The sequence below is a fragment of the Halobacterium sp. NMX12-1 genome (genome assembly GCF_040435975.1).
Taxonomy (GTDB): Archaea; Halobacteriota; Halobacteria; order Halobacteriales; family Halobacteriaceae; genus Halobacterium; species Halobacterium hubeiense.
Genome location: NZ_CP159204.1, coordinates 2,387,495 through 2,496,485 on the forward strand (window position 1 = coordinate 2,387,495; position 108,991 = coordinate 2,496,485).

General features: G+C 69.2%; 117 protein-coding genes and 2 tRNA genes (2 of these 119 cut by a window edge). 51 read left to right on the forward strand and 68 right to left on the reverse strand.

The features are described 5' to 3' along the window. On the reverse strand, positions 1-576 hold the 5' portion of the coding sequence (locus ABSL23_RS14450; protein ID WP_353634253.1) for a proton-conducting transporter membrane subunit. The gene continues 912 nt to the left of window position 1, outside the view; only the first 576 of its 1,488 coding nucleotides appear in the window; it begins with the start codon at positions 574-576; its stop codon lies off the left edge, out of view. A 227-nt stretch (positions 577-803) separates the two neighbouring features. Next, a complete protein-coding gene (locus ABSL23_RS14455; protein WP_059057322.1) occupies positions 804-1,277 on the reverse strand; it encodes an Lrp/AsnC family transcriptional regulator in 474 nt (157 codons plus the stop codon). A 222-nt stretch (positions 1,278-1,499) separates the two neighbouring features. Here ABSL23_RS14455 and ABSL23_RS14460 point away from each other — a divergent pair, with 222 nt between their 5' ends. From ABSL23_RS14460 to ABSL23_RS14470, 3 genes are all read left to right on the forward strand, one after another. Beyond that, positions 1,500-1,670, forward strand: a complete 171-nt coding sequence (locus ABSL23_RS14460; protein ID WP_169793404.1) for a hypothetical protein — start codon at positions 1,500-1,502, stop codon at positions 1,668-1,670. A 562-nt stretch (positions 1,671-2,232) separates the two neighbouring features. Beyond that, positions 2,233-2,607: a DUF5805 domain-containing protein gene (locus tag ABSL23_RS14465; RefSeq protein ID WP_353634254.1), complete on the forward strand. Its 375-nt coding sequence runs from the start codon at positions 2,233-2,235 to the stop codon at positions 2,605-2,607. Between the two features lie 2 nt (positions 2,608-2,609). Further along, positions 2,610-3,668 (forward strand): tyrosine-type recombinase/integrase, encoded by a 1,059-nt coding sequence (locus ABSL23_RS14470; protein WP_353634255.1) that lies wholly within the window; start codon positions 2,610-2,612, stop codon positions 3,666-3,668. Positions 3,669-3,714: 46 nt separating this feature from the next. Here the strand turns inward: ABSL23_RS14470 and ABSL23_RS14475 are convergent, their stop codons facing one another. Continuing rightward, positions 3,715-4,116 (reverse strand): hypothetical protein, encoded by a 402-nt coding sequence (locus ABSL23_RS14475; RefSeq protein ID WP_353634256.1) that lies wholly within the window; start codon positions 4,114-4,116, stop codon positions 3,715-3,717. Between the two features lie 133 nt (positions 4,117-4,249). Between ABSL23_RS14475 and ABSL23_RS14480 the strand changes: the two genes are divergently transcribed. Beyond that, a complete protein-coding gene (locus ABSL23_RS14480; RefSeq protein ID WP_353634257.1) occupies positions 4,250-4,513 on the forward strand; it encodes a winged helix-turn-helix domain-containing protein in 264 nt (87 codons plus the stop codon). Here the strand turns inward: ABSL23_RS14480 and ABSL23_RS14485 are convergent. The 6 genes from ABSL23_RS14485 to gcvT all read right to left on the reverse strand — a co-directional run bounded on the left by ABSL23_RS14485 (position 4,510) and on the right by gcvT (position 9,973). Beyond that, positions 4,510-4,935, reverse strand: coding sequence for a CopG family ribbon-helix-helix protein (locus ABSL23_RS14485; protein ID WP_059057327.1), 426 nt, complete (start codon positions 4,933-4,935; stop codon positions 4,510-4,512). The genes ABSL23_RS14480 and ABSL23_RS14485 overlap by 4 nt on opposite strands. Before the next feature lie 64 nt (positions 4,936-4,999). Continuing rightward, complete coding sequence (gcvPB, locus tag ABSL23_RS14490; protein ID WP_353634258.1) at positions 5,000-6,421, reverse strand: aminomethyl-transferring glycine dehydrogenase subunit GcvPB; 1,422 nt, start codon at positions 6,419-6,421, stop codon at positions 5,000-5,002. After that, a complete protein-coding gene (gene gcvPA, locus ABSL23_RS14495; protein WP_353634259.1) occupies positions 6,421-7,755 on the reverse strand; it encodes an aminomethyl-transferring glycine dehydrogenase subunit GcvPA in 1,335 nt (444 codons plus the stop codon). The genes gcvPB and gcvPA overlap by 1 nt, the downstream gene beginning before the upstream one ends. Before the next feature lie 188 nt (positions 7,756-7,943). Then, complete coding sequence (locus tag ABSL23_RS14500; protein ID WP_353634260.1) at positions 7,944-8,219, reverse strand: hypothetical protein; 276 nt, start codon at positions 8,217-8,219, stop codon at positions 7,944-7,946. A 288-nt stretch (positions 8,220-8,507) separates the two neighbouring features. Beyond that, complete coding sequence (gene gcvH / locus ABSL23_RS14505) at positions 8,508-8,882, reverse strand: glycine cleavage system protein GcvH (RefSeq protein WP_353634261.1); 375 nt, start codon at positions 8,880-8,882, stop codon at positions 8,508-8,510. Beyond that, complete coding sequence (gene gcvT / locus ABSL23_RS14510; protein WP_353634262.1) at positions 8,879-9,973, reverse strand: glycine cleavage system aminomethyltransferase GcvT; 1,095 nt, start codon at positions 9,971-9,973, stop codon at positions 8,879-8,881. Before gcvT ends, gcvH begins: the two co-directional genes overlap by 4 nt. 99 nt (positions 9,974-10,072) lie before the next feature. On the opposite strand from gcvT, the gene ABSL23_RS14515 reads away from it, so the two are divergent. From ABSL23_RS14515 to ABSL23_RS14525, 3 genes are all read left to right on the forward strand, one after another. Then, positions 10,073-10,522, forward strand: coding sequence for an NYN domain-containing protein (locus tag ABSL23_RS14515; RefSeq protein ID WP_353634263.1), 450 nt, complete (start codon positions 10,073-10,075; stop codon positions 10,520-10,522). A 39-nt stretch (positions 10,523-10,561) separates the two neighbouring features. Continuing rightward, a complete protein-coding gene (locus ABSL23_RS14520; RefSeq protein ID WP_353634264.1) occupies positions 10,562-11,407 on the forward strand; it encodes a TatD family hydrolase in 846 nt (281 codons plus the stop codon). Between the two features lie 100 nt (positions 11,408-11,507). Next, on the forward strand, positions 11,508-12,086 hold the full coding sequence (locus ABSL23_RS14525; RefSeq protein ID WP_059057335.1) for a DUF2150 family protein: 579 nt from the start codon (positions 11,508-11,510) through the stop codon (positions 12,084-12,086). Positions 12,087-12,155: 69 nt separating this feature from the next. Here ABSL23_RS14525 and ABSL23_RS14530 read toward each other — a convergent pair whose 3' ends face one another. Then, positions 12,156-13,112 (reverse strand): hypothetical protein, encoded by a 957-nt coding sequence (locus ABSL23_RS14530; RefSeq protein WP_353634265.1) that lies wholly within the window; start codon positions 13,110-13,112, stop codon positions 12,156-12,158. Between the two features lie 284 nt (positions 13,113-13,396). On the opposite strand from ABSL23_RS14530, the gene ABSL23_RS14535 reads away from it, so the two are divergent. Both ABSL23_RS14535 and hmgB read left to right on the forward strand, forming a co-directional pair. After that, positions 13,397-15,466, forward strand: a complete 2,070-nt coding sequence (locus tag ABSL23_RS14535; RefSeq protein ID WP_353634266.1) for an Ig-like domain-containing protein — start codon at positions 13,397-13,399, stop codon at positions 15,464-15,466. A 73-nt stretch (positions 15,467-15,539) separates the two neighbouring features. Then, positions 15,540-16,877, forward strand: a complete 1,338-nt coding sequence (hmgB, locus tag ABSL23_RS14540) for a hydroxymethylglutaryl-CoA synthase (RefSeq protein ID WP_353634267.1) — start codon at positions 15,540-15,542, stop codon at positions 16,875-16,877. Here the strand turns inward: hmgB and ABSL23_RS14545 are convergent, their stop codons facing one another. Both ABSL23_RS14545 and ABSL23_RS14550 read right to left on the reverse strand, forming a co-directional pair. After that, on the reverse strand, positions 16,878-17,057 hold the full coding sequence (locus ABSL23_RS14545) for a hypothetical protein (protein WP_059057339.1): 180 nt from the start codon (positions 17,055-17,057) through the stop codon (positions 16,878-16,880). Continuing rightward, positions 17,054-17,761, reverse strand: coding sequence for a helix-turn-helix domain-containing protein (locus ABSL23_RS14550; protein WP_353634268.1), 708 nt, complete (start codon positions 17,759-17,761; stop codon positions 17,054-17,056). Before ABSL23_RS14550 ends, ABSL23_RS14545 begins: the two co-directional genes overlap by 4 nt. Positions 17,762-17,858: 97 nt before the next feature. On the opposite strand from ABSL23_RS14550, the gene ABSL23_RS14555 reads away from it, so the two are divergent. Both ABSL23_RS14555 and ABSL23_RS14560 read left to right on the forward strand, forming a co-directional pair. Continuing rightward, positions 17,859-18,479 carry a metal-dependent hydrolase gene (locus ABSL23_RS14555; protein WP_353634269.1) on the forward strand — a complete coding sequence of 207 codons (621 nt, stop codon included), beginning with the start codon at positions 17,859-17,861 and terminating at the stop codon, positions 18,477-18,479. 24 nt (positions 18,480-18,503) lie between these two features. Next, entirely contained in the window at positions 18,504-18,986 is a 483-nt protein-coding gene (locus ABSL23_RS14560) for a GNAT family N-acetyltransferase (protein WP_353634270.1), read from the forward strand. On the opposite strand, the gene ABSL23_RS14565 is transcribed toward ABSL23_RS14560, so the two are convergent. The 5 genes from ABSL23_RS14565 to ABSL23_RS14585 form a co-directional block, all read right to left on the reverse strand. After that, positions 18,983-19,555, reverse strand: coding sequence for a transporter (locus tag ABSL23_RS14565; RefSeq protein ID WP_353634271.1), 573 nt, complete (start codon positions 19,553-19,555; stop codon positions 18,983-18,985). The genes ABSL23_RS14560 and ABSL23_RS14565 overlap by 4 nt on opposite strands. 72 nt (positions 19,556-19,627) lie before the next feature. Further along, positions 19,628-21,892, reverse strand: coding sequence for an amino acid permease (locus ABSL23_RS14570; protein ID WP_353634272.1), 2,265 nt, complete (start codon positions 21,890-21,892; stop codon positions 19,628-19,630). Continuing rightward, positions 21,889-22,326 (reverse strand): universal stress protein, encoded by a 438-nt coding sequence (locus ABSL23_RS14575; protein WP_353634273.1) that lies wholly within the window; start codon positions 22,324-22,326, stop codon positions 21,889-21,891. Before ABSL23_RS14575 ends, ABSL23_RS14570 begins: the two co-directional genes overlap by 4 nt. A gap of 162 nt (positions 22,327-22,488) precedes the next feature. After that, complete coding sequence (locus ABSL23_RS14580) at positions 22,489-24,183, reverse strand: potassium transporter TrkG (protein WP_353634274.1); 1,695 nt, start codon at positions 24,181-24,183, stop codon at positions 22,489-22,491. Position 24,184: 1 nt separating this feature from the next. After that, positions 24,185-24,868 carry a TrkA family potassium uptake protein gene (locus ABSL23_RS14585; RefSeq protein ID WP_059057347.1) on the reverse strand — a complete coding sequence of 228 codons (684 nt, stop codon included), beginning with the start codon at positions 24,866-24,868 and terminating at the stop codon, positions 24,185-24,187. 383 nt (positions 24,869-25,251) lie between these two features. Here ABSL23_RS14585 and ABSL23_RS14590 point away from each other — a divergent pair, with 383 nt between their 5' ends. After that, on the forward strand, positions 25,252-26,691 hold the full coding sequence (locus tag ABSL23_RS14590) for a replication factor C large subunit (protein ID WP_353634275.1): 1,440 nt from the start codon (positions 25,252-25,254) through the stop codon (positions 26,689-26,691). Here ABSL23_RS14590 and ABSL23_RS14595 read toward each other — a convergent pair whose 3' ends face one another. From ABSL23_RS14595 to ABSL23_RS14615, 5 genes are read right to left on the reverse strand one after another with little or no spacing between them, the layout of a single operon-like run. Beyond that, positions 26,692-27,636, reverse strand: a complete 945-nt coding sequence (locus tag ABSL23_RS14595; RefSeq protein ID WP_353634276.1) for an amino acid ABC transporter permease — start codon at positions 27,634-27,636, stop codon at positions 26,692-26,694. It abuts the gene before it with no gap. Continuing rightward, a complete protein-coding gene (locus ABSL23_RS14600) occupies positions 27,633-28,379 on the reverse strand; it encodes an amino acid ABC transporter ATP-binding protein (RefSeq protein WP_353634277.1) in 747 nt (248 codons plus the stop codon). The genes ABSL23_RS14595 and ABSL23_RS14600 overlap by 4 nt, the downstream gene beginning before the upstream one ends. Continuing rightward, on the reverse strand, positions 28,379-29,131 hold the full coding sequence (locus ABSL23_RS14605) for an amino acid ABC transporter permease (RefSeq protein WP_353634278.1): 753 nt from the start codon (positions 29,129-29,131) through the stop codon (positions 28,379-28,381). Before ABSL23_RS14605 ends, ABSL23_RS14600 begins: the two co-directional genes overlap by 1 nt. A 5-nt stretch (positions 29,132-29,136) precedes the next feature. Continuing rightward, the gene (locus tag ABSL23_RS14610; protein WP_353634279.1) at positions 29,137-29,982 is read right to left on the reverse strand and encodes a transporter substrate-binding domain-containing protein; all 846 of its coding nucleotides are present in this window, start codon (positions 29,980-29,982) and stop codon (positions 29,137-29,139) included. A gap of 55 nt (positions 29,983-30,037) precedes the next feature. Next, positions 30,038-30,874: a COX15/CtaA family protein gene (locus ABSL23_RS14615; RefSeq protein ID WP_353634280.1), complete on the reverse strand. Its 837-nt coding sequence runs from the start codon at positions 30,872-30,874 to the stop codon at positions 30,038-30,040. 337 nt (positions 30,875-31,211) lie between these two features. On the opposite strand from ABSL23_RS14615, the gene ABSL23_RS14620 reads away from it, so the two are divergent. After that, entirely contained in the window at positions 31,212-33,464 is a 2,253-nt protein-coding gene (locus ABSL23_RS14620) for an NADP-dependent malic enzyme (protein WP_059057353.1), read from the forward strand. 54 nt (positions 33,465-33,518) lie between these two features. Here the strand turns inward: ABSL23_RS14620 and ABSL23_RS14625 are convergent, their stop codons facing one another. After that, positions 33,519-34,139 (reverse strand): ribonuclease H, encoded by a 621-nt coding sequence (locus tag ABSL23_RS14625; RefSeq protein ID WP_353634281.1) that lies wholly within the window; start codon positions 34,137-34,139, stop codon positions 33,519-33,521. A gap of 151 nt (positions 34,140-34,290) precedes the next feature. Between ABSL23_RS14625 and ABSL23_RS14630 the strand changes: the two genes are divergently transcribed. The 3 genes from ABSL23_RS14630 to ABSL23_RS14640 are packed head-to-tail and all read left to right on the forward strand — an operon-like array spanning position 34,291 to position 36,184. Beyond that, on the forward strand, positions 34,291-34,668 hold the full coding sequence (locus tag ABSL23_RS14630; RefSeq protein WP_353634282.1) for a hypothetical protein: 378 nt from the start codon (positions 34,291-34,293) through the stop codon (positions 34,666-34,668). Positions 34,669-34,717: 49 nt separating this feature from the next. Next, entirely contained in the window at positions 34,718-35,209 is a 492-nt protein-coding gene (locus ABSL23_RS14635) for a CBS domain-containing protein (protein ID WP_353634283.1), read from the forward strand. 57 nt (positions 35,210-35,266) lie between these two features. After that, positions 35,267-36,184 carry a DMT family transporter gene (locus ABSL23_RS14640; protein WP_353634284.1) on the forward strand — a complete coding sequence of 306 codons (918 nt, stop codon included), beginning with the start codon at positions 35,267-35,269 and terminating at the stop codon, positions 36,182-36,184. Here ABSL23_RS14640 and ABSL23_RS14645 read toward each other — a convergent pair whose 3' ends face one another. The 3 genes from ABSL23_RS14645 to ABSL23_RS14655 form a co-directional block, all read right to left on the reverse strand. Then, positions 36,185-37,153, reverse strand: a complete 969-nt coding sequence (locus ABSL23_RS14645; RefSeq protein ID WP_059057358.1) for an aldo/keto reductase — start codon at positions 37,151-37,153, stop codon at positions 36,185-36,187. A gap of 48 nt (positions 37,154-37,201) precedes the next feature. After that, positions 37,202-37,447 (reverse strand): hypothetical protein, encoded by a 246-nt coding sequence (locus ABSL23_RS14650; protein ID WP_059057359.1) that lies wholly within the window; start codon positions 37,445-37,447, stop codon positions 37,202-37,204. Between the two features lie 461 nt (positions 37,448-37,908). Next, positions 37,909-38,067 (reverse strand) — tRNA-Met (locus ABSL23_RS14655). 93 nt (positions 38,068-38,160) lie between these two features. Here ABSL23_RS14655 and ABSL23_RS14660 point away from each other — a divergent pair. Then, entirely contained in the window at positions 38,161-39,219 is a 1,059-nt protein-coding gene (locus ABSL23_RS14660; RefSeq protein ID WP_353634285.1) for a hypothetical protein, read from the forward strand. Here the strand turns inward: ABSL23_RS14660 and ABSL23_RS14665 are convergent, their stop codons facing one another. Beyond that, positions 39,220-39,597, reverse strand: coding sequence for a DUF5830 family protein (locus ABSL23_RS14665; protein WP_353634286.1), 378 nt, complete (start codon positions 39,595-39,597; stop codon positions 39,220-39,222). It abuts the gene before it with no gap. 87 nt (positions 39,598-39,684) lie between these two features. On the opposite strand from ABSL23_RS14665, the gene ABSL23_RS14670 reads away from it, so the two are divergent. After that, positions 39,685-40,311, forward strand: coding sequence for a VTT domain-containing protein (locus ABSL23_RS14670; RefSeq protein ID WP_353634287.1), 627 nt, complete (start codon positions 39,685-39,687; stop codon positions 40,309-40,311). On the opposite strand, the gene ABSL23_RS14675 is transcribed toward ABSL23_RS14670, so the two are convergent. Further along, entirely contained in the window at positions 40,312-40,452 is a 141-nt protein-coding gene (locus ABSL23_RS14675) for an HVO_2523 family zinc finger protein (RefSeq protein WP_353634288.1), read from the reverse strand. 90 nt (positions 40,453-40,542) lie between these two features. Next, entirely contained in the window at positions 40,543-43,686 is a 3,144-nt protein-coding gene (locus tag ABSL23_RS14680) for an adenosylcobalamin-dependent ribonucleoside-diphosphate reductase (protein ID WP_353634289.1), read from the reverse strand. A 350-nt stretch (positions 43,687-44,036) separates the two neighbouring features. Between ABSL23_RS14680 and ABSL23_RS14685 the strand changes: the two genes are divergently transcribed. Both ABSL23_RS14685 and ABSL23_RS14690 read left to right on the forward strand, forming a co-directional pair. Continuing rightward, a complete protein-coding gene (locus ABSL23_RS14685) occupies positions 44,037-44,228 on the forward strand; it encodes a hypothetical protein (protein WP_353634290.1) in 192 nt (63 codons plus the stop codon). 60 nt (positions 44,229-44,288) lie between these two features. Then, positions 44,289-44,471, forward strand: a complete 183-nt coding sequence (locus ABSL23_RS14690; protein WP_059057365.1) for a hypothetical protein — start codon at positions 44,289-44,291, stop codon at positions 44,469-44,471. Positions 44,472-44,481: 10 nt separating this feature from the next. On the opposite strand, the gene trpG is transcribed toward ABSL23_RS14690, so the two are convergent. The 4 genes from trpG to trpD are packed head-to-tail and all read right to left on the reverse strand — an operon-like array spanning position 44,482 to position 48,321. Further along, positions 44,482-45,081 (reverse strand): anthranilate synthase component II, encoded by a 600-nt coding sequence (trpG, locus tag ABSL23_RS14695; RefSeq protein WP_353634291.1) that lies wholly within the window; start codon positions 45,079-45,081, stop codon positions 44,482-44,484. Continuing rightward, the gene (trpE, locus tag ABSL23_RS14700) at positions 45,078-46,643 is read right to left on the reverse strand and encodes an anthranilate synthase component I (protein WP_353635388.1); all 1,566 of its coding nucleotides are present in this window, start codon (positions 46,641-46,643) and stop codon (positions 45,078-45,080) included. Before trpE ends, trpG begins: the two co-directional genes overlap by 4 nt. A gap of 26 nt (positions 46,644-46,669) precedes the next feature. After that, positions 46,670-47,314, reverse strand: a complete 645-nt coding sequence (locus tag ABSL23_RS14705) for a phosphoribosylanthranilate isomerase (RefSeq protein WP_353634292.1) — start codon at positions 47,312-47,314, stop codon at positions 46,670-46,672. Beyond that, the gene (trpD, locus tag ABSL23_RS14710) at positions 47,311-48,321 is read right to left on the reverse strand and encodes an anthranilate phosphoribosyltransferase (protein WP_353635389.1); all 1,011 of its coding nucleotides are present in this window, start codon (positions 48,319-48,321) and stop codon (positions 47,311-47,313) included. The genes ABSL23_RS14705 and trpD overlap by 4 nt, the downstream gene beginning before the upstream one ends. Before the next feature lie 149 nt (positions 48,322-48,470). Between trpD and ABSL23_RS14715 the strand changes: the two genes are divergently transcribed. After that, a tRNA-Val gene (locus ABSL23_RS14715) sits at positions 48,471-48,545 on the forward strand. Between the two features lie 187 nt (positions 48,546-48,732). Here ABSL23_RS14715 and ABSL23_RS14720 read toward each other — a convergent pair. Continuing rightward, positions 48,733-48,954 (reverse strand): hypothetical protein, encoded by a 222-nt coding sequence (locus ABSL23_RS14720; RefSeq protein WP_353634293.1) that lies wholly within the window; start codon positions 48,952-48,954, stop codon positions 48,733-48,735. Between the two features lie 152 nt (positions 48,955-49,106). Between ABSL23_RS14720 and ABSL23_RS14725 the strand changes: the two genes are divergently transcribed. Continuing rightward, on the forward strand, positions 49,107-49,721 hold the full coding sequence (locus ABSL23_RS14725) for a TetR/AcrR family transcriptional regulator (protein WP_353634294.1): 615 nt from the start codon (positions 49,107-49,109) through the stop codon (positions 49,719-49,721). 94 nt (positions 49,722-49,815) lie between these two features. On the opposite strand, the gene ABSL23_RS14730 is transcribed toward ABSL23_RS14725, so the two are convergent. Both ABSL23_RS14730 and ABSL23_RS14735 read right to left on the reverse strand, forming a co-directional pair. Next, the gene (locus ABSL23_RS14730; RefSeq protein ID WP_353634295.1) at positions 49,816-50,379 is read right to left on the reverse strand and encodes an FAD-dependent oxidoreductase; all 564 of its coding nucleotides are present in this window, start codon (positions 50,377-50,379) and stop codon (positions 49,816-49,818) included. A 105-nt stretch (positions 50,380-50,484) separates the two neighbouring features. Continuing rightward, the gene (locus ABSL23_RS14735) at positions 50,485-51,231 is read right to left on the reverse strand and encodes a pirin family protein (protein ID WP_353634296.1); all 747 of its coding nucleotides are present in this window, start codon (positions 51,229-51,231) and stop codon (positions 50,485-50,487) included. Between the two features lie 145 nt (positions 51,232-51,376). Between ABSL23_RS14735 and ABSL23_RS14740 the strand changes: the two genes are divergently transcribed. Next, entirely contained in the window at positions 51,377-52,867 is a 1,491-nt protein-coding gene (locus ABSL23_RS14740; RefSeq protein ID WP_353634297.1) for an aldehyde dehydrogenase family protein, read from the forward strand. A 33-nt stretch (positions 52,868-52,900) separates the two neighbouring features. Here the strand turns inward: ABSL23_RS14740 and ABSL23_RS14745 are convergent, their stop codons facing one another. Genes ABSL23_RS14745 through glpA form a run of 4 tightly spaced genes read right to left on the reverse strand, consistent with a single transcriptional unit; the run spans position 52,901 to position 58,714 of the window. After that, complete coding sequence (locus ABSL23_RS14745) at positions 52,901-54,334, reverse strand: hypothetical protein (protein ID WP_353634298.1); 1,434 nt, start codon at positions 54,332-54,334, stop codon at positions 52,901-52,903. Positions 54,335-54,382: 48 nt separating this feature from the next. Beyond that, positions 54,383-55,750 (reverse strand): anaerobic glycerol-3-phosphate dehydrogenase subunit C, encoded by a 1,368-nt coding sequence (locus ABSL23_RS14750; RefSeq protein ID WP_353634299.1) that lies wholly within the window; start codon positions 55,748-55,750, stop codon positions 54,383-54,385. Then, positions 55,747-57,021, reverse strand: a complete 1,275-nt coding sequence (glpB, locus tag ABSL23_RS14755; protein ID WP_353634300.1) for a glycerol-3-phosphate dehydrogenase subunit GlpB — start codon at positions 57,019-57,021, stop codon at positions 55,747-55,749. The genes ABSL23_RS14750 and glpB overlap by 4 nt, the downstream gene beginning before the upstream one ends. Then, positions 57,011-58,714 carry an anaerobic glycerol-3-phosphate dehydrogenase subunit GlpA gene (gene glpA / locus ABSL23_RS14760; protein ID WP_353634301.1) on the reverse strand — a complete coding sequence of 568 codons (1,704 nt, stop codon included), beginning with the start codon at positions 58,712-58,714 and terminating at the stop codon, positions 57,011-57,013. The genes glpB and glpA overlap by 11 nt, the downstream gene beginning before the upstream one ends. Positions 58,715-59,010: 296 nt before the next feature. Here glpA and glpK point away from each other — a divergent pair, with 296 nt between their 5' ends. The 4 genes from glpK (at position 59,011) to ABSL23_RS14780 (ending at position 63,336) form a co-directional block, all read left to right on the forward strand. Then, positions 59,011-60,543, forward strand: coding sequence for a glycerol kinase GlpK (gene glpK / locus ABSL23_RS14765; protein ID WP_353634302.1), 1,533 nt, complete (start codon positions 59,011-59,013; stop codon positions 60,541-60,543). A 3-nt stretch (positions 60,544-60,546) separates the two neighbouring features. Continuing rightward, positions 60,547-61,617 carry a hypothetical protein gene (locus tag ABSL23_RS14770; protein WP_353634303.1) on the forward strand — a complete coding sequence of 357 codons (1,071 nt, stop codon included), beginning with the start codon at positions 60,547-60,549 and terminating at the stop codon, positions 61,615-61,617. Positions 61,618-61,684: 67 nt separating this feature from the next. Beyond that, a complete protein-coding gene (locus ABSL23_RS14775) occupies positions 61,685-62,854 on the forward strand; it encodes an AAA family ATPase (RefSeq protein WP_353634304.1) in 1,170 nt (389 codons plus the stop codon). 2 nt (positions 62,855-62,856) lie between these two features. Further along, positions 62,857-63,336: a peptidylprolyl isomerase gene (locus tag ABSL23_RS14780; RefSeq protein WP_353634305.1), complete on the forward strand. Its 480-nt coding sequence runs from the start codon at positions 62,857-62,859 to the stop codon at positions 63,334-63,336. Here the strand turns inward: ABSL23_RS14780 and ABSL23_RS14785 are convergent, their stop codons facing one another. Continuing rightward, entirely contained in the window at positions 63,337-64,479 is a 1,143-nt protein-coding gene (locus ABSL23_RS14785) for a capsule biosynthesis protein CapB (protein ID WP_353634306.1), read from the reverse strand. It abuts the gene before it with no gap. After that, positions 64,476-65,705 carry a poly-gamma-glutamate biosynthesis protein PgsC/CapC gene (locus ABSL23_RS14790; protein ID WP_353634307.1) on the reverse strand — a complete coding sequence of 410 codons (1,230 nt, stop codon included), beginning with the start codon at positions 65,703-65,705 and terminating at the stop codon, positions 64,476-64,478. Before ABSL23_RS14790 ends, ABSL23_RS14785 begins: the two co-directional genes overlap by 4 nt. A 134-nt stretch (positions 65,706-65,839) precedes the next feature. Between ABSL23_RS14790 and ABSL23_RS14795 the strand changes: the two genes are divergently transcribed. Next, positions 65,840-66,181 carry a hypothetical protein gene (locus ABSL23_RS14795; RefSeq protein WP_059057383.1) on the forward strand — a complete coding sequence of 114 codons (342 nt, stop codon included), beginning with the start codon at positions 65,840-65,842 and terminating at the stop codon, positions 66,179-66,181. Between the two features lie 132 nt (positions 66,182-66,313). Here the strand turns inward: ABSL23_RS14795 and ABSL23_RS14800 are convergent, their stop codons facing one another. Continuing rightward, on the reverse strand, positions 66,314-66,664 hold the full coding sequence (locus tag ABSL23_RS14800; RefSeq protein ID WP_353634308.1) for a lycopene cyclase domain-containing protein: 351 nt from the start codon (positions 66,662-66,664) through the stop codon (positions 66,314-66,316). 74 nt (positions 66,665-66,738) lie between these two features. Here ABSL23_RS14800 and ABSL23_RS14805 point away from each other — a divergent pair, with 74 nt between their 5' ends. Next, complete coding sequence (locus ABSL23_RS14805) at positions 66,739-67,881, forward strand: CBS domain-containing protein (protein ID WP_059057385.1); 1,143 nt, start codon at positions 66,739-66,741, stop codon at positions 67,879-67,881. Positions 67,882-68,088: 207 nt separating this feature from the next. On the opposite strand, the gene radB is transcribed toward ABSL23_RS14805, so the two are convergent. Then, on the reverse strand, positions 68,089-68,793 hold the full coding sequence (gene radB, locus ABSL23_RS14810; RefSeq protein ID WP_353634309.1) for a DNA repair and recombination protein RadB: 705 nt from the start codon (positions 68,791-68,793) through the stop codon (positions 68,089-68,091). A gap of 73 nt (positions 68,794-68,866) precedes the next feature. Here radB and ABSL23_RS14815 point away from each other — a divergent pair, with 73 nt between their 5' ends. Both ABSL23_RS14815 and ABSL23_RS14820 read left to right on the forward strand, forming a co-directional pair. Further along, the gene (locus ABSL23_RS14815; protein ID WP_353634310.1) at positions 68,867-69,589 is read left to right on the forward strand and encodes a hypothetical protein; all 723 of its coding nucleotides are present in this window, start codon (positions 68,867-68,869) and stop codon (positions 69,587-69,589) included. A 144-nt stretch (positions 69,590-69,733) separates the two neighbouring features. After that, complete coding sequence (locus ABSL23_RS14820; protein WP_353634311.1) at positions 69,734-71,959, forward strand: CDC48 family AAA ATPase; 2,226 nt, start codon at positions 69,734-69,736, stop codon at positions 71,957-71,959. 143 nt (positions 71,960-72,102) lie between these two features. Here ABSL23_RS14820 and ABSL23_RS14825 read toward each other — a convergent pair whose 3' ends face one another. Together ABSL23_RS14825 and ABSL23_RS14830 are read right to left on the reverse strand one after the other, a co-directional pair. Continuing rightward, the gene (locus ABSL23_RS14825) at positions 72,103-73,032 is read right to left on the reverse strand and encodes a DMT family transporter (RefSeq protein WP_353634312.1); all 930 of its coding nucleotides are present in this window, start codon (positions 73,030-73,032) and stop codon (positions 72,103-72,105) included. Positions 73,033-73,186: 154 nt separating this feature from the next. Further along, a complete protein-coding gene (locus ABSL23_RS14830; protein ID WP_059057390.1) occupies positions 73,187-73,558 on the reverse strand; it encodes a 30S ribosomal protein S8e in 372 nt (123 codons plus the stop codon). Positions 73,559-73,645: 87 nt separating this feature from the next. Here ABSL23_RS14830 and ABSL23_RS14835 point away from each other — a divergent pair, with 87 nt between their 5' ends. Both ABSL23_RS14835 and ABSL23_RS14840 read left to right on the forward strand, forming a co-directional pair. Next, a complete protein-coding gene (locus ABSL23_RS14835) occupies positions 73,646-74,092 on the forward strand; it encodes a DUF2240 family protein (protein WP_353634313.1) in 447 nt (148 codons plus the stop codon). Then, positions 74,092-74,472 carry a hypothetical protein gene (locus ABSL23_RS14840; protein ID WP_353634314.1) on the forward strand — a complete coding sequence of 127 codons (381 nt, stop codon included), beginning with the start codon at positions 74,092-74,094 and terminating at the stop codon, positions 74,470-74,472. Before ABSL23_RS14835 ends, ABSL23_RS14840 begins: the two co-directional genes overlap by 1 nt. Here ABSL23_RS14840 and ABSL23_RS14845 read toward each other — a convergent pair. Further along, on the reverse strand, positions 74,466-74,903 hold the full coding sequence (locus ABSL23_RS14845; protein ID WP_353634315.1) for a hypothetical protein: 438 nt from the start codon (positions 74,901-74,903) through the stop codon (positions 74,466-74,468). The genes ABSL23_RS14840 and ABSL23_RS14845 overlap by 7 nt on opposite strands. A 107-nt stretch (positions 74,904-75,010) precedes the next feature. On the opposite strand from ABSL23_RS14845, the gene ABSL23_RS14850 reads away from it, so the two are divergent. The 4 genes from ABSL23_RS14850 to thrS all read left to right on the forward strand — a co-directional run bounded on the left by ABSL23_RS14850 (position 75,011) and on the right by thrS (position 80,035). Next, a complete protein-coding gene (locus ABSL23_RS14850; RefSeq protein WP_353634316.1) occupies positions 75,011-75,913 on the forward strand; it encodes a Vms1/Ankzf1 family peptidyl-tRNA hydrolase in 903 nt (300 codons plus the stop codon). 63 nt (positions 75,914-75,976) lie between these two features. Continuing rightward, a complete protein-coding gene (locus ABSL23_RS14855) occupies positions 75,977-76,990 on the forward strand; it encodes a DUF1611 domain-containing protein (RefSeq protein ID WP_353634317.1) in 1,014 nt (337 codons plus the stop codon). Beyond that, positions 76,987-78,021, forward strand: coding sequence for a dipeptide epimerase (locus tag ABSL23_RS14860; protein ID WP_353634318.1), 1,035 nt, complete (start codon positions 76,987-76,989; stop codon positions 78,019-78,021). The genes ABSL23_RS14855 and ABSL23_RS14860 overlap by 4 nt, the downstream gene beginning before the upstream one ends. Before the next feature lie 88 nt (positions 78,022-78,109). After that, the gene (thrS, locus tag ABSL23_RS14865) at positions 78,110-80,035 is read left to right on the forward strand and encodes a threonine--tRNA ligase (protein ID WP_353634319.1); all 1,926 of its coding nucleotides are present in this window, start codon (positions 78,110-78,112) and stop codon (positions 80,033-80,035) included. Between the two features lie 6 nt (positions 80,036-80,041). On the opposite strand, the gene ABSL23_RS14870 is transcribed toward thrS, so the two are convergent. From ABSL23_RS14870 to ABSL23_RS14885, 4 genes are all read right to left on the reverse strand, one after another. Next, on the reverse strand, positions 80,042-81,271 hold the full coding sequence (locus tag ABSL23_RS14870) for a chloride channel protein (RefSeq protein ID WP_353634320.1): 1,230 nt from the start codon (positions 81,269-81,271) through the stop codon (positions 80,042-80,044). A gap of 49 nt (positions 81,272-81,320) precedes the next feature. Continuing rightward, positions 81,321-81,749, reverse strand: a complete 429-nt coding sequence (locus ABSL23_RS14875; RefSeq protein WP_353634321.1) for a universal stress protein — start codon at positions 81,747-81,749, stop codon at positions 81,321-81,323. 50 nt (positions 81,750-81,799) lie between these two features. Continuing rightward, positions 81,800-82,828: a hypothetical protein gene (locus tag ABSL23_RS14880; RefSeq protein WP_353634322.1), complete on the reverse strand. Its 1,029-nt coding sequence runs from the start codon at positions 82,826-82,828 to the stop codon at positions 81,800-81,802. Positions 82,829-82,892: 64 nt separating this feature from the next. After that, a complete protein-coding gene (locus ABSL23_RS14885; protein WP_353634323.1) occupies positions 82,893-83,678 on the reverse strand; it encodes a PspA/IM30 family protein in 786 nt (261 codons plus the stop codon). 203 nt (positions 83,679-83,881) lie between these two features. On the opposite strand from ABSL23_RS14885, the gene ABSL23_RS14890 reads away from it, so the two are divergent. From ABSL23_RS14890 to ABSL23_RS14915, 6 genes are all read left to right on the forward strand, one after another. Continuing rightward, positions 83,882-84,484 (forward strand): dienelactone hydrolase family protein, encoded by a 603-nt coding sequence (locus tag ABSL23_RS14890; RefSeq protein WP_353634324.1) that lies wholly within the window; start codon positions 83,882-83,884, stop codon positions 84,482-84,484. Between the two features lie 43 nt (positions 84,485-84,527). Next, the gene (locus ABSL23_RS14895) at positions 84,528-85,484 is read left to right on the forward strand and encodes a hypothetical protein (RefSeq protein WP_353634325.1); all 957 of its coding nucleotides are present in this window, start codon (positions 84,528-84,530) and stop codon (positions 85,482-85,484) included. A gap of 74 nt (positions 85,485-85,558) precedes the next feature. Continuing rightward, on the forward strand, positions 85,559-87,199 hold the full coding sequence (locus ABSL23_RS14900) for a CTP synthase (RefSeq protein ID WP_353634326.1): 1,641 nt from the start codon (positions 85,559-85,561) through the stop codon (positions 87,197-87,199). Continuing rightward, on the forward strand, positions 87,199-88,116 hold the full coding sequence (guaA, locus tag ABSL23_RS14905; protein ID WP_353634327.1) for a glutamine-hydrolyzing GMP synthase: 918 nt from the start codon (positions 87,199-87,201) through the stop codon (positions 88,114-88,116). The genes ABSL23_RS14900 and guaA overlap by 1 nt, the downstream gene beginning before the upstream one ends. Continuing rightward, positions 88,113-88,439, forward strand: a complete 327-nt coding sequence (locus tag ABSL23_RS14910) for a CTP synthetase (protein WP_353634328.1) — start codon at positions 88,113-88,115, stop codon at positions 88,437-88,439. Before guaA ends, ABSL23_RS14910 begins: the two co-directional genes overlap by 4 nt. A 25-nt stretch (positions 88,440-88,464) precedes the next feature. Next, on the forward strand, positions 88,465-88,779 hold the full coding sequence (locus ABSL23_RS14915) for a cupin domain-containing protein (RefSeq protein ID WP_059057406.1): 315 nt from the start codon (positions 88,465-88,467) through the stop codon (positions 88,777-88,779). Here the strand turns inward: ABSL23_RS14915 and ABSL23_RS14920 are convergent, their stop codons facing one another. Genes ABSL23_RS14920 through ABSL23_RS14930 form a run of 3 tightly spaced genes read right to left on the reverse strand, consistent with a single transcriptional unit; the run spans position 88,780 to position 90,033 of the window. Continuing rightward, on the reverse strand, positions 88,780-89,010 hold the full coding sequence (locus ABSL23_RS14920) for a hypothetical protein (protein WP_353634329.1): 231 nt from the start codon (positions 89,008-89,010) through the stop codon (positions 88,780-88,782). A gap of 38 nt (positions 89,011-89,048) precedes the next feature. Further along, positions 89,049-89,285 (reverse strand): hypothetical protein, encoded by a 237-nt coding sequence (locus ABSL23_RS14925; protein WP_353634330.1) that lies wholly within the window; start codon positions 89,283-89,285, stop codon positions 89,049-89,051. A 43-nt stretch (positions 89,286-89,328) separates the two neighbouring features. Beyond that, the gene (locus tag ABSL23_RS14930; RefSeq protein WP_353634331.1) at positions 89,329-90,033 is read right to left on the reverse strand and encodes a 5-formyltetrahydrofolate cyclo-ligase; all 705 of its coding nucleotides are present in this window, start codon (positions 90,031-90,033) and stop codon (positions 89,329-89,331) included. 118 nt (positions 90,034-90,151) lie between these two features. Here ABSL23_RS14930 and ABSL23_RS14935 point away from each other — a divergent pair, with 118 nt between their 5' ends. Beyond that, positions 90,152-91,138, forward strand: a complete 987-nt coding sequence (locus tag ABSL23_RS14935; protein WP_353635390.1) for a zinc-binding dehydrogenase — start codon at positions 90,152-90,154, stop codon at positions 91,136-91,138. A 174-nt stretch (positions 91,139-91,312) separates the two neighbouring features. Beyond that, entirely contained in the window at positions 91,313-92,074 is a 762-nt protein-coding gene (locus ABSL23_RS14940; protein WP_353634332.1) for a hypothetical protein, read from the forward strand. A 56-nt stretch (positions 92,075-92,130) separates the two neighbouring features. Here the strand turns inward: ABSL23_RS14940 and ABSL23_RS14945 are convergent, their stop codons facing one another. Continuing rightward, complete coding sequence (locus ABSL23_RS14945) at positions 92,131-92,766, reverse strand: MogA/MoaB family molybdenum cofactor biosynthesis protein (protein ID WP_353634333.1); 636 nt, start codon at positions 92,764-92,766, stop codon at positions 92,131-92,133. Between the two features lie 73 nt (positions 92,767-92,839). Between ABSL23_RS14945 and ABSL23_RS14950 the strand changes: the two genes are divergently transcribed. Continuing rightward, positions 92,840-93,886: a zinc-binding dehydrogenase gene (locus tag ABSL23_RS14950; protein ID WP_353634334.1), complete on the forward strand. Its 1,047-nt coding sequence runs from the start codon at positions 92,840-92,842 to the stop codon at positions 93,884-93,886. After that, complete coding sequence (locus ABSL23_RS14955) at positions 93,880-94,116, forward strand: hypothetical protein (protein ID WP_059057413.1); 237 nt, start codon at positions 93,880-93,882, stop codon at positions 94,114-94,116. The genes ABSL23_RS14950 and ABSL23_RS14955 overlap by 7 nt, the downstream gene beginning before the upstream one ends. A gap of 2 nt (positions 94,117-94,118) precedes the next feature. Here ABSL23_RS14955 and ABSL23_RS14960 read toward each other — a convergent pair whose 3' ends face one another. From ABSL23_RS14960 to ABSL23_RS14980, 5 genes are all read right to left on the reverse strand, one after another. Continuing rightward, entirely contained in the window at positions 94,119-94,535 is a 417-nt protein-coding gene (locus ABSL23_RS14960) for a desampylase (RefSeq protein WP_353634335.1), read from the reverse strand. Positions 94,536-94,582: 47 nt separating this feature from the next. After that, on the reverse strand, positions 94,583-95,206 hold the full coding sequence (locus ABSL23_RS14965; RefSeq protein WP_353634336.1) for an NUDIX domain-containing protein: 624 nt from the start codon (positions 95,204-95,206) through the stop codon (positions 94,583-94,585). Between the two features lie 49 nt (positions 95,207-95,255). Further along, the gene (locus tag ABSL23_RS14970) at positions 95,256-96,464 is read right to left on the reverse strand and encodes a glycoside hydrolase family 3 C-terminal domain-containing protein (protein WP_353634337.1); all 1,209 of its coding nucleotides are present in this window, start codon (positions 96,462-96,464) and stop codon (positions 95,256-95,258) included. Between the two features lie 3 nt (positions 96,465-96,467). Then, on the reverse strand, positions 96,468-97,733 hold the full coding sequence (locus ABSL23_RS14975; protein ID WP_353634338.1) for a glycoside hydrolase family 3 protein: 1,266 nt from the start codon (positions 97,731-97,733) through the stop codon (positions 96,468-96,470). Between the two features lie 148 nt (positions 97,734-97,881). Further along, entirely contained in the window at positions 97,882-98,295 is a 414-nt protein-coding gene (locus tag ABSL23_RS14980) for an Lrp/AsnC family transcriptional regulator (RefSeq protein WP_059057417.1), read from the reverse strand. 97 nt (positions 98,296-98,392) lie between these two features. Between ABSL23_RS14980 and carA the strand changes: the two genes are divergently transcribed. Further along, a complete protein-coding gene (carA, locus tag ABSL23_RS14985; protein ID WP_353634339.1) occupies positions 98,393-99,451 on the forward strand; it encodes a glutamine-hydrolyzing carbamoyl-phosphate synthase small subunit in 1,059 nt (352 codons plus the stop codon). On the opposite strand, the gene ABSL23_RS14990 is transcribed toward carA, so the two are convergent. The 3 genes from ABSL23_RS14990 to ABSL23_RS15000 are packed head-to-tail and all read right to left on the reverse strand — an operon-like array spanning position 99,422 to position 100,489. After that, on the reverse strand, positions 99,422-99,979 hold the full coding sequence (locus ABSL23_RS14990; protein WP_353634340.1) for a hypothetical protein: 558 nt from the start codon (positions 99,977-99,979) through the stop codon (positions 99,422-99,424). The two genes, carA and ABSL23_RS14990, sit on opposite strands and share 30 nt — an antisense overlap. Beyond that, complete coding sequence (locus tag ABSL23_RS14995; RefSeq protein WP_353634341.1) at positions 99,969-100,337, reverse strand: hypothetical protein; 369 nt, start codon at positions 100,335-100,337, stop codon at positions 99,969-99,971. The genes ABSL23_RS14990 and ABSL23_RS14995 overlap by 11 nt, the downstream gene beginning before the upstream one ends. After that, positions 100,334-100,489: a hypothetical protein gene (locus tag ABSL23_RS15000; RefSeq protein ID WP_353634342.1), complete on the reverse strand. Its 156-nt coding sequence runs from the start codon at positions 100,487-100,489 to the stop codon at positions 100,334-100,336. Before ABSL23_RS15000 ends, ABSL23_RS14995 begins: the two co-directional genes overlap by 4 nt. A gap of 271 nt (positions 100,490-100,760) precedes the next feature. Between ABSL23_RS15000 and ABSL23_RS15005 the strand changes: the two genes are divergently transcribed. Then, positions 100,761-101,027, forward strand: coding sequence for a hypothetical protein (locus tag ABSL23_RS15005; RefSeq protein WP_353634343.1), 267 nt, complete (start codon positions 100,761-100,763; stop codon positions 101,025-101,027). Between the two features lies 1 nt (position 101,028). Here ABSL23_RS15005 and carB read toward each other — a convergent pair whose 3' ends face one another. Continuing rightward, entirely contained in the window at positions 101,029-104,259 is a 3,231-nt protein-coding gene (carB, locus tag ABSL23_RS15010) for a carbamoyl-phosphate synthase large subunit (protein WP_353634344.1), read from the reverse strand. A gap of 169 nt (positions 104,260-104,428) precedes the next feature. Further along, on the reverse strand, positions 104,429-104,974 hold the full coding sequence (locus ABSL23_RS15015) for a DUF5815 family protein (protein WP_353634345.1): 546 nt from the start codon (positions 104,972-104,974) through the stop codon (positions 104,429-104,431). A 345-nt stretch (positions 104,975-105,319) separates the two neighbouring features. Between ABSL23_RS15015 and ABSL23_RS15020 the strand changes: the two genes are divergently transcribed. Beyond that, positions 105,320-106,219 carry an ABC transporter ATP-binding protein gene (locus ABSL23_RS15020; protein ID WP_353634346.1) on the forward strand — a complete coding sequence of 300 codons (900 nt, stop codon included), beginning with the start codon at positions 105,320-105,322 and terminating at the stop codon, positions 106,217-106,219. Then, positions 106,212-107,000, forward strand: a complete 789-nt coding sequence (locus ABSL23_RS15025) for an ABC transporter permease subunit (protein ID WP_353634347.1) — start codon at positions 106,212-106,214, stop codon at positions 106,998-107,000. The genes ABSL23_RS15020 and ABSL23_RS15025 overlap by 8 nt, the downstream gene beginning before the upstream one ends. A 236-nt stretch (positions 107,001-107,236) precedes the next feature. Here the strand turns inward: ABSL23_RS15025 and ABSL23_RS15030 are convergent, their stop codons facing one another. The 3 genes from ABSL23_RS15030 to ABSL23_RS15040 form a co-directional block, all read right to left on the reverse strand. Then, a complete protein-coding gene (locus ABSL23_RS15030) occupies positions 107,237-107,656 on the reverse strand; it encodes a hypothetical protein (protein WP_353634348.1) in 420 nt (139 codons plus the stop codon). Positions 107,657-107,704: 48 nt separating this feature from the next. Continuing rightward, positions 107,705-107,917: a hypothetical protein gene (locus ABSL23_RS15035; RefSeq protein WP_353634349.1), complete on the reverse strand. Its 213-nt coding sequence runs from the start codon at positions 107,915-107,917 to the stop codon at positions 107,705-107,707. A 132-nt stretch (positions 107,918-108,049) separates the two neighbouring features. Beyond that, positions 108,050-108,991, reverse strand: the 3' portion of a protein-coding gene (locus tag ABSL23_RS15040) for an FAD/NAD(P)-binding oxidoreductase (protein WP_353634350.1). It continues 312 nt past the right edge of the window; only the last 942 of its 1,254 coding nucleotides appear in the window; the start codon falls outside the window, past its right edge; its stop codon occupies positions 108,050-108,052.

The following is a 108,991-nucleotide window of genomic DNA, read 5'->3' on the forward strand; positions in this document are numbered from 1 at the left end:
GAGCCAGACGGGGCCGCCGAGTGAGCCGCCGTTCGCGGCGATTCCCGATATCGTCGTCGCGCCGGTCGTCCACCACAGCGCGGTCAGCGCAACGGCGAGTAGGCCGCTGCTGGCGAGGAAGTGCTTGCGGGCGACCGCGGCGGCGGCGCTCGCCTGGTCCCAGCCGCCGACGACGCCGATGAGCTCGGCCATCAGCAGGCCCATCGCCAGCCAGAGGCCCGCGAACAGCGCGAAGTGGTCGGCGGCGACCAGCGCCATCACGGCGAGCGTGAACCCGAACGTGTTGGCGAAGAACGCCGTCTCGTGGGCGCTCCCGGCGAGGTAGCGCCGCGAGTAGCTGTGGACGACGCCGCTGAAGAACGTGACGACGACCCACATCAGGACGGTCAGGCCGTCGACGGCGACCACGCCGCCGAGCTCCCACGCGCCCGCGGTTCGCGCTCGGACGGCGAGGGCGCCGACGCTCGCGGCGAACAGCGCCCACACGAGCCACGTGAGTGCGGCGGGCACGAGCGGCGACTCCGCCGCCGTGTCCGGGAGTGGTCCGACCGTCGTCGTTGCGTCCTGTCCCGACATGGTTCGGTTCCGGACCGTCGCGGCGCCCGAGCCGACCCCGGGACCGTTCCGGTCGCGTCTACGCACACTAGAGAACGGTTCGTCTATTAAACTTGGCTATTATCACAAATCGTTCGCAGGAAGTTGATTATAGAACGTTATGTTTATTGGGCGCGTGCGACACCGGCGAACTGACAGCGACGCGTCGGACTGCGAGTGCCCACGTACTGGCGAAAAGCAGCCGGCGTTCAGCGGTCGGTCTCGGGGTCGAAGCCGCCGAAGGGCGTCGTCTCGTGGCTCCGCACGAGCACCTCGTCGGCGACCGTCAACCCCATGTCGAGGAGCTCCTGTGCGACCGACGTGATGTCGCCGTCCGACTCGCCGACGGCCGTCACGAGCAGATTCTCGTCGCCGGTGACCAGCTCCTGCACGGAGACCACGCCGTCGATGGCCAGTATCTCGGGGATGAGTTCGCCGCGCTCGGGTATCGAGGCGGTGCAGTAGAGCAACATCCGCAGCGGGTACCCCGACTGCTGGTAGTCCACGCTCGCGCTGTACCCCTTGACGACGCCGCTCTCCTCCAGTCGCTGGATGCGCTTGCGGACGGTGCTGTCCGAGGTGCCGGTTCGCTCTGCGATGTCTCCCGACGACATGTTCCGCGCGTCCTCCTGGAGCGCGTACAGGATGGCGCGGTCCACGTCGTCGATGTCCTCGTCGGTCATACCGGAGTGTCCGCGACAGAGCCACTTGACCCTTGCACTCGCTCCCGGGACGCCGGAACTCGTCGCCGAGCGGGCCACTCACAGCAGTCTCAGCTCCCCTCGTCGGTAAGCGGTTCCGCTTGCCCCGACCCAGACCTTGTGTATATCAGTATTTGGTTTACCTGTCGTCGCTCGGTTCGGGAAACCAGTACGTTGAATGGGGTGGCTCGCCGAACTCCGGACATGGCTAGCGAACTCGAACACGAGTGCCCGAACTGCGGCGAGGAGAAGACGTTCTACCGAGCGGCCGCGACGGAGCTGCACCTCGGTCAGAAGACGAAGTGGTCGTGTCCGGACTGCGACTACGCGTTCGTCCGCATTAACGGCGACATCGACTCCTCCGTCAGCGCGTAATCGACGCGTTCCACGCGACCCCGCTTCTCGCCCCGTGAACCCGGGGTGTCACGGGGTGAAGTCGATGTTTCTCTACCCGCCGGCTTGCGCAGTTTCGATACCGCGTCGCAGGCGGACAGTGCAGTCGGTGAGTGAATCAGCTACCTATCGGTACTCGTTCGCGTCGGGCCAACCGACAGCGTAGCCGACCGGCGCGCCTTTCGTGACCCTCTCGCGTCAGTACGGCTTCGTTGCTGTTCGACGAAACCGCGTTTAGCCGAGCGCGCCGCGTCACTCTGCGGCGTCGCAATGGGCATTCGGTTTTTGGTGGAGTTCCCCCTCGGTCGCCCCCGAGCAGCCCACTCGCCGAACACGCGAGTGGCCTCGGTTCGAACGATTGGAGCGGTCGCGACGCGCTCGAACTCGTTGGTTACTGTACCCATCTTAGCGCACTAACCCTGCAACAACCACCAAATTGTGGTAGTCAGGGTGCGTTTCTTTGGTTATTCTACCGGGCTTATCTCCCTAATCCGCCTATGCACACCAAAACCGTTAACCTCCGTCTCCGAGACAGTCCAGACACATGACCGAGGACGTGAAGCTCAACGTCGCCGTCCCGCGCCACCAGCGCGACGTCTACGACGAGGAAGCCGACCAGATGGGGTTCGCCAGCCGCGCCGCCTACGTCCGCGCGATGGTAAACGCTGGACGCCGGGATTTCGGCCTCGACCCCCAGGGGTCAGGCGGCGAAGACACCACTCTAGCGGAGTTCGTCGAGCGGCGAATTGTCGCCGTCATCGAGGACGCCGACGGCGCCAGCCGCGACGCGGTCGTCGAGGAACTCACGGGCGACATCGAGCAGACGGTGACCGAGTGCCTGGCTCGCCTCGACGACGCCGGCCGAATCGACTACGACATCCAGCAGGACGGCCTCGTCGTCCGCTCGGAGGACGACTGACCGTGTCCCGAACCGGCACCGCGGCCGACTACGACGACGGGCCCGTCGGGACGTTCCTCGACGAGATGGAGCTGTACGGCCGCTCGACAAGCACCATCGAGGACTACCGGACGACGCTCCGCCAGCTCCGCGCGTTCCTCGCCGCCCGCGACACGCCCATCGAGGACGCCACCCGGGGAGACTGCCTGAAGTGGATTCAGTCGCTGCGCGAGGACGGCTACGCGCCGGGCTCGATTCGCACGAAGGCCGTCCACGTCAACCGATTCTACGGGTACATGGTCCAGACCGGGGAGTTCGACGAGAACCCGATGGTCGTCGTGATGGAGGAGATGAGCGAGCGCGGCGACGCCTCGCCGACGCGGCGCCGCATCGCCGTCGCGGAGATGCGGGAGTTCGTCGGCTCGATTCGGAACCCGCTCCACCGCGCCATCGTGGTGGTGCTGGCGAAGACCGGTATCCGCGTCGGCGAGCTGTGCAACCTCGACCTGCGGGACGTCCACCTCTCGAATCCCGCAATCGAGCAGTACTACGGCGTGCAGCCGCGAGCGGCCGTCAGCGACCGCGAGAACACCCTGTTCGTGCCCAGCGACGTGGACGTCGGCGACACCGTCAACGGCGAGCAGCGCACGGAAGGGAACAAGCGCCACCGCGACACCCGCATCCCCGTCGATGACGAAGTCGAGCGCGCGCTCGTGGAGTGGCTGGCGATTCGCCCGGACGTCGAATCGCCTGCGGAGCCGCTGTTCGTGAACGTCTCCGAGAACTACGGCGAGCGACTGACGAGCGAGATGGTGCGCGCGTACGTCACGGACTTGGCCCGAGAGCAGGGATGGTACGCGACCGGAGCGGGCGTCGAGGAGAACGTCACGCCCCACTACTTCCGGCACTTCTTCACGACGGAGCTGCGCCAGCGGACCGACGACGGCTACCTCGTGAAGTACCTGCGCGGGGACGTCGGCGACGTGATGGACCGGTACACCCACAACTGGCGGGAGCTGGTCGCTGAACCGTACAGCGAGTCTGTCTACCAGCTCACCACTCGTCGGAGCGGCAACTCGTAAACTGCATCTCGCGATATCAAAACCGGAGGTCGTCGGCCGCAGAAGACTACTCGTGCTCGCGTACCGCGGCGAGCGCGCGCTGGCGCTTCTCGACAATCTCGTGGACACGCTCTTTCTTGTCCTCGATGTCCTGCTGGTCGCGCAGCCAGTAGAGGTCCGTGTAGAAGGAGACCAGCGCCTCGACTTCCTCGCCGGAGAGCTGGCCGATTTCGTCGGCGTTGCTCTCGTAGACGACGGGCCGCTCGACGGTTCCCGTGAGCGACTCGTAGTTCCCGCTGTCGGCCATCTCGTCGACGTACGACAGCGCGTCCAGCTCCGTCTCGAACGCCTGTCGGAGGTGGGCGCGAGCGGCCTGCCGGCGTCGCCAGAACAGGAAGTACGATCCCGCGATTGTCGCGACTGCGCCGATGATGCTCCCGAGGACGAGCCCGGTGGCAGCGCCGGTCACGCCTCTACGTTCGCGCGGCGGGCGGATAGCCGTGGTGGTCGATTCGGGACCGGCTGGCTAACCGGCCGTATCTGGGAGGAGCCAAACACCTAACTATCCGCCCGTCGTCGGCTCACGCGTATGGCAGAGCCCAGTGGTCGTTTTTGCCGACGGTAACGACGCACCGACGCCCGAACGCGACGCCCTGACGGACCTGCCGCCGAGCGCGAAGCTCGTGTTCAAAGTTCTGGAGTACGACTCGCCGCTCACGCAAGCCCAGCTGCGCGAGCGGACGCGACTCTCCAAGCGCACGACGCGCCACGGCCTCTCGCTGTTGAAAGACGCAGGGCTAATCGAGGAACGGGTCTACATCCCGGACGCCAGAAAACGCATCTACGAGCCGCGGGTGGTCGACTAGCCCTCGGAGAGCGGCGTGAAGCCGTCCACGGGAATCACCGAGTAGTCCACCGTAATCGTGTCCTTCGTGGCGCGCACGCGCCCGACGAACTCCGATATCTCGTCGAGCTTGCCTTCGAGGATGAACAGCTCCATGCAGTAGTGGTCGCCGACGTGGTTGTGCACGTTGCTCGTGACGAGGCCCTCGTACTCGTGGCGGAGGTTCATCATGCGCTCCTCGACGGTGGAGTTCTCGTAGCTGAACAGCACCGTGACGACGCCGATGAGCGGCCGGTCCTCCAGTTGTTTGTCCTCGAACTCGCCGAGGAGGTTGCGCGCCGCTTCCCGGACGACCTCGCTGCGGCCGGTGTAGCCGTGGTCCTCGGAGAACTCGTCGAGCCGTTCGAGGAGTTCGTCGGGCATCGAGACGCTGACGACGGTCATGTATTAATCGAGAGCGCTTCGAGTAATAAGGATTGGCTAAAACCGGCCGCTCAGCGGTGCCGAGTTAGTCGAGGTCGTGCCACGACAGGCGGGGATTGCGCGCGGCGCTCGTCTGGTCGATGCGCCGGGCGGTCGTCCGGTTCGGCGCGCTTTCGAGCGTCGCCGCGTCGTCGGCGGCGACGGCGTTGAACGCGTCCGCGAGGTCGTCGAGGTTCTCCTTCGTCTCGACCTCCGTGGGCTCGGTCATCAGCGCCTCGTCGACGAGTTCGGGCCACTTCGTCGTCGGCGGGTGGACGCCGTAGTCGAGCATGCGCTTGGCGACGTCGGCGGCGTCCTGTTCGCCCGCGCTGGCGACGAACTCGTGGTGGAACGGGCCGAGGGGGACGTCGTACTCGACCTGCTCGGCGAGGTAGTTGGCGTTCAGCACGGCCTTCGCGGAGGCGTCGCTGAGCCCGTCGTCGCCGAGGCGGTCGATGTACGCGAACGCCTTGATGAGGACGAGCCAGTTCCCGGAGAAGCCGTGGACCTTCCCGACGGACTGCTCGGGGGTGTAGCGCTCGTACTTTCCGCTCTCAGTCTCCCGGACGTGAGGCTCGGGGAGGAAGTCGGCGAGGTCCTCGGTGACGCCGACCGGGCCGGCGCCGGGACCGCCGCCGCCGTGGGGCGTCGCGAACGTCTTGTGGACGTTGAAGTGCATGATGTCGAAGCCCATGTCGCCGGGGCGCGCGCGACCGAGCAGGGCGTTGAGGTTCGCGCCGTCGTAGTACAGCAGGCCGCCCGCGTCGTGGACCATGTCCGCAATCTGCTCGATGTCGCGCTCGAAGAGCCCGAGCGTGTTCGGGTTCGTGAGCATCAGCGCGGCGGTGTTCTCGCCGAGCGCGGCGTCGAGGGCGTCGAGGTCCACGCGGCCGTCGTCCCCGGAGGGAATTTCGACGACGTCGTAGCCGCCCAGCGCCGCCGAGGCGAAGTTCGTGCCGTGGGCGGCGTCCGGGATGACGACCTCGTCGCGGTGTTCCTCGCCGTTGGCCTCGTGGTAGGCGTCCGCGAGCAGGATGCCCGCGAACTCGCCCGCGGCGCCCGCGGGGGGCTGGAGCGTCACGGCGTCCATGCCGCCGATGCGCCCGAGGTAGTCCTGGAGGTCGTGCTGGAGCTTCAGCGTCCCCTGCACCGATTCGGCCGAGCGGTCGGGGTGGACGCTCGCGGCGTCGAGCGCGGCGACGTCCTCCGTGAACCGGGGGTTGTACTTCATCGTGCACGAGCCCAGCGGGTACGGCCCGGAGTCGACGCCGTAGTTCTGCTGGCTGAGCCGGACGTAGTGCCGGGCGAGTTCGGGTTCCGCGAGGCTCGGCAGTTCGAGTTCGTCCCGCGTGAGGTCGTCGGGCAGGGACGACTCGACCTCGGTGGTCGTCTCGTCCTTCTCGGCGAGCAGGGGCTCGTACTGTTCGTCGTCGGTCTGCCGGTAGGCGGCTTGGTCGTAGAACTCCATCAGTGGGTCACCTCCTCGATTGCGGCGACGAGGCGGTCGGCGGCGTGCTCGTTGGCGTCCGTCACGCAGACCTGGAGGCGGTGGTCGCCGACCGCGTGGACGGCGAAGCCCTCCGCTTCGAGGTCGCTGGCGATGGCGGGCGCGGGCTGGTCGGTGTGCGCGAGGAACTCCCGGAAGTGGTGGCGGTCGTGGACGGGCGCGCGGACGCCCGTGACGTCGTCGAGGTCCGCCGCGAGCTCCCGCGGGAGTTCGACCATGCGCTCGGCGAGGTCCACGAGGCCCTCCGAGCCCAGCGACGCGGCGTGGATGGCGGTGCGGAGCGCGACCCACGCCTGGTTCGTGCAGATGTTCGACGTCGCGCGCTCCTTGCGGATGTGCTGCTCGCGCGTCTGGAGCGTGAGCGTGTACGCGCGGTTGCCGTCGGCGTCCTCGCTGGCACCGACGAGCCGCCCGGGGACTTGCCGGAGGAAGTCCTCGCGGCACGCGAACACGCCCAGCCCCATCCCGTAGCTCGTGGGGAGCCCGAGGACGCTGGCGTCGCCGACGACGACGTCCGCGCCCACGTCCACGGGGCGCTGGAGCAGCGACATCGCCACGGGGTCCGAGCCGAGGCAAAACAGCGCGTCGTGGTCGTCCGCGAGGTCGCCGATTTCGTGCAGGTGCTCCTCGACTGCGCCCGTCGTCGTGGGGTTCTCCGCGTACACCAGCACGACGTCGTCGTCGATGGCGTCCGCGAGCGCGTCGGTATCGACGTTCCCAGCGTCGGTGCCGTAGCGTTCGACGGTGACGTTGGCGCCGTTCGTGTAGTTCTCGAGGACGCTGACGTGGCCGTCGCGGATGTACTCGGGGACGAGCACGCGGTCGCCGTCCGCGGCGCGCACGCGCTTGGCGAGCAGCGCGGCCTCCGCGAGCGCCGTCGCCTCGTCGTACATCGAGCAGTTCGCCACGCCCAGCCCCGTGAGTTCCACGAGCATCGACTGGTACTCGAACAGCGCCTGCAGGAACCCCTGCGTGACCTCGGGCTGGTACTGCGTGTACGAGGTCAGAAACTCCGAGCGCTGGGAGAGGTGCTCGACCAGCGACGGCACGTAGTGCTCGTAGTGGCCGCGCCCCAGGAACTCCGTGAGGTCGTCGTTGCGCCGCAAGCGCTTGCGGGTCTCGACGACGGCTTCCTGCTCGGACTTGGCGTCGATGCCGAACTCGTCGTCGAAGCGCACCGACTCGGGGATGTCGAACAGCGCTTCGACGTCGTCCACGCCGACGGCGTCCAGCATCGCCGCCGTCTCGTCGTCCGTGTGGGGGGCGTACGGACTGCCGCGCTCGCGACCGCTCATGGTCGTCCTCCCGGCGACGGACCGCCATCGAATCCAGACATACCCGACGCTTACGGAGCGGACACCAAGATACCCCCGGTTCCGGAACCCCACTCGCCACAAAAGTATCCTCGGACGTGTAACAAAACGTATTCGATGCCGAAGAAGTAGTCACGAACGCGCGTTTCGAGCGGCAAGCGTTGCGAGCGTCAGTCGCTCAGCGCCTCCGCGATTGCTTCGAGGTCCGCCTTCCGGAACGCGCCGCCGGCGCTGTCGGGGTCGGCGTCGTCAGCCAGCCCGACGCGCGCCCGAATCTCCGCGCGCATCACTGCCTTCGACGGCAGACTCCCCTTCTGGACGTCGTACCCCAGCGCCCCGCAGACGGCCGCCAGCGCCTCTTTCGTGAAGCCGGTGGACTCAACGCGCGTGTACCGCCCAACGGACTCTCGAATCTCGTTCCGCAGGTCGTCGACAGTCGGTGCCATTGGCGAACGGTCACGCCGGCACGACAAGAACGTTCGGCACGAAACAGCCAGCATCCGGCGACCAAGTGGTCCGAAGGACCCGGAAAGTCGTCGGTTCACCGCGCGAGCGAAGCGAGGTGCGAGGAACGAGCGCCTCGGTCTGTGCGAACGGCGAGCGCAGCGAGCCGTGAGCAGCGAGCGCGGGCCGACGACTGAGCGGAGTGAAACGAAGCGAAGGAGGAGTGCTTTTTCACCACGTTTTTGCCGAGCGAGGCGGCGAAGCCGCCGAGCGCAGAGCAAAAAGTGGCGTCAGGCGATTTGCTCGGCGTACTCGTCGGCGTCCAGTAGCTCGTCGAGGTCGGCGTCGTCGAAGTCCAGTTCGACGAGCCAGCCGTCGCCGAAGGGGTCGTCGTTGACGAGTTCGGGCTGGTCTTCGAGGGCGTCGTTGACGTCGGTGACTTCCCCGGAGACGGGCGCGTAGATGTCCGAGACGGCTTTGATGGATTCGACGACGCCGAACTCCTCGTCCTGCTGGAGGTCGTCGCCGACGGCGGGGAGTTCGACGAAGACGACGTCGCCGAGTTCGTCCTGCGCGAACTCGGAGATGCCGACGCGGCCGGTGTCGGGGTCGATCCACTCGTGCGATTCGAGGTAGTACAGGTCGTCAGGTACTTCGAAGCTCATTGGTCGATGAAGGGTGTGGGGGTGATGGTTGCTCGTTTGCCGGTGCCGCGGACGACGACCTCGACGCTCGTGCCGTCGTCGGCGTAGTCGGTGTCCACGTAGCCGAGACCGATGGGTTCGTCGAGCGTCGGGCTCATCGTCCCGCTCGTGACCTCGCCGACGGTGTCGCCGTCCTTCTGGATGTCGTAGCCGTGGCGGGGGACGCCGCGCTCCTCCAAGACGAAGCCGACGAACTCCTCGTCGACGCCCGACTCCTGTTGGGCGGCGAGGCGGTCGCGGCCGACGAACTCGGTGTCGAGGTCGACGACGAAGCCGATGCCGGCCTCGTAGGGCGTGCGCGGGTTCTCCTCGGGGTGGAAGTCCTGTCCGGAGAGGAGGAGGCCGACTTCGAGGCGGAGCGTGTCCCGGGCGCCGAGCCCGCAGGGCTGGCAGTCGTTGGCGAACGCGTCCCAGACCGCGCCCGCGCCGTCCGCGGGGAACACGACCTCGAAGCCGTCCTCGCCCGTGTAACCGGTGTTGGCGACCCAGCACTCGACGCCCGCGACCTCCGCGTACTTCGCCTCGAAGCGCCCGAGGTCGAGCACGGAGTCGTCGGCACGCGCCGCGACGAGTTCGGGCGCGTCCGGCCCTTGTACGGCGACCATACCGTACTCGCCGGTGACGTTGTCCACGGTCGCCGTGAGGTCGTGGGCGTCGCGGTAGTCGGTCCACCGCTCGTAGGTCTGCTCGTCGTGGCCGGCGTTCGGCACGAACAGGTACTCGGCGTCGTCGCCCTCCGGGAGCCGGTAGACGACCGTGTCGTCGAGGATGACGCCCTCGTCGTCCACTATCGCGGAGTACTGGGCGTCGCCGGGGTCGAGGCTGGCGACGTCGTTTGTCGTGAGCCGCTGCATCAACTGTTCGGCGTCCGGACCGCCGACCTCGATTTCCCCCATGTGGGAGACGTCGAAGACGCCAGCGGACTCCCGTACCGCGGCGTGCTCGGTCCGGATGGAGTCGAACTCGACGGGCATCTCCCACCCGCCGAACTCCGTGAACTGCGCGCCGCGGTCGTCGTGGCGACCGTACAGCGGCGGCGTTCGGAGAGCCATACTCGTGGCGTCGGCGGCCGGCAAGTAATGTTTTCGTATCCCGGTTCGCGTTGGGCGCGTTTCCGGCACGCTCTTGTCGGGGCGCCCCCGAACGCGGGTATGCAGCGACTCAGCGGCCTGCTAGACGGCGACGGCGACGCGGCCGTCGCCCTGTTCGTGGACGGGCCGAACGTCCTCCGCGAGGAGTTCGACGTGGACTTAGACGACGTGCGCGAGACCGCGGAGGCGGCCGGCCGGCTGGCCGTGACGCGGCTGTACGTCGACGAGCACGCGACGCCCGAACTGATGCAGGCCGCGGAGGCCCGCGGGTACGACGTCCGCGTGACCAGCGGGGACGTGGACGTGAAGCTCGCGGTGGACGCGACGGAACTCGTCGCCGACGAGAGCGTGGACGTGCTCGCGGTCGCCTCTCGCGACACGGACTTCAAGCCCGTACTGGAGACCGCGGGGCGGCGCGGCGTCAGCACGCTCGCCATCGCGCCCGGCGAGCACGGCCGCTCGGACGCGCTCCGGAACGCCGCCGACGACGCGGTCGTGCTCGGCGAGTAGACGGACAGGTTTTCGGGCACCGACCGCCAACCCCGGGACATGACCGACCTCGGGACGCCCGTACTGGACGACCACCTCCACCTCGACGCCGACAACCGCGGCATCGACGCCGTCGAGGACTTCGTTCACCTCGGCGGCACGCACCTGCTCGTCGTGAACAAGCCGTCGTGGCACCACGGCGTCGAGGCCGACGAGGGCGAGGACTTCCGGCCGGTCTTCGAGGAGACCATCCGCCTCGTCGAGGAAGCGAGCGAGATTCTGCCGGGCCGGGCGTGGCCCGTGCTCGGCGTCCACCCCGGCCTGATTTCGCGACTGGTGGACGACCGCGACTTCGCGCCCGAGGACGCGGGCGAGCTGATGCGCGCGGGCATCGACGTCGCCGCCGAGTACGCGAGCGACGGCCACGCGGTCGCGCTGAAGTCCGGCCGCCCGCACTACGACGTCAGCGACGCCGTCTGGGAGGCGTCGAACGAGGTCATTCGACACGCCTGCACGCGCGCCGCCGAGACCGGGGTCGCACTTCAGCTCCACACCGAGGCGACCGAGGACCTCACGGACGTCGCAGAGTGGGCGGAGGACGCCGGGTTGCCGCCCGAGCGCGTCGTGAAACACTACGCCAGCGGCGAACTCGACGGCGTCACGAAGAGCGTGATGTGCGAGAAGGACTACCTCGAAACTGCTGTCGAGGTCGGCGAGCCGTTCCTGATGGAGACGGACTTCGTGGACGACGCCGACCGCCCGGGCGCCGTGATGGGGCCGAAGACCGTACCGCGGCGCGTGCGCTGGCTCCAAGAACAGGGCCACGACGACGCCATCCGGGTCGCACACGTCGAGACCCCCGAAGCCGTCTACGGCATCGACACCCGCGCGACGCTCGACGAGTAGCGGCGAGGCGGCGGTTTCGGCGTGGTCGGACCGTGCGGACGCGTGGCTCGCCGCTCCGTTGAAGGAAAGGCCTTTGTCTCGGGCGGCCGGCGTACGGAGTATGAGTGCCCCCGAGGAGGAGTTCTACTCCGAGGAACGCTGGCAGAACTGGCTCGACCGGCTGCGCGACGAGGACATCGACCCCGAGGACGAGGACTCCGCGCGCCTCCTGTTGAACCTCCAGGACGACGTCGCCATCGCGGTCGCGAAGATTCTGAAGGCGTACGACAACGACGCCATCGACGACGAGGAAGCCCTCGACGAGCTCACCGACATCCGCGAGGTCGTGCTCTCCGAGCCCGACTTCGAGGACGAGGACAAGCTCATGCTCGTGGACGGCGTCCAGACGAGTCTGGTCTGCGTGTTCTACAGCGCCGAGCAGTACCTCGCCGACGGCGTCGCCGACGAGACCGACGTCACCGGCTACGTGCAGGCCGCCGTCGAAGCCGAGCAGGAGGAAGACCTCGACCGCGCGCTCGGCCTGAGCGCCTGCGCCGGCACGCGCGTCATCGACGGCGACGACCTCGACATGGACGTCCTCGACGACGTCGAGTACGGCCTCGTCACGGAGTGGGTCAACGGCCTCGATAGCCTCCAGAGCGCGCTCTCGGACCCCGAAGTCATCGAGGACGACGACTGACGACCGCCGGCCAGTCTGCCGCGCGCCGTCGCGACGGGGCGACGAGTGCCGCCGAACCGCTGAAACCGCTCATTCTCCGTCGTCGAACCAGTCCCGCCACGTGTCGCTCTCCCAGTCGAACCAGCCGCCGGCCCAGTCGTCGAGCCAGTCGCGGAACCACTCGCGGAACCACTCGCCGTCGTCCGCTTCCTCGTTCTCGTCCTCGTCGGCCGCTTCGACGTCCACGAAGTCCCGGCTGCCCGCGCCGTCGTTGCCGGCGTCGTCTGCGGCTCGCTCGACAGTGACTTCGTACGTGCCGGCGGCGACGTCGTCAAGCGCGCGCTCGTAGACGAAACCGGGGCCGTCGCCGCGGCGCGAGAAGTCCGCGAGCGCGAGCGTCTCGTCGTCCGGCCCATCGACGTCGACCGTGAGCGACGCGAGTCGTTCGTCCGAGGACACCGCGACCAGCATCGACTCCGGCGACCGCGAACTCGCCAGCACCGTGACCGCCGGCGCGTCCGTGTCCGGCGCGGGCGTCAGCGTCACGTCCACAGTTCGAGTCGTCGACTGGTCGCCGGCCGCGGCGGTCACTCGAACCGTCACAGTCTGCGTCGTGGTCACGCTCGACGCCGCGAGGGTCACGCGGTCGCCAGTGTTCGCGGACAGCGACGCGTACGCGCCGCCGTCGACGACTGCCCACTCGAACGTCGCCGACTCCCCGCCGGAGTGGTTCGCCGTCGCGGTGAGTGTCGTCGAGCCGGGCGTCTCGATGGCCGCGCTGTCGACGGACAGCGACGCCGAGAGCGCGTCGTCGTCGCCGGCGACCCGTCTCTCGTCCTCGAACAGCAGTTCCCCGGACGTCTCGTGAACCGCGTAGACGGAGACGACATCGCCGGCGGACGCGTCCACTGCCAGCGACGGCCGCCACGTTTCACCGGGTGCAAGCGAGCGCTCGCCGCCGACTGACTCGGTCGCGACGCGGTCGCTGGCGCCGCCGGCTTGGACGACCACCGACAGGTCGCGATACGGGACGGTCGCACCACCCATGTTCGTGAGCGAGAGCGCGACGCCGCCGGCCTCGGCGGTGAGCCGGCCGTCGAGGTCGACGGTCGGCGCCCGAGTCCACGCGGTCGAGGACGATCGTGCCGCCGACCGCCGAGACGCTGACGACGACCGCGACCAGCAACACGGCGCCCACCTGCGTCGACTGGCCCCGAGCCGAATTCACGACAGGGAGTTTACAATCGGCTCCCAAAAGTCTACGTAATCGTCGCGGGGCGAGAGGCCGGGAGAGGCACTGTTTTTTAACGCGTGGCGCCCTTTCGGCAGGCATGAACTGGCGAGGGGACGACCGAGCGCAGTCCGTCCAAGTCGGGGCGATACTGCTGTTCGCCACGCTCGTCATCGCGCTCTCCATCTACCAGGCGACGGTCGTCCCCTCGCAGAACGCCGACGTCGAGTACCAGCACAGCCAGACCACGCAGAACCAGCTGACCGACGTGCGGAACGGGATTCTGCGGTCGGCGGCGACCGGGACGACCCAGCCCGCGTCGGTGACGCTGGGCACCCAGTACCCCTCCCGGGTCTTTCTGATGAACCCGCCGCCGGCGACGGGGACGCTCAGCACGAGCGACGCCGGGGAACTACGGCTCACGAACGTCGCGGCGAGCAACCCCGAGACGGACGACTTCTTCGAGAGCCGGAGCGACGCGTGGCGCTCGCAGACGAAGACGCTGTCCTACGAGCCCGACTACAACGAGTACGACAACGCGCCGACCCTCCTCTACGAGTCCTCGATACTCTCGAACTACTACCCGAACAGCGACGGCGAGCCCGCGGTCCCACTGTCGGACCAGCTGCTCGTCAACGAAGACTCGAAGACGCTCACGCTCGTCGCGCTGAACGGCTCGCTCTCGACGACCCGAGCGAGTTCAGTCAGCGTCGAACCGGCGGCGCTGAGTGCGCCCTATCAGTCGATTCCCGTCGAACCAGACTCCGGGACGACGATGACGCTGACGGTGCCGACGCGGGTGTCCCCGGGGACGCTCGCGAGCCGCACGAGCCTGAGCGCCGCCAACGTGAGTCCGGGGCCGACGCCGAACACGGTGAACGTGACGCTCACCGGCGAGTACACGCTCCGCACCGCGAAAGTAGGGGTTGGAACTGGGACGACCGAGCCCGCCGAGGAGTACCTGACGCTCGTCGGCAGCGGCCCGGGCAACGAGTCCGTGACGGTGGAAGTCCGGGACCGGTTCAACAATCCCGTGAACGGTGTCACAGTCAACGTTACCGCGGCCACGAACCCCTTCGAGCGAGCGAGTCGCGTCACCGGCGACGACGGGCGGGCGACGTTCGAGGCCGCCGACGGCGCGAGCGGGCCGGCGACATTGGAGATACTCGGTGGCGCCGCCCACGAGAACGTCACCGTCGAAGTGGAGGCGGCCGCGGGGCCTGTCGGCCCCGGCGGCAGCGGCGGGCGGCTCGTCTACCTCGGGGACGGGACGGCGTTCGACGGCGAGGACATCGACGCGATTCCCGGGGGACTGAACTTCACGATACGGAACACGTACGCGTCGAGCGTCAGCATCACCGACGTTACCGTCGAACCCGAGGACATTGACCTGAACGGGCTCTCGGACAAGGCCACCGGCGAGGGGTACGGGCGAAGCGAACTGCACGTCGACGTGCCCGCGACGGGGGACAGCGCGGTCGTGGACGTGCCGCTGACGGACCCCCAGTACACGTACGTCAGTTCGCGGGGGCTGACGCTCTCGCTGGCGAACTCGACGGAGGAACGGGTTTACGACACGACCACCGACGCGTTCGAGACCGCGGTCGTTCCGAGCCCCGGCGGGCCCGTGGAGCTGGGCGGCGGTGGGGAGGCCGAGGTGGCGTTCGCGGAGTTCCACGAGGTCGCGGCCGGGGGCGCGAACGCGGTGAACGTCTCCGGGCAGGACTTCCGCGTCACGGTCTCGTACACGCAGAACGGCGAATCGCGCAGCGACCAGTTCGTCGTGTACGCGCAGTCGCCCGAAGCGAACGGCGGCGGCGGTGGCGGCGGAGGGGGCGCGACCGAGCCGACGCTGGAGAGTTCGTCGGTGACCGACCGGAGCGACACCGGCGGCAGCAACAACGACCGGCAGGCGCGCTTCGACGTGTCGTACAGCGTCTCTGACCCGGACGACCGCTTCGACAGGGTTGAAGTCGAGTTCAGCAGTCCGCAGGACACGGAGACACTCACCAGTACGTCGCTGGCCGACACGCTCACGTACGTCGGCCCGCCGGGGTCCGCCAGCAACCAAGCGGGCGATTACACCATCAGCGTCGATGTCTACGACGTGGACGGGAACGTCGTGGACAGCACGGTCTACACGGAGACGCCCGACGGCCAGCAGGGGTAGCGCGGAGGACGTTACGACGCCCGTCGAAACCCCCATCGACAAACCCATATGACCGTTTCGCGTAGACGAGCGCATGACCAGCGTCGGCATCGACGCCATCGAAGTGCGAACGGGACGACTGAAACTCGACCTCGCGGAGACGTTCGCGCCCGAGCAGGGCGACGACCCCGAGAAGTACACGAAGGGGCTGGGGCTGTTCTCGTCGTCGTTCCCGGACGCCTACGAGGATATCGTGACGATGGGCGCGAACGCCGCCCATCGCCTGATGGAGCGCAAGGGTCTCGAACCCGAGGACGTGGGTCGCATCGACGTCGCGACGGAGTCGTCGTTCGACAACTCGAAGCCGGTGTCGACGTACATCGCGGGCTGTCTCGAACAGGTCTACGACGGGGACTTCCACCACGCGAACAAGGGCGAGCGGAAGTTCGCGTGCATCGCGGGGACGCAGAGCCTCGACGACGCGGTGAACTGGATTCTCGCGGGGCGGAACCGCGGCCGCGGCGCGCTCGTCATCGCGACCGACACCGCGCTGTACGCCCGGGACTCCTCGGGTGAGGCGACGCAGGGCGCGGGCGCCGTCGCGATGTACATCACCGAGGACCCGGACCTCGTGGAACTCTCCACCGAGCAGGGGTACGGCTCCGCGGACGAGACGGACTTCCTGAAGCCGAACCAGCAGTTCCCGAGCGTGGACGGCAAGCGCTCGGTGCAGGTGTACCTCGCGCGGATGCGCGAAGCCCTCGAGGACTTCGAGCGCGCGGCGGGCGACACCCACCCCGACGACTACGCGTTCATCCCGTTCCACACGCCGTTCCCTGGGATGGTGCGGAAGGCCGCGGTGCTCGGGTATCGGCACATGATTCGCGGGACAGACGTCGAGGAGGAACTCGCCGAGGACATCGGCCGACAGCCGCGCCGCGACGACTTCGACTCCCGCGAGGCGTTCGAGGAAGCGATGAGCGACTACGTGGACGACCTCAAGGAGACCGACGCGTACCGCGAGTGGTACGGGGAGGCCATCGACCCGACGCTCTCCATCTCCAGTCAGGTCGGGAACTGGTACACGGGTTCGGTGCACATCGCGCGCGTCAGCGCGCTCAAGCACGCCGTCGAGGAAGGCCGGGACCTCGCCGGGCAGAAGCTACTGGTGGCGTCGTACGGCTCCGGCGCGCAGGCCGAGATTCACGAGGAGACCGTCCAGCCCGGCTTCGAGGACGAGCTCGCCGAGCTGAACGTCGACGAGCAGGTCGAGCGCCGCTACGACCTCTCTTTCTCGGAGTACGAGCAGATTCACGACCGGCACAACCACGAGAAGAGCGTCGAGCTGGAGCCGTTCACGCAGCCGGACAGCGAGTTCGTCTTCGACGGCTGGGGCCCAATGAACGAGCGCCAGTACACGTACGTCGAGTAGTCAGCGGTCTTCGAGCGCGAGCGCGGTGCCGACGGCCGCGAGCGCGCCGGCGAGCACGCCCGCCGGCACCCCCAGAACTGCCGACGGCCAGATTATCTCGCTCAGGAGCGCGGTGACGCCGACGGCGACGACGCCGAAGACGACGGCACCGACCAAAAGCGACGCGAGCGCGGTCCTCATGCGTGTTCGCGGAGCGCGGCGAGCATCTCCTCGATGTCCATCTCCGTGACGGCGAGCGCGTAGCCGTCGCGCTGGGCGAGCGCGGGCGCGTGCTCCCAGAGGTCGTCCTCAGAGAGCCCGTGGAGGAGGACGGCGTTCGGCGTGGGGTTGACGACGCGCAGCGCGACCAGCGGGCTCTCGCCGCGGGAGACGTTCGTAAACGAGAGCACGCGGCTCGTGGACTGGCCGTACAGCCGGTAGAACTCGTCGGAGCGCAGCCGGCGGATGGCCTCGATAGAGTCGATGACGGTGTGACCGGTGACGGTGTCGCGGTCGCCGGCGACGACTTCGGTGGCGCCGACGGCGTCGTAGAGGTCGCTGGCGGGGAGCGCGGTCGGGTACTCCTGGAGGTCGAGGACGACGTCGCTGTCGAAGCCCGCGGAGAGCACGCGGCCGTACTGCCGGATGTGGTCGCCGCCGCGGCGCTCGTCGATGTCCAGCAGCGCCTCGACGACGCGCGTGACGAGCGCGATGCCGGGGCTGGAGCGGCGCCCGCTCTCGTAGTCGGAGACGACAGACGACGAAACGTCGAGCTCCTCGGCGAGGGCGGTCTGGGAGACGTCGAAGTCGGTGCGCCACTTCCGGAGCGTGGCGCCAGGGTCGTCGCTGAGCGTGATGTCGCCGGCGATGCGCTCCGCGAGGTCCGCGCGCGGGTCGTCGGTCATGGCCGAACGTCGGGGGTCGCCGCCAAAAAGCCTGCCGGAGAACTTCGACACCTGCCGAAGGGAAAGAGCCATTCTCGTGTGAGACAGTCACACGCGTATGCCCTCGACGGTCGTCCACGTGGCGTTCGGCGCGCTGGTGGCGACGGCGCTCCTCCGGGAGTTCGACGCGAGGACGTTCGCCGCCGTCTGCGCGTTCGCCGCGCTCCCGGACGTGGACACGTTCCTCGGCGTCTGGATAGCTGGCGGCCACCGCGCGCTCCTGCACACGGCGCTGTTGCCCGCCGTGCTGGGCGCGCTCGTCTACTGGGACACGCGCCGCGCGGAGTCGTGGCTGCACGGACGATTCGGACGAAACGGGCCACACGTCGCCGCCGTCGGCGTGCTCGCGCTCTTGTTCGGCGGCGTCCTCCCCGACCTGATGACCAACGGCGTGAACCTCCTGTATCCCGTCCACGACCGCTTCTACACGTTCGCGGGGTCGATAGAGATCTCCAGCGCGGAGGGGGTCGTCCAGACGTTCGTGGACCTCGGGCCGGACGGCAGCAGCGTCGGCGGGACCACGGAGAACACCCACTACTACACGGGCGTGGACTTGGAGCGCGGCAGCGACCCCGCGGGCGCCGAGCGCGTGTTCCCCGTCGTCTCCTCGGGCCTCCAGCTGGTCGTCGTCCTCACCGCCGTCGCGGGCGTCGTCGGGCGGTTCCAAGCCAAACGCTAACGCCGCGACAGTCCAAGCCGAGATATGGTCAGACCGTACGCGGACGCGGACAGCGACGCCCTCTGGGAACTGAAGCGCGGCTTCGAGACGGGACTCGGCGAGGGGACTGGCGACGAGGCCAAGCAGGCCGCCTACGAGGCGAAACTCGACGACGACTACCGGAGCGAGTGGCTGGCGTGGGTGGGCCGCTGCGTCGCCGAGAACGAGCGCTGCGTGCAGGTCGCCGAGAGCGACGACGGGCTCGCGGGCTACGTGTTCGTGCTCCCCGAGTCGATGGCGTTCGTCTGGGACGCCGCCGTCCTCAACGAGATTTACGTCGCCCCCGAGTTCCGCGGGACGGGCGTCGCGGACGACCTGATGGACGCCGCGCTCAGCGTCGCACGCGAGCAGTCGTTACCGCTGGACCGGCTGGTGTTAGACGTGGACCGGCAGAACGAGCGCGCGAAGGCGTTCTACGAGCGACACGGCTTCCAGCACTGGGGCGAGATGGTCGCCCGCGACCTCTAGGTGGCGGTGACGGCGCCGAGCACGCCGCCGACGGCGCCGAGGACCACGGGGTAGACGACGCCCGCGAGCAGCACGCCGAGCGCGTACTCGGGGTGAATCGCGCTCCCGCCCGCCGCGTACTCGAAGACGAACAGGCCGACGACCGCCAGCACCGCGTAGCCGGCGACGACCATCGCACCGGCCTGTGCGCCGGCGGAGGCGTCCGCCGCGTTCGCGTACCGCGCGAGCACGAAGCCGCCGAGCACGACCGCGACCGCGGGCACGAGGTACAGCAGCATCGACGCCTCGCCGCCGGCGACGAGGTTCCGCGTGGTCTGTCCGCCGAGCGACGGGACCGTGAAGCCGACGCCGTGGGCGTTGTAGAACAGCCAGCCGACGGCCTTCCACGCCGGAATCGGGTCGCCGCCGAGGAACTCCGCGATGACGTTGAAGCCCTCGAGTTGCTCCTGGACGTTCGACGACTGCCAGAGGTACGTGACGAGGTAGCCGAGGACGTACGTGACGACGCCGGCGACGGCACCGACGCCGAGCTGGGTGCCGCGGGAGGTTCGGGTAGCGGGTTCGGACATGGTTGTGATGCTCGCCGTGGAGTAAAAAGCCTTTGTGGCGACTCGCCCGGCGGAGTTCGCGCTACAGCCGCGCTACCACCGACCGAACAGTCGCTCCCGGAGGGTCCGCGCGGACGGGCGCTCGGTCAACAGGACCGGCGTCTCCAAGCGCTCGATGGTGTCGAACGCCAGCGACCCGCGGACGATGCGCGACAGCAGGCCGCGCTCGGTCGCGCCGACGACGACCAGGCTGTACGCGGGAGCGAGTTCGCTGATCGTCTCCTCGACGCCGCCGACCTCGACGCGGAGGTCCGCGTCTTCGAGCTGGTGGCTCGCCGCCCAGTCCGCGAGGAACTCACGGCCGGCGTCCGCCCCGCCCTCGTCGACGACGTGCAGCAGCGAGACGTCCACGCCGACGGTCTCCCGGAGAGCGCGCGCGACCTCCGCGGAGAGGTCCGAAGACGGGCCGCCCGCGGTCGGCACGAGGACGTCCGAGAGGTCGAACTCCTGCCCGTCGAACACGAGGAAGTCACAGGGCAGGTCGTGGGTGAGTTCGTCGAGCGCGCCCTCGGCGCGGCCGCCCGCGAACTGGGCGCCGCCGTACCCCATCACGACCGCGTCGGCGTCGTTGGACCGCGCGGCGTCGAACACCTCCTCGATGCCGCGGTGGGAGAGAATCGTCTGCGTCTCGATGGGGACGTCGAACGCTTCCGCGTCCGCTTTCGCCGCTGAGAGGAGCTCTGCGGAGGTGGCGTCCAGCTCCGCGCGGCGCTCGGCGGCGGTCTCCAGCGACGTCTGGTCGGGCACGGTGACGACGTGCGTGGCGAGGACGCGGCCGCCCTCGTGTTCCGCGAGCGCGCCGGCGAGCGTGATGAGCGCGCTCTCCGTGCGCGGGTTCGACAGCGCGACCATGACCGTCGGTCCCTCCTCGCCAGTCGGCGCGACGGAGTCGGCGGCCTCGACGACCTGGTCGGGGAGGTCGTCCTCGCGGCGCCGGATGTAGTTCGAGAGCACGCCCCGCTCGGTCGTCTCGCTGCGCGCGTACAGGAAGTACCACGCCAGCGCCGCGGCGACGAACGCCGCCGCCAGCGCGATCTCTCGGGCATCCATGAACGCCACGAGGCCCAGCGACAGCGCCGCGCCGAGAATCGGCGTCACGGGGTAGAACGGCACGGTGAAGTCGGGGTCGTACTCGGGGACGTCGGCCTCCCGGAAGACGATGAGCGCGACGTTCATCAGCGCGTACACGATGAGGTGGAGGACGCTGGCGGCCTTCGACAGCACCTCGATGTCCTGTCCGAGCGCCGCGATGAACACGACGATGAGGCCGCCGGTGACGAGAATCGAGCGGTACGGCGTCGCGTAGCTGGGGTGAATCTCGTTGAGCCAGTTGGTGACGATTCTGTCGCGGCCCATCGCGAAGTTGATGCGCGCGGACGCCAGAATCGAGGCGTTCGCCGAGGACGCGGTCGCCAGCAGCGCGCCGACGGTCATGACGGCGGCCGCGGCGGCCGCGACGCCGCTGACCGGGCCGATAGACGCCGGGAACGCGATTTCGGCGGCCTGCGCGACGGGCGCGTCCTGGCTGAGTTCCGGCCACGGGACGACCCCGAGCATGATGGACACCAGAACCGCGTAGACGACGGTGACGATGCCGACGCTGCCGAGAATCGCGATGGGGAGGTTCCGGCCGGGGTTCTTGAGCTCCTCGGCGACGGTCGCGATCTTCGCGTACCCGAGGAAGGAGACGAACACGAGCGCGGTCGCGGGCAGGATGGCGCCGGTGCCGTACGGCGCGAGCCCGCCCTCGCTGACGAGCGTGGCGTAGTCGAAGGTGGTGAAGCCCGCGAGCGCGAAGACGGTCAGAATCGAGAGGAGCGTGAAGACGATGACCGTTTGGATGCCGCCGGTCTCCTTGGCGCCGATGTAGTTGACGCCGACGAAGAGGAAGCCGGCGACCAGCGCGCCGACCTGAATCGGGTTGAGGAACGCGACGGCGGGGAGGCCGACGAAGACGGCGAGGTACTGGCCGAAGCCGATGCAGTAGAACGCGGAGGCGAACGCCAGCCCCATCCAGTCGCCCATGCCGGCGATGGAGCCGAACATCGGGCCGAGCGCCTTGTTGATGTAGTAGTAGCCGCCGCCGGCCTTCGGCATCGCGGTGCCGAGTTCGGAGACGGAGAGCGCGTTCACCATCGCGATGACGCCGCCGACGACGAACGAGACGACGACGATGGGGCCGGCGGCGTTCGCCGCGACGCCCGGGAGCACGAAGATGCCCGCGCCAATCATCGTCCCGATGCCGATGGTCATCGCGGAGACCAGCCCGAGGTCTTTCGCGAGTTCGTCGTCGCTCATTCGTCTGTGTCGGTCCGCGGGAGCGCGATTACGGGGCGGTCGGCCTGCGTGACGAGCTTCAGCGAGTGGTCGCCCGACAGGAACTGCACGAGGCGGTTGCCGCCGCGGGAGCGGTACGCGACGGCGGACGCGTCGACCTCCTCGGCGGCGTCGAAGATGGCGCCGACGACGTCCCGGGCGTAGGCGGTGTGGCCGTCGGCGTCCGGGAAGACGGCGCGGACCGCGGCGAACGCGTCGGCCGCCACCTGTTCGGACTGTTCGACCGGCGTCTTGTCCGGGACGCCGTCGCCCTTCTCGACGACGTGCAGCGCGGTCACCTGTCCGGGGTCGTACGGTTCGAGTGCGGTCGCGGTGGCTGCCGCGTCGTCCTCGTTGGCCACCGGGACGAGGACGTGTGCGAGCAGCGGTTCACCGTCGGTTTCGCGCCCGTTCATACGGACGCCTAGCTACTGGAGCGTATAAGAACGTCTCTTTTCCATACATCCCTTATTAGTGAGTGGACGGAAGCGCAGAATTTCTCGTCTTTTTTCGCCGGTTCCGGTTCGGGGTCGCCGGAGAGTCAGTCGCGCGCCCCGAGTGCGGCGGCCCGTGCCGGGCTACGGATTCAGCCCGGAGATGGCGGCGCGAGCGAACACGAGCACGGGGATGATTTCGAGGCGGCCGACCCACATGTTGAGCGTGAACATCGCTTCCGCCAGCGGCGACATCGTCGGTCCCGTGATGCCCGAGGAGAGGCCGACGTTCCCCTGCGCGCTGGCGACCTCGAAGAGCGCGTCGGCGTACCCGAACTCGGGGCCGGCGAGGTTCACGAGGACGACGCTGGTGGCGGCGAGCACGAGCAGCCACAGCAGGCTGACGATGGCGGCCTCGCTGAACTCCCGCTCCATGGACTCGCGGTCGAGCAGGCGGTCGCCGATGCGGGCGGTGACGACGGCGTTCTTCGGCAGGAACACGCGGGAGAACTGCCAGACGATGCCGCGGGCGATGGTGTACCCGCGGATGATCTTGATGCCGCCGACCGTCGACCCAGCGGCGCCGCCCAGCACCATCGCGCCGACGACCATCACTTTCGCGCCCGCGAGCCAGCGGCCGATGGGCGCGGACTGGAACCCCGTGCAGCTCAGCGCGCTCACCCACTGGAACGTCGAGTCGCGGATGGCGTCGAGCTGGGCGGCGTCGAGGCTCGGCACCGAGAACGGGAGGAACGACTGCGTCGCGAACGCGCCCGACGTCGAGGGCACCGACAGGACGTTCTGCGCGGAGAGCACCGCGACGCCGAGCGCCAGCAGGACGAACAGCCAGCGCGTCTGGAGGTCCGCGACGAGTTCGCCGACCTTCCGGTCCTTGAGCACGACGTAGTGGACCGGGAACGCGATGGCGCCCAGAATCATGATGGGGAGCAGGACGGTCTCGACGAGCGGCGAGTTGTACGTCGCAATCGAGTTGTCCGTCACGGAGAACCCGCCCGTGGTGAGCCCGGTCATCGCGTGGTTGAGCGCCTGCCACGCGACCTCCCAGAGTTCCAGCGACCGGGCGTACTCGCTGTCGCTGTAGTGAATCGCGCCGAACAGCAGGGCGAACGCGAGGACGGTGTACCCGACGACGAGCTTCCAGACCGTGCGGACCGTGGAGACGACGCTCGGGTGAATCTTCTCCTCGCGGGCCTCGCTCTGGTAGAGCGCGTAACTGCCGCTGCCGGGCCGGGAGAGAATCGAGACGGTGAGGACGATGACGCCGACGCCGCCGACCCACTGGATGAACGACCGCCACCACTGGAGCGCCCGGGGCAGCGACGGCTCGTGAATCGCCATCGTCAGCCCGCTGCCCGTCCACCCGCTCATGCTCTCGAAGAACGCGTGCAGCGGGTCCCGGAAGTACGCGAGGCTGGACAGCGTCGTCGTGCCGGCGACGCGAATCGGCTCCCACGCGCTCGTGTCCGCGGCCGCGGGGACGAACGCCTCCATGGCCGCGGGCGGCGTCAGCCACGCCGTCAGGAAGAACGGGAGGCCGCCGAACGCCGCGACCATCAGCCACCCGCCGGCGGCGATGACCATCCCGTGTTTCATCTTCGGGTCGGGCGCGTCGGCGAACGCGCGGTTCGCCGCGCCGCCGACGCCGGCGGTCACGCCCGCCGCGAGGAAGATGGCGAGCGCGGCGTGGTACTCCCGGAACGCGAGCGCGACCAGCGACGTGAGCACCATCAAGCCCGCCTCCATCAACACCAGCGACCCGACGTCTCGCGCGATGATTCGGAGGTCGGTCGGGAGCAGACCGCCGTTGTTCCGGGGCATGCTACGAGCGGTCTTCGGTGTGCCCGAAGACGTCGGTCACCTCGGGCGTCGCGCCCTTGCTGGAGTAGACCGTAAGCAGGTCGCCCGCCTCGATGCGGGTGTTCCCGCGGGGCGTAATCGGCTCGCCCTCGCCGTCGCGCTCGATGGCGACCACGAGCAACTCGCCTTCGAGCAGCCCCTCCTCGTCGGCCTCCCGCAGCGTCTTCCCCGTAATCGGGGCGTCCCGTTCGACCGTAATCTCGAACACCTCGGCCTCCTCGCCGATGCGCATGAAGTCCACGATGGACGGGCGCTTGACCGCCCGGTAGAGGTACTCCGCGATGAGGTGCTGGGGGTTCTGCATCGTGTTCACGCCGATCTGCCGGAAGAGGTTCATGTGCTCGGGGTTGTGCACGACCGACACGACGTCCGGCACTTCCAGCTCCTGCGCGAGCAGGCACACCATCACGTTCGTGGCGTCCTGATCGGTCGTCGAAATCAGCGCGTCCGCGCGGTCCGCGCCGGCGTCCTCCAGCGTCTCCTTCGACGTCGCGTCGTCGTTGATGACCAGGCAGTCGTACTCCCGGGACGCCCGCTCGGCGCGCGCCTCGTCGCGCTCGATGACCACGACCTCGTTGCCACCCTGCGTGGCAATCTCCGTGAGGGGGTCGCCGATGTCACCCGCACCGACGATGACGATGTACATTAGCGACACGGTTCTGGGGCGACGACCGAAAGGCTATCGCTCTACCCGGCACGCCGAAATACGCGCTACGGCGGCGCTTAAGCGCGCTCTAGGACGGTTCGAGCGCGTGAGAATCCGTCGAGTGTCGTGTCCGACTCTGGGCGACGCGTCGTGGAGACAGTGGGGCTCGCGGGTCGTTCCTCCCCGCTCGCCATAACGTGCTCTCCCTGCGGTCAGCCACGCGGCTCACGGGTCGCTACGCTCCCCGTTCGCGATAACGTGGGCTCGCTTCGTTCGCCCACGCGGCTCGCGGGTCGTTCCTCCCCGCTCGCCATAACGTGCTCTCCCTGCGGTCGAGCACGCGCTCCGCAACCACTAAACGCGGCTCGCGCCTTCGTCCGGTAATGACCGACTGGACGGAGAAGTACCGCCCGTCGTCGCTGTCGGAGGTCCGCGGGAACAACAAGGCCCGCGACGCGCTCCGGGAGTGGGCGGACACGTGGGAGGACCACCGGGAGGCCGTCATCCTCCACGGGAGTCCGGGCGTCGGGAAGACGTCGGCGGCGCACGCGCTGGCGGCCGACGAGGGCTGGGACGTCGTGGAGCTGAACGCCTCGGACCAGCGCACCGCGTCGGTCGTCGAGCGCGTCGCCGGCGAGGCCGCGAAGTCCGGGACGCTCGGCGGCGGGACGGGCGGCCGCAAGCTCGTCGTGATGGACGAGGCGGACAACCTCCACGGGAACGTGGACCGCGGCGGCTCCGCGGCCATCACGGACCTCGTGAAGGAGTCCACCCAGCCCATCGTGCTCATCGCCAACGAGTACTACGACATGAGCAACAGCCTGCGGAACGCCTGCCGGGACATCGAGTTCCGCGACGTCTCCAAGCGCTCTATCGTCCCCGTGCTGCGGGACATCTGCCGGCGCGAGGGCATCGACTACGACGAGGAGGCACTGGAAGCCATCGCCGAGCAGAACTCCGGGGACCTGCGCTCGGCGGTCAACGACCTGCAGGCGCTGGCGGAGACCGAGGAGAAGCTCACCACCGACGACGTGGTGATGGGCGAGCGCGACCGCACGGAGGGCGTCTTCGACTTCCTCGACGACCTCATCAAGAACCTCGGCGCGCAGGACGCGCTCGAAGCCGCCTACGACGTCGACGAGACGCCCGACGACCTCGTCAACTGGGTGGAGGACAACGTTCCCAAAGACTACTACGGCGACGAGCTCGCGGACGCCTACGAGTTCCTCTCGAACGCGGACGTCTGGCTCGGGCGGGTGCGCGCGACGCAGAACTACTCGTACTGGCGGTACGCCACCGACAACATCGCGGCGGGCGTGGCGGCGTCCCGCCGGCACGACCACGGCGGCTGGACGCGCTACGGGCCGCCGTCGTACTGGCGGAAGCTCGGGTCCTCGCGGGCGACCCGGAACAAGCGCGACTACGTCGCGCGGAAGGTCGCGGAGGTCAGCGGCACCAGCATGTCGACGGCGCGGCGCAAGGTCGTGCCGTTCCTCGCGACGATGACGCACCACTGCAAGAACCGCGAGCTGACGGTGGCGATGACGGCGGCCTACGACCTCGACGCCGAGCACGTCTCGTTCGTCACGGGCTCCGGGGAGACGACGAACAAGGTCCAGTCCATCGTCGAGGACGCCGAACAGCTGCGCTCGGAGCGCGCCGTCGAGCACTCCGGCGGCGCCTTCGAGGGCGAAGCGAGCGCGAGCTTCGACGAGGACGAGTCCGGCGAGGACGCAGCCAGCGAGACCGAAGACGAATCCGAGAACGAGCAAGAGGACGAGGACAGCGACGACGACCAGGCGGGCCTGGACGACTTCTTCTGACTACTCGGTGGGGCCGCGGCCGCCCGCGGAGCCGCCGACGCCGGGAATCGCGACGCGCTGGCGGACCCACTCCATCGTCGTGGTCGCCGAGAGCACGAGCAGGACGTAGACGACCGCCGCCAGTAGGAACAAGTCGAGGAAGCGGTAGTTCTCGTAGGCGGCCTCCTCGACGGCGTGGAACAGCTCCGTGACCGTGATGAACGACGCCAGCGAGGAGTACTTCGCGAGGTAGACGAGCTCGTTGGTCCACGACGGAATCGCGAACCGCAGCGCCTGCGGGAGGACGACGTAGCGGATTCCCTCAAGCTGGGAGAGGCCGACCGCGCGCGCAGCCGTCAACTGGCCGGGGTCGACGCCCTCGATGGACCCGCGGATGTATTCGGCTTGGTAGGCGGCGCTGTTGATGGTGAACCCGATGACGGCGACCCACACCGCTTGCGGGGGGACGATGCTGCTACCGACGAACGGAACGTTGCCGATCCACCCCGAGAGCGGGAGCGCGTAGTAGAGCACGAACAGCTGGGCGAGCAGCGGCGTCCCGCGGATGAGTTCGATGAACGCCAGCGCTATCCAGTGGGTGACGCGGCCGTAGACGCGGGCGGCCGCCAGCGGCACCGCCAGCACCAGCCCGAACGCGATGCCGAGCGTCGTGAGTACGACGGTGAGCCACGCGCCGGCCGCGAGGTCCGGGAGGTACGTCATCGCGAACGACACGGACCCGAGCGCGCTGGCGACCCAGCCGACGGGCGTGCCGACGACGCCGAGGCCGGCCGCGACCTCGTTGAGCGCGGTACTGGCGTCCGCGACCGGCTGGGGGTCGAAGAACGGCTGGCCGCGGGGGACGAGGACGCCGCCGAACCAGTCGTTGAGCAGGCGCGCGCCGAACCACAGCCAGAAGGCCGCGAGGATGCCGTCCCGGGCGAGTCGCTGCGTGCTCCGGCTCATTGGCCGCCGTGGAGCTTCGTGAGGCGGCTGAGGAACGCCGCGGTGCGGTCGTGCTCGGGGTTCTCGAAGAGCTGTTCGGGCGGCCCCTGTTCGACGAGCTTGCCGTCGTCGAGGAACAGCACGTCCGTCGCGGCCTGCTTCGCGAAGCCCATCTCGTGGGTGACCACGAGCATCGTCATCCCCTCGTCGGCGAGGTCGCGCATCACTTCGAGGACTTCGCCGATGAGCTCGGGGTCCAGCGCCGACGTCGGCTCGTCGAACAGCATCAGTTTGGGGTCCATCGCGAGCGCGCGAGCGATGCCGACGCGCTGTTTCTGCCCGCCGGAGAGTTCGGCGGGGTAGGAGTTGGCTTGCTCGCGCAGGCCGACTGCCTCCAGTTGCCACGCGGCCTTCTCGACGGCCTCCCGTTCGCTCAGGCCGAGCACGCGCTTGAGGCCGAGCGTGACGTTCTCGATGGCGGTGAGGTGCGCGAACAGGTTGAAGTCCTGGAACACCATCCCGACCTGTCGGCGGAGCTCGTCGGCGTCGAGGTCGTAGATCGAGTCGCCGTCGAGGCGGATGTCGCCGTCGTCGATGTCCGTGAGGCGGTTGACGCAGCGCAGCATCGTGGACTTCCCCGACCCCGAGGGGCCGACGAGCACTTTCACGTCCTGTCGTTCCATCTCGAAGGTGATGCCTTCGAGGACGCTCTCCTCGCCGTAGCTCTGGTAGACGTCGTCGACGTCGAGTAGTGGGTCGGACATTAGTGGTTACCTCCGGGAATCGCGACGCGGCTGTGGAGTCGCTCGATGCCGCGGTTGACGGTGAACGTCAACACGAAGTAGATGAGCGACGCCGCGAGGAACACTTCGAGGGCGGCGGTCGTCTGGATGGAGAACAGGTCGTAGCTGCGCTTCAACAGCTCCGCGACGCCGATTGCGTACGCGATGCTGGTGTCCTTGAGGACGATGGTGAACTCGTTCTGGAAGCCGGGCACGGAGCGCCGCAGCGCCTGCGGGAGGACGACGTGGCGGATGGCGCCGAGCTTCGAGAGCCCGACGGCGCGCGCGGCCTCCATCTGCCCGCTCTCGACGCTCTCGATGGCGCCGCGGAAGATCTGGCTCTGGTAGGCGGCCGAGCGCACGCCGAGCGCGAGCGTCGCCGCGAGGAACGCCGGGGAGACGCCGAACGCGAAGTACGTCAGCGAGATGATGACGAGGATGGGCGTGCCGCGGACGACGACGCCGACTGGCCGGACGACGCCCTTCGAGTACTTGCCGCCGTAGGCTTCGATGACGCCCGCGGGCAGGCCGACGACGAACCCCAACACCATGCTGAAGAACGTGAGCTTGACCGCCAGCCACGTGCCGTCGACGAAGAACTGCCGCTGGCGCCAGACGAACTCCCAGTCGACGAGGAACCGGCGCCACGCGGACTCCCAGTCGGCGAGGAACTGCCACCAGACGAGCGCCAGGTCGCCGAGTCCGGCCTGCAGTACGAGTTGCGTCGGGTCCATCGACGTTATTCGCTGGCGAAGTACTGTTCGGTGAGGTCGGCGTACGTGCCGTCGTCGCGGACGGCCTGCAGGCCCTCGTTGAGCGCGCTCTGGAGGTCGCTGGCGTTCTCGCGGACGCCGAAGCCGTACTGTTCGCCGGTCTCGATGGTAAAGGAGACGACGACGTTGCGGTTCGCGACGAACGTCTCCGCGACCGGCGTGTCGACGATGACGGCGTCGATATTACCGTTCGCGAGGTCCTGAACGGCGAGCACGTAGTTCTCGTAGGTGTTCGTCTGCGAGCTGCTGATGGTGCCGTCCTCGACGAGGGAGTCCATCTGTTCTTTGCCGGTGGTGCCGGCCTGCGCGCCGATGGGGCGGTCGGCGAGGTCGTCTTTGCTCTCCGGCTGGAAGCTCCCGCCCTCGCGGACGAGGACCGCCTGGTTGGCGTCGTAGTAGGGGTCGGTGAAGTCGATGGTTTCGTCGCGGTCGGGGTTGATGGTCATCGCGGCCGCGGCGACGTCGATGTTGCCGTTGTCGAGTGCGACGATGAGCTGGTCGAACGCGAGGTCCTCCCAGCTGCCGAGCTCGTAGCCGTCGGTTTGCTCGACGACCGCCGACAGCAGGTCGACGTCGAAGCCGACGAGGTCGCCGGACTCGTTGACGTACTCGAACGGCGGGAACCCGGAGGCCGTGCCGGGCGTGAGGGTCGTGACGTCCGCGGTGGTCGTCGTGTCGCCGCTGGCCGTCGTGCTGGTGGTGGTCGAGCCGTCGCCGTCGCCGTCGCCGCCGCCCATGCAGCCGGCGACAGTCAGTGCGACGCCGGTACCGCCGACGCTCTTCAGGAACGTCCGCCGATTGAACTCAGACATACCCAACCGATTCGGCGGGAGTAACTTAAATACAACCGTCCGGGGCGACGCCCCGTTACGGCGCGCCAGCGGCGTCCGCGCCGGGCGAGCGCGCCGAACGGGCCGCGAAGACGAACAGCGCGGCGACGACGGCGGTCAGCGCGTAGTAGGTGAGCTGGATAGTCGCGGAGAACTGGACGACGCCGGTGCCGATGAGAATCTGGGCGGTGACGGCGGCGAGCGTGGCGACCATCGCCTGCGCGGCGCGGCGGTCGCCGTGGCGGCGCGCCCACACGAACGCGGCGAGCGCGGCGGTGAACACGACCAGTTCGAGCGCGTGGTGAATCAGCTGGACGCGCGTCCCGTACACCGCGAAGACGGTGTTCCGGGAGAACACCAGCGCGAGCGGGAGCACCGCGAGCCCGGAGACGGCGGCGGTGCGGACGCGCCCGAGGCCGACGCCGACGAGTTCGCGCATCCGGAGCGTCGTGTAGACGAGCGTCCCGAAGATGGCGAGCGCGGCGAGGTGGTGGACGGCCTGCGTGATGGGCATGTACCCCCACGGGACGAGGCCGCTGAACGTGACGGTGGTGCCGCCGAGAATCACCTGAATCGGCAACAGGACCACGGCGAGCACGCCGCCGACTTTGACGTCGCGCTGGTCGAAGTTGCGCCACGAGACGGCGCCGGTGCCGAGGATGAAGAAGCCGACGACCATCGCGAACCCGCGGTGGAACTGCTCGACGAAGTCGTGAATCTGGAGCCCCAGCGGGAGCAGTTGGCCGTTGCAGTCCGGCCACTGCAGCCCGCAGGTCGCGCCCGACCCGGAGACGGCGGTGTACTCGCCGACGAGGATGAGCGCGAACGTCAGGGCGGTCGTCACGGCCGCGAGTTGGTAGGAGCGGCGGTCCATAACTCGAAATTTTGGGTCGGTATACGTAGGCGTGTCGTATTGAGCGTGGCGCGCCAATTGGCGCGCCACGTTATCGCGAGCAGCGTGGTTCGGAGCGAGCGCCAGCGAGCGAGAACCACGTTAGCGAACGCGGAGCGAAGCGATGCGTGAGCGTGGCCGACCAACAGGCGGGCACGTTAACGCGAGCAAGGAGCGCGGAATGTCGAGCGGCGACCGTCGTGAGCAGCGAACACCGCTCGAATCCCGTCGCTCGAACGGCGACGTAGTTCGACAGGTGACGTAACAACATTCGACGCGTTGGGGTAGGTTTTTGGCCGTCGCCGGAGCAGGGGACGACATGGGACTAGACGAGGACTCACTGGACTACCACGCCAGCGACCCGCCCGGGAAGATAGAGATTTCGACGACGAAGCCGACGAACACTCAGCGGGACCTCTCGCTCGCGTACTCGCCGGGCGTCGCGGCGCCGTGCCGGCACATCGACGCCGACCCCGAGGACGCGTTCAAGTACACCGCGAAAGGGAACATGGTCGGCGTCGTCTCGAACGGCTCTGCGGTGCTCGGGCTCGGCGACATCGGCGCGCAGGCCTCCAAACCCGTCATGGAGGGGAAGGGCGTGCTGTTCAAGCGGTTCGCGGACATCGACGTCTTCGACGTGGAACTCGACCGGGAGAGCGCCGACGACATCATCGAGTCCGTCGCGGCGATGGAGCCGACGTTCGGCGGCATCAACTTGGAGGACATCAAGGCGCCGGAGTGCTTCGAAATCGAGACGCGGCTCCGCGAGGAGATGGACATCCCCGTGTTCCACGACGACCAGCACGGCACCGCCATCATCTCCGGCGCGGCGCTGCTGAACGCCGCGGAAATCGCGGGCAAGGACCTCGAAGACCTCGAAGTCGTCTTCTCGGGCGCGGGCGCGTCCGCCATCGCCTCCGCGAAGTTCTACGTCTCGCTGGGCGTCCAGCGCGAGAACATCACGATGTGTGACTCCTCGGGCATCATCACCGAGGACCGCGACGTCAACGAGTTCAAAGCGGAGTTCGCCAGCCCCGAGGGCGAGGGCGGCGACCTCGCGGACGCCATGGAGGGAGCGGACGTCTTCGTCGGCCTCTCCGTCGGCGGCATCGTCAGCCAGGAGATGGTGCAGTCGATGGCCGACAACCCCATCGTGTTCGCGATGGCGAACCCCGACCCAGAAATCGGCTACGAGGAGGCGAAGGCCGCCCGCGACGACACCGTCATCATGGCGACCGGGCGCTCGGACTACCCGAATCAGGTGAACAACGTCCTCGGGTTCCCGTTCATCTTCCGGGGCGCGCTCGACGTGCGCGCGACCGACATCAACGAGGAGATGAAGGTCGCGTGCGCGGAAGCGCTCGCGGACCTCGCGAAACAGGACGTGCCGGACGCCGTCGTGAAGGCGTACGGCGACCAGCCGCTCCAGTTCGGCCCCGAGTACATCATCCCGAAGCCGCTGGATCCACGCGTGCTGTTCGAGGTCGCGCCCACCATCGCGGAGGCCGCCATCGACTCCGGGGTCGCGCGCCGCGACCTCGACTTGGAGGAGTACCGCGAGGAGCTGGAGGCGCGCCTCGGCAAGAGCCGGGAGATGATGCGCATCGTCCTCAACAAGGCCAAGAGCGACCCCAAGCGCGTCGCGCTCGGCGAGGGCGACGACGAGAAGATGATTCGCGCGGCCTACCAGATGGCCGAGGAGGGCATCGCCGAACCCGTGCTCATCGGCGACCGCGACACCATCGACGGCGTGGTCTCCGGGCTCGGACTGGACTTCGACCCGGAAATCGTCGACCCCGACGAGGGCGACCACGAGGAGTACGCCGAGCGCCTCTACGAGCTCCGCCAGCGCAAGGGCATCACGCGCAGCGAGGCCGAGTCGCTCGTGAAGCGCGACCCGAACTACCTCGGGTCGACGATGGTCGAAGCCGGGGACGCGGACGCGCTGCTCACCGGGCTCACGCACCACTACCCGTCCGCGCTGAAGCCGCCGCTGCAGGTCGTCGGTACCGCGCCGGACGCCGACTACGTGGCCGGCGTCTACATGCTGACGTTCAAGAACCGCGTCATCTTCTGCGCGGACACCACGGTCAACCAGGACCCCGACGCGGACGTGCTCGCGGAAGTGGCGGAACACACCGCGGACCTCGCGCGCCGGTTCAACGTCGACCCGCGCGTCGCGATGCTGTCGTACTCGAACTTCGGGAGCGTGGACAACGAGGGCACGCGCAAGCCCCGCGACGCCGCGCGCATGCTCCGCGACGACGACGACGTCGCGTTCCCGGTAGACGGCGAGATGCAGGCCGACAGCGCGGTCGTCGAGGACATCCTCGAGGGCACCTACGAGTTCAGCGACCTCGACGCTCCCGCGAACGTGCTCATCTTCCCGAACCTCGAAGCCGGGAACATCGGCTACAAGCTCCTCCAGCGCCTCGGGGGCGCCGACGCCATCGGCCCGATGCTGGTCGGGATGGGCGAGCCCGTCCACGTCCTCCAGCGCGGCGACGAGGTCAAGGACATCGTGAACCTCGCGGCCGTCGCGGTCGTGGACGCCCAGCAGAACGGCGACTGAGCGGGCAGCGGTTACCGAACGACGAGAATACTTTTTCGAGGGACTACGGCTCCACTAATCACTAGCGCGGCGGTCACTACGGGAGGGCGGCGGCACTTGCGAGTCGCCGGTGTCGCGCTCGGGGAGCAGACAGCGCGCGGGTTCGTCGTTGACGTGGCCGTACTGCTCGGGTTCGTTCGCGAGCACGTGCGCGGGGTTGGTGTTGCTGTCCAGCTGGGCGGCGCGCACTTCCTCGAAGCCGACGACGCGCGCGCGGATGCCGCGCCAGTGGTGGTCGGCGGTCGCGGGCGGCGAGAACTCCTTGATGGGGCGGTAGTCGTGGGCGCGGGCGGCGAGCGCGGCGGTGTTGACGTCGCCCGCGAGGTCGTTGTGGTCGACGAGCACGCCGATGCGCGCGTCCCGCGGGGCGCGCGCCGCGAGCACGTCCAGCCCGAGGTGGAGCGCGCGGTACTCGGCGACGTTGTTGTTCGGGGCTTCGTCGGGCACGGCGAAGCGGGCGACCCGCTCGCCGTCCCGGGTTTCGACGATGACGCCGAGCCCGCTGCCGTCCCGGGAGTAGGAGCCGTCGGTCGCGACGTAGAAGTCGCGGCGGTGGGACTGCGGGGGGTGGGCGATGTGCGGCGTCGGCGACTCGTCGAACAGGTCTCGGAGTTTCGACCGGCCCACGATGGCCATACGCACCGTAACGAGTGCCGGAACTTAAGCGGTCCGCCGGTCAGCGCGCGCGTTCGGCGCGGCCACGTTCGCCGACGCACGGATTTCGTTCGCCCCAGATAGTTAGCTCGCTAACCAAACACTCATTGATGTATACTCACTAACAACAACTATGGCAAAGGCTAACACGTCGTACGACGGGGGTGGGCCGGACGACACGTTCCGCCGGGCGACGGAGGCGGTGAAGCGACGCGGCGGGGACGCCCTCCGCGTCGTCTTCCGGTACGACCCGAACGGCGTCGACGTCCGGTACGTCGACGAGCGGCGCCTCGAAGAGGACCTGCTCCCGCGCATCCACCAGCTCCGCGAGCGCGCGCTCGAACTCGGGGACGCCACCGAAGACACCGAAGTCGACGCCCACGGCGACGTCGAGACCCTCCTCGCCGTCCACGAGGACGCTGCCGTCCTCTTCCTGTTGATCACGCCCGACGAGGGATTGGTCGCCGTCCACGACCGCACCGACGAGCCCTTCGACGGCGACCTGCTCTGAGCCGCCCCGCATCCAAAGCGATAGGTGGCGTGGCTGCGAGGACTCCCGTATGCAGGCACGCGACCTGATGACCGAAGCCGTCGAGACCGTCCACGAGGACGACGAGGTAAGCGACGTTCTCCAGCAGCTCGCTCGACGCGACTTCACGGGGTTCCCCGTCGTGGACGACGACGACCGCCTCGTCGGCGTCGTCACCCAGCGCGACTTCGTGGAGCTGTTCCAGCCCAAAGACCACACCGTCTGGATTCCCATCGGCCTCCCGCCGTTCCTCGAGACGCTGGACTACGGCATCGACCTCTCGTGGAACGAACTGGAGACCGAACTGGACCTCGCGAAGAACGCCGGCAAGCCCGTCAAGAAAATCATGACGCGGGACGTCCTGACGGTCGGCCCCGACGCCAGCGTCGACGACGTGCTCGCCATCCTCGCGGCCGACGAGCGCGACGTCAACCGCGTCCCGGTCGTCGAGGACGACGTCGTCGTCGGCATCGTCACTCGGCAGGACGTGCTGCGCGCGCTCCACGACGAGCGCAACGCCTAAGCGGCAAAACGGGGGCGCCTCCGAAAGCGTAAACGTACCCCCGGACGGAGGTTCGACGTGACCAACTACCGGAACGCCGGACTGTTTCTCGCGCTCGCGGCGGCCTGGGGGTCGGCGTTCGTCGCCATCAAGGCCGGCCTCGACGCCGGCTTCGAGCCCGTGCTGTTCGCGGCGGTCCGCTACGACGTCGCGGGCGTGCTGATGCTCGCGTACGCGGCGTACGCCGCCGACAACTGGCTCCCGCAGTCGCGCGCTGACTGGACCGTCGTCGGCATCGCCGCGGTCTTCATCATCGCCGCCTACCACGCCTTCCTCTTCGTCGGCGAACAACAGACCACGAGCGCCGTCGCCGCCGTCGTCGTCAGCCTCAGTCCCGTGCTCACGACCGGATTCGCGCGGGCGTTTCTCCCCTCCGAACGCCTCTCCCTGGGCGGCATCGCGGGCCTGCTGCTCGGGCTCGTCGGCGTCGCCGTGCTCTCGAACCCCGACACCTCGAACCTCCTCGGCGGGAACACGGTCGGCGTCCTCCTGGTGTTCGCGGCCTCGACGTGCTTCGCGCTCGGGAGCGTTCTCACCCAGCGCGTCGACGACGATCTCGACATCGAAACGATGGAAGCGTGGGCGATGATTCTCGGCGCGCTCCTCATGCACGCCGCCAGCCTCGCGCGCGGCGAGACGCAGGCGATTCCACAGAATACGGACGCGCTGTTCGCCATCGCGTACCTCTCGCTGGTCGCCAGCGCCGCCGGCTTCCTCGTCTACTTCGAACTGCTGGAGCGGCTCGGCCCCATCGAAATCAACCTCGTGAGCTACGTCGCGCCCGTCTTCGCAGCGGTCGTCGGCCTGCTCGTGCTCGCGGAGCCGATTACCCCGCACACGGTCGCCGGCTTCGCCGTCATCTTCGCGGGCTTCTGCCTGCTGAAGCGGCGCGCGCTCGCGGCCGAACTGCGGAACGTCCGCGCCGCGTGGGGGTAGCTACTTCGCGTCGGCGATGCGCTCGAACTGGTCGGCGCTCAGCGTGAGGTCCGCGGCCGCGAGGTTCTCGCGGAGCTGGTCGGGCGTGCGGGCGCCCGTGATGGGCGCGACGACCTGCTCGTGGTGGAGCAACCACGAAAGCGAGACCTGCGCGGGCGTCGCGCCGACTTCCTCGGCGACCGCCTCGACTTCTTCGAGCGCGTCGAAGTTCTCCGGCGTGAGATACGAGTCTACGAACTGCTGGTCGGTCGCGCCCCGCGTCCCCTCGGGCGGCACCTCGCCACGCGCGTACTTCCCGGTGAGGAACCCACCGGCCAGCGGCGACCACGGCACGACGCCGAGGTCGTAGTCCCGGCACATGTCGAGGTACGTCGCCTCGATTTCGCGGTTGACGGCGTTGTACCGCGGCTGGACGACCGTGAACGGCTCGTACCCCTCGCGGCGCGCTATCTCGTTGGCTTTCGCGACCTTCCACGCGTTCGGCTCGAACGTCGAGGCGCCGAGGTAGTGGACCTTCCCGTCGCGCACGAACTCGTCGAGCGTGCGCATGAACTCGCGGGCGGGCGTCCGGTCGTCCCAGCGGTGGATGTAGAGGACGTCCAGGTAGTCGGTGTCGAGGCGGTCGAGAATCGCGTCGACGTTGTTCCGGAGGTGCTTGCGGTTCAGCCCGCGGCCGTTCGGCCCCTCGCGGGTGGGCCAGTAAATCTTGGACGCGACGACGTACTCGTCGCGGTCGCGGCCCGCGAGCCACTCGCCGATGTACTGCTCGGCGCGGCCGCTGCCGTACATGTCTGCCGTATCGATGAAGCGGCCGCCAGCGTCGGCGTACGCGTCGAGAAGTTCGTGTGCGCGCTCGCGGCCGACTTCGACCTCGCCGGCGTCGTTCTCGCGGCCGAATCGCCACGTCCCGAACGCGACCTCGGAGACGCGGAGGCCGGTGCGGCCGAGCGAAACAGCGTCGAGACCCATACGGGGACCGAGATGGGCGGCTGTGTTAAGCGACGCGTCTTCGGCGCGTTAGCTCGTGTTGTGGCGGTGACCGAGCACGAGCGCGACGACGTGGAGGGCGACCATCGCGGCGAGCGCGGTCTGCTGGGCCGTCGTGTCGGGACCAGCGAGCACGAGCGGCGTGTACAGGAACGGGAGGGCGACCGCCGCCCAGAAGCCGGCGACCTCGAAGGGCTTCAGGAGGGTGGCGGACGCGGGCGTGTTCACGGCGTCCGATGCGACCTCGGCCAGTGCGGAGCGGGAGGGGGCAGACATTGGGTCTCACCTCGTCTACTCCATCCTACTGGCGCCGACCCCATATAGGGGGTCGACCGTTGCCCGGATTTCAGTACGTTTCACCGAGACTACCCCGAGTTTGGGGACGTTTTACGAGTCCCTGAGAATCGCCGAGACGTTTTACAAGTCGTTCTGAGTGCGTTTCTCGGTTCCCCGGAGGAACCGGCCACAATCGTTATTTGTGCCGCCGCGCCCGTCTCGTGAGCGCTCCCGAGCCGTCGGGAGCGCTCGCTGGCCGTTCAGAGGAATTTCGACCACAGACATCTGGCTGTCGGAGTCGTCGAAGTCAGAGAAGTGCCCGGGGAGGGTTTGTGAACCACGGAAGCGCGTCGCGCTTCCTGCGCTGCGCTCACTGCGTTCGCGCAGAACCTGCGGGTTCGCCACCCTCCGGACGTTCACACGACGGACTCCTCACTACGTTCGTCGTTGCGTTGGAGAAGTGCCCGGGGAGGGTTTTGAACCCTCGATCTCCGCATGTCCCAGGTTCGAGGCTCGGCGGGCCTCGCGGACATGCTGAGCATCCACGTGGCGAGTGGGATGCCGCACCGAAGCTCGGAACCCTATGAGTGCGGCGCTATGACCAGCTAAGCCACCCGGGCTCGACTCCGGCTAGGGGGAGGTCGCTCTTGAAGGTTCTCATCTCGACCGACGCACCCGCCGGGTTTAAGCCGAGGCGGTTGCTTCGGGCGTACATGAACGTACCTGCGCTCGTCCAGTCCTCGCTCGGGGACGAGGACGTCGCCGCGCACGTGCCGCTGAAGGGGGAGGACGCGGTGTTCGTCACGCCGACGCGGACGCTCGTCTACACGGCCGACGGCCTGCTGAGCGACGAGAGCGTCGACGAGTTCCCGCACGACGCCGAGGGAATCGGCGTCAGCGAGGGGCGACGGAAGGCGACGGTCACGCTCGACTACGGGCTCGACGGCGAGGAGTCGTTCTCCGTGCCGTCGGGGAAGCTCGACGACGTGCTGCACCCGATTCTCGCGGGCGTGCTGAACGCCGCCGACGTCACCCAGCCCGGGGAGACGGTCAAGCGCACGTACCGGTTCAGCGAGCTCACGCTCGTCGTGACCAGCGACCGCGTCGTGAAACACGTCGGGGCGGCCGTCTGGGGGACCGACTACGAGGAAATCGACTACGAGACGGTGACCGGCATCGACGTCGAGGAGGGCAACGTCTCCAGCCAGCTCGTCCTGGAGACGACCGCGCGCACCCAGCGCATCAAGGCGCCCAACGAGCAGTTCCGGGACGTCCGCGAGACCGTCGAGGACGCCGTCTACGCGTACCACGACGCCGCCAGCGCCGCGGAGTTCGAGCGCATGAACGTCGACGAGGACGCGGGCGCGGCCACGGAGGAGGTCTCGTTCGACAGCGGCGTCGAGCCAATCGACACCAGCGGCGTCGGCGAGGACGACGAGGCGGCCGAGCCCGAGTCGCGTGTGGAGGCGAGCGCCGGCACGGGCGGCGCGGCGGGCACGACCGGCGAGCCCACCGAGGGCGCGGACGGCGACGAGTTCGCGTCCAGCGGCTTCCAGACCGCGGCGGCGAAAGTCGAGCCGCCCGTCAACCCCGAGGAGCTGGACGCCGAACTGGACGACCTCGAAGACACCATCGAGGAGCTGGCGGAGGCGCTGGCCGAGCAGCGCGAGCTCGCCGAGCGGCAGGCCGAAGCCCTCGACGCCCAGCAAGCAGTCATCGAAGCCCAGCAGGACCGGCTCGCGGCGCTGCGCGACCTCGTCGACGAGGAGTAGTCACTCGCGGCCCGTGACCTTGCGGATGCACGACGAGCCGAACGCGCCCAGTTCCCCGTGCTCGAAGTTGATGAAGTAGCCCGTCTGGATGGACGCGCCGCAGCGCCGACACGAGAACTCCCCTTCCTTGGTGATGACGTCCGACTGGAAGGAGACGTAGCTGCCGCCCTGCGGCTGGACTTCGCCGGCGTCGCGCTCGACGACGCCGCGGCGCTCGGCGGCTTCCAGAATCTCCCGCGTGGTCCGCGGGTGCGTCGTCACGGTCTCCAGCCTGTCGACGGCGTCGGCGACGGGCAGCGACTCGAATTCGAGGTTCGCGAGCAGCTCCACCCCGAGTTCGACCGGGTCCTCGACGTCCCCGGCGTCGCCGTCGGTCATACCTCGTGGTGGGGCGAGCGCGCGCTTAACGCTTGCGCGACGCCCGAAGGGACAACGCTAAACCCCGCGCTCGGGTAGCAGGCGGCGATGAAACGGTACGCGGCCGGCGTCGCGCTCACGGCGGTGCTCGTGCTCGCGGTCGTGGCTCGCCCGGCCGACGCGCTCGGCGCGCTCCGCACCGCGCTCGCGAGCCCGTGGTTCCCCGTCCTGCTGGTCGGCCTCTACGCGGTCCGCCCGCTGCTCGGCTGGCCCATCAGCGTGCTCTCGGCGCTCGTGGGCTTCCAGTACGGGCTCGTCGCGGGCGTCCCGGTCGCGCTCGCGGGCGCGGTCGTCACGAGCCTCCCGGCGTACGCCGCGGGCCGCTACGCGCCCGCCGACGGCCGGCTGTTCGGCCGGTTCTCGGACGGCAGCCAGCGCTTCTTCGCCGCGACCGGGGACGTCCGCGGCCTCGTCGCCGCGCGGTTCGCCCCGACGCCGGCAGAACCAGTTTCGGCCGCAGCGGGCGCCGGCGACGTGAGCCTCCGGTCGTTCGTCGCGGGGACGCTCGTCGGCGAACTGCCGTGGGTCGTCGCGACGGTCGCGCTCGGCAGCGGCCTCGACGCGTTCACAGTGGCCGCGACCGACGTGAACCCGGTCGTCGTCGCGGGCGGCGTGCTCGCGGCCGCCGTGCTGTTGAGTCCGGTCGCGTACCGCGCGTGGCGGCGGCGCGCGTAGTCAGAATCTGAAGGGGTCAGCGCAGTCCGCAATCACGCCGTGCTGCGGGCAGACGTACTTGCAGTGGCGCTTGAACATCGCCGCGTCGCACATCGGACAGCGGCTGCCACCGCGCTCGCCGTCCGTCGATTCCTCGCTCATACTCACGGCTGCGTGCGCGACGAGTATCAGCGTGTCCCTCGCGCGTCAAGAACGAGAGAAAGTCGCAGAAGCGTCGGTTAGTCGCTCAGTTCAGCACTCGCTCCAGCCGCAGGACTCGCAGGTCTTGCAGCCTTCGCTGTAGTACAGCGTCATCGAGCCGCAGTCCGGGCACTCGGGGCTCTCGCCCGCGTCGATGAGCGACTGCGTGGCGTCGTCTTGCTGCTGGCCGTCGCCGCCAGCGCCGGACGGACCCTGCGGGCCGCCGACGGTGGACTCGGAGGCAGCGCCGCCGTCAGTCTCGGGCGTGGACGCGCCCTCCGCGACCTCGCCGAGGCGCTGCTGCTGGGGGTAGGCGGCGCGGTCGACGTCGCCGTCGAGGTAGCGCCGCAGCGCGGTGCCGAACGCGTCCGGGATGGAGTTGACCTGTTCGCCCTTGTCCCAGGCGACCTTCGGCGAGCGGATGCCCTGCAGCTTGTCCGCGATTTCCTCGGGGTCCACGCCGGAGCGCAGCGCCACCGAGATGGTCTTCGCGAGCGCTTCGGTGAACGAGCCCGTGAAGCCGCCGGAGTTGCCCGTGTTCGCGAACAGCTCGAACGGCCGCTCGCGCTCGGGGTCCTCGTTGATGGTGACGTAGAGCTTCCCGTAGCCCGTGTCGATGCGCTGGGTGACGCCGTGGAGGAGGTCGGGGCGAGCCTGCTTCTCGGCGAACTCGCCGTCGAAGGCGTCCTCGTTGCCCGCGAATATCTCGCGGAGGTCCTCGCCAAACGCGGCCTGGACGTCCTCGTTGTCGAGGAAGCCCTCGATGCCGCCGAACGTCTCCTGGATGGTCTCGACGATGGCCTCGGCGGCCTCGTCCTCGTCCATCTCGGAGAACTCGGTGTTGTCCGCGCGCGTCGTCAGCACCTGCTTGCTGCGGGTGCCGTCGCGGTAGACGGTGACGCCCTTCCCGCCGTTCTCGTAGATGTAGCGGTACACCTCGTCCATGTCCTCGACGGTGGCGTCGTTCGGGAAGTTACACGTCTTCGAGATGGCGGAGTCGACGCCCTGCTGGCAGGCCGTCTGGACCGCCGCGTGGTCCTTCCCGGAGAGGTCCGAGGTGACGACGAACAGCTCGCCGATGGAGTCCGGGACGGTCGTCAGCCCGTCGACGCCGTCGAACTCGTTGTTCGACATCTGCTCTTGGGCCTCCTCCTTGACCGCGTCGACGTCGATGTCGTTGGCCTCCAGCGTACGGAGGAAGTAGTCGTCGAACTCCACGAGCATCTCGTCGCCCTGCACGTCGTCGCTGACGTTCTTGTAGTAGGCAACGTTGTAGATGGGCTCGCAGCCGCCCGTGGTGTTCCCGACCATCGACGTGGTGCCGGTCGGCGCGATGGTCGTCGTGTTGTGGTTGCGAATCGGGAAGCCCTCGGCCCAGTCTTCGGGGTCTTCGCCGGTGTGGTGCTCGAACCACTCGGGGTAGTCGGTGGGGTTCGCGTACTTGGACTTGTCCCACTCGTCGAAGCTCCCGCGCTCGGTGGCGAGTTCGTGGGAGGCTTCCTTCGACCCGTGGTCGATGTGGCGCATGACCTGCCGGGCGATCTCGTTGCCCTCCTCGCTGCCGTACTTCACGCCGAGCTGGATGTACAACTGCGCGAGGCCCATGACGCCGAGGCCGACCTTCCGCATCTCGGCGACCTTCTGTTCGATCTCCTCGACGGGGAAGTCCGACATCGTGACGACGTTCTCCAGGAACCGCGTGCCCTGCTCGATGCGGTGGTCGAACTCCTCGTTGTCGAGCGCGTCGTCGAGGAAGCGGCTGACGCCCTCTTCGAGGCTGTCGAACTCGTGTTCCTCGCTCCAGACGCGCCAGTCCGGGGCGTCCTTCGCGGCGAGCGTCGAGAGGTTGATGTGACCGAGGTTACACGCCTCGTACTCCTCGAGAGGCTGCTCGCCGCAGGGGTTCGTCGCGAGGATGCGGTGGTCGGGGTGCTCCTCGACGTCGAAGGAGTGCTGCTTGTTGACGCGTTCGAGGTAGATGACGCCGGGTTCGCCGTTCTCGTGGGCGCCCTCGACGATGCGCTCCCAGACCAGTTCCGCGGGCAGCGACAGCTCCTCGCCGGGCGTGACGTACTCGCCGAGCCCGTACCGGGAGTACATCTCCTCGGTCTCCTCGGTGGCGATGTGGGGCTCCTCGGTGCGCGGGTTCGTGAACGTGTACTCCTCGCCGTTCTCCAGCGCCTCCATGAAGCCGTCCGTGACGCCGACGGAGATGTTGAAGTTAGAGAGGTGGCCCTCGACGGCGTTCCGGAGGTGCTCGGGGACGCGGCCGTCCTCGTCGATGAGGTCGCGGGCCTCTTCGAGGGCCTCCGAGAACTCGGTGTACGTGTAGTCGTCGGGGTCGTTGAGCTTCAGGGTGTGCGCCAGCGAGACGTCCTTGTTCTTCGCGTGGATGAACTCGATGACGTCCGGGTGGCTGACCCGCATCACGGCCATCTGCGCGCCGCGGCGCGCGCCGCCCTGCGCGATGGTCTCGCACATCTGGTCGAACGTCTCCATGAACGTCAGCGGGCCGGACGCGATGCCGCCGGTAGAGCCGACGGTGTCGCCGTACGGCCGGAGCTTCCAGAACGCGTACCCCATGCCGCCGCCGGACTGGAAGACCTCGGCGGCCTCCTTGGCGGTCTGGTGGATGTCAGTGATGTCGTCGTCCGGGGAGTCGACGAAGCAGGCGGAGAGCTGCTGGAGCTCGTCGCCGGCGTTCATCAGCGTCGGGGAGTTCGGCATAAACGAGAGGTCCGCCATCAGCTGCTGGAACTCCTCGCGCTGGGCTTCGACGTGCTCGCGGACCTCGTCGTCGTCGAGTTCGGGGACGACGGTGTCGTAGGCGAACTTGTTGACGTTGCTCTCCGTGAGCTCGACGGTGACGTCCGAATCGTCGGGGTCAACGTCCTCGCCGAAGACCTCCGCGGCGAGCTCGTCGCGGCGCGGGTGATCGGGCTTCAGCTGGTCGGGCGAGACCTCGACGGGGTCGTCGCTCTCGTAGACGACCTCCGCGAGCGCGATGTTCTTCGCGACGCGCGGGAACAGGTCCTCCTGCTCCTCGATGTGCTCGCCGTCCGTGTTCTTGCGGAGGTACCGCGCCGGCAGGATGTTGTGGTAGGCGTTCGCGGTGAGCCGTTCTTCGAGCGTGTCGCCGGTCGTCCGCTTGATGGGCAGGTCGACCTCGTCCGCGGAGACGTTCGGCGTGCTCATTGACACTCACTCCGCTGTACAGTCCGTGTGGTGGGTTGTTGGTGTATCATGGATGGTCGAAGTTCGGGCGTCGATAGGGACGACAAGGTACCGGGCACGGGTGGTTAGTAGTTCCGCTTCCGGCCCCCCGTGCTGGCGGTCCCCAGAGCGGCCCGATTCGCGGTGGTTGAACCGTTGGGCCGGGAGTGATATAATCCTACTCAAAGCGCGGTGAAAGTGGTCGGTCGTGGCGGCGCGAAACCGCCGACGGAGCCCGGGTTTCAGTTTCGGGGGTCCAGTGGAACCGAAGGGGGCACGCGACGCCGCCGACTGCCCCCTCGCTTAAGTCGGTGGTCTGCGTGGGGCCGAGTATGCTCGCTGTACTCGCGCTCGCGCTCGGCGGCCTGACCTCCTCGCCGCTGGGCACGCTCCTGCTCGCGCTCGTCGCGGTCACAGTCATCGTTCTCGTGGGTCGGTTCGTGCTCAGCGTCGCGTGGAAACTGCTCGTCGTCGCGACGATTCTCGTCGGCGCGGCGTGGGTCGTGACGACGGTGCTGGGCTGAGCGCGTACACGCGCTGCGACTGCCCGAAACGAATTTGCCGCGCCGCGACGCGGCTGGCGTATGAGCGACCGACTGTCGGCGGTACAGACGCTGTTCGTCGGGACACAGGTGACGCTGTTGGCGATTGTCGTCCTCGCGCTCGCCGTCGCGCTGCCCGAGATGGACACGGAAGCACTCGCCGGCGCGGGGATTCTGGCCGCGATAGCCGGCACCGGAATCGTCGGCTACGGCGTCACGAAGTGAGCACGGCGCGCTACTGGGGGACGCCCGCCAGGAAGTTCTCCACGAGGTCGTGGCCCGCGGCGGTGAGCACGCTCTCGGGGTGGAACTGCACGCACGTAATCGGGTGTTGTTCGTGGCGCACGGCCATCGCGAGCTCGGTGCCGTCGTGGTCGGTGCGCGCCGAGACCTCGAAGCAGTCCGGAATCGCGCCGCACGCCAGCGAGTGGTAGCGCGCCGCCGGGAACCCCTGCTCGATGCCGTCGAAGACGCCGCGGCCGTCGTGCTCGACGGGACTGGTCTTGCCGTGCATCGGCTCGGGCGCGCGGTCCACCGTTCCGCCGTACTCGTAGACCGCGGCCTCCATCCCGAGACAGACGCCGAGCGTCGGCACATCCGTGCTGACCTCGCGGAGCACGGGCGCGGTGACGCCGACGTCGCGCTCGTTCTTCGGGTGGCCGGGGCCGGGACTGATGACGATGGCGTCCGGGTCCACGTCGCGTACGTCGTCGAGGCTCGCGGTGTTCTTCAAGACGGTCGTCTCCGGGCGCTCGCCGTCGACGGTCTGCTCGGAGACGTACTCCACGAGGTTGTACGTGAACGAGTCGAAGTTGTCGACGAAGAGGACGTTCATCCCTCCACCTCCGGCGTCTCGACGTCCTCGCGGATGCGCTCGACGGCCGCGAGTACGCCGTCCATCTTCGCCTCGGTTTCGTCGAACTCCGCCGCGGGGTCGCTGTCCGCGACGATACCCGCGCCGGCGCGCACGCGGAGGGTGTCCTGCTCGTTCCCGTGACTGATTGTCGCGGACCGAATCGTGATGGCGAACTCGGCGTCGCCGTTCCACGAGAAGTAGCCGACGCCGCCGCCGTAGATGCCACGGGGCGACGCCTCCAGCGCGTGGATGTGCTCCATCGCGCGGACCTTCGGCGCGCCCGACAGCGTGCCCGCGGGGAAGGACGCGCGGGTGGCGTCGAAGGCGTCGTGGTCATCGCGCAGCGTTCCCGTCACCGTGGACTCGATGTGCTGGACGTGGCTGTACTTGAGCACGCGCATGAACTCGGGGACGCGCACGCTCCCGGGTTCGCTGACGCGGCGCACGTCGTTCCGCGAGAGGTCCACGAGCATCGTGTGCTCGGCGCGCTCCTTCTCGTCGGCGAGCATCTCGCCGGCGAGCCGCCGGTCCTCGACGGGGCTGGACCCCCGCGGGCAGGTGCCCGCGATGGGGTTGTTGAGCACGGTGTCGTCGTGGACCGCGACCAGCGTCTCCGGGCTCGCGCCGACGACGGTGCGGTCGTCGTGCGAGAGCAGAAACATGTACGGCGAGGGGTTGACGTCCCGAAGGGCGGCGTAGAGGCCGCGCGGGTCGACGTCGCCGTCGAGTTCGCGCGTGCGCGAAACGACCGCCTGATACACTTCCCCGTCGAGGACGGCTTCTTTCGCTTTCTCGACGCTGTCCTCGTACTCGTCGCGGGCGCCCGCCCGCTCGTCGGTGACGCGGAAGCCGCCGAACTCCGGCTCGTCCGCGTCAGCGAGTTCGCGCTGGACGCGCTCGGCTTCCGCAGCGAGTGCGTCGTAGACCGCGTCGGGGTCGTCGTCCTCACCGACGAGCGGGGTGAACACCAGCGAGACGGTGTCGGTCGCGCGGTCGAAGACGAGCGTGCGCGTCGTCAGCACGAACTCGGCGTCGGGCAGTGGGGTCTCGGGACGTTCGACGCCCACCTCTTCGAGCCAGAGGTCGTAGACGGCGTCGTACGCGAGGAAGCCGACGAGCCCGCCGTCGAGCAGCTGGCGGTCCTCGTCGGGGAACCCGCGCCGGTCAACGTCGGGGAGCGCGCCGCGGAGCTGGTCGAGCACGTCGCCGTCGCCGGCGTCTAAGAACTCCGTGACGCGGTCGTCGCACAGCGCCTGCACCTCCGTTCCGTCGGGGTGGACGGTGACGACGGCCGCGGGGTCGTAGCCGACGAACGAGTAGCGCGCGTGGCGGTCCTCGGTCGCGTCCGACGGCCGGAACGCGCCGTCGGGGTCGCTCGCGGACGTCTTCTCGGCGCTCTCCAGCAGGAAGCCGTACTCGCCCTCGGTGAGCGTGGCGTACGCCGACAGCGGCGAGACGCCGACGTCGAGGTCGGCGGCGACGCGGACGACTGCGGGACCGTCGCCAGCGAGGTCTGCGAACTCGCTGCGGGTGGTGTCCAGTCCCGCGGCGGGCTCGTCGGCGTCGGTCACGCCTCCGCCTCCCGGCGCTCGGTCGCGCTCGCGACGAACTGCCGGACTGCGTCGTGGTCCTTCTCGCCGCCCGTCTTCTCGACGCCGGACGCGACGTCCACCGCGAACGGATCGACGGTCGCGACGGCCTCGGCGACGTTCTCGGGCGTCAACCCACCCGCGAGCACGACCGGCGAGTCAACGCTGTCGGCGAACTCGCGGGTCGCGTCCCAGTCGTGCGTGCGGCCCGTGCCGCCCGCGCCCGCTTCGTCCACGGAGTCCACGAGCAGCGCGTCGGCGGCGTCGTCGTAGCGCGCGCCCTCTGGGTCCGCGGCGTCCACGGTCTTCAGGACCGCCGCGCGAGTGTTTTCCGCGACGCGCTCCACATCGCCCGCGGAGAGGTCGCCGTGCAGTTGGACGGCGTCCGGGTTCACGCGCTCGACCAGTTCGACCGCCTGTTCGGGCGTCTCGGGCATCGTCACGAGTACAGTGGTGACGAACGGCGGCGCGGCGGCCGCGAGGTCCGCCGCCTGCTCGACGCTCACCTCGCGGGGCGTGTCCACGGGCACGTCCGCGATGAATCCGACGGCGTCCGCGCCCGCGTCGACGGCCGCGCGGAGGTCGGGCTCGTTCGTGAGACCACAGACTTTCGCGCGCGTCATCGCGTCGCCGTCGCGGGGTCCCGGAGCGTCTCCAGCGTCTCCTCGGCGGCGCCGGAGTCGATGGCCTCGGCGGCGCGCTCGGCGCCTGCTTCGAGCGAGTCGGCCTCGCCGGCGACGTAGATGGCCGCGCCCGCGTTCGCGAGGATGATGTCGCGCTTCGGGCCGGTGACGTCGCCGGTGACGATGCCGCGGAGGTCGCGGGCGTTCTCCTCGGGCGTGCCGCCGGAGACGTCCTCGATGGGTGCCTCCTCCAGCCCGAAGTCCGCGGGCGTGACCGTGTACTCCTCGATGTCGCCGTCGTCGAGTTCGGCGACGACGGACTCGCCGTGGAGCGCGAACTCGTCGAGGCCGTCGCCGTGAACGACGAGCGCGCGGTCGACGCCCATGTGCGAGAGCGCGCGAGCGAGCACGGGCACGAGGTCGGGGTCGTAGACGCCCACGACCTGCGCGTCCGCGCCCGCGGGGTTCGTCAGCGGCCCGAGCACGTTGAAGATGGTGCGCACGCCGAGTTCGCGGCGCGGGCCGATGACCGCCTTCATCGCGGGGTGGAACGCGGGCGCGTGCATGTAGCCGATGCCGTCGTCCTCGATGCGCTCCTCGACCGCGTCCGGGCTGGCGTCGAGGGCGACCCCTACTTCTTCGAGCACGTCCGAGCTTCCCGACGACGAGGAGACGGAGTAGTTGCCGTGCTTCGCGACCGGGACGCCGGCGCCCGCCGCGACCATCGTGGACGTCGTGGAGACGTTGATGGTGTCGTAGTCGTCGCCGCCGGTGCCGCACGTGTCGACCAGCGGCTCGCGGTCCGGGTCGATGGTGTTGGCGGCGTCGCGCATCCCCTGCGCGAACCCCGCGATTTCGGTCTCGGTCTCGCCTTTCGCGCGGAGCGCGGCGAGCAGCGCGCCGATTTCCGCGTCTGTCGCGTCCTCGAACAGTCGGGTGACGGCGTCACGCGCTTCGTCGAGGGTGAGGTCCTCGCCGGCGGTGACGCGCTCGATGTATTCCTGCATTGTGGACACCAATGTACGGTTTCGCGTTGTAATGTATAACTCTGTACGTTCACTTAACTCTGCCGGGGCACGCACCCCCACGCGGGTACCGATTCGAAACCTTCAACTATACCCCCGGACTACGCTGGAATGCGTTCGAAGACCGCCGCGGGTTGGTGGTCTAGTCAGGCTATGACACCTCCTTGACATGGAGGAGGTCGGCGGTTCAAATCCGCCCCAACCCATACTTCTCGCGTCGCTCGCCTCCGAGCGACGCGTGTGGCGCGGTTGGAAGGATTTGAACCACGGAAGTCGCGCGCAGCGAACGCAGTGAGCGAGCACGTCTTCCGGAGGTTCACAATCCGCCCCAACCCACTTCTACCGCACTCACGCCGACGAGCTACAGGAGATTCTCGAGGAGACCCACCTCGACTAACAACGACTGTCGCCGTCGGGACGCCACGAGCACGCGTCGCCGGTCGTAAGATCGTTCTCCTCGATGTACGACGACAGACACGCGTAGTTACAGAAGTACGTCGGGGAGCCACAGTCGTCCTCACAGTCACGGACACAGATCGGGTCGTGGTCGAAGATGCGCGACTCACAGTACGCACACGTCTCGTCTGAGTCGGGCGTCGTGACAGTCGTGGACACGACCGAAAGGAGCGTCCGAACCCCAGAAAGCGTTTCGCAGAACAGCGCGTCGGAATCGGGCGGACACGTGGCAGTAGCGCGAGCGGCCGACCGTGGTTGGCGGCGTCCCGACGAAGAAACCGATATGAGTCTACCCGCCCTAACGGGGCGTAATGAGCGAGGCAGACGGGATAGTCGGCGCAAACGACACCCGCGAGGAGATCATGGAGGCGACGTTCCGGGCGCTCAGCGAGCACGGGTACAAGGACCTCCGGGTGCGGGACATCGGCGAGGAGATGGAGCTGTCGCGGCAGGTCATCCACTACCACTTCGACGGGAAGTACGACCTGCTGTCGTCGTTCCTGAAGTACGTCATCGACCAGTACGAGGGCAGCGTCGAGGTCGCCGAGGACATGGACCCGCGCTCGGAGCTGGACGCGCGCATCGACCAGTGTCTGTTCGGGCCGGAGTTCGAGGAGTTCACGCACTGGGACCGGATGAAGGTCTACCACGAGCTGTACGCGCACGCGCAGAACGACGCCGAGCACCGCGAGCTGTTCGAGGAGCACTACGGCCGGCTCCGCGGCAGCATCGTCGCCGTCATCGAGGACGGCATCGAGCAGGGGGTCTTCCGCGAGGTGGACGCCGAGCGGATGGGCCAGCTCATCACGGACGTGATTCACGCGGCCCGCGAGCGCCGCATCTCGCTGGGGCACGACGACGCGCCCGCGGAGGCCCGCGCGGCCATCGACGAGTTCGTGCTGGACTCGCTGGAGCGCGAGGACTGACGGCCGCGGCGACCAACGATTCTGGAGGATTTGTCCGCGAACGGGAGCGCCGCCGCTGGGCGCTCGCGAAAATAACGGGTGAGAAGCGGCCGCGTTACAGTTCGGGGACGTCCGACGGCATGTCGAAGTCGTGGTAGTACTCGCCCTTCTCCTTCGAGAGGATGTCGAGGACGGCGGCCGCGCCGTCGCCGACGGCGATGGCGGCCTGCCACTTCTCGGGGCGGCCCATCGCGCCGGTGGCGTAGACGCCGTCCACGGACGTCTCCATGTCGAGGTTCACGTCGACGACGTCCTCGTCGGTGAACTCGCAGCCGAGGTCCTCGGCGAGGTCGCGGTTGCCACCGGTCGCGAGGACGACGTAGTCGGCCTCGTACTCGCCGTCCGCGGTCGTGACGGCGAAGCCGTCACCGTCCTGCTCGACGGCGGTGACTTCCTCGCCCTCGTGGAGGTCGGCGCCGCGGGCCTCCGCCTGCTTCTGGGCGATGTCGACGAACGTCATCCCGTCCATCGAGCGCACGCCCGGGTAGTTGAACAGGTGGGCCTTGTGCATCCACGTCTCGTCGGTGTCGAAGACGACGGTGTCGAGGTCGTTCTTCGCGGCGAACTGTGCTGCGGACAGGCCGGCGGGACCGCCGCCGACGACTGCTACGTCTGCCATGGGCGTGTATCCGTGCTCCCCGAGGAAGAAACTTACCATCAGGTAAAAGCCGGCAGTTCCTGCCGAGGCGGCGCGCCGAGGAGCCAGCGACGGCGGTGCGGGCGTTCAGAGGACGAACGGGCCGCGCTGCTGAATCGGCTCGTCGTGTGGCCGGCCGGCGACCGCGACCACGCGGAGGTCGGCGTCGGTGCGGAGCTCGACCGCGGTCTCGTCGGTGACCGGGAAGACGTCGCCCTCGCCGAACGCGTCTCCGGCAACGGTCCCCTCGCCGGCGACGCCGTAGACGAAGCCCGTCCAGTCCTCGGGGACCGTCCACTCGTAGGCGTCGGACACGCGCACGTCCAGATACTCCATGGGCGTGTGCAGCGAGAGCGGCGAGTCGTCGCCGACGACCGTGGTCACCGTCGCGCCGTCGTACTCCTCGGTGGGCAGGTCGGCCTGCGTGGCGTCCACGTAGTCGGGGTCGACCTCCTTCTTCTCGCGCGGGAGGTTCACCCACAGCTGGAGGCCGTTACAGCCGCGGCCGCCCGCGGGGAACTCGGAGTGACGGATGCCGCTGCCGGTCGTGATGCGCATCGCCTCGCCCTCCTCGGCGACGTTGCTGACGCCCAGCGAGTCCTCGTGGTCCATCCCGCCGTCGATCATGTACGAGACGATTTCGAAGCCGCGGTGGGGGTGCATCGGGAACCCCTGGTCGGGGTCGATGTAGAACCGCTCGAAGAGGACGAACGGGTCGAGGTGTTCGGGGTGGTGGCTCGTCGGGAACGCGCGATTCGAGTTCACGCCCGTCCCGTGTCGCACTCGCTCGCCGGGGACGGGGCCGTCGGTCGTCGACGCGTCGTTGGCGGTCATGTCTCACCGTTGTTTACCAGACAGTAAAACGCGTCGGATGGGGGCGGCGCTCTCCCACTCCGGGAGTTGTTCGCTGGCTGTGAATCGGCGGATGTCACTCCATCCCGCCCGCTTTTACCTCGTTCTACCGTCTGGTAAAACGCAGATGACAACCGACCTGTCCATCGACGCCGACTGGAGCGCGCAGTACATCGACGGCGAGTGGGTGCCCGCCGAGAGCGGGGAGACCATCGCCGTCGAGGACCCCTCGACGCGCGAGGTCGTCGCCGACGTCCCCGCCGCGACCGAGAGCGACGTCGACGCCGCCTACGAGGCGGCCGCCGAAGCCCAGGAAGAGTGGGCGGAGGCCCCGCCCGCGCAGCGGTCGGCGGTAATCCAGCAGTTCCTGCAGGCCCTGCAGGAGCACTCCGAGGACGTCACCAACCTGCTGGCCCACGAGGTCGGCGGCTCCCAGATCATGGGTGAGACGTCCATCCAAATCGCCTCCGACCACGCCGGCGAGGCCGCCACGCTGCCGCGGCGGATGAAGGGCGAGCACGCCGACTCGAACATCCCCGGCAAGGAGAACATCGTCGAGCGCGGGCCGAAGGGCGTCGTCACGGTCATCTCGCCGTGGAACTTCCCCCTGAACCTGAGCGCGCGAGCGGTCCTGCCCGCCATCGCCGCCGGGAACAGCGTCGTCCTCAAGCCCTCCACGAACTCCCCCATCACGGGCGGCCTGCTGTTCGCGAAGCTCTTCGAGCAGACCGACCTCCCCGAGGGCGTCGTGAACGTCGTCACCGGCCGCGGCTCCGACATCGGTGACCGCGTCGCCAGCCACCCCGAGAGTGACGTCGTCTCCTTCACCGGCTCCACGGAGGTCGGCCAGCACGTCGCCGGCCTCGCGGGCGAGAACCTCGCCGTCCCGGCGATGGAGCTCGGCGGCAACAACGCGTTCGTCGTCGCCAGCGACGCCGACGTGGACCGCGCCGTCGACGCCGCGACGTTCGGCTCGTTCGTCCACCAGGGGCAGGTCTGCATCTCCATCAACCGCCACATCGTCCACGAGGACGTCTACGACGAGTACGTCCGGAAGCTCACCGAGCGCGCCGAGGAACTCGCCGTCGGCAGCGCCCACGAGGGCGACACCGTGGTCGGCCCCATCATCGACGAGTCCCAGCGCGACGAGATGCTCGAATACGTCGAGCAGACCGTCGACGCCGGCGCCACCCTCGAAACCGGCGGCGAGACCGCCGACATCGACGGTGTCGAGGACTCGCTGGTCGTCAAGCCCACCGTGCTCTCCGGCGTGACAAACGACATGGCAGCCGCGTGCAACGAGCACTTCGGCCCCATCGCGCCCGTCATCCCGTTCAGCGACGTGGACGAAGCCGTCGAAATCGCCAACGACACGAAGTACGGGCTCTCCGGCGCCGTCCACGCGGGCGACCTCTCGGTCGCGAAGGACATCGCCGGCCGCATGGAGACCGGCAACGTCCACATCAACGACCAGCCCATCAACGACGAGGCCCACGTGCCGTTCAGCGGCATCGGCGCGTCCGGCGTCGGCGAGTACAACAGCGACGCGTTCCTCCGCGAAATCACGGAGACGAAGTGGATTTCCATCCAGCACGAGCCCCGCGACTACCCGCTGTAAGCGGCCAGCCCGGAGTCGCCGGGTCTCATCGAATCACTCCCACCAGCGGCCGTCGCGGTCGTCGTTCTGCCCGTCGAGCGGCTCGGGGAACTCCCCGTCTTGGGCGCCGAACGCGTACGCCAGCCAGTAGCCGACGTGCCACGCGACGCTGTCCTCGTCGGCGTTCGCGGTCGTAATCTCGGCCTCGGTGTAGTATTCGAGCGCGTCGTCGGCGTCCGTGCTGTACCCGCGGACGCTCCCGCAGGACCCGCCGCCGTAGCCGTCGCCGCACGCGGACCCGTCGTCGGAGACCGTAATCACGATGTCCGCCGCCGACGCGTTCTGCGTGCGCGCGAACGACGGCGTCTCCGCCGCGAAGAACCCCTCCGCGCCGGACTCGAAGTACCCCAACGCGGCGTCGACCTGTTCCTGCTCGAACTCCGTCGGCTCGCCCTCGACGGCCACGGAGACGTTCGTCGTCCGCCACGGGTACGCGACCGTCCGCGCGTCCGGAATCGGGAGCCGCGTCGCGTCCGACGTCGCGTTCATCAACGGCATCGGCGCCTGCCCGTGGAGGCGGCCGTGCAGGTGGCCGAACTCGTGTTTCAGCGTCTCCAGCGTGCTCTCGCCGGTGTACCCCGTCTCGATTTCGATGGTCTCCTGCTCGTAGGTCCGGTCGTGGACGCCGAAGACGGGCGCGCAGCCGAGAATCGAGGTTCCGGACTCGACGCCGCACGAGGTGACGTTCGGCTCGAACCGGACGACGACGTCGGGGTTCGACGCGTTCGGCGCGACGCGGAAGTCCGCGGTGTAGTTCTTCGTCACGCCGTCTCGCTCCCAGTAGGCGACGGCCTGCTCGACGAGCGGCGTCACGTTCCGCGAAGCCGCCGTCTGGTCGACGCTGACGACGACGGGACCGGGTTCGGGCCACGGGTCGCGGTTCGCGGGGTTGGACAACTCGGGGAAGTCCGCCGGCTCGTCGCCGTCCGGGACCGAGAGCAGTCTCGCGAACGCGCGCGTTGCGATGCGCTCGGTCGCGTTCGCCGTGTACCCACCGGCCAGTTCGACCGTCGACGTCCCCGGTTCCGTCTCGCCACTATCGTACGTGTCCGTACACGAGTAGAACGTCCCCGTACTCGTCTCCCCGCCACAGACCTGGAGTCGCGAGGTGTACTCGACGACGACGTCGGGATTCGACGCGTTCCGCTCGAACGAGAGTTCGACGTCGTACGCGCTGGCCGCGGCGTGGTCGTTCCAGTACGCCGTCGCGCGCCGGACCGCGGCGACGTACTCCGGGTCAGTGTACTCGCCGGTCCGGACCGCAACGGTGAGCTGCTCGGACTGCCACGGATTCGCGGGGCCGGTCGTCGTCTCGACGGTCGTCGCGTCAGTCGTCTCCGCTGCGTCCGTCGTCGCGCCCGGATTCGCCTGTCCGCCGCACCCCGCGACGAGTAGCAGGGCCGCGACGACGAGGACACGCGCTCGCATACGGCACGCGTTCGCGCCCGGAAGCAAAGTCTCTCCGGTAACTCGCCCTCACGCGACGACCGCCGCTTCCAGCAGTTCCAGCGGGTGCCGGACGTCGTAGCCGGTGCCGTGCTCCATCTGCATCGCGCACGTCGGGCACTCGGTCATCCCGGTCTCGCCCTCGGCGGCCTCCATGTGGTCGAACATCTCGTCGCCGATTTTCATGGAGGTCTCGTACTTCTCGGCCTTCCAGCCGTACGTCCCGGAGATGCCCGAGCAGGAGTCCCCGACGTCCTCGACGCCCACGCCGTCGAGGTCGCCGAACAGTTCGACGGCCTGCCGATCCAGCCCCTGATTGCGGGCGTGGCAGGGCGCGTGGTACGCGAACTCCGCGGCGAGGTCGTCGCCGACCTCGGCGTCCGCGAGTTCGCCGTCGAGGTCCTCGTGGATGCGGAGGTACTCCACGGACTCGAACGTGTTCGCGGCGACGTCCTCGATGCCGTCGATGTCGAACAGCTCGGGGTACTCCTGGCGAATCGCCATCGAGCACGACGTGCAGGAGGCGATGGCGTCGTAGCCCTCGTCGACGAGGTCCGCGAACGAGGAGACGTTCACTTCGGCGTCGCGGCGCGCGTCGTCGAGCATCCCGTTGGCGAACATCGGCGTGCCCGAGCAGCCCTGCTCCGGGACGACGATTTCGTAGCCGAAGTGCTCGTAGACGCGCACCAGCGCCTTCGCCACCTCCGGGGTGTTGTACTCGGCGTAGCAGCCGTGGAAGTACGCGACCTTCTTGTCGGCGTCCCGGGGTTCGCCGCGGCGCTCGCGGGCCTCCCGGGCGCGCTCCTTCGAGCCGGCGGCGCCGCCCTGTGCGGCCCACCACTCGGTGAACGTCTCCGTCGCGAAGTCGGGGAACTCGCGCTCGCCGGTGACGCCCAGCAGTTTCTCGCCGAGCCAGCGCGCCGGCCCGAAGTTCGCGGCGGCGTTCGCGAGCCGCGGCACCTTGCTCGCCAGCCACGCGGACTTGCGGTAGTTTGCGAGCAAGCGGTTGCGGACGTACTCGACGGAGAGCTTGTCCATCTCCTCGCTGACGTACTCGCCGCGCGCGGTGTTGTGCATCTGGGAGAGCCCCACGCCCGACGGACACGCGTTGTCACAGCGCATACAGTTCGAGCAGTCCATCACCGAGTCGTCGACGCTGTGGTCGTCGTCGCGGCGCTTGAGCCGCCACTGCTCGGGCCCCTGGAACTTCGGCCCGGGGAAGTCGTCGTCGACCTCCGCGACCGGGCAGTTGGTGTCGCACGTCGAGCACTTGTAACAGGAGTCCGCGCCCGGGCGCAGGTCGAAGTCGTCGCTGTCGTCGAAGACGTCCACGGGCTCGAAGTCCTCGCCGGCGTTCGGTGCCACTGGGTCGAAGTCGGTGGATTGGCTGTCGCTCATCGTGTCTCCTCCGCTGCCGCGCGGCCGGCCGCGTAGCCGGTCGCAATCGAGACCCCCGAGCCGGACTTCTCGGCGGCGAAGTCGTAGCCGCCGAGCACGCTCCCGGCGACCCGCAGGTTCTCGAACTCGGTGCTGCCGTCCGCTGCCTCGGGTCGCAGTTCGTCGTCTGTCGCGACGCCGAACCGCGCGAACTGGTGGTCGCCGAACGCGTCGTCGGCGAACCAGTCATAGCGGTCGTCGGCGTGCGCGACGTGGCAGTCGAAAATCGGTTCGTAGACGCCTTCGCGGTCGGACTCCACGCCCTTCCCGACGAGCCCGCCGGTCGCGAGCACGTACTGGTCGGCGGCGTTCGGGATGCGCGCGCCGTTCTTCTCGACGTACACCCGCTCGATGCGGTCGCCGCCGTCGTAGTCGACGACCGGGTTCCCGGTCTCGATGCTGACGCCCGCGTCGTCGAGCGCGTCGAACAGCGCGTCCTCCAGCCGCAACCCCGGCAGCGAGGGCGGTCCCATCGGCACCTCGAAGACGGCCGCGCCGAGTTCGTCGGCCAGCGACTCGCGGACGCCCGCCGCGTCGTCGTCCCCGAGAATCGCCGGGAAGCCCACGCGCGCCTCGCCGTCGAGTTCGGCCTGCACGCGCTCCACGAGCGCGGCTCGGACTGGCTTGTCGCGACCGTCCACGGGCACCGCGCTGTTCGCGTCGAGGAGCTTCGCGTACCGGGTGACCTTCGCGTCCGCGCGCAGGTCGCCCGGGAACTGAATCGTCGCGCCGCGCACGTCGAAGGGGACGCCGGCGGCGTCGAGGTGCGCGGCGGCCTGCGGCGCGTCGAAGTCCGGCATCGCCGCGAAGCCCACCAGCAGGGCGTCGCGGTCGTCGCTGGCTACTCCTGCGCTCGCGCCCGCCGGGTAGCGCGCGGTCGGCTTGACGGTGCCGCCGTGGGTCGGGACGAGCGCGTTCGCGTCCGTGTGGTCGCCGCGGTAGTGGGGCGCGGCGTCGTCGAACAGCGCCAGCGCCTCGCGGACTGTCTCCACGCCGACGGTCCGGTAGGGGTGTGACTCCGGCAGGTCGGGAATTGCATCGAAGGGGTCGGCGAGCGGGCCGTCCCCGTTGGGCGTGTAGCCGAGCACGTCCACGAGTCCCGAGGCGTGTCGGAGCGTGCTCTGCTTGTAGGAGACCAATCGGGTGTCCGCGCCCGCCCGCGCCGCGGCGAGCGCGCTCGTCAAGCCCGCGAGCCCGCCGCCGACGACGAGGACGTCCGAGTCAATCGCCACGGTTCCCTCCGTCCGTTCGGGCCGCGTCGGGACCAGCGTCGAAGGCGGCGAAGTCCACGTCGTCGCCGTCGGCGGGGTCGCTGTCGCGGTTCTGCGTGGTCGCGTGGAGCGCGTAGTTCAGCATCGCCTGCGAGAGCTGTTCGCCCCAGAGCGCGTGGCGCTGGCCCTTCCAGCGCTCCTGCAGGAGGTCGTCCCACGCACGCCGCGTGGTCTCCTCGTCGTACTCACCGTGGAGTTCGCTGGCCATCCGGTGCGCGCAGAAGCCGCCCTGACAGTTCCCCATCGAGGCGCGGGTGCGGATGCGGACGGCGTTGAGGTCCGAGCCGGACTGCTCGATGGCGTCCCGTAGCTCCGCGCGCGTGACGCCCTCGCACTCGCAGACGACCGGGTTCGGTGCGTCGGTGTCGAGCACGTCGTCGGCGCGCGACCCGAGGCGCTCGACGCTGCGCCGGCCGATTGGCGAGCGCAGGCCGAACTCGTCCATGTAGTCGCGGAGCACGGAGAACTCCTCGCTCCCCGGCAGGGGGACGTCGGCGGTCCGGCACTCCGCGTCGACGCCGAAGCGCTCGCAGACGTGGTCGGCGACCGACTCGGCCATCATCCGGTAGGTCGTGAGCTTCCCGCCGACGACCGTCGTCATGCCGGGGAGGGCGTCGCGGTCGGCGTGGTCCAGCAGGAAGAAGTCCCGCGTGATGTCCGTCGGGTCGTCGCTGCCGACGTCCGGCGGCTCGTACAGCGGGCGGACGCCCCAGAACGACCGCACCGTCCGCGCCTCCGCGAGCATCGGCACCAGCTCCGAGAGCGTGTCTATCATCTCGTCGACCTCCCACTGCTCCTCGGGGTAGTCCTCGGGGTCGTCGACTTCCACGTCGGTCGTCCCGAGGATGGCCGTCGTCTCGTGCGGGACGACGATGTCGGCGTCGCCCTTCGGCCGACAGCGGTTGACCACGGTGTCCACCTGCCGGACGTTCATCACGGTCATCACGCCCTTCGAGGGCCGGACCGCCACGTCCACGCCCGCCATGTCGCCGATGCGGCCCGCCCACGCGCCCGTCGCGTTCACCACGTGGTCCGCGCGAATCTCCTCGGTGCCGCCCTCGGTCCCGTGGACGTGCTTGCCGGGGCCGGAGTCGTGTTCGACTTCGAGGCCGACGACCTCGCCGCCCTCCACGAGCAGGTCCGTGACTGCGGAGTGCGTCTCGACGCGCGCGCCGTGTTCCTGGGCGCTGGCGGCGTTCGCCACGACCAGCCGGAACGGGTCCACGGCGGCGTCCGGCACGGCGATTGCCTTCTCGACGTCGCGTGCGAGGTGGGGCTCCATCTCGCGGGCTTGTTCGCCGGAGACGACCTCCGCGGGGATGCCGCAGTCCTCACAGCCCTGAAGTTTCTCCTGAAAGTACTCCTCGGAGTCCTCGGGGCGCTTGACGAAGAGGCCGCCGGTCTCCTCGACGCAGTGGCTCGCGATGTCGCGGAGCACGCGGTTCTCCGCGATGCACTCGCGGGCGCTCGCCTGGTCGGCGACGGCGTACCGGCCGCCGCTGTGGAGCAGCCCGTGCATCCGGCCGGTGGTGCCGTGCGTGAGGTTGCCCTGTTCGACGAGCGTCACGTCGAACCCGCGCATCGCGAGGTCGCGGGCGATGCCGGTGCCCGTCGAACCGCCGCCGACGACGGCGATGTGTGGTACCGATGCCATCTGTGTTCGGGTTCGACACCCACGCACTTTATTTTATCGTAGAATCCGACTCCACAGTAAAATTGAGCGCGTTCGGCCCGCGAACCGGGGGCGCAGCGCGTTCGACGCGGTAGAAACCCTCGGGCACTAGCCCACACAGAACCCCCATCCGACGTCGTGACGGCGCTCGCGGCAGAGAGGCGGCTCTTTACCACCGATTCCTTACCTACAGTAACATTTATTATAGTTCGTCCTTATTTACTGGCAGAGCGGCGAAGTCGGTAAACTAATCGGCCGCCACACGGAGCACCCAACCCATGTCAGACACCTACGTCGGCTCGATAGACCAGGGGACGACCGGGACCCGCTTCATGGTCTTCGACCACAGCGGGCAGGTCGTCGCGAACGCCTACGAACAGCACGAACAGATCTACCCCGAACCCGGCTGGGTCGAACACGACCCCGTCGAAATCTGGGAGAACACGAAGTCGGTCGTGACCGAGGGCCTCGACGCCGCCGGCCTCGACGCCACCCAACTGGAGGCGCTGGGCATCACGAACCAGCGCGAGACCACCGTCGTGTGGGACGCCGCCAGCGGCAAACCCGTCCACAACGCGCTCGTCTGGCAGGACCGCCGCACCACCGACCGCGTCGAGGAACTCGAAGCCAACGGCGACATCGAGGAGATTCGCGAGAAGACCGGACTGGAGGCCGACGCGTACTTCTCCGCGACGAAGACCGAGTGGATTCTGGACAACGCCGAGCCGCTGAAGCTCCAGACTTCCCGCACGCAGGACCTCCGCGACCGCGCCCGCGAGGGCGAACTCCTGATGGGCACCATCGACGCGTGGCTCATCTACAACCTCACCGGGAACCACGTCACGGACGTCTCGAACGCCTCCCGGACGATGCTGTACAACATCCGGGAGCTGGAGTGGGACGACGACCTGCTCGCGGAGTTCGACGTCCCCGCCGAGATGCTGCCGGAGGTCCGGCCGTCCTCCGACGAGGACCTCTACGGCCACACCGAACCGGACGGCTTCCTCGGCGCCGAGGTCCCCGTCGCGGGCGCGCTCGGCGACCAGCAGGCCGCGCTGTTCGGGCAGACCTGTTTCGACGAGGGCGACGCCAAGAACACCTACGGCACCGGCTCGTTCTACCTCATGAACACCGGCAACGAGGCCGTCGAGTCCGACCACGGCCTCCTCACCACCATCGGCTTCCAGCGCTCGGGCGAACCCGTCCAGTACGCGCTTGAGGGCTCCATCTTCGTCACGGGCGCCGCCATCGAGTGGCTCGAAGACGTGGACCTCATCAACAACGCCGCCCAGACCGCCGAACTCGCGCGCTCCGCCGAATCGACCGACGGCGTCTACATGGTCCCGGCGTTCACGGGGCTCGGCGCGCCACACTGGGACGGCCGCGCCCGCGGCACCATCGTCGGGATGACCCGCGGCACCGAGAAGAAACACATCGTCCGCGCGACGCTGGAGTCCATCGCCTACCAGACGCGGGACATCGCGGAAGCGATGGAGGCCGACTCCGGCGTCGAGACCACGTCGCTGCGCGTGGACGGCGGCGCGGTGAAGAACAACTTCCTCTGCCAGCTCCAGTCCGACATCATCCAGACGAACATCGTCCGCCCGGAAGTGGACGAGACCACCGCGCTCGGGTCGGCGTACGCCGCCGGCCTCGCGGTCGGCTACTGGGACGACGTGGACGAACTGCGCTCGAACTGGCAGGTCGACCGCCAGTTCGAGCCCGACATGGACGAGTCGAAGGCCGACAAGATGTACGGCCGGTGGGACGACGCCGTCGAGCGCTCGCTGGACTGGGCGCAGGAGGACTGACCGATGTACGGGATTCTACAGATTCCGGTCATCGGCATGGAGGTCGAACCGTTCGCCGTCCTCCTGCTCACGGCGCTGGCGGGCGGCGCGTTCGGCGCGGCGCTGGGCGCGCTCCCGTCGTTCATCTTCACGGGGTTCGTCGTCTTCCTCGGGGAGGGACTGGCGATTCTGGAACGCCAAATCGGCACCGTCGAGGCGGTGCCGAAGGGCGAAATCGCGACCGGGCTCACGGGCGTCATCGGGTTCGGCGCCATCACCGGCCCGCACATCGCGTTCGCGGGCGGCGTCGCGGCCTCCGCGTACGCCGGCAAGAAGTACCCCGAGATGGCGCCCGACGGCGCCGAGTACCACTTCGGAAAGGACATCTCCTACGCGTTCGGCACGAAACCCGACGTACTCGCGGTCGGCGCGGCGTTCGGCGCGCTCGGGCTACTCGTCAGCCGCGTCTCCAGCGGCCTCGGCGTCCCCACGGACGGCATCGCGCTCTCCGTCGTCGTGACCGCGCTGGTCGCCCGGGTCGCCTTCGGCTACCCGCTGCTCGGGCGCCCCGCGGGGTCGGGCTTCCTCGACATGACGCCGTTCGAGCGCGGCGAGAAGCGCGCCGCGACCGACGGCGGCACCGCGAGCGCGCGGCTCGCCACCGAGCCGTGGCTCCCCCACCAGTACCGCTGGTCGGGCGTCACCGCCATCGGGCTCGTCGGCGGCGTGCTCGCGGGCTACATCTGGCTGGAGACCGGGAGCGTCTTCATGGGGTACGGCATCTCCGCGATGAGCCTGCTGTTCCTCCAGCTGGGCGTCGAGAAGATTCCGGTCACCCACCACATCACGCTGCTGGGCGCGGTCGGCGCGGCCGTCGGGCTCCCCGTGTTCGGCAGCGAAGCCGTCGCACTGCTCGCCGCGGGCGCGCTCGGCGGGGTCACCGGCCTCGTCGGCGAGGTCGCCCAGCGCGTGTTCTACTCGCACTCGGGCACGCACGTCGACCCGCCCGCGATGGCCATCGCCGTCGTGATGTTCGTCGTCGGCGTCCTCTACCTGCTGGGCGTCCTCCCGAACGCGGGGTATCTCGCCCTCTGAACCGCCCCAACCCCGGTCCTTTTTACTACGTGGTTGGTACCGTGGATAACGAACCCCACCCTACGCCATGGACATCGACGCGCGAATAAAGCGGCGACAGCGCCGGGACGACGGCCCGCGCCTCGTGCAGGACTACGAGGCGCTGGCGCCGGTCACGCACCTCGACGAGCCGTCGGGCCGCGGGCCGGTGCTCGAACGCCTGCTGGACCACCTCGACCCGGTGTTCGACGGCCGCCTCCCGCCGAACGCGTACGTCCACGGCCCCCGCGGCTCCGGGAAGACCGCGGTCGTGACCGCGCTGTTCGGCCACCTCGAACGGCTGTCCACGCAGACGCAGTCGGTCATCTACACGAGCACGCGCGCCGGGTCGCCGAGCGCGCCGGGCTTCGTCTACGTGGACGCCCGCGAGACGCAAAGCGAGTTCGCGTTCTACCACCGCGTGCTGGACGCCCTCGTGGACGAGCGCGTCCCCGAGCACGGCATCGGCACCGACGAGATTCGAGACCGCCTCCACGAGCGCGTCAGCCAGTCGCGGGGCGGCGTCGTCGTCGGCGTCGACCACGTCGGCGCGCCCGACGACACGGACGCCGACCGCCTCGTGGAGCTGTTCGCGGGCCTGCCGAGCAACGCCAGCTGGCTCGCAATCGGCCGCACCCCGCCGGCGGAGACAGCGCTCGCGGAGTACACCGCGACGACAATTCAGGTTGAACCCTACCGCCGGCAGGTGCTCGTGGACGTGTTGATGACGCGCGCGTCCACGGGACTCGCCCAGCAGGCGCTCACGCACGAGCTCGCGCGCCGCATCGCGGACTGGGCGGACGGCAACGCCCACGACGCGCTCGCGGCGCTGTTCGTCGCGACCGACCGCGCGAACCGCGACGGCCGCGACCGGCTCACGCCCGCGGACGTCGAGGCGGCGATAGCCCAAGTGCCCGAACCCTCAGTCTCGCTGGGACGCGTGCTCGCGCTCCCGGAGAACAAGCAGCTCGTGCTCCGGGAGCTGGTGGACCTCGACGCCGACGAGCGGGCGTCCGTGACCGCGACGACGGACGCGATTAGCGCGGCCGTGGACCTCTCGGCGGGGACGGTCAAGCGCTACCTCTACGAGCTCGCGGAGAGCGGCGTCGTCGAGCGCGTACAGGCCGAGCAGCGCGAGGGGAAGGGACGGCCGCCGAGCCGCGTGGAACTGCGGTTCCCGCCGACCGCGTTCCGCCGGCTGTACGACCTCCGGCAGTGACGATGACAGGACCCATCGAACCCGGCGACCGCGTGCGCCTCGCGTACGTCGGCCGCTTCGAGAACGGGAGCGTGTTCGCGACCTCGGACCCCGAGGTCGCCGCCGAACACGGCCTCCAAGAGGCACAGGGCAAGGAACGAGCGGAGTTCGAGCCGCTGGCGTTCACCGTCGGCCGCGGCGACGTCATCGAGGGCCTCGACGACGCGGTCGTGGGGATGCGCGACGGCGAGGAGGCGACGGTGACGGTCCCGCCGGAGGCGGCGTACGGCGACCACGACCCCGAGCGCGTGCGCGAGTACGACCCCGGGACGTTCGAGGGGATGGTCGGCCAGCCGCCGGAAGTCGGGCTGCACGTCGAAGCGGAGAACGGCCTCCACGGGGACGTGACGGCCGTCACCGACGACCACGTCGCGGTGGACTTCAACCACGAACTTGCGGGGAAGACGCTGATTTTCGACGTGCGCGTGCTCGCCGTCGACTGACTACTCGACGGCGCGCCCCCCGATTTCGGCGTCCAGCGCGCGCATGAACGGGTGGACGGTGTTCCCCATCAGGTAGACGGGGTGGCCGTGGTCGAGGCACGCGTCCAGCACCGCTTCGGGCGCGTCGGCCTCGTGGTCGTGGTAGACGACGTCCGCGGCTGTCCGCCGCGAGAACATCTTCGCGTGCGAGCCGGCGACGTGGACGCGCTCGACGAAGCCGTTCTCGGCGAGCCAGTTCGCGTAGTGGACGAACGCCGCAGTGCGGCCGGCGCGGTCGCGGCGCAGGAACACGAACGGCGTAATCGTGGGGTCGGCGAGCCGCTCGACGAGGTGCTGGCGGAGCAGCTCCGTGGACTCGACGTCGTTTATCATCGCGCCGTTGCAGACGAGCCCGCCGCCTTCCAGTCGCGTCCACGACCAGCCTCCGCGGAGGTCCTCGACGTACGACGCCAGTCGCCCGGGGTCGAGCGGGTCGAGGCCGAGCGCGCGCAGCGTCTCGTCGACGACGAACGCCGAGCGCGCGCCGAAGACGTCGCCGACGGGGTACTCCGAGCGGGGTTCGGCGACGCTGAACTCGAGGTTCTGGTCGCGGAACTCGCGGCGGAGGTAGTCGTTGATGGCGTCGTTGCGGTCGCCGCTGACGACGTGGGCGCCCTCCGGGACGGTGCGGGTGAACGCGCGGGCGATGTCCGGGAGCGTGGCGCCGAGCGTGGACTGGTGGTCGCGGCGGACGTTCACCAGCACGACCACGTGGGGGTCGAACAGCTCGTTGGCGAGCCGCGTGGTGTACTCGCGGATGCCCTGATTCTCGGCGACCACGGCGTCCACGGGCCAGAACTCGCGGAGCTCGCGCTCGTTCTCGTAGAGCCGGACGACGCCGTCGCGCTCGAACTCCTGCGCGTCGAGGTCGTGGTAGGAGACGTGCTCGTTGCCCGTGACCTTCGCGTACGTCTCGAGGCCGCGGGCGACCAGCGCCTCGTTGAGCCACCGGACGACCGTCGACTTCCCGCGGACGCCCGAGACGGTCACCCGGCAGGGAACGTCCTCGACGCGCTCGAAGTGCGAGCGGCCGCGGGTCGCGAAGTCGACGGCCCGCCGCGCGGCCCCGGTGATGCGGTCCGCGAGCCCGTGGTCGTCGCTCATCTGTCCTCGTCCTCCGTGGCGACCAGCGGGGAGTCGCCGACGTCCGCGTCCGCTTGCGCGTCCGCGAACACGGACTCGCGGGCGAACGTCTCGGCGTCCGGCGTCGCGCGTTCGAGGTCGAAGAGGTCGCGGACGGCGAGCACGACGAGCGCCGCGCCGACGGCGAGGTAGCCGACGCGGGGCCCGACGCCGAGCGGGTCGAGCCCGCTGGCGGGGACGTCCACGAACGCCAGCAGGACAGCGTAGAAGGCGACGAACAGCGCGGCGGAGACGCGGATGCTGGCGGCGCGGTTCTTCGGCGCGACGCGGTGGAGGTTGTACGCGCCGATGCCGGTGAACAGCCCGACGAAGAACAGCGTGATGCCGGGCGCGGGGACGGGCTGTACCAGGCCGATTGCCGCCGAGTACACGAGGCCGGTCACGAGGCCGACCGCGAGGAGGTTCCGCCCGTACAGCAGTGACGCCCAGTGGACGAGCGAGATGACGAAGAAGACGGTCGTCGCGCCGAGGGCGTACACGAGCACGGTGTCGGCGTACCGGAGCGTGAACACCGCCAGCAGCGGCACGAGGATGACGCCCGCGAGCCGGAGGTCGTAGCGCGCGCGGACGGCCTCGTAGACGGAGACGTCCGCGACCAGAATCGCGACGGTCAACCACTGTGGCACGACGTGCGGCGTGGGCTCGCCGACGGGCGCGAGGCCGAGACACGAGACGACTTCGCTGGTCGGCAACAGCAACACCGGAGGGACGCACGGGTGAGCGGCGGCGAGCGCGTAGACGGCGGCGAGCCCGAACCCGACGAGGCCGACGTACGCGGCGACCATACCGAGCAGGTCCGCGCGGCGGTCGCGGGGGTCGAGGCGCATCAGGTTGTACGCGGCGATGCCGGGGAAGATGCTCCCGACGATTTCGGCGTCGTAGTAGACGACCCCGGGGACGAGTTCGGACGCGGCGACGACGGTGACGACGGAGACGAGCGCGCCGACGACGACGCCGACGAGGAACACGCGGCGGCCGTGGTTGAGCGTGTACTCGCGGAGCGCCCAGAGCGCGCCCCACGCGGCCGCGGTCGCGACGGCGAACACGACCGGCGTCACCGGTTCGCGGAAGGTGTAGACCACCAGCAGCGGGAGGACCATGACGCCGCCGAGCCGGTAGCCGCTGGACTGGGAGACGGCGGCGGTCACGCAGATGCCGAGGACCATGATGGCGGTTGCGGCGAGCATCGGGAGACTGGAGCGTGGCGACTCTCACTACGCGGGATGCGAGTTCCACACGTCAATCTACCGGCTGACGACCGCCCGTGGGAACGCCGCCCACGGGACGCATCGCTTATCGTACTCGCGAGCCCCGTTCCGGTATGGGCATCGAGGCGCCGGGGACGGTCCTGACGGTCAGCCACGACGACGGCACGGACACGACGAGCGAGTTCGACGTCGAGCGGCTGCCGACCCGGGAGGCGGCCTACGGCGCGGTCTACGAGTCCCGGAGTCTCGACCTCGACGCGCCGCCCGCGGACGCTGACGCGACGCTGACGGTGCGCGGCGACGCGGGGTCGTACTCGGTGCCGTGCCGCGTCGTCCGCGAGCTGCGCCGCGTCAACCCCTGGGACAGCGAGGTCTACGTGCGCGTCCCGCGGGACGCCTCGACGCCGTTCGACGAGGCGCGCTTCCGGGCCGTCCTCGGCGCGGACGAGGACTGAGTCAGTCTTCCAGTGGTGCGCCGCAGTCCGGGCACTCCTCGTCGACGACGGTCACCTGCGCGTCGCAGTCCGGACAGAACGCCAGCCAGCACGCGCGGTCTCCCATGGTGAGTAATAGCACGGCCACCGACTTCAGTCCTGCCCGTGGATGGTCTCGTGGAACGCGACGACGAGCGCGGGCACGACCACCATGAAGATGTGCTCCTCGACGGGGATGCCGAGGAAGTCCACGCCCGTGCGGAGTTGGATGGCGAACACGCCGATGGTGAGGGTGTACCAGTCCCAGACGTACGCGACTGGGTACAGCGCGGCGACGGTGACGCCGGCGCGGCGGAGCGCGCCCGCACGGTAGAGGAGCGCGACGGCGAGCGCGCCGAACGCGACCTCGGAGGCGAGGTACGTGTACGGGCCGAAGACGGCGCCGACGTCGGGAACGCCAAGCGGTAGCACGACGCACGCTACGTGCTCGACCACCAAAACCATGGGAGGGAATCCGGGATTCTGAGGGCCGCAACAAGGTTGAAGGCGCTGGTCCGAGACGTTCCACTTGAAGGCCCATGGATATCTCTGACATCGCGACCAACGACTACATCGAGGTCGAAGCCGAACAACGACTTGGGAAGGCCCGCTCTATCTTCGAAGAGGAGAACCCGAAAGGCATCATCGTCACCGAAGCCGGCCAGTACGAGGGCGTCATCACGGAGCGCCAACTGCTGGGGTCGCACATCGAGGACGACACGCGCATCGCCGCGCTCACCGTGCCCGCGCCGAAGGTCGACCGCACCGAGGACGTCCGCGACACCGCGCGGATGCTCGTCGAGGGCGGCACGAAGATCGCGCCCGTCTTCGAGGCCGGCGAGCTCTGGGGCATCGTCACCGAGGACGCCATCCTCGAAGCCGTCATCGACAGCCTCGACGCGCTCACGGTCGGCCAAATCTTCAGCGAGAACGTCATCACCGTCGAGGAGGACGACAACATGGGCACCGTCATCAACCGGCTGCGCGAGCACGGCATCTCGCGGCTGCCGGTCGTCGACGAGGACGGCTTCCTCACGGGCGTCGTCACCGTCCACGACGTCGTGGACTTCGTCGTCCGCGACATGTCCAAGACCACCCGCGGCGACCGCAGCGGCGAAGTCGAACGCATGCTCGACCTCCCGGTCTACGACGTGATGTCCAGCCCCGTCGAGACCGTCACAATCGACGACTCCGTGCAGGACGCCGTCGAGACGATGCTCGAAGACGACTACTCGGGGCTGGTCGTCACGCCCGCGGACGACGACCGCGTCGTCGGCGGCGTGCTGACGAAGACGGACGTGCTACGCGCGCTCTCCTACACCGAGGAGGAGCGCATGGACGTCCAGATCACGAACATCGAACTGCTGGACGCGCTCACCCGCGAGGAAGTCCAAGAGCGCATCGAGGACGTCGCCAACAAGTACAGCGACATGAACGTCCACCACGCGCACGTGCGACTCCACAAGCACAAGGAGAAGCTCCGCGGGACGCCGCTCATCCAGACCCAGATTCGGCTCCGCACCAACAAGGGTCAGATGGCGGGCACCGGCGAGGGCTACGGCGCTGACAACGCCTTCTACATGGCGCTTGACACCCTCGAACGCAACGTCCTCGAACACAAGGGCGTCGAGCGCGACGAGGAGTACAAGGGCCAGCTCCTCCGGAAACTGAATCAGCTCTAAAACGCACTTTTTGCTGTGGGAGGGCGCCGAAGGCGCCCTCCCGGGCAAAACTTGCGGAAAAAGCACTCCTCCTTCGCTCCACTCCGTTCCGCTCAGTCGTCGGCCCGCGCTCCCTTCGGTCGCGCGGTGAACCGCTCGCCTCGGGTCTGTCAGACCACTCGGCTCGCGGATGCTTGTGCGATAATCTAAATGGGCAGAGCCGGGCAGTCAGTACTGGTCGCTCTCGACGCCCTCGATGCCCGTGTCCGTGATTTTGAAGCGGGCGTGTTCGCCCTCGGGCTTCGAGCGGTGCTTTTCGAGGGTGGCGCGGCGGTTGCCGCCGCGGAAGCGGTCCACGCGCATCACGACGCCCGTCCAGTGGTTGAGCGTGTGGCCGCCGAGCGGGCGGACGCGGTCGCTGTCGCTGTCCACGTCCGTGAACACCTGATTGGTCACGACGACCGCGAGGTCGTGCTTGCGCGCCAGCGACAGCAGGTGCGTGATTTGGTTGGCGACCCGGCGGAGCGCGTCGCCGCCGTCGTCGGCGTCGCGTTCGAGGCGGTAGAAGCCGGTCGCGGAGTCCAGCACGACGAGGTCCGCGCGCTCGGCGAAGTCCGCGGCGTCGCGGACGGCTTCGGCCTGCTCCTCGAAGTCGTGGGCGTCCGAGAGGACGATGCGGCTGGAGGCGTCCTCGGGGTCGTCGGCGCGCGCCTGCAGGAGCTGGTCGAAGCGCTCGACGGACAGCCCCTCGGTGTCGATGTAGACGGCCGTGCCGCCGCTGGCGGCGACCTCGACGGCCGTCGAGAGCGCGACGTTCGTCTTGCCGGCGGCCGGCGGGCCGTAGACCTGCGTGACGGTGCCGCGCTCGACGCCCCCGCCGAGCAGGTCGTCGAGGGCGGCACAGCCCGTCGAGATGTGGGTGTCGTCGCTCACTACTCGCGGGTTGGTTGCTCTCGGGCAAAAGACCCCCGGTGTGTTTTTGGCGCGCGGACGCGCACCTCCAGCCGTGATAGTCGTCGCGACGGCGGACTTCGAAGTGTACCACGAGGTCGTCGAGGAGCTACGCGACAGGGACGTGGCGTTCACGACGGTCGAGCCGGGCGAGCAGATTCCGGACCGGGCAGCGGTCGTCATCACCGCGGGTGAAGACATCGAGGCGGAGGTGCCGGTCGTGGTGGCGGACGCCGAGCACGCCCGGCAGACTGTCGAGGAGGCGCTCGTCTACCTGCGGGGCGGCGAGGGACGGACCGTCGTCGGCGTGGACCCGGGGACGCGTCCCGGCATCGCGGTGCTGCGCGGCGGGATGGTCGTTTCGGCGTTCCAGGTGCCGATCGAGCGGGCCGCGGAGGTGGTGCGCGAGGAGGTCGCCGGGGAGGACGACGCCGTGGTGCGCGTGGGGGACGGCGCGCGACTGGAGGGCGCGCGCATCATCGACGCCCTCGACGACGTGCGCGTGGAACTCGTCGACGAGACGGGGACGACGCCGTACCTCGGGTCGGGGGCGCGCGGCATGGGCGACGTGCTCGCGGCGGCGAACATCGCGCTGATGGCGGGCGAGGAGATCGAGGGCCGGACCATCGAGCCGACGGAGGGCGAGATTCAGGTCATCAAGAGCCGCTCGCGGGAGGAGAGCGAGGAGAACCGAACTATCACGGAAAAGCTGGCGCGGCGGGTCGCGCGCGGCGAACTCACGCTGGAGGAAGCGCTGGAGAAGCACCGCGAGGCGTGACCGGCTCCGGTTCCGGCAGAACGAACGGGAGACGGCACGCCTTTCTGCCTTCGTGTGTTAGTCGTTGACAGCCACGGTGAGGTGTGGCGGAAAGTACTTCCGTTACGACGCCGGATTCGCACACATCCGCCGTAGCCTCCAATCATGAACGAAGTCCAACTTGAGGTGGCGAAAGCCTACCCGAACGACTCGGGCAGGGGTATCGCTCGCCTCGACCCCGACACGCTCCTGCACCTGAAGCTCAGCCCGGGAGACATCATCGAAATCGAGGGTGCCGAGACGACCGCCGCGAAGGTCTGGCGCGCCGACCGGCAGGACTGGAACACCGACACCATCCGCATCGACGGGTTCACGCGACAGAACGCCGACGTCGGCATCGGCGAACGCGTCAAGATTCGCAAGGCCGACGCCGAGAAGGCCGACCGGCTCGTGCTTGCGCCGCCGGAGGACGCAAGCGTCCAGTTCGGCAGCGACGCCGCCGGCATGGTCAAACGCCAGATTCTCAAGCGCCCGGTCGTCTCGCGGGACATCGTGCCCGTGATGAGTAGCACGAACCACCCGTTCATGCGCTCGCCCGGGCAGGCCATCCCGCTCATCGCCGTCGAGACCGAGCCGGAGGGCGTCTGTCTCATCACGGAGGACACGGACGTCGAACTCCGCGAGGAGCCCATCAGCGGCTTCGAGCGCACCGGCGGGGGCATCACCTACGAGGACATCGGGGGCTTAGAGAACGAGATTCAGCGCGTCCGGGAGATGGTGGAACTCCCGATGAAACACCCCCAGATTTTCCAGAAGCTCGGCATCGAGCCGCCGCAGGGGGTGTTGCTGCACGGCCCGCCGGGCACCGGGAAGACGCTGCTGGCGAAAGCCGTCGCCAACGAGACGTCGGCGAGCTTCTTCTCCATCGCTGGCCCCGAGATTATCTCCAAGTACTACGGGGAGAGCGAACAGCAACTCAGAGAAATCTTCGAGGACGCCAAGGAGGACTCGCCCTCCATCATCTTCATCGACGAGCTGGACTCCATCGCGCCCAAGCGCGAGGACGTCACCGGCGAGGTCGAGCGCCGCGTGGTCGCCCAGCTGTTGACGATGATGGACGGCCTCGAGGGCCGCGGGCAGGTCATCGTCATCGCGGCGACCAACCGCGTCGACGCCGTCGACCCCGCGCTCCGCCGCCCCGGCCGCTTCGACCGCGAGATCGAGATCGGCGTGCCGGACGAGGTCGGCCGCGAGGAGATTCTGAAGATTCACACGCGCGGCATGCCGCTCAGCGACGACGTGAACCTCTCGTCGCTCGCGGACGACACCCACGGCTTCGTCGGCGCGGACATCGAGAGCCTCACCAAGGAGGCCGCGATGCGCGCGCTCCGGCGCTACCTCCCCGAGATCGACCTCGACGAGGAGGACATCCCGCCGAGCCTCATCGACCGCATGATCGTCAAGCGCGACGACTTCAAGGGCGCGCTCAACGAGGTCGAACCCTCCGCGATGCGGGAAGTCCTCGTCGAACTCCCCAAGCTCTCGTGGGACGACGTCGGCGGCCTCGACGAGGCCAAAGAGGACATCAAGGAAGCCGTCGAGTGGCCGCTCAATCAGCCCGAGAAGTTCACCCGCATGGGCATCGACCCGCCCGCCGGCGTGCTGCTGTACGGCCCGCCCGGAACGGGGAAGACGCTGATGGCGAAGGCCGTCGCCAACGAGACCAACGCGAACTTCATCAGCGTCCGCGGCCCCCAGCTGCTCTCGAAGTGGGTCGGCGAGTCCGAGAAGGCCATCCGGCAGACGTTCCGGAAGGCCCGCCAGGTCTCCCCGACGGTCATCTTCTTCGACGAACTCGACAGCCTCGCACCCGGCCGCGGGCAGGAAGTCGGAAACAACGTCTCCGAGCGCGTCGTCAACCAACTGCTGACGGAGTTGGACGGCCTCGAAGAGATGGAGGAAGTGATGGTCATCGCCGCGACCAACCGCCCCGACATCATCGACCCCGCGCTCATCCGCTCGGGGCGCTTCGACCGCCTCGTCCAAGTCGGCCAGCCCGACGTCGAGGGCCGCGAGCAGATTCTGAAGATTCACACCCAGGACATCCCGCTCGCGCCCGACGTCAGCCTCCGCGAACTTGCCGAAGTCACTGACGGCTACGTCGGCAGCGACCTCGCGAACATCACCCGCGAAGCCGCCATCGAAGCGCTCCGCGAGGACGAAGACGCCGACGAAGTCGAGATGCGCCACTTCCGCCGCGGCATGGAGGACGTCCGCCCCACCGTCACGGAAGACCTCATGGACTACTACGACCGCGTCGAAGAACAGTTCAAGGGCAGTCAGAACCCCGAGACCAGCCGCGAGAAGGGCGGCCACATCGGGTTCCAGTAGTCGGACCTTTTTACTGCGGGGGGTGCGCCTGCGGCGCACCCCCGCTTGCAAAAAGCTACGCTAAAAACTTCCCGCGAGCCTCCGGCTCGCGGTGAAACGCGCGGCGGAGCCGCGCGTATGCTTCTCGTGCCGCTACGGCACAGCTACGCCGTTGGGCTGACTCGCTGGTAGGCGCGGCCGAGTTCCTCTCTGACGACCTGTCGTTCGAGAACGGCGACGCCGGTGACGACGACGAGGAAGCCGACGGCGGTGGAGGGAGTGACGCCGGTGCCGAACAGAATCCACGACGTGATGGCGGCGAAGATGGGGACGGCGTACGCGACGAGGTTCGTGCGGACCGGGCCGATGCGGCGGATGAGGACGAAGAAGATGGGGTAGGCGACGGCCGTCGAGAGGACGCCCAAGACGAGCACCGCGTAGACGACGGGGGTCGTGACGACGGTGCCGGCCGCCGACTCGCCGAGGCCGACGCTCACGGCGTGGAGAATCGCGGCGCCGAGCGCCATCGCCCACGCGGTCAGCGGGATGCTGTCGAGCGTGGCATCGACGCGGCGCAACAGGACGCTCCCGAGCGCGACCGACGCCGCCGCGGCGAGCACGAGCAGTTGGCCGACGGTCGACCCCGACGTGAGTGTCTCCGGGGACGGCTGGACGATGATGGCGACGCCGACCAGCCCGACGGCGATGCCGCCGAGGCTGACGGCGTCGAGGCGCTGGTCGAGGAGGACGAACGCGAACGCGGGCGCGAGTAGCGGATTCAGGCCGTACATCACGGACGCGGCGGCGGGCGTAATCGACTGCTGGCCGAGGAACAGGAAGCCGTTGTTCCCGGCGATGAGCGCGAGCGCGCCAACCGCGATGCCGGCGTAGTCCGCGCGGCTCTGCGGGACCCATGTGTCGTAGTGCCACGCGATGTACGCCAACAGGAGGGGGACCGCGACGTCGAACCGGAGCGCGGCGAAGAACACGGGCGGGAGCGCGCCCAGTCCGGTCTTGATGGCGACGAACGAAAACCCCCACAGCACGGCGAGCAGGACGAACAGCCCCGCGTGCAGGTAGCGACCGGCGTTCATGGCGACGGAGAGCGTGCGGCAGACATTCGAGTGTGGTCGTGGTACGACGCGGGCGAGGATAAGTTCGGCTGAACCGGCACGACGGCACACTCGCCGGCCCGGCCGCGTTCAGCAGCGGCTGGGCGGCGCGAGAAGACGGAGAGAGAAGACGGGATTACTCGACGAGGACCGCGTTGACCTGTCCGTCCTGACCGGGACGGGAGGTGACGCGGGCGCGGCCGGCGTCCGTCTCGATGACGGCCCCCTTCGTGATGATGTTCCGGCGGGCGTAGTTCGGGTTCGCGCCGTTCTCGGCGACGTCCTCGATGGTGGCGCGGACGGCGCCGTCGTCGGTGGCGACGTTGGCGACGTTCGTGGAGAGCGCACGGACCTTCTCGTTGTCGCCGCGCGCGTCGACGGTGCGGAAGCGCTGGTCGCCGACGGTCGTCTCCGTGGGCGAGCGGCCCGTCTTGGACTTCTTCTTCTTGCTCTGGGGGCGGAGTCGCGCGCCGGTCTTCGAGCGCTTGGAGCGGCCTTGGTATTGCATACCCGGGAAGTGGCGCAGGACGCACTTGAAAGGCTCGGTTGGACGGGAATAGCGGGTTTTACCGGCGTCGCCGCCGTCGCCGTTTCCATGAGCCTCCGGGTCGCGGTCGCCGCGCCGTTCAAGCAGAAGGGCAAGCGCAGGATACCAGAGCAGGCGTTCGTGGTGGCGCTGTCGCTGGACCGCGACTGGATGAGCCCCGACCAGGCCAAGCGCCTGCTGGACGTCGCGACCGGCGAGGGCCTCGTCGAGCGCGCAGACGGCGAACTGGTGGCGGACTTCGATCCGGAGGACGTCGAGATTCCCGAGGACTTCACGCCCGACGCGTCGCTGTTCCAGGAGCGGTCGGCGTTCGAGCGCGCGCTCGACGCCGTCGTGGAGGCGGGTCACGACCGACAGGAGACGGTCGCGGCCGTGAACCAGCTCCAGCAGGAACTCGGCGTGACGGCGGACGCGGCGGCGGTCGTGTACGCGCGCCGGCAGGGCGTCGAGGTGGACGGCGCCGCGACGAAGGCACGGGAGGAACTCGAAGGATAATGGTCGAGAACACCGAGACGGACGGCAAGCGGCTGGCGGAACTGTTGTCGAGCGAAGTCACCGGCCACGAGAACGCGCCCTACGGCGCGCTCGCGGTGACGAACGCGGACCCGGACGTGGAAGCGACCACCGACGGCGCGCACGCCTACGACGTCGAACTCGACGGCGAGCGGCTGGCGAGCGTCTACGTCCAGCCCGACCGCGCGCGAGTGGAACTGTACGACGGGCTGGAAGCCGGCGAGCGGCAGGCCGAAGACGGCGGCCTGCGCGCGCGGCCGGTGGGCGGCCAGCCGCCGCGGCTGCTCGTGTTCGTGAACACGGGCGCGGAGGTCAAGCGCGCGCTGGACGTGCTGGGGGCGGCGGCGACGGCGGCTCAGTAGGCGACCGCATCGTACGCGAGTTCGGCGGCGCGCCAGAGCGCGACGAGTGCACCGACGGCGAGCGCGCCCAGCGAGAGGTACAGCCACCCGAGGACTGCGGCGGCGGGCGCGGCGGTGCCGAACTGGTCGTACAGGAGGTCGGGCGCGACGAAGATGCCCGCGACGGGCAGGACGAACGCGAGCACGGCCAGCACGCCCGCGAGCTTGAGACCGGCGCGCTGTGCGGGCCGGAGGCCGCGTCCCGAGAGGAGCGCGGCGGCGCCGAGCGCGGCACCGCCGGCGGCCATCGAGAGCGCCGCGAGCCCGAGCGCGAACCCGACCGAGAAGCCTTCTTGTCCGAGCGCCGGCACGCCGACGGCGAGGCCGAACGCGACGAGCGCGACGCCCAGCACTGCGAGGAGGACGCGGGCGACCGAGCGGAGGGAGGACACGAGTGAACTGTACGAGCGGTCCGGCAAATATCTTGTCACCGGATCGTCAGGTACGGCCGGCGGCGCGGTGGGAAACGCCTAAGCGGCCGGGACGCCGCCGTCCGTCCATGCTGGACAGACTCCTCGGGCGCGCGTCACTGAAAGAGCGCATCGAGGAACTGGAGGACGAGGCGAAGTCCCTGCAGGCCCAACTGGACGCCGAGAGCGAGCGCCGCAGCGAGGCCGTCCGCGACAGGCAGGAAGCCGAGCAGCGCGTCAACGAACTCGAAGACAAGGTCACGGAGCTTGAGGACCGCGTCCAGCGGCAGGGCGGCGAGGACGGCGGCCCCGAGTTCCGGGGGCGACGGGACCTCCGCGGGGAGCGCCGCGAGCGCGTCGTCGGACTCCTCGACAGCGTCGAGAGCACCGAGGAGGGCGTGCTCACGGCGTACGTGCCGAACGACCCGCCCGAGGACGTGCGGGAGGCGTTCGGCGACCGCGCGCCGCTCGTCGAGCGCGCCGCGCCCTGTCTCGTCGTCCGCGACCGAGAAGGCCTGCTCTCTGCCGCGCTCCGCCCGCCGAACCCGCCGGCGGCGTTCGCGACGTGGGACTCCACGGTGCAGGTCGAACGCGAGTGGCTCGCGCCGGCCGGACGGTACGCGCTCGCCGTCGTTCGCGCGGACCTGTTCGCGTTGGGTGTCTTCGACGCCAATTCCGGTGATGGTCCGCAGCCCGAGCGCGTCCGCTTCGAGGGGTTCGAGAGCGACGTGAAGGGAAAGCACTCGAAGGGCGGCTTCTCGCAGGACCGCTTCGAGCGCCGCCGCGAGAGCCAGATTAGCGAACACCTCCAGAAGTGCCAGCGCGCGCTGGAAGGTGTCGAGGCCGAGCGCGTGTTCGTCGTCGGCGAGGGCACGCTACTGGACGAGTTCGATGCCGACGCCACCGCCGCCGTGGACGCCACCGGGAAGCCCGAGGCCGCGCTCGACGACGCCCACGACACGTTCTGGACAGTGCCGCTGTCGCTGCTGTGACTCGACGGTGCCCGGGTTGCCCGCGACTGCACGCTTAAGGCGGCGGCGGGCCTCCGTCGTCGTATGAAAGTCGCACTCCTCGCGCACGAGAAGTTCCCCGACCGCGCGAAGACCGCGGTGGGCGTCCTCCGGTACGCCGACTACGACGTCGTCGCGGTGCTGGACCGGGACAACGACGGCACGCGCGTCAGCGACCACGTGCCGGACGTGCAGGACGCGCCCGTGGTGGCGTCGATGAGCGACGTGCCCGACGACGTTGACGCCCTGATTATCGGCATCTCGCCCATCGGCGGCGCGTTCGAGGCGTCGTGGCGGCCGGACGTGCGGAACGCGCTCGAACGCGGCTGTGACGTCTACTCGGGCCTGCACTACTTCCTCGGCGAGGACGAGGAGTTCGCCGAGCTCGCCGCCGAGCACGGCGCCGAACTCTGGGACGTGCGGAAGCCCCCCGAGGACCTCGGCGTCGCGGACGGCGTCGCGGACAGCGTGGACGCGACGGTCGTCGCGACCGTGGGCACGGACTGCTCGGTCGGGAAGATGACCGCCACTCGGGAGCTGTACGAGGCCGCCCGCGAGGAGGGGCTGGACGCGGCGTTCGTCGCGACCGGCCAGACCGGCATCCTCATCGAGGGCGAGGGCATCCCCATCGACCGCGTGGTCTCGGACTTCGCCGCGGGCGCGGTCGAGCGGATGGTCTTGGAGGCGGGCGCGGACCACGACTACGTCTTCGTGGAGGGGCAGGCGAGCATCGTCCACCCGGCGTACTCGGGCGTCACCGCGAGCATCGTCCACGGCGCCCAGCCCGACCACCTCGTGCTCTGCCACGAGGCCGGCCGCGACTCCGTGCACGGCTACGACCAGCAACTCCCGCCCGTGGAATCGTTCGTGGACCGCTACGAATCGTTCGCCGGCCCGGTCGCCGACGCGGACGTAATCGGCGGGATGTTGAACACGCGCGGCGTCGCCGACAACGAGGCCGCCCGCGAGGCGGTCGCGAACTTCGGGGACGCCATCGACGCGCCCGCCGACGACCCCGTGCGGTTCGGCCCCGACACCGTCTTGGAGGTGATTCGATGAGGGCCGAGTTCGAGCGCCGCGAGTTCCCGCTGGAACACCCGTTCACTATCGCGCGCGGCACGCAGGAGACCGCCGCGAACGTCGTCGTGCGCGTCGAGGACGACGAGGGCAACGTCGGCGTCGGCGGCGCCGCGCCCTCGGCCCACTACGGGGAGACCGCCGGGACCGTCGAGGCCGTCATGCCGGAACTGCTGGCCGTCGTCGAGCGCGCCGACGACCCCCACGACCTCGCGCGCATCGAGACCGGGATGCGGGAGGTCGTCGCGGACAACCCCGCGGCGCGCGCCGCGGTCAGCATCGCGTGCCACGACCTCGCCGCGAAGCGCGCCGACCTCCCGCTGTACCGCTACTGGGGGCTGGACGCCGCGAACACGCTCGACACCTCCTTCACCATCGGCATCGACGACGAGGAGACGATGCGCCGGAAGACAGCGGAGGCCGTCGAGGCAGGCTACGGCACGCTGAAGGTCAAGCTCGGCACGAGCCGCGACGAACAGCTGCTGGCGGCGGTCCGGGAGACCGCGCCCGACGCCACCATCCGCGTGGACGCCAACGAGGCGTGGACGCCGAAAGAAGCGGTCCGCAACATCGAGTGGCTCGCGGACTACGGCGTGGAGTTCGTCGAGCAGCCCGTGCCCGCCGAGAACCGCGAGGGCCTGAAGTACGTCTACGAGCGCTCGCCGCTCCCCATCGCGGCCGACGAGTCCTGCGTCGTCGCCAGCGACGTGCCCGAGGTCGCGGACCGCTGCGACATCGCGAACCTGAAGCTGATGAAGACCGGCGGGCTCCGGGAGGCCAAGCGCCTGATTCACGCGGCTCGCGCGCACGGCCTCGAAGTCATGTGCGGGTGCATGATAGAGTCCAACGCCTCCATCGCGGCCGCCGCACACCTCGCGCCCCTCTTGGACTACGCGGACCTCGACGGGTCGCTGCTGCTCGCCGAGGACGACTTCGACGGCGTCCCGATGCCTGCCGGCCACGTGGACCTGCAGGCCGTCGAGCGAGCGGGGACGGGCGCGCGAGAGGCCTGACGCGCGGTTTGAATCTTCCGGGCGTGCGGCACGCGCTCGCACCGTCTCAACAGGCTTATGGGTGCCTCCGGGCGAACTAACGGACAGCATGAGCACCGTTACTGTGACGCTCCCGGACGGCGCGACGCTCGACGTCGAGTCCGGGGCGACGGTCGAGGACGTAGCGTACGAAATTGGGGCCGGCCTCGGCCGTGACACAGTCGCCGGGAAACTCGACGGCGAACTCGTCGCGAAGGAGGAACCCATCACGGAGGACCGCGAGATCGAAATCGTCACCGAGGACTCCGACGACTACCTCGACGTCCTCCGGCACACGGCCGCGCACGTGCTCGCGCAGGCCGTGCTCCGCCACCACCCCGACGCGAAACTCACCATCGGGCCGTACACCGACGAGGGGTTCTACTACGACATCGCCGACGTCGAACTGGACGCCGACGACCTCGAAGAGATTCAAGCGGAGGCCGAGGACATCATCGAGGCCGACTACGACGTCGAGCGCGTCGAGTACGACCGCGAGGCGGCCGTCGAGAAGTACGAGGACAACCCGTTCAAGCGCGAGATTCTCGACACCGAGGCGGCCGGCGAGGACCCCGTGAGCTTCTACCGGCAGGACGGCTTCGAGGACCTCTGTCAGGGGCCGCACGTCGATTCCACGGGCGAAATCGGCGGCTTCGAAGTGCTGGAGACCTCGGCGGCGTACTGGCGCGGCGACGAGGACCGTGAGACGCTCACGCGCGTCTACGGCACGGCGTTCCCCACCGAGGACGGTCTGGAGGAGTACCTCCAGCGACGCGAGGAGGCCAAGGAGCGCGACCACCGGAAGCTCGGCTCCGAGATGGACCTGTTCTCCATCCCGGACGTCACCGGCCCCGGTCTGCCCCTCTACCACCCCAACGGGAAGACCGTGCTGCGGGAGCTCTCGGACTACGTCCACGAGCTGAACCGCGACATGGGCTACGACGAGGTCGAGACGCCGCACCTCTTCCGGACGGAGCTGTGGAAGCAGTCCGGGCACTACGACAACTACGTCGACGACATGTTCCTGATGGACGTCGACGACGAGGAGTACGGCCTGAAGCCGATGAACTGCCCGGGCCACGCCACCATCTTCGACCAGTCCTCGTGGAGCTACCGCGACCTCCCCGTGCGGTACTTCGAGGACGGGAAGGTGTACCGCCGCGAGCAGCGCGGCGAACTCTCCGGACTCAGCCGGGTGTGGGCGTTCACCATCGACGACGGCCACGTGTTCGCTCGCGCCGACCAGATCGAGGAGGAGGTCCGGCGCATCATGGACCTCATCTTCGAGGTGCTGGACACCTTCGACCTCGACTACGAGGTCGCGCTCGCCACGCGCCCCGAGAAGTCCGTCGGCAGCGACGAAATCTGGGAGCAGTCCGAGAGCCAGCTCCGGGACGTGCTTGACCAGCAGAACGTCGACTACGACCTCGAACCCGGCGACGGCGCGTTCTACGGGCCGAAAGTGGACTTCGCGTTCGAGGACGCGCTCGGGCGCACGTGGGACGGCCCGACCGTCCAGCTGGACTTCAACATGCCGGACCGCTTCGACCTCGAGTACACGGGCTCGGACAACGAGGCCCACCAGCCGGTGATGATTCACCGCGCGCTCTACGGGAGCTACGAGCGGTTCTTCATGGTGCTCATCGAGCACTACAACGGCCGCTTCCCGACGTGGCTGGCGCCCGAGCAGGTCCGCATCCTCCCCGTGACCGACGACAACCTCGGGTACGCCCACCGCGTGAAGAACGAACTGGAGGGCTACCGCGTGGAAGTCGAGGACCGCGACTGGACCGTCGGCCGGAAGATTCAGCAGGCCCACGACGACAACGTCCCGTACATGCTCGTCCTCGGCGACGACGAGGAAGAGGCCGGAACGGTCTCCGTGCGCGACCGTCAGGAGCGCGAGCGCAACGACGTCGACCTCGACGCGTTCCTCGACCACCTCGACAGCGAAGTCGAACAGAAGCGCACCGAACCGGACTTCGTCGGCGAGTAATCCCTTTTAGTCGCCGACGTGGAAGTTCGGCGGTTCGCGGCGCGGCGCCGCCGTCTGGAGGAAGCCGACGAGCGGACTGCCGACGAACCCGACCAGCGCCGCGAGGAAGACGGGCGTGATGCTGGCGCCGTCGGTCAGCGCGATGGCGATGAGCGCCGACGACAGGGGCGTCCCGGTGACGACGGCGTTGAACGCGGCCATCCCCGCGAGCATCGAGAGTATCGGCGGGAGCGCGGGGACGACCGTCGACGCCGCCAGCCCGAGCACCGCGCCCATGAACATGTGCGGGACGATGAGCCCGCCGATCCAGTTGCCGTTGATGGTGAACGCCGCCGCGACCATCGTCCCAAGCAGGGTCGCGACGAGCACCCCGAGCCCGAGGTCGGCGCCGACGAGCTGGTTCATCTTGCTGCCGCCGTAAAAGTACGTCAGGGGGAGCGCGTAGCCGAGCAGGCCGATGGCGAGGCCGGCGACGGTCGTGCGGACGTAGATGGCGGGCGACCAGCGGTTGAACAGCCGCCCCACGGCGTCGAAGATGGTCGTGTAGAGTGCGCCGAACGGGATGGCGACGACAGCGACTGCGGCCGCGGCGACCAACTGGCCGCCCGAGATTGGCGCGACGGCGGAGACGTGCCACGTCGGGAACAGGTGGAAGCCGCCGATTGCAGCCTCCGTGAGGTAGCCCGCGAAGCTCGCGACGAACGTCGGGATGATGGCCTCGTAGTACTCCAGCCCGCGCTCGTGGGGGAGCTCCAGCCACAGCAGCGCGCCGCCGATGGGCGCGCCGAGGATGGCGCCGAACCCCGCACCCATCCCCGCGAGCGTGAGGAGCTTCTCGGCGTTCGGCACGCCGAACGTCTCCGCGGCCTGCGTGCCGAAGCTCCCGCCGACGACGCTCATCACGCCCTCCGGGCCGGCGTTCTGCCCCGCGATGAGCCCGATAAAGCCGACCGGGACTGTGGGGACGTTCTCCGCGAGCGGGACGCTGCCCTCGTCGTGGAACTGGCGGACGAGCGCGGCGAGCGCGCCCGGGTAGTACGTCTTGTAGAGGATGGCGCCGATGAGGACGCCGGCCGCCACGCTGACCGGGATGCGCCAGTAGGTTGCCTCGAAGGTGTGCCAGAGCGCGTGCTTGGCAGCCAGCCACGCAATCCGGAACCCCGTGGCGACGAGGCCGACCGCGACGCCGAGCACGGCTGCACAGCCGAGCAGTTTCGAGAACCGACGCTGGTCCATCACGCCGGTCCGACGCCCGGAGCGGGGACGTAGCTTACGATTCGGGGCGTCACGACGTCCGGCGCGCGACGAGTACGGGCCGGTCGGCGTTCCGGACGACGCGCTCGGTGACGCTCCCGGAGAGCAAGCGGCTGACGCCCGTGCGGCCGTGAGTCGCCATCACGACGAGGTCGACGCCGGCCTCGTCGGCGTAGTCGAGAATCTCGCGGTGCGGCGTCCCGCTGCGAATCTCGGTCTCGGCGTCGAGGCCGCGGTCGTCCGCGGCAGCGGCGACGGTCTCGACGGCGCGCTCGGCGGCCGCCGCGACGCTCGACTCGCCGACGTCGCCGCTGCCGACGATGCTCGCGCGCTCGGACTCGGGGACGACGTAGAGCGCGTGGACGACCGCGTCGAACTCCGCGGCGAGGTCGAGGCCGTGCGTGACGCCCGCGGAGGCGGCGTCGCTGCCGTCCGTCGGCACGAGAACCGCGTCGTACATGCGTCGGCGTAGGGTGGACGGCCACGTAAGTGTCGGGTGCGCCGGCGCACTCAGTCGTCGATGTCAGCGTTTCGCTCGGTCTCCCGGAGCACGAACGGGCCGATGGAGAGCGTGCGCTTGGTCACGGTGATGATGCGGAGGATGTACGCCAGCAGCAGCGCGAACGGCAGCACCGCGACCGTCGCCGCTGCCGCGACCCCGACCAGCGCGTGACTGACGCCGAGCGTCGCACCCGGGTACTGTGCGGGGTCGAACAGCAGGAGCCCCACCATCGACGCCCCGAGCGCGGGGACGGCGGCGTACAGCAGCGTCCGCGACAGCTCCGAGAGCTCCCATTGGAAGTACAGCGTCTTGAAGTGCTCGCGGGCCGGCCCGAACAGCTCCAGCGTCTCCAGGAGGTCGTCGAGGGCCGCGTGAGCGTCGTCGTCGAGCGCGTCGCCGTATTCGGCGCGCAGGCGCTCGCCCGCGTAAATCTTCCACGAGTAGTTGTAGTTCAGCGCCGCCAGCACCACCTCGAAGGTCCCGAACTGCGCGCCCTCGAGCTGGTTCGCGACCACGCGGGCGTTCTCCACGACGGCGTCGGCGTACTCCGCGACCGCGTCGCCGGCGTCGCCGCCCGGCGCGGCGTCCGCGAGCGCGTTCGCCTGCTCGCTGGTCGCCTCGACGAGCGCGCGCAGGAACGCCGAGGGCTCCGCCGGCGCGACGGCGACGCCGGCGGCGTCGCTGGCGGCGTCGCGGAACGCCATCGCGCCCTCCATGCGTTCGCGCTGGTCGCCGGCCGCCCCCAGCTCCTGGGAGAGCACGAGCTGGCTCAGCGTGAGCACGAGCGTCACGCCCGTGATGGTGGAGCCGACGAGCGCGTTGAACAGCGTCTCGTGGGGGTCGCCCTCGGTCAACAGCAGGAACGCGGGCGTCGGCAGCAGCGTCCCGACGGCGACCGTCGCCGCGAACAGCACGGCGAGGATGCCGGCCGCGACGAGTCGCCGGTCCGCGTCGAGGACGACCCACAGCCACCGCTGGCTGTGCGGTCCGCGCTCTCGCATCCGGTCGCTGGGCGCGCGCTCGTCGCTGTCGGCCATACGCGACCTTCGACGCACGCACGGAAAACAGAGGGGGCCGCGAGCGCTCGCCGCAGCCGCCGGGCTACGCCTGCTCCTCTTCCTCGCGGATGGTCTCCAGCTCCGCCTCGACGGCCTCGTCGCCGTCAGCGTCGCGCTCGCCGGCGTCTTCTCCGCGGACGTCCGCGCGCAGGTCGTCCAGCTCCGCCTCGACTTCGCGGTCCCCGCGTTCGGCGTCGAGCTCGCGGTCGATGCGGTCGCGGTCGTCGCCCAGCGGGCCGTCGAGGACGCCGCGCTCGTCGAGTTCGTCCATCGCAGCGGCCCGCGCCTCCAGCTCCTCGGTCTGGTCTTCCGCGCGCTCGATGGCGCGCGTCACCTCGCTGGCCTCGTCGCCGACCCCAGTGACCGCCTCCGAGACGCGCGTCCGGGCCTGCGCGGCCTCGTGGCGTGCCTTCATCGTCTCCTTCTTCGTGCGGAACTCCTCGACGCGCGCCTCCAGTTCCTCCTTCTCGTCTTCGAGGTCGCGCTGGGTCGATTCGAGGTCCGCAATCTGGTCGTCTATCTCCTCGATTTGGTCGCGCTTCTGTCGCTTCTTCTCCAGCGCGCGCCGCGCGAGGTCGTCGCGGTCCTGCCGGACCGCCTCGCGGGCCTGCTCGGCGTGCTTCTCGGCGTTGCGCTGGAGGCGCTCGCGCTGGACCTCGAGGCGCTTCTTCTGTGCGGTGAGGTCCGCCAGCCCCTTCTCGACGTCGCGCAGTTCGTCGCGCAGGCGCTGGTAGGAGTAGTCCAGCGTCTCCGTCGGGTCTTCGGCGGAACTGACGACGGCGTTCAGTTTCGACCGGACCGCGTACGAGAGGCGTGACACGATACCCATACACACGACTTTGGGCTCTGGACGTAAAACGTTCACCGGCGTGCTCGAACGCAGTGAGAGCACGTTACCACGAACGGCGAGCGGAGCGAGCCGTGAGTCGCGTGCCCGACCGAAGGGAGGGCACGTTCGGGCGAGCGGCAACCAACGGGAGCCGCGAACTCGTGACCGCAGCCTACACCACGGTCGGCCGCCAACGGCGCCGTATGCAACAGGAAACCGTGCTGGTGCCGGGCGCGCGAGACGTGGAAGCGACGCTCGATTCGCCCGACGGGAACGCGTCGGCGTGCGTCGTGCTGTGTCCGCCCCACCCGCAGCACCGCGGGCACCGCGGCGACGACCGCCTCGTCGCCGTCGCGGAGTTCCTCGTCGAGCGCGGCGTCGCGGCGCTGCGCTTCGACTACGGCGACTGGGACGAGGGGCTGGGGGAGCGCGAGGACGCACGGAACGCCGTCCGGTGGGCGAGCGAGCGCTACGAGCGCGTGGGCCTGTTCGGGTTCAGTTTCGGCGGGTCTATAACCGCGCTCGCCGCCGCGAGCGTGGACGTCGAGCTCTGTGCAGTGTCGCTGCTCGCGCCGACCGCCGAACTCGAAGCCGGGCTGAACGCCGCGGACGCACTCGCGGACGTGGCGGCGCCGCTGCAAGTCGTCTACGCGACCCGCGACACGACCGCGGACTGGGAGCCGGTCGTGGAAGCCGCCCGCGAACTGGACTGCGAGGTCGTGGAACTGGACGCCGACCACTTCTTCGTCGGGAAGACCGACCGCGTCGCGGAGGCCGTCGGCCCCTTCCTCGCGCGGTCCTGCTAGGACCGCCGCAACCGCTATCAGGCGCCGCGTTCACGGTCCGGCCATGACGAGTCGCTGGACGTCGCTCTCGCGGTGGGTGTTGCTAACCGGCGACCGCCGCGCCGTCGCCGCCGCGCTGCTGGCCGCGTTCGCGGTGCTGTTCGGACCCGTCGGCCACCTCGTCACGCTCGGCGGCGGCGGCCGCGAGACGACGGTGCCGCTGGTGACGACGCTGCTGTCGGGGAACTTCGTGCTCGTCTCCATCGTCGTCTCGGTCAACTCCGTGTTCGTCTCCGGCGAGCAGAGCCCGCTCGGCCAGCAGTTCGGCCGCATCCGGGACACCGCGGAGTTCCGCCGGCAACTGGAGTCCGTCGTCGAAGCCGACCACGTGCCCGCCGACCCCGAGGGGTTCCTGCAGGTGCTCACCGGGGACATCGTCGAGCGCGGGCAGCGCCTGCAGGACGACGTGCCGCCCGCGGACGTCGACGTTCGCGCGGACCTCGACGCCTACCTCGACCGGCTCGGCGCGGCCTCGGGGGACATGAACGCCCGGCTGCGGGACGTCGAGCGCCCGCTGGAGGCGGTGCTGGCGACGATGCGCTTCGACTACGCGCGGCAGGTCGAGGACCTCCAGCGGCTCCGGGCCGAGCACGGCGACGACCTCCCCGAGCAAGCGGCCACCACGCTCGAGGAGACGCTGGACCTGCTGGAGTACTTCGCGGTCGCTCGCGCGTACTTCAAGTCGCTGTACCTCCGCCGGGAGTTCGCGGGGCTCTCGACGAACCTCGTCTACGTCGCCGTCCCCTCCATCGCGGCGGTCTCCTTTTTCCTGTTGCACTTCTCTCAGTTGCCGAGCACGCACGCGCTGGTCGTCGCCGTCCACGTGCTCGCGCTCGCGCCGTTCGCGCTGCTGTCGGCGTACGTCGTCCGCGTCGCCGCCATCTCGCGGCGCACCGAGTCCCCCGGCCACTTCGTGTTCGGGGACGGCGAACCCGGCGTCCCCGGCGTCTCCTCGCCGTAGGGCGGGACGTGCCAGCGGCTGGCGAACCACGGCCGTCCCGAAACCGTTTTTGCCGCGCCCGCCGCACGGTCAGTATGCCGACGGAGACCGGGTACGACCCGACACTGGGAAGCAAGTTCGTGTTCGTTACTGGCGGGGTGATGTCCGGGCTGGGGAAAGGCATCACCGCCGCCAGCCTCGGCCGCCTCCTCTCGAACGCCGGATTCGACGTCACGGCCGTCAAGATCGACCCCTACCTGAACGTGGACGCGGGGACGATGAACCCCTACCAGCACGGCGAGGTGTACGTGCTGAAGGACGGCGGGGAGGTCGACCTCGATTTGGGGAACTACGAGCGGTTCCTCGACGTGGACATGACCTCCGACCACAACGTCACCACGGGGAAGGTCTACCAGCACGTCATCGAGCGCGAGCGCGCCGGCGACTACCTCGGGAAGACGGTCCAGATTATCCCCCACGTCACCGACGACATCAAGCGGCGCGTCCGCGAGGCCGCCGAGGGCTCCGACGTCTGCATCGTCGAAGTCGGCGGCACCGTCGGGGACATCGAGGGGATGCCGTTCCTCGAAGCGCTCCGGCAGTTCAGCCACGAGGAGGACGACGAGGACATCCTGTTCACGCACGTCACGCTCGTGCCGTACTCCCAGACGGGCGAGCAGAAGACGAAACCGACCCAGCACTCCGTGAAGGAACTCCGGTCGATTGGTCTCCAGCCGGACGTCCTCGTGGGGCGCTGTGAGGACAAGCTCGACCCCGACGTCAAGGAGAAAATCGCGCTGTTCTGCGACGTCCCGACCGACGCCGTCTTCTCGAACCCGGACGTCGAGGACGTCTACCACGTCCCGCTCGTCGTCGAGGAGGAGGGCCTCGACGAGTACGTGATGGAGCAGTTCGACATCGCCGACGACGCGCTCCCGAAGGCCGAGCGCTCGACTGAGTGGCGGGACCTCGTCACCCGCGAGCGCACAGGCGAGGTGGACATCGCGCTCGTCGGGAAGTACGCCTTGGAGGACGCCTACATGAGCATCCACGAGGCGCTCAAGCACGCCGGCCTCGAACGCGGCGTGGACGTGAACGTCCTCTGGGTGGACTCCGAGAAGATGAACGACGACCACGAGCAGCGCCTCCAAGAGGCCGACGGCGTCGTCGTCCCCGGCGGCTTCGGCTCCCGCGGGACGGAGGGGAAGATTCGCGCGATTCAGCACGCCCGCGAGCACGACGTGCCCTTCCTCGGGCTCTGCCTGGGCTTCCAGCTGGCGGTCGTGGAGTACGCGCGCAACGTCCTCGGCTGGGAGGGCGCCCACTCCGCGGAGATCGACGAGGACACGCCGTACCCCGTCATCGACCTGCTCCCCGAGCAGTACGACTTAGAGGACCTCGGTGGGACGATGCGGCTGGGCGCCCACGAGACCCAGATTCAGCCGGGGACGCTCGCCCACGAGCTGTACGGCGACACCTCCTGCACGGAGCGGCACCGCCACCGCTACGAGGTCAACCCCGACTACATCGACGACCTCACCGAGAACGGCCTGACGTTCTCCGGGGAGGCCGGCAACCGCATGGAGATTCTGGAGTACGACGACCACCCGTTCTTCTTCGGGACGCAGTTCCACCCCGAGTTCCGGTCGCGGCCGACCCGCGCGAGCCCGCCGTTCGTCGGGCTGCTCGACGCCGTCGTCGACGAGACGGAGACGGAAGCGGAGGTGGTGAACTGATGGTGGACGTCGAGGAGTTCGTCGCCGACGCCAAGGCCGAGATTCGGGAGAAACTCGGCGACGAGACCGCCATCATCGCGCTGTCGGGCGGCGTGGACTCGTCTACCGCCGCCGCGCTGGCGTACGAGGCGGTCGGCGACCAGCTCGTCCCCGTCTACGTGGACACCGGCCTGATGCGGAAGGGCGAGACCGAGGAGATTCGGGAGGTCTTCGACTACATGGACAGCCTCCGCGTCGTGGAGGCCCAAGACCGCTTTTTCGACGAACTGGCGGGCGTCACGGACCCCGAGGAGAAGCGCCACGTCATCGGCGAGCAGTTCATCCGGGAGTTCGAGACGGTCGCCGACGAGGTCGACGCAGAGTACCTCGTGCAGGGCACCATCTACCCGGACCGCATCGAGAGCGAGGGCACAATCAAGAGCCACCACAACGTCGGCGGACTGCCCGAGCGCGTCGGCTTCGAGGGCATCGTGGAGCCGATGCGCGACCTCTACAAGGACGAGGTGCGGGAGGTCGCCCGCCACCTCGACCTCGAAGAGATCATCAGCGAGCGGATGCCGTTCCCCGGCCCCGGCCTCGCCGTGCGCGTCATCGGCGAAGCCACGCCGGAGAAGGTCGAGGTCGCCCGCGAGGCGACCGCCGTCGTCGAGGAGGAACTGGAGGAGTACGACCCGTGGCAGGCGTTCGCCGCCGTCCTCGGGAAGGCAACCGGCGTGAAGGGCGACAACCGCGTCCACGGCTACGTCGTCGCCGTCCGCTCCGTCGAATCGCGCGACGGGATGACCGCGCGCGCCCAGGAACTGGAGTGGGAGACCCTCCAGCGCCTCCAGTCGCGCATCGCGGGGACCATCGACAACGTCTCCCGCGTCGTCTACGACGTCACCCACAAACCACCCGCGACCATCGAGTACGAATGAAGGCTATCGTCGTCGGTCCAGACCGCGGCATCGTCGACGCCCTCGAGAGCGAGGGCGTGGAAGTCACCAGCATCGAGGGCGTCGCCTCGGGGGAGCGCCTCGAAGACGCCGGCGTCGCGGACGCCGACCTGCTGGTCATCACGGACGCCGCCGAGGCGACCGCGATTCCGGTCGCGCGCGAGCAGAACGCGGCCCTGAAGACCGTCGCGTACACGCCGGACTCGATGCCGGAGTTCGTGAAAGGCGTCCTCGACCTCGCGGTCGACCCCGCGCTGCTCGGCCCGGAGACGGTCGCCGAGGAACTCGTGGAACCCGACAGCTAAGGGCGTCCGGCCGCTCGCTTCTGCCGTGTCACTCGATTGCTACCCCGACCTCGCGCCCGAGACCGGCGAGGTCGTCACGGAAGAGCTGTACTACTCGCCGGACGAACTCGTGAAGGCGTTCGCGCTCGGCCCCGGCGCCGAAGTCGAACCACACGAGCACGGCGACCAGACGAACACCTTCCACGTCCTCGAAGGCGAACTCGTCGTCGTGCAGGGCGACAGCGAGGAGGTCGTCGAGGCACCGGGCGTGGTCGTCCACGAGCGCGGCGTCGCCCACGGCGCGCGCAACGAGAGCGACGACGTGGCGGTGTTCACGGCGACGATGGCGCCGATGGGCTGACTACCGGCCCACTTCGACGCTCGTGTAGAGCATCCAGACTCCGAGCGCGCCGAGCAGGGGGACGACGGCGGCCGCGATGGCCATGGCGGCGGTCCACGCGAGCGGCCGCGGGCTGTGCGCGCTGGCGTCTCGGTAGATGCCGGCGGTCGGAATCCCGACGAGCAGGACGCCAGCGACGACGAACACCGAGAGCATCTCGGCCTGCGGGCTCGTGAGGAGGGCAAACGACATACTCGCCGGCTCGTTGGGGCGGGCGAAAACCTTTCTGGTCAGATCGACAGCGCGACCGGGCGGCCCGGCCGCTGGCCCTCGCCGTCGACGGCCGCGGAGTGGGGGCTGACGTGCTCCCAGCAGACGAACTTCTCGACGCTGCCGGGCTCGTAGAGGAAGTAGTCGGCGGGCTTCGAGCAGAGCGCGCACTCCGGGTCGCCGCCCGCGGCGTCGATGGCCGCCGACAGCGCCGCCTCCGCGCTCGCGTCCGTGTCGTCGCCGCTCGAAGCCGGCATACGCGTCGAGTACGGCGCTCTCGTGTTTAAAATCTCGGGCAGTTCAGGGGGCGAGCCGGGCGAGCACGGGAATCTCCTCGCGGCGCTCCTCGGTGACTGCGTCCCACTCGATGCCCTCGGGTTTCTCGTCGGGCGCGTCGGTGTCGAGGACGCGCTCGGGCGTGACGACGTAGTCCATCGGCACGTCGTGGTCGCCGGTCGGAATGTCGTCGTCGACGACCTGCCGCTCGTGGACGGTCGTCACCGTGGTCGTGTCGTCGTCCGCGCGGTCGAACTCCCGCAGCAGCGCGAATTCGAGGTCGCTGTATCCCTCGCCCTTGCCGACGCGCTCGCCGCGCTCCGTGACCGCGACGCTCCCCGAGACGATGAGGTCCACGGGTTCGACGTCCTCCGGCCCGACCGGCTCGCCGTGCTCGCTGATGCCGCTGACCGTCGTGGCGTCGTCGATGTCCGCGACCTCTGCGGGGTCCAGCCGGAGGAAACACTCCTCGTCGCGCAAGCGAGGCACCGCGACGTAGACAGTCTTCCCCGCGCGGAGCGCCGCGCGGCGCACCGGCAATTGGGGGGCGTCCGGGTTCGCCTTCACCACGTCCGCGCTCGTCCACGCGTCCGTGTCGGCGAGGCGGTCGGCGGCGTCGCCGGCGCCCGCGAAGTTCGGGATGCGGCCGTGGGGCGGGAACGGGAAGCGGGCCTCGCCGCTCTCTTCGAGGTCGTCCCAGACGCGCTCGCGGAGGTCCTGCTTGTCCATGCGTGGGCGTGGGTGCCGGCGCGACGTGAACCCACGGCTTCACGAGGAGGAACTGCGCGCCGGCGCCGCCGTCCCTTTCCCCGAGCCGCCCGTGGTTGCAGACGTGACTGACTCGCAGATGACCGCGTACGTGATCGAGGAGTACGGCGACCCGGACGCCTTCACCGAGACGACGGTCGAGACGCCCGAGCCCGGCCCCGAGGAGGTCCGCGTCGAGGTCGCCGCGACCAGCCTCAACCCCGTCGACTACAAGATTCGCCGCGGCGACATCCCGGACTTCGCGCCGCCGTTCCCCGCGACCCTGCACTGCGACGTGGCGGGCGTCGTGGACGCCGTCGGCGACGACGTCGACGCCTTCGACGTGGGCGACGAGGTGTACGGGATGCCGGGCGGCGCGGGCCGACAGGGCGCGCTCGCGGACTACGTCGTCGGACACGCCGGCACGTTCGCGCCCGCTCCCGACGCCATCTCGCTGGAGGACGCCGCCGCGCTCCCCGTCGTCTCCACCACCGCGTTGGAGATGCTCACCGACAAGGCCGACGTCGGCGAGGGCGACGAGGTAATCGTCTACGGCGCCAGCGGCGGCGTCGGCCACATCGGCGTCCAGCTCGCGGCGGACCTCGACGCGGAGGTCACCGCGACCGGCTCGACCGCCGAGAAGCGCGACCTCGCCACCGAACTCGGCGCGGACGCGACCGTGGACTACACGACCACGGACGTCGCCGACTACACCGCCGAGTACGCTTCCGCCGGCGGCTTCGACGTGGTGTTCGACCCGGTCGGTGACGACCACATCCAGACGGCCTTCGACGCGGTACGTCCGTTCGGGACGGTCGTCACCACCGAGTCCAGTTCCACGCAGGACCTCTCGGCGATGCACGCCAACTCCCTCGAACTCGGCGTCGTGCTGGTCATCCTCCCCGTGCTGCTCGGCGACCGACAGGAGCGCATCGGCGAGGAACTGCGCGAGATAGCGTCGCTCGTCGACGACGGCGCCGTCGAACCGGTCGTCTCCGACTACTACACCTTCGACGAGGTCGCCGACGCCCACCGCCGCGGCGAGGCCGGCGACTTCCACGGCAAGCTCGTGCTCACTCGCGAGTAGGGCGCGGACTGCGCGCCGCCCCCGCGGCCCCGCGTGACCCCGGTGTGGCCCGGGCAGTCGGGGGCGACTGCGATTAAATTCGAGTTAATTGGGCTTTAGGCGCGCTTTCGGAGCGGAAATCCGGCTTCACGGCTGTCCCCGTTGAAGTGGGTTGGACTCCGAGGGCCAGTCGCAATGAACGCATCAAAGCTGCTCACGCTGGTCGTCGCGGCGACCGTCCTCGTCGGCGGCGTCGCCGCGGTCAGCGCCGCGACCCCCGGCAACGCACCGACAGACGCACCCGGCGAAGCGAACGGGAACGCCCCAGACGACGCCGGCGACGGCGAGTCGGATGACGAGGAATCGGACGCTGACGACGGCGACGCCAGCGAGTCCGACGCCGACGAGGCCGAGGCCGACGACGCCGACGAAGCGGGCGACTCGGACGAAGCGGCTGACGACGAATCCGACGAGGAGAACGAGTCCGACGACGACCGCGACGCCGGTCCCGCCGCGAACGCACCCGCACACGCCGGTCCGAACGGCACGCACGCCGCCGAGAACGGCACGAACGCCTCGGTGAACGCGACGAACGCCACGAGCGCCGACGCGAACGCGTCCGCGCCCGCGGCCGAAGCCGGCGAGCGCGGCCCGCCGACGGACCTCCCCGAACAGGTCCCCGACCAGGTCACGACCATCCACGAGCAGATTCAGTCGTTCCTCGGCGGTGAGGTTGAGGACCTCGGGAGCTCGCTGAGCGGCCTGCTGGCCGACGACGCCGACGAGTCGGACGACGAGGAGACCGAAACCAACGAGACGGCGACCGACGAGACGGTGACCGACGAAACCGTCGACGTCGAGACCACCGACAACGAGACGACGGACGACGACACCGCCGACAACGAGACCGTCGTCAACGAGACGACCACGTCCGCGAGCGTCGCGTCGCTCGCGTAACGTTTCTGACGCCGTCGTGCCGTTCTTTTCCGACCGATTCGCCGCGGAGCCGCCGGCTACGCGTCCCCGCGGCTCGCGAGCCCGACGAGGTGCCCGATTTCGGGCACGATGACGTCCTCGCTGCCGAGTTCGGCAGCGTGCTCGCTGCCCGGCAGGCAGAACACGGGCACGCCGTCGGCGACGCCCGCGGTGGCGCGCGTGGCGACGACCTTCTCCCCGATTTCCTCGTAGGAGCGCCGGCGGAACAGCTCACCGAACCCCGGCAGCTCCTTCTCGAACAGCGGCTCCGCGGCCTCCACGGTGACGTCGTCGGGCGTGACGCCGGTGCCGCCGGTCGTGACGACGACGTCGACGTCGCCGCGGCCGGCGAGGTTGTCGATGCCGCCCTGCACGCGGTCGTAGCTGTCGCGGACGAGCTCTCGCGTGACGACCTCGTGGCCGTCGGCCTCGAACGCCGCGGCGATGGCGTCGCCGGCGGGGTCGTCGTCCAGCGAGCGCGAGGAGGACACGGTGAGAATCGCGACGCCGACGCGCTCGACGTCGTGGTGGTGGTGGTCGTGGTCCGCCTCGTCATCGTGTTCGTGGGGCTCGCTCTCCTCGGTCAACGGGTCGTCGTCCGGTTCGTCGCTGGCGTCGTCTGCCGGCGTCTCGTCGTCGTCCACGCGCGTGTCCCGGGATTGGAAGTCGACCATGGCCACGGGTTCGCGCTCCGAGGGGAAAAGCGTGGACCCCACAGTTTTGGTCGGGGGCCGCGACGCCCCGCGCATGCAGGCAGTCCAGTTCGCGGGCCACGGCGGAACCGAGGTCGTCGAGTACGGCGAAGTCCCCGACCCGGAGGTCGGCCGCGGCGAGGTGCTCGTGGACGTGAAGGCGGGCGCGCTCAACCACCTCGACGTGTGGACGCGCCGCGGGATGCCGCAACTCGACCTCGACATGCCCCACGTCCCGGGAAGCGACGCCGCGGGCGTCGTCACCGAGACGGGCGCAGACGTCACGCGCTTCGAGGCCGGCGACCGCGTGGCGGTGTCTGCGGGCGTCTTCTGCGGGGACTGCGAGTTCTGCCGGGACGGCGACTACCCGCTGTGCGCGTCGTTCCACGTGCTCGGCGAGCACGTCCCCGGCGTCCACAGCGAGTACGCCGCGGTCCCCGAGGACAACCTCGTCGCGGTGCCCGAGGGCGTCGCGTGGGAGACGGCGGCGGCAGCACCCCTCGTGTTCCAGACCGCGTGGCGGATGCTGCACACGCGCGCCGACGTCGAGGCCGGCGAGAAAGTCCTCGTCTTGGGAGCCAGCGGCGGCGTCGGGCACGCCGCCGTCCAGATTGCCGCTCACGCCGGCACGGAGGTGTACGCGACCGCGAGCAGTCCGGAGAAGCTCCGGTACGCCGAGGAAGTCGGCGCCGACCACGCCATCGACTACACGGAGACGGACTTCGCCGACGAGATTCGCGCGCGCACCGGCAAGCGCGGCGTGGACGTGGTCGTCGACCACGTCGGCGAGGCGACGTGGAGCGACTCCCTGCGCTCGCTGGCGAAGGGCGGCCGGCTCGTGACCTGCGGCGCGACCTCCGGCGGCCGCCCGGAGACGCACGTCCAGCGGCTGTTCTGGAACCAGCTCTCGGTGCTGGGGTCGACGATGGCGACGCCCGGCGAGGCCGACGACGCGCTCTCGCTGGTCTGGGACGGCACCTTCGACGTGCAGATTCGGGACGTGCTCCCGATGAGCGAGACCGCCCGCGCCCACGAGCGACTGGAGAACCGGGAGGGCTTTGGGAAGGTAGTCGTAATCCCCGACAGCGAACGCCAATGGTGACCCACGACCCCCGCGAGGACCACGACGACGCCGGCGGCATGAGCGAGCGCGCGCAGTGGTTCGTCGTCGCCGCGCTCGTCGTCTCCGGAATTGTCGCGCCGCTGTACCTCTACGTCGTCGGCCCCGGGAGCTTCGGGCTCGGGTTCCGGGACACGTACCTCGCGGTGCCGATGGTGCCCGCGATACTGCTCGGTGCTATCGGCGTCTGGACGGCGGTCCGCGGCCAGTAGACTCAGTCCTCGCGCAGCACGACGGCCTCCCGTTCGAAGCGCTCGCCGGTCCACGTCCACGCGTCCAACAGCGCGGGGCGCGCCGCCAGCGACGCGAGCACGTAGACGTACCCCGGCCACGACGCCTCCTCGCGGTCGGTGTCGCTCATCTGCGCCGGGCCGGCGGGGTGAGAGTGGTAGAAGCCGACGACCTCGCGGCCCGTCGCCTCGGCCTCGTCGAAGACCGAAAGCGTCGTCTCCGGGTCGAGTTCGTACGTGAGCCGGGGCGCGTCCGCCACGTTCGGGACGCGCCGAACCGCCTCCACGAGGACGCGGTTGTCCTCGCAGTAGCCGAGAAGCGCGCCGCAGGCCTCCCGCGGCGCGTCCGCTCGCGCGTGATCGAGCACCGCGTCGTAGGCCGCGCGACCGAGTTCGAGCACACCCGTACTTCGTGGTGGAGCCGGAAAAATCCGCCCGACGGCTCGCGTTACTCGCGGGTGCCGTCCGGCACCGGGTCGGCGTCGCCCTCGAAGTCCCGGCGCATCGCGATTTCGAACCACGGGCACAGCCGGAGCTGGCGGTAGTAGCGGGGGTTCTCGTAGAGGTCCTCGTAGTCAGCCCAGAGGACGCCGCCGACCTCGTCGGGGTCGGGGTCGAGGCTCGTGTCCGAGAGCGTCGCCACCAGCACCGCGCAGACCTCCCACTCGAGGCCCTCGTCGAGGTAGTGGCGCTTGTACTCGAAGCGGTCCGTGACCTCCAGTTCGTCGTACTGGTCGGGCGTGATGCCCAGCTCCTCTTCGAGGCGCTCGCGGGTGGCCTCCTTCTGGGTCTGTCCCTCGACGGGGTGGCTGGCGACGGTGCCGTCCCAGTGGGTGTCCCAGAGGCGCTTGCGGGCGGCGCGCTGGGCGAGCAGCACGCGGCCGTCCTCGTCGAACAGCAGGCACGTGAACGCGCGGTGGCGGATGCCGTCGCCCGTGTGGGCGTCCAGGCGGTTCACGAGGCCTTCCTTCTCGTCGTAGGCGTCGACGGCCACGACGTCCTGTTCGGCGTTCTCCGCGGTCTCGTCGGTGCGCGCGGACTGGACGGGCACGTCGGGCCCTGAATCGCTCATGGCGTCACCGACGGGCACGTGGGTAAATAGCGCTTCGACTCGGGCCGGCTCAGTCGAGCAGTCTGCCGAGCAGGCCGTTGCCGTTCCCGGGCTTGTCGTCCGGCGGGCCGCGGCCGTTGCCGTCGTCGCTGTTGCCGGGCGACCAGTCGTCGTCGGTCTCGACGGGAATCGGCTCGCCCTCGCCGGCGGACGCCGTCTCCGCGACGGTCAGGGTCGCGGTCTGGTCGCCGACGGACACCTCGTAGTCGCCGGCCTCCACGCGCTTGCCCTCGACGCCGGGTATCGCGCCCGGGACGACCGACAGCGTGCGCAGCGGCGCTTCGACCTCGACGCGCGCGCTCTCGCCGGGGTCCAGCGACACGCGCTCGGTGCCGAGCAGCCGGCGGTTCGGCTGGAGCACCGATCCGTAGGACTGGGTGTTGTACGCCTCGACGACGTGGTAGCCGGCGTGGTCGCCGGTGTTCGTCACCGTCACGGAGACGGTCACGGCGTCGCGCTCCGCCGCGGACTCGACGGTGCCCGGTTCGACCGCGAGGTCGGCGTACTCGAAGGACGTGTAGCTCAGCCCCCGGCCGAACTCGTAGAGGGGGTCGTTGCCGCGCGACGGCGGGTATGCGTTGTAGTGGTTCGTGGCCTGTCCGACGTGCTGGGGCCACACGAACGGGAGGCGGCCGCTCGGGACGTGCTCGCCGTACAGGGTGCGCGCGACCGCCGACCCGCCGGCGCTCCCCGGCTGGTACGCCATCAACAGCGCGTCGAGGTGCTCGAACGTGCGCGCGCCGCCGCGCGGACTCCCCGCGAACTCGACGCCGACGACGGGCGTGTCGTCGCCGGCGGCGTCGGCGACCGCCGCGACGACGGCCTGCTGGGCGTCCGGGAGCGCGAGTTCGTCGCGGTCCCCGTACCCCTCGGAGTGCGGACCTTCGCCGATTGTGACGACCACGGCGTCGGCGTCCGCGGCGGCCGCCCGCACCGCTTCCTCGTTGTCGAACGCGTAGCCGTCGCCGTTCTGCCACGGCTGGAACGTGAACCCGGTCTGTTCGACGGTGACGGAGCCGGCACCGATTGCGTCGGCGACGCCCTCGCGGAGCGTGGTCGCCCACGGGCGCGCGCTGTCGGCCATGATGCCTTGCCAGCCGAGCGTCCACCCACCCATCTGGGCGTGCAGGGCGGCGTCACCGTCCACGAACGGCCCCGTGAGGAGGACGTTCTCGTCGCCGGACAGCGGGAGGGCGTCGTCGTTCTCCAGCAGTGTCATCGACTACTCGGCCGCAGTCCGGGCCACGTCGCGGCCGGCGCCGACCGCGTCCGCGACCGCGCTCTCGTCGACGAACGGGTCCTCGAAGAGGCCGAGGCGCTCCTTGAACCGGAGGACGCGGGCGACCGCCTCGTCGACGCGATCCTCCTCCAGCTCGCCGGACTCCACGAGGTCCACGACGATGGAGACGAACTCCCCGGTGTCGTCGGGGTGCATGTACATGTCCACGCCCGCGCGGAGGCCGAGTTTCGTCGCCGCGCGGAGGTCCGGCACGTAGTCGTGGTAGGTGACCATCCGCTGGAAGTCCTTCCAGTCGGAGACGACCATCCCGTCGAAGCCCCAGCGCTCCCGGAGAATCGTGGTTAGCAACCACGCGGAGGCGTGCGCGGGGACGCCGTTAACCGTCCCCGAGTTCACCATCACCGTCTCCGGATCGGCGGCCAGCGCCCGCTCGTACGGCGGGAGGACGTTCGTGCGGAGGTCCCGCATCGACGTCCGGCCGGCGCTCCGGTCGTTGCCGTTGTGGGGAATCGAGTAGCCGCCGAAGTGCTTGACCGTCGCCGCTACCTGGGGCGTGTCGGCGTCGCCCTCGTAGCCCTCGACTTTTGCCTTCCCGAACTTCCCGACGAGTTCGGGGTCCTCGCTGAACCCCTCGTAGAAGCGCCCCCAGCGCGGGTCGCGCTGGAGGTCCGTCGTCGGGGAGAACGTCCAGTGAGCGCCGATGGCGTCGACGGACGCGCTCGTGACGGAGGCGACCTCGCGCGCCAGCGAGACGTTCCGCGTCGCGCCGAGCCCGAGGTTGTGCGGGAACGCGGTCGCGCCGTCGACGGTGACGTTCCCGTGGACGGCGTCGACGCCGAAGACGAACGGAATTCCGTGCTCGGTCTCCTCGATGTTGTACCGCTGGAGCTCGTTGAGCTTCGCGGCGTGGGTCTCGGGGTCGTACTCGGGCGGGTTCGCGCCGCCGTACAACAGCGACCCGACGCCGTACTCGGTGAACAGCTCCGCGACCGTGTCGTCGGTGGCGTCGCCGACCGCGCCGTCGAGGTCGAACGACCCGATCGCCTTCTGGGTGAGCTGGCCGGCCTTCTGTTCGAGCGTGAGTTCGTCCACGAGGTCGTCGACGTCCACGCCGTCGTCGGCGCTCGCGGCGTCGACGCCGAGGTTCGCGCCCGCCGCCACCGACGCGGTGGCGCCGGTCACCTTGAGGAACGTCCGTCGGGACGTGCTGTGCTCCCTGCCAACACTTTTCTCGGTATTCTTTGACATCCGAGTGAATAATAATGATAGAGATAAATAAATCTACGTCAGACGTGGAGTTAACCCCGAGGAAGTGCATATAAATGACTACGGGGTGGAGAGAAGATCCGGGACAGTCGAGGAATTCGGGGCGTAGCGGCGTTGGAGAGGGTGGTGATCAGCCGAGCTTCTCGTCGAGGATGAGCCGGGTCTTCGTGGAGACGACTTCCTCCTGCTCGCGTGCCTTCGAGACGAGTTCGTTGACGCCGCCGGTGTCCGTGGCGTCGACGACGAGCACGATGTCGTCCTCACCGGAGACCTGCCAGACGAAGTCCACCGGGTCCCACTCGACCATGCGGTCGCCGACCTCGTGGGTGTCGACGTCCATCGCGACGCCAATCTCAATCATCGCCTTCACGTTGCCCGTGGAGGTGGCGACGGTGAACCGCTCGATGACGCCGTCTTCGAGGAGGCTGTCGACGCGGTTGCGGACGGTGCCCTCACTGACGCCGACGTCGTCGGCGATTTCCGTGTAGGGGGTTCGGGCGTCCCGTCGCAGCGCGTCGAGGATGCGCCGGTCGATGTCGTCCATGCCCCAGTGTTGGTCCCCCGGACGAAAAGGATTGCGAAATTCGTAACTTCGCTACGAAAGCAAGATTTATACTCTGGTGGTGCGTTTGAATCTCGTAATGTCGGACGCCTACCTCGCGTTAGAGACCGGCGACGTGGTCGAAGCCAACGCCCGCTCCCCCGGGCAGGCGCGAGGCGAACTCGTGTTCACGACCGCCTACACCGGATACGAGGAGAGCCTCACAGACCCGTCCTACGAGGCGCAAGTGCTCACCTTCGCGTACCCCCTCATCGGGAACTACGGCGTCCGAGAGGAACGCTTCGAATCCGACCGCGTCCACCCCAGCGCCGTCGTCGCCCGCGAACTCACCGACGACGTCGCCGACTGGCTCGCCGAGGAGGGCGTCCCCGCCGTCGACGGCCTCGACACCCGCGACCTCGTCCTCGACATCCGCGAGGGCGGCGCGATGAAGGTCGGCATCGCCGCCGGCCCCGACGCCACCCCCGAGGCCGCGAAATCCCAGCTCGAGGACTGCCCGCACATGAGCGACCTCACGGACATCGGCAGCCGCGTCAGCGTCGCCGAACCCGAGGTCCACGGCGACGGCGACACCGACGTCGCGCTCGTGGACTGCGGCGCCAAGGGCTCCATCGTCTCCTCGCTGGTCGAGCGCGGCGCCACAGTCCACGTCCTCCCCTACGACACGACGCCCGCCGAACTGGCGGCCGTCGAGCCGGACGTGCTGTTCATCTCGAACGGCCCCGGCGACCCCGCGAACTTCGAGGCCGCCGAAACCCTCGTCTCGGAGTTCGTCGGCGACCTCCCGGTCGCGGGCATCTGTCTGGGCCAGCAGGTCGTCGCCCGCGCGCTCGGCGGCACCACCGAGAAGATGGACTTCGGCCACCGCGGCGTCAACCAGCCCGTGCTGGACTACGACTCCGGGCGCGTCGTGATGACCACGCAGAACCACGGCTACACGGTCGCCGAGCCCGGCGACCTCGAAGTCACGCAGATAAACGTCAACGACGACACCCCGGAGGGGCTGGATTCGGAGGAGCTGGACGTCATCACGCGCCAGTACCACCCCGAAGCCAACCCCGGCCCCCACGACAGCCTCGACTTCTTCGACGACGTGCTCGCGCTGGCCTCAAGCCGCACGACGGTCACCGCCGACTAATCCAGCCGTACTTCTTCGTCCGCGAGCCCGCGGAGCTGCGTCGTCGCCTGCTCGCCGAGCACGCCCGCCGCAGTCGCCAGCACGCCGCGGGCGTTCCGCGCGCGCACCGCCCCCACGCGTGTCCAGCAGCCGGAACAGCCGCTCGCCGGCGACGTACATCGAGAGCACGCCGACGCCGTCGACGACCACCCAGCCGGTCTCGGGCTCGACGTGCTCGAACGCCTTCGAGAACTGGATGCTGACGCCCGTCAGGTCGCTGGGCGCGACGCGGTCGGTCACCCACAGCGGGCCGTCGTAGTCGACTTCCGTCCCCGTGACCGGGACGACGCCGACGCGGCGCGGGTCCCCGCCGCGTTCCTCGACGCGGCGTTCGAGCCGCTTCAGGTTTCCGTCGGTCGTCACCAGAAGCAGGTTCCGGAACGCCGACTCGGGGAGCGCGTCGACGATTCGCTGGCCGCTGGACTGCGTGCAGAACGCGACCTCGCCGGCCCCGAGGTCGCCGAGTCGCGCGTCGAGTTCAGGAGTCACGCTCGAACCCTCCGGTGAACTCGCCGGCCTCTATCTCGACGCCCTCGCGGCCGAACGTCACGAACTCGCGGGCGAACCGCCACGTCGCGGCGGCGCTCACGACCCCGCTGGCCGCGTACGCGACGTACGCCGCCACCTCGACGAGCGCGCCGGCGCTGGTGACGTCCACGACGAGTTCCAGCACCGACCCGGCCATCAGACAGGCGAGCGCGGCCACCAGCAGCAGGACGCCCTCCCGGTAGAGGACGTTCCGCGAGTACGCCACCACGGGGTACGTGAAGCCCGCGCACAGCGCGACGAGGACGACGACTTCCGCGAGCCAGACGAACCACGCGAACCCGCCGCCCGACGACGTCATCGGCCGACCACCCGCCGTTCCGTGAACAGGGCCACGAACCGCCAACACGAGACGGTGATGGCGACGATGGCTATCGCCCACATCGCCAGCGCGAGCTGGCCGCCATCCGCGGGCGTCGCGGGGTGCAGCGTCGCGCCCGTCGAGACTGTCATCGCGCCGAACACGACGGGCAGCGGGGCGAGCGCGCGACCCCACTCAGTCTCCCGGAAGCCCGCCGCTGCGATGGTCGCGAACGTGCACGCGACCGGTGGTCGCGGCGAGGGTCACGATGTTGAGCGCGACGGTCACGTGCGTCGCCCACGTCGGCAGCGCCATGCTGTCCGCCGCTTTTCGACGCGGTCACTAAGCCGTTTGGGCGGCGAACTGACACGAGCGGCCGCGGCCACCGAAGCTATAAATTCCTCACCGGAGAATCGGAAACCAATGTCCGACTCGGTGTTCTCCGAGAACGCGTTCACGTTCCGCGAGTGGCACGCCGGCGTGCTCGGCGCGGCCGTCGGCGCGTTCGCCAGCTACCTCCACGCGATAAACTACACCGACCTCGGCGTCGGGCTCGCGGTCGTGTTCGTCGCGGCGGCGCTGGGGCTCCGGCGCTACGGCAGCGTCGCCGGCCGCACCGTCCGCCGGGAGCCGTGGTACGCGCTGGCCGCGTTCGTCGCGGTCGGCGCCGTCGTCCTCGCAGTCGCCTGAGTCAGCCCCACTGCTCGTCGCGAATCGGGCGGTCGCCGACCGGCAGCACGTCGAGGTCGTCGTCGTGGTGGGCGACGCCCTCCACCATCGCCTCCGCGCTCTCGACCGTCGAGAGGTACGGTACTTCCTCCTCGACGGCGGTTTCGAGCGCGTCGCGGTCGTCGGAGACCACGAAGTCGACGTCGCCGCGGCGAATCGCCTCCGAGAGGTCGTCGAAGTGCTGCACGTCGAAGAACTCCTCGAAGCCGCTGACCGGGAGGTCCACGACCGCGGTGCTGCCGACTTCGGGGTCGTTGCCCGCGGCGCGCTGGGCCTTCCAGTACGCCAGCCCGGGCTCGGAGGCGGTGCCCATCACTTCGCCCGTGGACTTCATCTCCGGGCCGAGCCGGGGGTCCGAGCCCGGCAGGCGGTCGAACGGCAACACGACCTCCTTGACGCTGTACTGCTCGGGGACGCCCTCGCTGACGTCGAGGTCCGAAAGCGAGTAGTCGGCCATCACCTTCGCCGCGAGCTTCGCGATGGGGACGCCGGTCGCCTTCGAGACGAACGGCACCGTACGCGAGGACCGCGGGTTCGCTTCGAGCACGTACACTTCGCCGTCCTGCACGGCGAGCTGGACGTTCAGCAGGCCCACGGTGTCCAAGGCGGTGGCGATGTCCTCGGTGACCTCGCGCACGCGGCCCATCGTCTCCTCGTCCAGCGAGCGCGGCGGAATCGTGCACGCGGAGTCGCCGGAGTGGACGCCCGCGGTCTCGACGTGCTCCATCACGCCGCCGACGAGCACGTCCTCCCCGTCGGAGACGGCGTCGACGTCGAGTTCGACCGCGTCCGCGAGGAACTCGTCGACGAGGATGGGCTTGTCCGGGCTGACCCGGACGGCCTCCTCCATGTAGTGTTTGAGCTCCTCGTCGCTGTGGACGACGTCCATCGCGCGCCCGCCGAGCACGTAGCTCGGGCGGACGAGCACCGGGTAGCCGATGTCGTGGGCGAGGTCCAGCGCCTCCGCCTCGCTGGTCGCGGAGCCGCCGTCGGGCTGGCTGATGCCGAGCTCGTCCATCAGGACGTTGAACCGGTCGCGGTCCTCCGCGAGGTCCATCGCCTCGACGCTCGTGCCGAGAATCTCGGCGTCGAGGCCGCGGCGCTGTAACTCGGCCTCCAGCGGGTCCGCGATGTTCACGGAGGTCTGGCCGCCGAACTGCACCATCACGCCGTCCGCGTCCGTCGCCTCGACCACGTCGGCGACCTCCTCGGCCGTAATCGGCTCGAAGAACAGGCCGTCGCTGGTGTCGTAGTCCGTGGAGACGGTCTCGGGGTTGTTGTTCACGACGTGCGCCTCGATGCCCTCCTCGCGGAGCGCGCGCACCGCGTGCACCGAACAGTAGTCGAACTCCACGCCCTGCCCGATGCGGATGGGGCCGCCGCCGACGACGACCACGGAGTCGACGTCAGTGTTCACGCGGAGTTCGCCCGCGGCCGCGTCGCCCTTGAGCGGGCCGCTGAACCACTCGGGGCGCCGCGACGAGTAGTAGTACGGCGTCTGCGCGGCGAACTCGCCGGCGCACGTGTCCACCTGCTTGTACGAGCGACCGGGGACGGCCTCCTCGACGTCGGTGACGCTCGCACCGGCGCCGTCGGCTTCGAGTTCGTCCTCCGCGTCGTCGGCGGCCGCCGGGAGCCACGACGCGTTCGCGTCGTCGAACTCCTCGCCCGCCAGCGCCGAAATCTCGTGGTTCGTGAAGCCCGTGGTGGCAGCCGCGGTGAAGTCGCCCTCGCTGGCGGCTTCCGCGGCCTCCGCGACGTTCTGGAACCGCTCCAAGTACCACTCGCGGAAGTTCGTGAAGTCGTTGACCTCGTCGACGGTGTAGCCGCGGTCGAACGCCTCGAAGACCGCGTAGGGGCGGTCCGGCGACGGCGTCTCCAGGTAGTCGGCTTCCAGTTCGTCGTCGCTCACGTCCGACCAGTCGACGTCGGGGTCGTACTCCGAGGAGCGCAGCGCCTTCAGCAGGCTCTCCTCGAACGTTCGCCCGATGGCCATCGCCTCCCCCGTGGACTTCATCGCCGTGCCGAGCGTGAAGTCCACGTCCGGGAACTTGTCCTTGGGCCACCGCGGCACCTTCGTCACCACGTAGTCGATGGCGGGCTCGAAGGCGGCGGTGGTCTCGCCGGTGATTTCGTTGTCGATTTCGTGGAGGCGCTTGCCGAGCGCGACCTTCGCGGTGACCCGCGCGATGGGGTAGCCGGTCGCCTTCGACGCCAGCGCGGACGACCGCGAGACGCGGGGGTTCACTTCGACGACGCGGTACTCGCCGCCGGGCGTGCCGTCGTCGCGCCACGCGAACTGGATGTTACAGCCGCCCTGGATGCCCAAATCACGGATGACTTCGAGCGCGACGTCGCGCATCTCCTGGTGGCCGTCGTCCGGGATGACCTGACTGGGCGTGACGACCGTGGACTCGCCGGTGTGGATGCCCATCGGGTCGATGTTCTCCATGTTGCAGATGATGATACAGGAGTCGTCGGCGTCCCGCATCACCTCGTACTCCAGCTCCACCCAGCCCTCGATGGACTCGGTGACCAGCACCTCGTCGTTCCGCGAGAGGCGCAGACCCTTCCGGACGCGAGCGACGAGCTCGTCCATGTCGTTCACGACGCCGGAGCCGCTCCCGCCGAGCGTGTACGTCGTGCGCGCGATGACCGGCAGCCCGCCGACCTCGTCGGCGGCGGCCTCGACGCGCTCGCGCAGCGCGTCCTCGTCGAAGTCCTCGACGGACTCGCCCTCGTCGAGGGTGATGGTCGTGGAGGCGGGGACGGGCTCGCCGAGGTCCTCCATGCGCTGGCGGAACAGGTCGCGGTCCTCGGTCGCGTAGATGGTGTCCAGCGGCGTCCCCATGATGTCGACGTCGTACTCGTCGAGGACGCCCTCCTCGGCGAGCTCGGCGGTGACGTTCAACCCGGTCTGCCCGCCGAGCCCGGCGATGACGCCGTCGGGGTTCTCCTTCGCGATGACCTCCGCGATGGCGTCGGTCGTGATGGGCTCGATGTAGACCGCGTCGGCCATCTCGGGGTCGGTCATGATGGTCGCCGGGTTCGAGTTGACGAGCACGACTCGCACGCCCTCCTCCTGCAGCGCCCGGCACGCCTGCGCGCCGGAGTAGTCGAACTCAGCCGCTTGTCCGATCTGGATGGGGCCGCTCCCGATGAGCAGTACCGTGCGGTCGTCGTGCTCGCTCATTGCTACTCGTTCGGAGTTCGCCCATCGTAATAAGCCCCGCGGAATGGACAGAAGTTCGAAGTCGAATTACGAAAATCGAAGCAAGATGGGCGCGGCGACGACACGACCGACTGAACGGCGCTACGCGACGCACGCGGCAGAACTCCGAACCGAAAATATCGTGAACCGGCTACGCCGGCGTGTCGTACTCGTCCTCGAAGTCCCGTTGGGCACGATACGCCTCGACGAACTCTCCGACGTCGAACTCCTGCATCTGCTGCTCGAACTCGCTCTCGGTGCCGCTGTCGTCGGCGTGGCTCACCGCGTGGTCCATCAGTTCGACGACGAGCTCGACGACGACTTCGTGGAGTTCGCGCGCGTCGAGGTCCGTCACCCACAGCAGCGCGTACCCGACGCTCCCGTTCTCGCTCTCGTCCACAGCGACGATGTCCTCGGGGAGTTGCTCCATCACCGCGCCCATCAAGTGCGGCGTCCCGAACTCCTCGAACTCGTCGTCGGGCGCCGGCGTCACCGCCTCCTTCAGCACCGCGACGATGTCCTCCGGTACGAACCGCGACGGCGGATGCATGTCCATCACGACCGCGTGCGTCTCCCCGCACGAGCACTCGTACTCCCGCATCCCCAAGTCGAAGTCCTTCACGTGGGCCTCCTCCCCGCACGGGAGGTCCACCCACGCGTCGTCGTCCTCGGCGCCCGGCACGCGCGGCTCGGTCATTACCACGCCGTTGGCCCGCCGACCGGTTAAGCCCCGCGAACGCCGCCCAGAACAATATCCGTCGTCCGCACTGGAGTCGAAGCCGACCAGAACGTCCAGAAAGCCCCGGCGGAGTCGACTCGGGGGCCTCGCTGCGCTCCTCGGTCGCTTCGCTCCCTGCGGTGCTTGCGTCGTCCGTCTTCGTCGACTCCGCCGCCCCTTTCAGTCCCGGAAGACTCACTGCGTTCGTCTTCCGACCCTCGCGAACGCATAGCGTTCGCTCAGTCCACCCGCTACCGGCTGCGTCGTTGGCCATCGCGTGCGTTCGGGCCGAATCTTCTTGACAGGTGTGTGCGTCTGTCCGCTATGGCCGCCATCGAACTCCGCGACCTCACCAAGCGCTACGGGGACCTCGTCGCCGTCGACGGCGTCTCCTTCGAGGTCGAGGCCGGCGAAGTGTTCGGGTTCCTCGGGCCGAACGGCGCCGGAAAGACGACGACGCTCCGCACGCTCCTCGGGATGCAAGCGCCCAGTTCGGGCACCGTCTCGATTCTCGGGCACGACACGACCGTCGAAGCTCAGCGCCTCGACGCGCTCGCGGACACCGGCTTCCTCCCGAGCAACCCCCAGTTCGACGAGCAAGCGACCGGGCGCGAAGTGCTGGACCTCCACGAGTCGCTGAAAGGTGGGAGCCGGCGCGCGGACCTCCTCGACCGGTTCGAGCCGCCGCTGGACCGCCCCGTGCGCGAATACTCCACCGGGAACGTCCAGAAGCTCGGCATCGTGCAGGCGTTCATGCACGACCCCGCCGTCGTCGTCCTCGACGAGCCGACTTCGGGGCTGGACCCGCTGCTGCAGGACCGGTTCAACGAGTTCGTGCGCGACGAGCGCGAGCGCGGCGTCACCGTCCTGTTCTCCAGTCACGTCCTCAGCGAGGTGCGGCGCATCTGCGACCGCGTGGCTGTGCTCCGCGACGGGGAACTCGTCGCCGTCGAGGACGTCGAAACCCTGCTGGACCGCAGTGGGAAGGTCGTCCGCGCTCGCGTCGCCGGCGACGTTCCCGAGAGCGCCTTCGACGTGCCCGGCGTCTCGGACCTCACGCGCCGCCCCATCGACGGCGCGACGCGCGTCTCCTTTACGTTCACGGGTGACGTGGACGCGCTCGTGGACGAACTCGACCGCTACCCGCTGCAGGAACTCGACGTCGAGGAAGCGCCGCTGGAGGACGTCTTCCTCGACTTCTACGGGGGTGAAGACGGTGCTTGAGATTGCGGCCTACGGCGCCCGCAAGCGCGTGAAGGGCGCGCTCGCGCTGTCGGTCGGCCTCTCCGCGTTCAGCGCGATGTACGCCGCGTTCTTCCCGTCGCTGACCGGGAATCTGGACCTGCAGGAGTACGTCGAGGCGCTCCCGCCGGCGTTCGTGGAGGCGTTCGGCCTGCGCGCGTTCAACACCATCGAGGGCTTTCTCGCGACGGAGCTCTACCAGTTCGCGTGGGTCATCCTGCTCGGGCTCTACCTCGCGTACAGCGCCGCCTCCCTGATTTCGGGCGACGTCGAGAGCGGCCGGATGGACGTCCTCCTCTCGCTGCCCGTCTCCCGCGCTCGCCTCGTCGCCGAGCGGTTCCTCTCGCTGGCGCCCGGAATTGTCCTCGTCAACGTCGTCGTCGCCGCGGTGACGTGGCTCGCGACCCGAGTCATCGGCTACCCGGTCGGCACCGGCGACCTCGTCGTCGTCCACCTCCTCTCGCTGCCGTACCTCTTCGCGTGCGCGGCAGTCGGGCTGGCGTTCAGCGTGCTCGCGGACCGCGAGAGCGTCGCCCAGCGCGCGGCGATGGCGACCGTCTTCGGGCTGTTCCTGCTGGAGTCGATAGTGACGAGCACGGACTACGCGTGGGCCGGCGCAATCGCGCCGATGCGGTACTTCGACCCGACCGCGATTCTCGTCGACGGCACCTACGACCTCGCCGGTGCCGCCATCCTCGTGGCTGCGACGCTGCTGCTCGTTGCGGGCAGTCAACTGCACTTCCGGCGGAAGGACGTGAATTAGGCGACGAAGGAATCGAATTTACCGATGGTGAGCATCCGCGAGTGAGCGGTCCGAAGTCCTCGTGAGCGAAGCGAACGAGGGCACGCGAGAGCAAGCTCTCGCGGCGGACCCGAGTGAAGCGGTTCACTCGCGGCGAAGCCGCGAGGCCGACGAACTCCCGGAGGGGGTGAGGAGTGCTTTTTCCCCAAGTTTTTGCCAGCGAGCGGCCGGAGGCCGCGAGCGCAGCAAAAAGTGGGTTAGGGCCAGTCGTCGCGGACTTCGGCTTCTTCCTCGGGCTCGTCGTCGGCCTCGCTGGCGAGGTCCCAGTCGGCTTTCTCCGCAGCGTCCTCCAGCGGGAGGTACTCCCAGCCGACTTCCTCGGCGAGCGCGCGGTCGTCGTCGTCGACGCCGATGAAGACGTGGCGTTCGGTGTCGAACTGGCGTTTGACGGATTCGAGGCTCTCCTCGCGGCCCTTCGGCCCCGAGAAGAAGTCCTGTCGGATGCGGCGTTTGCGCGTGAAGTTGGTGACGACGTACGTGGGTTCGTCGGAGACGACGCCGACGTACTCGGTCCACTGGCGCGCGCCCGCGAACGCGGTCCCGGGTTTCGCGAGTTCCTGGAGCGCGGACAGCTCGAACGCGAGGGTCATGTCCGTGCTGCCGCCGGATTGGCTCATGGCCGGACGTGGGGCGCGAACGGGAAAAACGGCTTCGGTCGCGGCCCGCTACTGGGCGATGTCGAGGCGGTAGTAGCCGGTGAACCGGACAACTTCGCCGTCGGCGAGGTCGTCGGCGACGTCCTCGGGGATTGTCACGCCGTCGCCGTCGACGGCGTCCGGGAGGGCGGCCTGTGCTCGGTCGTGGAGTTCGTCGTAGTCGCGGACCGCTTCCTCGACGGTCGCGGGCGCGGTCTCGGTTGCTTCCAGAATCGGGTTCATGTGCTCACCGGCAGTACCGTGTGCCGTGCCAACGTATGTCACGAAAGAAGATAAGGGTACCGGCGGGTCGGCGCTCGGCGATGCGCGACGACGAATCCGCGAGAAGCGAGCGACGAACGAGCGAGCCGGGCGTTACTGCTCTTGGGCGAGCGCGAGCTCGTCGATTTCGAAGTTCTCCTGGAGGAGGACGTCCTGCTGGTCGGCGACGACGGCCTCGTCCTTGATGAGCTGCTTGTACTTCGACTGCGGCGCGAGGTTCCCGATGAGCACGCCGCCGATGAGCTTGCCGTCCTTGAACGTCAGGCGGCGCCACTCCGTGTCGCTGTACTTGCGCTCGCAGGACTCGTCGCCCATCGTCGGGAAGCCAAAGGAGAGGAACGGGAAGTCGAAGTGCGTGATCGAGTACGAGGACACCCAGCGGAACGGCTCGATGTCGACGTCGTGGCCCTCGTCCGCGAGCATCGTCCGACCCGCGAGCGCGCCCTGCTGTTTCGCGGAGCCCCACGAGCCGTTCTGCGCGCGCTCGTCCATGATGGTGTCCCAGTACTGGGTGATGTCGCCGGCGGCGTAGACGTCCTCGACGTCGGTGCGCATGTACTCGTCGACGTGGACGCCGTTCTCGATGGTCGCGTCGGTGTCCTGGAGGATTTCGACGTTGAAGTCGAGGCCGATGGCGACGCCGACGAAGTCCGACTCGTGGCGGTCGCCGTTCCCGTCGACGGTCGCGACGACCTCGCCGTCGTCGTTCGTCTCGAAGTGGTCCGCGCCGGACTCGAAGACGGGCTCGATGCCCATCTCGCGGAGGCCGTCGTGGATGATTTCGGCGCCCTCCGAGCTGAGCGCGTACCGCCACCAGCGGTCGCCGCGCATCAGGTACTTCGCGTCGACGTCCTGCCCGCCGCAGATGGCCGCGAGGTCGATGCCGAGCAGGCCCGCGCCGACGACGACGCCGGTGTCGGCTTTCTCGGCGTGCTCGCGAATCTTGCGCGCGTCCTGGAACGTCCAGAAGTGGTGGACGCCGTCGGCGTCGGAGTTCTCCACGGGGAGCTGGTTGGGCGTGCCGCCCGCCGCGAC

Coding starts and splice junctions, on each gene's coding strand:
- ABSL23_RS14880 (WP_353634322.1), bottom strand. CDS start 82,828: ATGGCCGACAGCGACGAGCGCGCGCCCAGCGACCGGATGCGAGAGCGC.
- ABSL23_RS14625 (WP_353634281.1), bottom strand. CDS start 34,139: ATGGCCATCGTGGGCCGGTCGAAACTCCGAGACCTGTTCGACGAGTCG.
- ABSL23_RS14630 (WP_353634282.1), top strand. CDS start 34,291: ATGGCAAAGGCTAACACGTCGTACGACGGGGGTGGGCCGGACGACACG.
- ABSL23_RS14500 (WP_353634260.1), bottom strand. CDS start 8,219: ATGGCACCGACTGTCGACGACCTGCGGAACGAGATTCGAGAGTCCGTT.
- hmgB (WP_353634267.1), top strand. CDS start 15,540: ATGACCAGCGTCGGCATCGACGCCATCGAAGTGCGAACGGGACGACTG.
- ABSL23_RS14650 (WP_059057359.1), bottom strand. CDS start 37,447: ATGTCTGCCCCCTCCCGCTCCGCACTGGCCGAGGTCGCATCGGACGCC.
- ABSL23_RS14855 (WP_353634317.1), top strand. CDS start 75,977: ATGAAAGTCGCACTCCTCGCGCACGAGAAGTTCCCCGACCGCGCGAAG.
- ABSL23_RS14565 (WP_353634271.1), bottom strand. CDS start 19,555: ATGTCCGAACCCGCTACCCGAACCTCCCGCGGCACCCAGCTCGGCGTC.
- ABSL23_RS14725 (WP_353634294.1), top strand. CDS start 49,107: ATGAGCGAGGCAGACGGGATAGTCGGCGCAAACGACACCCGCGAGGAG.
- ABSL23_RS14685 (WP_353634290.1), top strand. CDS start 44,037: ATGCTCGCTGTACTCGCGCTCGCGCTCGGCGGCCTGACCTCCTCGCCG.
- ABSL23_RS14595 (WP_353634276.1), bottom strand. CDS start 27,636: ATGAGCCGGAGCACGCAGCGACTCGCCCGGGACGGCATCCTCGCGGCC.
- glpK (WP_353634302.1), top strand. CDS start 59,011: ATGTCAGACACCTACGTCGGCTCGATAGACCAGGGGACGACCGGGACC.
- ABSL23_RS14680 (WP_353634289.1), bottom strand. CDS start 43,686: ATGAGCACGCCGAACGTCTCCGCGGACGAGGTCGACCTGCCCATCAAG.
- ABSL23_RS14980 (WP_059057417.1), bottom strand. CDS start 98,295: ATGGACGACATCGACCGGCGCATCCTCGACGCGCTGCGACGGGACGCC.
- ABSL23_RS14515 (WP_353634263.1), top strand. CDS start 10,073: ATGCAGCGACTCAGCGGCCTGCTAGACGGCGACGGCGACGCGGCCGTC.
- ABSL23_RS14525 (WP_059057335.1), top strand. CDS start 11,508: ATGAGTGCCCCCGAGGAGGAGTTCTACTCCGAGGAACGCTGGCAGAAC.
- ABSL23_RS14970 (WP_353634337.1), bottom strand. CDS start 96,464: ATGACACTGCTGGAGAACGACGACGCCCTCCCGCTGTCCGGCGACGAG.
- ABSL23_RS14610 (WP_353634279.1), bottom strand. CDS start 29,982: ATGTCTGAGTTCAATCGGCGGACGTTCCTGAAGAGCGTCGGCGGTACC.
- ABSL23_RS14460 (WP_169793404.1), top strand. CDS start 1,500: ATGGCTAGCGAACTCGAACACGAGTGCCCGAACTGCGGCGAGGAGAAG.
- ABSL23_RS14975 (WP_353634338.1), bottom strand. CDS start 97,733: ATGTCAAAGAATACCGAGAAAAGTGTTGGCAGGGAGCACAGCACGTCC.
- trpG (WP_353634291.1), bottom strand. CDS start 45,081: ATGAACGTCCTCTTCGTCGACAACTTCGACTCGTTCACGTACAACCTC.
- ABSL23_RS14945 (WP_353634333.1), bottom strand. CDS start 92,766: ATGGTCGACTTCCAATCCCGGGACACGCGCGTGGACGACGACGAGACG.
- ABSL23_RS14825 (WP_353634312.1), bottom strand. CDS start 73,032: ATGAACGCCGGTCGCTACCTGCACGCGGGGCTGTTCGTCCTGCTCGCC.
- ABSL23_RS14530 (WP_353634265.1), bottom strand. CDS start 13,112: ATGGGTGGTGCGACCGTCCCGTATCGCGACCTGTCGGTGGTCGTCCAA.
- ABSL23_RS14545 (WP_059057339.1), bottom strand. CDS start 17,057: ATGAGGACCGCGCTCGCGTCGCTTTTGGTCGGTGCCGTCGTCTTCGGC.
- gcvH (WP_353634261.1), bottom strand. CDS start 8,882: ATGAGCTTCGAAGTACCTGACGACCTGTACTACCTCGAATCGCACGAG.
- ABSL23_RS15000 (WP_353634342.1), bottom strand. CDS start 100,489: ATGACAGTCTCGACGGGCGCGACGCTGCACCCCGCGACGCCCGCGGAT.
- ABSL23_RS14775 (WP_353634304.1), top strand. CDS start 61,685: ATGGACATCGACGCGCGAATAAAGCGGCGACAGCGCCGGGACGACGGC.
- gcvT (WP_353634262.1), bottom strand. CDS start 9,973: ATGGCTCTCCGAACGCCGCCGCTGTACGGTCGCCACGACGACCGCGGC.
- ABSL23_RS14645 (WP_059057358.1), bottom strand. CDS start 37,153: ATGGGTCTCGACGCTGTTTCGCTCGGCCGCACCGGCCTCCGCGTCTCC.
- ABSL23_RS14910 (WP_353634328.1), top strand. CDS start 88,113: ATGAAGGCTATCGTCGTCGGTCCAGACCGCGGCATCGTCGACGCCCTC.
- trpD (WP_353635389.1), bottom strand. CDS start 48,321: ATGCAGGAATACATCGAGCGCGTCACCGCCGGCGAGGACCTCACCCTC.
- ABSL23_RS14925 (WP_353634330.1), bottom strand. CDS start 89,285: ATGCCGGCTTCGAGCGGCGACGACACGGACGCGAGCGCGGAGGCGGCG.
- ABSL23_RS14535 (WP_353634266.1), top strand. CDS start 13,397: ATGAACTGGCGAGGGGACGACCGAGCGCAGTCCGTCCAAGTCGGGGCG.
- ABSL23_RS15005 (WP_353634343.1), top strand. CDS start 100,761: ATGTCCGACTCGGTGTTCTCCGAGAACGCGTTCACGTTCCGCGAGTGG.
- ABSL23_RS14520 (WP_353634264.1), top strand. CDS start 10,562: ATGACCGACCTCGGGACGCCCGTACTGGACGACCACCTCCACCTCGAC.
- ABSL23_RS14620 (WP_059057353.1), top strand. CDS start 31,212: ATGGGACTAGACGAGGACTCACTGGACTACCACGCCAGCGACCCGCCC.
- ABSL23_RS14665 (WP_353634286.1), bottom strand. CDS start 39,597: ATGACCGACGGCGACGCCGGGGACGTCGAGGACCCGGTCGAACTCGGG.
- ABSL23_RS14770 (WP_353634303.1), top strand. CDS start 60,547: ATGTACGGGATTCTACAGATTCCGGTCATCGGCATGGAGGTCGAACCG.
- ABSL23_RS14690 (WP_059057365.1), top strand. CDS start 44,289: ATGAGCGACCGACTGTCGGCGGTACAGACGCTGTTCGTCGGGACACAG.
- ABSL23_RS14670 (WP_353634287.1), top strand. CDS start 39,685: ATGAAACGGTACGCGGCCGGCGTCGCGCTCACGGCGGTGCTCGTGCTC.
- ABSL23_RS14950 (WP_353634334.1), top strand. CDS start 92,840: ATGCAGGCAGTCCAGTTCGCGGGCCACGGCGGAACCGAGGTCGTCGAG.
- ABSL23_RS15020 (WP_353634346.1), top strand. CDS start 105,320: ATGGCCGCCATCGAACTCCGCGACCTCACCAAGCGCTACGGGGACCTC.
- ABSL23_RS14995 (WP_353634341.1), bottom strand. CDS start 100,337: ATGACGTCGTCGGGCGGCGGGTTCGCGTGGTTCGTCTGGCTCGCGGAA.
- glpA (WP_353634301.1), bottom strand. CDS start 58,714: ATGGCATCGGTACCACACATCGCCGTCGTCGGCGGCGGTTCGACGGGC.
- ABSL23_RS14635 (WP_353634283.1), top strand. CDS start 34,718: ATGCAGGCACGCGACCTGATGACCGAAGCCGTCGAGACCGTCCACGAG.
- ABSL23_RS14900 (WP_353634326.1), top strand. CDS start 85,559: ATGCCGACGGAGACCGGGTACGACCCGACACTGGGAAGCAAGTTCGTG.
- ABSL23_RS15015 (WP_353634345.1), bottom strand. CDS start 104,974: ATGACCGAGCCGCGCGTGCCGGGCGCCGAGGACGACGACGCGTGGGTG.
- ABSL23_RS14585 (WP_059057347.1), bottom strand. CDS start 24,868: ATGTACATCGTCATCGTCGGTGCGGGTGACATCGGCGACCCCCTCACG.
- ABSL23_RS14550 (WP_353634268.1), bottom strand. CDS start 17,761: ATGACCGACGACCCGCGCGCGGACCTCGCGGAGCGCATCGCCGGCGAC.
- ABSL23_RS14830 (WP_059057390.1), bottom strand. CDS start 73,558: ATGCAATACCAAGGCCGCTCCAAGCGCTCGAAGACCGGCGCGCGACTC.
- ABSL23_RS14805 (WP_059057385.1), top strand. CDS start 66,739: ATGGATATCTCTGACATCGCGACCAACGACTACATCGAGGTCGAAGCC.
- ABSL23_RS14800 (WP_353634308.1), bottom strand. CDS start 66,664: ATGGTTTTGGTGGTCGAGCACGTAGCGTGCGTCGTGCTACCGCTTGGC.
- ABSL23_RS14575 (WP_353634273.1), bottom strand. CDS start 22,326: ATGAACGGGCGCGAAACCGACGGTGAACCGCTGCTCGCACACGTCCTC.
- ABSL23_RS14590 (WP_353634275.1), top strand. CDS start 25,252: ATGACCGACTGGACGGAGAAGTACCGCCCGTCGTCGCTGTCGGAGGTC.
- ABSL23_RS14660 (WP_353634285.1), top strand. CDS start 38,161: ATGAACGTACCTGCGCTCGTCCAGTCCTCGCTCGGGGACGAGGACGTC.
- ABSL23_RS14890 (WP_353634324.1), top strand. CDS start 83,882: ATGCAACAGGAAACCGTGCTGGTGCCGGGCGCGCGAGACGTGGAAGCG.
- ABSL23_RS14965 (WP_353634336.1), bottom strand. CDS start 95,206: ATGAGCGATTCAGGGCCCGACGTGCCCGTCCAGTCCGCGCGCACCGAC.
- ABSL23_RS14790 (WP_353634307.1), bottom strand. CDS start 65,705: ATGCTCGCCGCAACCGCCATCATGGTCCTCGGCATCTGCGTGACCGCC.
- ABSL23_RS14580 (WP_353634274.1), bottom strand. CDS start 24,183: ATGCCCCGGAACAACGGCGGTCTGCTCCCGACCGACCTCCGAATCATC.
- ABSL23_RS14840 (WP_353634314.1), top strand. CDS start 74,092: ATGGTCGAGAACACCGAGACGGACGGCAAGCGGCTGGCGGAACTGTTG.
- ABSL23_RS14850 (WP_353634316.1), top strand. CDS start 75,011: ATGCTGGACAGACTCCTCGGGCGCGCGTCACTGAAAGAGCGCATCGAG.
- ABSL23_RS14735 (WP_353634296.1), bottom strand. CDS start 51,231: ATGACCGCCAACGACGCGTCGACGACCGACGGCCCCGTCCCCGGCGAG.
- ABSL23_RS14930 (WP_353634331.1), bottom strand. CDS start 90,033: ATGGACAAGCAGGACCTCCGCGAGCGCGTCTGGGACGACCTCGAAGAG.
- ABSL23_RS14615 (WP_353634280.1), bottom strand. CDS start 30,874: ATGGACCGCCGCTCCTACCAACTCGCGGCCGTGACGACCGCCCTGACG.
- ABSL23_RS14885 (WP_353634323.1), bottom strand. CDS start 83,678: ATGGGTATCGTGTCACGCCTCTCGTACGCGGTCCGGTCGAAACTGAAC.
- ABSL23_RS14835 (WP_353634313.1), top strand. CDS start 73,646: ATGAGCCTCCGGGTCGCGGTCGCCGCGCCGTTCAAGCAGAAGGGCAAG.
- ABSL23_RS14920 (WP_353634329.1), bottom strand. CDS start 89,010: ATGTCGTTTGCCCTCCTCACGAGCCCGCAGGCCGAGATGCTCTCGGTG.
- ABSL23_RS14935 (WP_353635390.1), top strand. CDS start 90,152: ATGACCGCGTACGTGATCGAGGAGTACGGCGACCCGGACGCCTTCACC.
- ABSL23_RS14730 (WP_353634295.1), bottom strand. CDS start 50,379: ATGGCAGACGTAGCAGTCGTCGGCGGCGGTCCCGCCGGCCTGTCCGCA.
- ABSL23_RS14740 (WP_353634297.1), top strand. CDS start 51,377: ATGACAACCGACCTGTCCATCGACGCCGACTGGAGCGCGCAGTACATC.
- ABSL23_RS14750 (WP_353634299.1), bottom strand. CDS start 55,750: ATGAGCGACAGCCAATCCACCGACTTCGACCCAGTGGCACCGAACGCC.
- ABSL23_RS14560 (WP_353634270.1), top strand. CDS start 18,504: ATGGTCAGACCGTACGCGGACGCGGACAGCGACGCCCTCTGGGAACTG.
- thrS (WP_353634319.1), top strand. CDS start 78,110: ATGAGCACCGTTACTGTGACGCTCCCGGACGGCGCGACGCTCGACGTC.
- ABSL23_RS14605 (WP_353634278.1), bottom strand. CDS start 29,131: ATGGACCCGACGCAACTCGTACTGCAGGCCGGACTCGGCGACCTGGCG.
- ABSL23_RS14895 (WP_353634325.1), top strand. CDS start 84,528: ATGACGAGTCGCTGGACGTCGCTCTCGCGGTGGGTGTTGCTAACCGGC.
- ABSL23_RS14795 (WP_059057383.1), top strand. CDS start 65,840: ATGGGCATCGAGGCGCCGGGGACGGTCCTGACGGTCAGCCACGACGAC.
- ABSL23_RS14870 (WP_353634320.1), bottom strand. CDS start 81,271: ATGGACCAGCGTCGGTTCTCGAAACTGCTCGGCTGTGCAGCCGTGCTC.
- carB (WP_353634344.1), bottom strand. CDS start 104,259: ATGAGCGAGCACGACGACCGCACGGTACTGCTCATCGGGAGCGGCCCC.
- ABSL23_RS14955 (WP_059057413.1), top strand. CDS start 93,880: ATGGTGACCCACGACCCCCGCGAGGACCACGACGACGCCGGCGGCATG.
- ABSL23_RS14785 (WP_353634306.1), bottom strand. CDS start 64,479: ATGAGCGACGACCACGGGCTCGCGGACCGCATCACCGGGGCCGCGCGG.
- ABSL23_RS15030 (WP_353634348.1), bottom strand. CDS start 107,656: ATGAGCCAATCCGGCGGCAGCACGGACATGACCCTCGCGTTCGAGCTG.
- ABSL23_RS14600 (WP_353634277.1), bottom strand. CDS start 28,379: ATGTCCGACCCACTACTCGACGTCGACGACGTCTACCAGAGCTACGGC.
- carA (WP_353634339.1), top strand. CDS start 98,393: ATGTCGGACGCCTACCTCGCGTTAGAGACCGGCGACGTGGTCGAAGCC.
- ABSL23_RS14940 (WP_353634332.1), top strand. CDS start 91,313: ATGAACGCATCAAAGCTGCTCACGCTGGTCGTCGCGGCGACCGTCCTC.
- ABSL23_RS15035 (WP_353634349.1), bottom strand. CDS start 107,917: ATGAACCCGATTCTGGAAGCAACCGAGACCGCGCCCGCGACCGTCGAG.
- ABSL23_RS14570 (WP_353634272.1), bottom strand. CDS start 21,892: ATGAGCGACGACGAACTCGCGAAAGACCTCGGGCTGGTCTCCGCGATG.
- gcvPB (WP_353634258.1), bottom strand. CDS start 6,421: ATGGAGTTCTACGACCAAGCCGCCTACCGGCAGACCGACGACGAACAG.
- ABSL23_RS14705 (WP_353634292.1), bottom strand. CDS start 47,314: ATGACGCGCGCGAAAGTCTGTGGTCTCACGAACGAGCCCGACCTCCGC.
- ABSL23_RS14555 (WP_353634269.1), top strand. CDS start 17,859: ATGCCCTCGACGGTCGTCCACGTGGCGTTCGGCGCGCTGGTGGCGACG.
- ABSL23_RS14820 (WP_353634311.1), top strand. CDS start 69,734: ATGAACGAAGTCCAACTTGAGGTGGCGAAAGCCTACCCGAACGACTCG.
- ABSL23_RS14860 (WP_353634318.1), top strand. CDS start 76,987: ATGAGGGCCGAGTTCGAGCGCCGCGAGTTCCCGCTGGAACACCCGTTC.
- ABSL23_RS14455 (WP_059057322.1), bottom strand. CDS start 1,277: ATGACCGACGAGGACATCGACGACGTGGACCGCGCCATCCTGTACGCG.
- ABSL23_RS14485 (WP_059057327.1), bottom strand. CDS start 4,935: ATGACCGTCGTCAGCGTCTCGATGCCCGACGAACTCCTCGAACGGCTC.
- gcvPA (WP_353634259.1), bottom strand. CDS start 7,755: ATGAGCGGTCGCGAGCGCGGCAGTCCGTACGCCCCCCACACGGACGAC.
- ABSL23_RS14875 (WP_353634321.1), bottom strand. CDS start 81,749: ATGTACGACGCGGTTCTCGTGCCGACGGACGGCAGCGACGCCGCCTCC.
- ABSL23_RS14745 (WP_353634298.1), bottom strand. CDS start 54,334: ATGCGAGCGCGTGTCCTCGTCGTCGCGGCCCTGCTACTCGTCGCGGGG.
- ABSL23_RS14675 (WP_353634288.1), bottom strand. CDS start 40,452: ATGAGCGAGGAATCGACGGACGGCGAGCGCGGTGGCAGCCGCTGTCCG.
- ABSL23_RS14780 (WP_353634305.1), top strand. CDS start 62,857: ATGACAGGACCCATCGAACCCGGCGACCGCGTGCGCCTCGCGTACGTC.
- guaA (WP_353634327.1), top strand. CDS start 87,199: ATGGTGGACGTCGAGGAGTTCGTCGCCGACGCCAAGGCCGAGATTCGG.
- ABSL23_RS14465 (WP_353634254.1), top strand. CDS start 2,233: ATGACCGAGGACGTGAAGCTCAACGTCGCCGTCCCGCGCCACCAGCGC.